This is a genomic window from Arthrobacter pascens (genome assembly GCF_030815585.1).
GTDB lineage: Bacteria > Actinomycetota > Actinomycetes > Actinomycetales > Micrococcaceae > Arthrobacter > Arthrobacter pascens_A.
The window spans coordinates 2,973,577-3,088,919 of the sequence record NZ_JAUSWY010000001.1 but is presented as its reverse complement, the minus strand read 5'-3'; the positions used below and the strand labels follow the sequence as shown (position 1 = coordinate 3,088,919).

The window sequence follows — 115,343 nt, the reverse complement described above, 5'->3', positions numbered from 1 at the left end:
GCCCTGTGGCCTGCCTTCCGCAAAGTGGACTTCCTCCGCGCCCTACGCGACTACGCCGGCCGGCAGCGCCGCTTCGGCGCCTGACGCGGCTGCATTCATCAGGAGTTCACACGGTTGCAACAGGAATCGCCGAGTGAGGGAATTGGAAATTAGCGGCGGTGGATTAACGTTGTATCCATCAGCAGGCAAAACCGCCGGCTGATCGGGGAGGCCAGTACATGGAGCGAATTTTCGCACCGGTTGTATGGGGGGCCGAGTCCGGCCTTCAGGCCGAGCCGCCTCACCAATAACAATTCCGGGCGCGCCCGGGGCTGGAGTCGATGTGGCTATTTCTGAACAACTGCCCGAAGTCGTTTTTGACGAGGGACAGAAAGCTACCTCTCGCGCCACGCGAGCTACCTCAAAGACCGGTCCGGCAGATGAACAAGCTGCGGCCGGTTTTGCTGTCTCCGGAAGGGAAGCCACCATTCACAGCTTCGTGATTGACACCTCTGTCCTGCTCTCGGACCCCCGGGCCCTGCTGCGTTTCGCCGAGCATGACGTCATCGTCCCGATTGTTGTCATCAGCGAGCTGGAGGCGAAACGGCACGACCCCGAACTCGGCTACTTTGCCCGCAAGGCACTCAGGCTCCTCGATGACCTCAGGGTTAAACACGGCGGCCTCAACCGGCCTATACCAATTGGCGACGACGGCGGCACCCTCACGGTGGAGCTGAACCACGTTTCCGCGGAGGTGCTTCCGCTGGGGTTCCGCAGCGGAGACAACGACAGCAGGATCCTGGCGGTGGCCAAGAACCTCGCGAACGAAGGACGGAACGTCACCGTCGTTTCGAAGGATCTGCCGATGCGGGTGAAGGCGTCCGCCATGGGGCTCACCGCCGACGAGTACCGCAACGAACTGGTCAAGGACTCCGGCTGGACGGGAATCGCTGAGGTGGAGGCCAGCGAGGACGAGATCTCCACGCTCTACGGCCACGAGCCGGTGTTCATCCCCGCCGCCGCGGAGATGCCCGTGAACACCGGGCTGGTGCTCCTCTCCAACAGGGGATCTGCTTTGGGCCGGGTTGGAACGGACAAACAGGTCCGGCTCGTCAAGGGCGACCGCGACGTCTTCGGGCTGCACGGACGCTCCGCCGAGCAGCGGCTCGCAATCGACATGCTGATGGACCCTGCCGTGGGCATCGTTTCCATCGGCGGCCGGGCAGGGACAGGCAAATCCGCCCTGGCTCTGTGCGCCGGGCTGGAAGCCGTGCTGGAGCGCCGCGAACACCGGAAGGTGATTGTGTTCCGGCCCCTTTACGCCGTGGGCGGTCAGGAACTTGGATACCTTCCCGGCTCCGAATCGGAAAAAATGAACCCGTGGGCGCAGGCGGTCTTCGATACCCTGGGCGCACTGGTCAGCCAGGAAGTCGTGGAGGAGGTCATGGACCGGGGCATGCTGGAAGTCATGCCGCTGACCCACATCCGCGGACGTTCCCTGCACGACGCCTTTGTGATCGTTGACGAGGCCCAGTCGCTCGAGAAGAACGTGCTCCTCACCGTGATGAGCCGCATCGGCCAGAACTCCAAGATTGTCCTCACGCACGACGTCGCCCAGCGCGACAACCTGCGCGTCGGACGGCACGACGGCGTCGCCGCCGTCGTCGAAACGCTGAAAGGACACCCGCTCTTCGGCCACATCACCCTGACCCGCTCCGAACGCTCACCCATCGCCGCTCTGGTGACGGAACTGCTCGAAGGGGCGGAGATCTAGCCCTACGTTCCGGTTCGCGAGGGCCGTGGTCCGGTTCGTCGGGCCACGGCCCTTCTCCGTCGCTTAGACACGACGCATAGGGGCCCTTCGGTCGCTGGGCGACCTTCTGGACCCGATGCGCCGCGATGCGCTCCTAGGAGAAGGCCCGGGGCCCGCCGTTCTCAGTTGATGCCCAGGAATTTGGCTGCTGCTTCGTGGCCTCTAACTTCCAAGGTCCAGTCCGGGCGCTTGAAGGATTCCGGGGTGAGGCGGACTTTCTGGACGTCCGTTACTTTGTCGCCCCAGGAGTGCCGGGTGACGCCGTTGAACTCGTAGCCCAGGGAGCGGGACACGCCCAGGGAGGCTTCGTTCCAGGTGGCGGCTTCTGATTCGGCAACTTCTGCTTTGAGCCAGTCGAAGGCGTAAAGAGCGACGGCGGCCCGCATCTCCTTGCCGAGTCCCCGGCCGTGGACGGACTGCTTGAGCCAGGAGCCTGTTGAGACGGTTTTCAGGGTGCCGAAATCCGTGGCTCCGACGTCCTGGCAGCCGATGAACTCGCCCTCATGCCAGATGCCCAGGAGCAGGGTCCATTTTTCGGGTGTGAATTCACCCCGGCAGCGCCAATACCACCTCGCCATGTTCGGCCCCAGCTCCTCTGCGGGGAGCTCCGTCCAGGGTGTGCTGAAGGGGTTCCGTGCTGGATCGTGGACTCCGCTCCGGGCTGCTGCCACAGCAGCCGGGATGTCACTATCGGTGATGGGCCGCAGGACCAGCCGGGGTGTGGTCAGGGAGAGGTCGAAGAGGGGCCAGAGGGAAGTCAGCTCGGTCATCAGGGAAGCCTAGCCCACGTCCGGGAGCCGGGCGTGTCGCAGCCGCCGATCAGGCAGATATGTCCCAGCTGATGTGCCGTCGGACGTCGGTAAGGTTCATCGATTCAGCCAGGAACAGGTCATCCAGCATGTACTCGTCCACGGCGATGATCCGAAGCCAGTGCCCGTAGTCCTGCGTTGCCGGCACGAGTGACTGGCTGGACAGGCAGATACCGGTGCCAAGGTCCAGCCGAACCCGGGTGCTTCCCGGCAGGCAGAGCGGAGCGGCAGGATCTGCAGGATGGTAGGTCGCGGTAGGGGTGACCACTGCCTCAAGTGCCGGCCTTCCGTCGTGGTCAACGCGGCGGACGCCGTTGACCTCCACTGCATTGCTGCCCGGGAATTCCAGCGGAACGGGCGCGTTCCCTGCGAGCTCCACAGGGTCGAGGGCCGCAGAGAAACGCCCGTTGCCAAAGCCCGGTTCCCCGTAGGCAGCCTCGGGGCGGCGCCTGACGAGGCCCGCGTCGTCGTAGACGGGCGCTACCAGGTGCGGCGGAAGCAGCCACGACTTCCGGGTGGCGCTGACGTAGAACCCGTCCTTGGAGTCATTGATCCCGGTGGTGCTATGCAGGATGAGTCCATCGGCGGTTTCGAGCCGTAGCGCCCCGGGACGGCGCAGCCAGGCCCGGACCAGGGGCGCTGCGGGATCGGGCGCTTCAGCGAATGGCTCATCCCAGTATTCAAACCGCAGGGACTGCCACTTCCAGGGTGAAGACCTGCTGAGGTTCCGGAACATGGTGGTCAGGTCAGCGGACGCGGCGCCACTGTCCGGATCGGGCCGGTGCCTGGTGTCCCATGTCGCCATATCCACAGTTTACGCGCGGGCTCTGCGGACGGAGGATAAATCCAGTAGCATCCGAGGAATGATCCGACGTCTGGATGAACTTTGGGATGCCACCCCGCTGGCTTTTTGGCTGGTGCTGGCCGCGTGTGCCTATTTTGCTGTGATGGCGGTCCGGCTCACGGTCATCGATGTCCGCCACCATCTCCTGCCCAACCGGATCGTTTTCCCTTCCTACGCAGTGGCCGGTGTCCTGCTGCTGACGGCCGCCATTGTGCAGTTCGCTGCGGGCCCTGCCGTCTTCCAAGCGATACCGGAAGGCGCTGCCGGGTTTCTGGGCGTTCCTGCCCTCCGGATCCTGGCCGCAGGGGCGGTGCTCTGGGCCTTCTACTTCGTCCTGCGGATGGCGTATCCGCCCGGAATGGGATTCGGCGACGTCAAGCTCGCCGGTGTCCTGGGCATGTACCTTGGCTACCTGGGCTGGGCGCACGTGTTTGCCGGGACCTTCGCGGCCTTCCTGCTGGGCGGCCTCTGGAGCCTGGCACTCGTGGCGGCACGCCGCGGCACGTTGAAGTCGTCCATCCCCTTCGGCCCGTTCATGCTTGCGGGTGCGGCAGCAGCAATGCTGCTGCCGGCCTGAGCTTGCCCACCCGGGCAAACTGTCAGAACGAGGCCTTACCGTTACATGCCTGCCCTCCCGCGCAAGCCGCCGTCAGAGGAGACTGGGCTAGGAAATCAAAATCCAAAGCCCAACCGGCGAATTCGGGGGAGACCATGAAAATGACGCGCCTGTTCAGCAGGGTGGCAGGCGTCATCGTGGTGACACTCGTTTTGTGTGGTTGTGGTGGAGCGCCCCCGTCAAATCCAGGGGCTCAGGCCCCGGAACCCACGGGACCGCTTACTGGAAGCGCCTCGCAGGTTCCGGTGCCCCCTGATTGGCCCACGGAACCAAGTCGGCCGGCCGAATCAGGCCAGGCGGCATTGCCTGTCCCGACGGAAACGCCTTCACACAATCCGCGTCCCACCTGCGAAGGCGGGCCCTTCGGCTGCCGCACGTATACCTCTGTCAGCGGACGGGATGGCACAGGCGAGCTGGAATGGCTGCACTCCCAGCCCCTGGTGATGTCGTCGGTTTTCATCAATGGAACCTGGACGATAGGAGTGAAAACTCCATGCAACTATTTGAGTGTCGAGGTGTCCGTGGAAGGAAGCCTGCTGGTCCCTGGCAACACGATCTCGACAGCCATGGCTTGCCTGGGACCGGAGAGCGGCTTTGAATCATGGACGCATGGACTTTTCCAAGAATCGGTTGGCTGGGAGTTGGCCGGAGGATCGCTGGTACTGACGAACAAGCACGGCACCGTTGAACTAACGGATTCGGGGCCGAACCGCGTCCTCTAGATGAGCGGCACCACTCGGCCTGCCACATCCCAGCCGCATGCCTGAAGCGCCAGAGAACATCAGTTAGGCTGGCAGAATGCCAGCTCCTGACTATATCCTCAGACTCCGCAACAAGATCGGCAATGACCCGTTGTGGGTCCCTGGCGTCCGTGGGGTGGTCCTGGATGGCCAGGGCCGCGTACTCCTGGCCCAGCGTGTTGATAATCGCCAATGGGCCCTCATCTCCGGAATGCTGGAGCCCGGTGAACACCCGGCGCGGGGACTCGTGCGTGAGATCTTCGAGGAAACCGCGGTAGTGGCGGAACCGGAGCAGGTGGTGTCGGTGGGCGCTGTTGGCCCGGTTACCTACCCGAACGGCGACGTCTGTGAATTCCTGGACGTTGTGTTCCGCTGCCGCTACGTGTCCGGTACGGCAAGGGTTAACGACGACGAATCGCTGGCCGTGGGGTGGTTCGGACTGGACGAACTGCCCGACCTGATGCCGGGCCACCTCACCAGCATCCGCCGGGCCCTCGCCCCGGTTGAAGCCGCGCACTTCGAGCCCTGACCCGGAAACAACAGACCCGGCCTGATGCAACTTCCCGGACGAACGGGCACTTGCGGCCCCACGGCTTGCCCAAATTATCCGCAGCCTTAACGCCAGCGGCCGCCTGCCTTCGCTGGGAAGGTGGGCGGCCGCCGTCGTATGCGGGCCTCCGTCGCCGACGGTTCCCTGGCTGAGCGGAGCGAAGCAAAGGAGGCGGTGGGGACCTATGCCTTGTGCGGCGGACGCGTCATGGACATAACATCCAGGGCGGTGTCCAGCTGTTCCTCGGTGACTTCGCCGCGCTCCAGGAAGCCCATGGCTACCACAGTTTCGCGGATGGTGAGGCCCTCGGCCACGGCCTTCTTGGCGATCTTGGCTGCGTTTTCGTAGCCGATGTACTTGTTCAGCGGGGTGACGATGGACGGCGACGCCTCGGCCAGGAAGCGGGCGCGCTCCACGTTGGCGGTGATCCCGTCGATCATCTTGTCCGCCATGACGCGGCTGGTGTTGGCCAGCAGGCGCACGGACTCCAGCAGGTTGGCGGCCATGACCGGGATGCCGACGTTCAGTTCAAAGGCGCCGTTGGTGCCGGACCAGGCGATCGCCGTGTCGTTGCCAATGACCTGGGCGCAGACCATGATGGACGCTTCACAGATAACCGGGTTGACCTTGCCCGGCATGATCGAGGATCCCGGCTGCAGGTCCGGAATGGCGATTTCGCCCAGGCCCGTGTTGGGGCCGGAGCCCATCCAGCGGAGGTCGTTGTTGATCTTCATGAAGGAGATCGCGATGTTGCGCAGCTGGCTGGAGGCTTCGATGAGGCCGTCGCGGTTGGCCTGCGCCTCGAAGTGGTCGCGGGCCTCGGTCAGGGGGAGCCCGGTGTCAGTGGCCAGCAGTTCGATGACGCGCTCGGGGAATCCGGCCGGCGTGTTGATGCCGGTCCCAACAGCGGTCCCGCCCAGGGGGACCTCGGCCACGCGCGGGAGCGAGGCATTAATGCGCTCAATGCCGTAGCGGACCTGCGCTGCGTAGCCGCCGAACTCCTGGCCCAGGGTCACCGGGGTGGCGTCCATCAGGTGCGTGCGGCCGGACTTGACCACATCCTTGAACTCCACGGCCTTGCGCTCCAGCGACTCGGCAAGGTAGCCGAGGGCCGGGACGAGGTCGTTGATCAGGGCCGAGGTGGCGGCGACATGGACCGACGTCGGGAAGACGTCGTTGGAGGACTGCGAGGCGTTGACGTGGTCGTTCGGGTGGACAACTTTGTCGCTGCCGGCGGCCTTGAGGGCGCGCGTGGCCAATTCGGCGATGACCTCGTTCGTGTTCATGTTCGACGACGTGCCGGAGCCGGTCTGGAAGACGTCGATGGGGAAATCGCCGTCGTACTTGCCTGCAGCTACCTCATCGGCGGCCTCTGCAATCGCCTTGGCCAGCTCGCCGTCGAGCACTCCAAGTTCTGCGTTGGCCTGGGCGGCTGCCTTCTTAACCCGGGCGAGGGCTTCGATGTGGGCGCGTTCCAAGGTCTTGCCGGAGATGGGGAAGTTTTCAACTGCACGCTGCGTCTGTGCACGGTACAGGGCGTTCACGGGGACGCGGACTTCGCCCATCGTGTCGTGTTCAATGCGGAATTCTTCAGTGGAAGTCATGGGGCTAGCTTAGGACGCACAGCGGCCGCACCGAAAACCGTGAACCGCATGCGACGGGCTGCGTTTCAGCGGGCGCTCAGAGCTCGCCGATCCCGGAAACAACGTTCGCGCGGCCCTCAGCGAGGCTGTAGGACAGGCCGATCACCGCGACACGGCCCTTTTCAATTGCGGCGGAAATCACACGCGAACTGTCCACCATGCGCTGGGACGTCTGCTTCACGTGCTCCACCACCATGTCATTGACCTCGTGCTGGTCATTGCGCATGGAGGTCAGGACGGAAGGCGTGATGCGTTCCACCAGGTCGCGGATGAAGCCCACCGGCATCTCCCCGGTGTCCACGGCGTTCTTGGTGGCGCTGACGGCGCCGCAGCTGTCATGCCCCAGGACGGCGATCAGCGGCACGCCGAGCACGCCGACGCTGTACTCCAGCGAGCCGAGCACGGCGTCGTCAATCACCTGGCCGGCGGTGCGCACCACGAAGGCGTCACCCAGGCCAAGGTCAAAGATGATCTCTGCTGCCAGCCGGGAATCGGAGCAGCCGAAGATCACGGCGAACGGATGCTGGTTCTCCACCAGCGACGACCGCCGGGAGGCGTCCTGGTTGGGGTGGGAGGAACCGCCGCTAACGAAGCGTTCGTTGCCTTCGCGGAGTCGCCGCCAGGCCAGGGCCGGAGTCAGATAGGTTGCCACGGCCCTACCTTACGATGCGGGGGCCGCCGAGGGTGAAACCGTGACGGCGGGGTTACTTTCCAGGGACTTCACGACGGCGTCCGCAAGCACGGCGAACTCGTCCAGCTGCGCGGTCCCGGTCAGGACAACGGTGGTGCCGCGGTAGTCCAGCACCATGCTCTTCTCACCCTTGCCGGCGTCGCGGAGCTCCCATTCCTGGCCGCCAACAGTCCGGGATCCGGTGACAGGGGCGCTCCGGGTCTGCTGGAGGAGCCAGGTGGGATTGGCCTGGCGGGTCTGGACTAGCCCGATGAAGGACTGTTTGGGCGTCAGGTATCCCACCTCCCACGTGGGGACGCCGCTTCCGCTGCCGGACTCCCATCTGGCGTAGTTGGAGGTGAATGTGTTTCCGGTTTCCGGTGCGACGGGTGTGAATCCCGCCACATCAGCGGCGTTCCGGGCAACGGCGCTCACGTCGATGTCCGGGCGGAAACCGTCGCTCTTGGGGGAGGGGTTCATCAGGACGATGGGCAGGAAAGCGGCGATACACACCACCAGCGCAATGATCATGCCCATCACCGATGCGTTGGCGCGCTTCGCAGCTGCCGCCGGGATAACGGGCCGGACGGGCAGTTCACCCTCCGCCGGCGTGGCCTCAGCATCGCGTCCGGAATCGGAGGGATCTGTCCGGGGGCTGGGCTTTTCCTGCATTTCACTCACCCCTCTATAGTCGCCCATGCAGGGGCTCAACTCACATTCGGAGCGGGGCCACGTTCCGGGCTGTCATATTGCGTGATGGCGTCACGCCCGCCACCGGATGGCCGCGCCGACTATGATCAGTACCAGAGGAATCACCGCGTCTGCTGAATCCGGCGGAGCGGGCTCAATGATCGCCACTCGAAGAAGAGGTTCACGTGTCACCAGCGTCCATGACCCAGAAGTACTCCACGCTCTCCCCGTCCCTGGCTGTGGGCATCGATGAGCCGGACCGCAACCTTGCATTGGAACTCGTCCGCGTTACCGAGGCCGCGGCCATCGCGGGCGGCCACTGGGTTGGCTTCGGCGACAAGAACAAGGCTGACGGTGCTGCCGTTGACGCCATGCGCTCCTTCCTTCACACAGTCCACTTCAACGGCGTTGTAGTTATCGGCGAAGGCGAAAAAGACGAAGCCCCCATGCTGTTCAACGGCGAACACGTTGGCGACGGCACCGGCCCCGAGTGCGACGTCGCCGTGGACCCGATCGACGGAACCCGCCTGACGGCCCTTGGCATCAACAACGCCCTCGCAGTCCTGGCAGTGGCGGAGCGCGGCTCCATGTTCGATCCCTCCGCCGTGTTCTATATGGAGAAGCTCGTCACCGGCCCCGAAGCTGCTGACATGGTTGACCTCCGCCTCCCCGTGAAGCAGAACCTGCACCTTATCGCGAAGGCCAAGGGCGTCAAGGTCAACCAGCTCAACGTCATGATCCTTGACCGTGACCGTCACCGTCCGTTGGTGGAAGAGATCCGCGAAGCGGGAGCCCGCACGAAATTCATCATGGACGGCGACGTCGCCGGCGCCATCGCGGCCGCCCGCTCCGGAACCGGCGTTGATGCCCTGATGGGTATCGGCGGCACCCCCGAGGGCATCGTGGCGGCCTGCGCCATCAAGTCCCTCGGCGGCGTGATCCAGGGGCGCCTGTGGCCCACAAGCGATGATGAGAAGCAGAAGGCCATCGACGCCGGCCACGACCTTGACCGCGTGCTGTCCACTAATGACCTAGTCTCCAGCGACAACTGCTATTTCGCAGCCACCGGCATCACCGACGGCGACCTCCTGAAGGGCGTGCGGTACTCCAAGGACAAGGTTCTCACCCAGTCCATCGTGATGCGGTCGAAGTCCGGCACCATCCGCTTTGTGGACGGCGAGCACCAGGCGAGCAAGTGGGAAGGCTACGCTCGCAAGAGCTAGTCCCCTCTTTTTAGCGCGAACTGGCAGCTAATGACCCGAAATCCCAGATCTGGTGTCATTAGCTGCCAGTTCGCGTTTAGGGCGCAATCGGTCCTGTGGATAACCTGTCAGAGCATCCGGTTCCGGTCCAGAATGAACCATGCCCCGGACGGAAATGCCTCCCCAGATACCGCATGGATCATTTCTCGTTGCTGAGGCCGACGTGCTGGGCCTTACCCGGAAACAGCTCAGTCGGGATGGCATCTTTACGCCGTCCCGCGGGATCAGGCTGCCGCTGAACAGCAAGGGAACCGTGGCAGACAACGTCCGCGCGTATAGCCAGCTGGACCCGGGCTGCATCCTGACGCACTCCACCGGCGCCAGAATCTGTGGCATCTGCCTGCCTGGCTGGCTGGATCAGGACTGGCGAATCCATATTTCCCGCCCCGCTGACAGTTGTAAGCCGCGCCGCCGGAACGTGGTGGGGCACCAGCTGTCGTTCAAACCGGGGGAGGTCATGATGTTCGACGGCGTTGCATCACTTCGCCTGCGCGCACTTGGCTCGACCTTGCCGCGATGTTGAGCGTCGAAGAACTCGTTGCGGCCGGTGACTCGATCGTCGTCGAACACGGGGATGAGTTTCCGGTGCCGCGGGAACAGTTGGCTTCGATCGCCGATCTGTGGAGGATAGTAGGCCAGCACCCCGGGATGCGCGGTGTGAAAAAGGCGAGGCTGGCCCTGGACCTGATCCGCGTGGGAGCGGACTCGGCTCCAGAAACAATGATGAGGCTGGCGCTCGTGCAGGCCGGGCTTCCCGAGCCTCTCTTGAACGTTGTCCTACGCAACGGGCTCGGCCATCCTGTGGTGTGGCCTGATGCTGCTTACCCGGAATATCGGGTTGCTCTTGAGTACGACGGCGGGCATCAGGGCGATCCGGACCAGTACCGTCGCGACATCAAACGGCAGGCCTTGACTGAAAGTCTGGGTTGGCGGGAGCTCCGCGTGCAAAAAGGTGACTTGGAAGGGGACCGCCCGTTCGTCGTCGAAAGGCTCAGGGCATTTTTCAGCGGCGTGTCCGCGCCTGCAGATTCGCAGCGAACTGGCAGCTGATGACCCCAAGAAGCCAATTTGAGGGCATTAGCTGCCAGTTCGCGCCGGGAGGGAGGGGAGCTTGTCCCTCAGTTTACGGGCCAGTTGGTACGCCGAGTAGCGGAGTTTCTTCACGGGCAGGTCCCAGGTTCCAGGGTAGGAGACCTCCCGCCCCCCGAAGGATTTCTTGAACGCGGTGAAGCCTGCCCATTTGTGGTCTGGCTGGTCCGCCGGGGCCACACCCCAGAGGTCCACGTGCTTGAGTCCGCGTTCCTTCGCGTCCGCCATCAGGGTAACCAGCAGCGGGATGCCTGCGCTCAGCTTCCGGTGGGAGTCATCCAGGGCTGCGTGGGCGTACGTGCGCGTGTCGGCAGAGTCATAGGCGAGGGCGGCAGCGATGGGTCCGCCGTGCAGCTCGGCGATAAAGAGCGTGGCAGCGCCAGCAGGCATCAGCGATCCGGCCACCTGGGTCAGGTATTCATCGCTTTGGGGCTTGAACCCGTTGCGCCTGGCGGTCATGTGCAGGAAGTTCAGCAGGATCCGGATGTCGTCTGGATCCTGCGAAGTACGGAAGGTGACGCCCTTTTTGTGGATGTTCCGGTACAGGTTCCGGTTGACGGGCTTCATCGCCGCCAGGACCTCTTTGAAGTCACCGTCGAGGTCAACTATCCAGCTGAGCTCGGGCTGCTGGTTGACCGGGGCCGGTTGGAGACCGCGGCGCCGGAGCTCCTCGGTTGCTGCCGGCATCTCCAGGCCGGCGGACACCGGTTCGATCCGGACAAACACGGCACCGCAGGACCGTGCCACGTCCTCCAGGGCGGCCAGGGCGGCGTCGAACGCTCCGGGGGAAGACGCCGCTGGACCGTAGGGTGCGTACAGCACCTTCCCTGCCGGGTTCCTTTCCTCCACGGCCAGGAAACTCCACCCCGGGCCGGACTGCCGGTGGACCCGGCGGCCGAGGGAGGCCTGGAAGTCTGCCCAGGCTTGAGTCTGCAGGAAATACTCCACCGTTCAGCCCTTCATGGAGGTTGTGACGGCGAAGGCGATGGCCACATCCGAGGCACCGGCGACTGGGTGGACGTTGACCGGCGCCTCGGACGCCGGCAGGAACGCGCTGCCGCCCCTGGTGAGCTGCAGGTCACCCTTGGGCGAATCCAGGAAGACAGAGCCGTCAACGACAATCACGACGGCTGCACCCGACTGTGCCAGCGGAACCGGAGCTGCCTCCGGCTCCAGCTCGACCCGCTGCAGCTGGAACTCCCTGAACGGCGGCTGGTAGAGCTCCTGGCCAAGCCCGGAAATTTCCGCGGTCAGCCTGGGAACCCCGACCGGTTGGAACTCTATGGTCCGCAGGAGTTCAGGGACATCGATGAACTTCGGCGTTAGGCCGCCGCGAAGCACATTGTCCGATGACGCCATAACCTCCACTCCCAGGCCGTGCAGGTAGGCATGAACGTTGCCCGCCGGGAGGTAGACGGCCTCGCCCGGTGCCAGCGAGATCCTGTTGAGCAGCAGCGAGATGAGGACCCCCGGATCGCCGGGATACTTCTCGTTGAGGCTGATCACAGTGGACAGCTCGGACTCATAGGGCGCCAGGGAAGCGCCGGACAGGATTGCCGCAACGGTTAATCCTGTGGCTTCTGACACTGCTTCACCGCCCGCGATGAGCCTTTCGAAGGCCTTCCGGAGTCCGGCGCTTTCGTCGGGATCCGCAAGGTCGTCCAGCAGCTCGTTGAGGAGCTGCGGGATGTCCGATTCCACCAGGTCAAAGTAAGCCGCGAGGTGCAGCAGGATTTCCCGGGTCTCTGCCGCGGGCCGGAATCCGCACAACGCTTGGAACGGCGTCAGGGCGAAGATCATTTCCGGCTTGTGGTTGTCGTCGTGGTAGTTCCGGTTGGGCGCGTCCGGCGCCAGGCCGTCGGCATTCTCCCGTGCGAAACCGGCTCTCGCCTGCTCGAGGCTGGGATGGACCTGCAGCGACAAGGGCTGTGCCGCCGCCAGGATTTTGGTCAGGAACGGGAGCCGGGGGCCAAACGCTGCCACGGACGTCCCGCCCAGGAAATGTTCCGGGTCTTCGGCAATCAGCGTATCCAGCGGGACCTTGGACCCGTCAGCGCGGCGGACGACAGACGGGGAGTCCGGGTGGGCACCGATCCAGAGTTCGGCTTCCGGCATGCCGGACTCGGGCCGCCCCAGGAGCCCGGCGATCGCCGTCGTCGAACCCCAAGCGTAAGAGCGGAGGACGTTCTCAATTTCGTACACAGCAGGTGTCCATTTCTTTGGTCTGCAGGTCTAGGTCCAGGGCCCGCTGGGCTGCAGCGGGCCCCCAAGTGTCTACAGGGGGGCGCACTGGCCATTGGTGGCCACGAGATCCCGGATGGCCTGTTCGTTGCCTTCGCTCTTGAACTGGTTAAGCATGGCCTCCGTAATCGGTTCGCCATCCGGTGTGGTGGTCACCGGGGTGAAGTCCGACGACGGCGACGGCGACGGCTGTGCCTGGGTTCTGCCAGTTGCCAGGAGGGATGCCGGCTGCTGCGGCCCGGACGCCTGAAGGCGGCCGCCGGAAACGGCCGGTTCCACGAAGGTGTCCGCCGGGGCGCCTGCCGACTGTGCCGCTGACGCCGAGGCGAGCAGCTGGTCCACACGCTCATGGATCATGCCAAAGTCCGGAAGGGTAGAGAAGGAGGCATCAAAGTCCGGCGGCCCGATGGTGAGCCGCTTGACGTCCTGGCCCTTGGCCTTCATGGCGAGATCGACGAAACTTCCCAGCTGGGAGGGTGAGATGTTGGATTCAACAATCTTGGTTCCGGCGTTGGCGATGTCTTCAAACTTGGACAGGAGCGTGGCGGGGTCAAGCTGCTTGAGCATGGCCTGCTGGACGCACTGCTGGCGTTGGATGCGTGCGTAGTCGTCAACGAATTCGCGGGACCGCCCGTACCAGAGGGCCTGGTAGCCATCGAGCTTCTGCTCGCCCGCGGGGATCCAGCCCAGGGGCATCCCATGGATTCCGCTGGCCTCATCCACGGTGTCACCGCTGATGGGCACCCAGCCGCCGGCTTTGATCCTGATACCGCCCATGGCATCGATGAGCTTGGCGAAACCGTCCATGTCCACCAGTACGTAGGCCTGCACGGTGATGCCCAGTGAGCCGGAGACCGCCTCCAGGGTGGCCTGGGCGCCGGGGTCTGCGACGCCTGGATACAGGTCAGCGTGTTCGTTGGTGACCTCGGTGTTGATGGCATTGATGAGGCATTCGTCGCCGCAGTCGTAGCCATCAGGGTAGATCTGGCGCATGGGGGAGTCCTCGCTGAACTGGGCGTTCTGGAGGTTGCGGGGGATGGAGATGATGGCCGTCTGTCCGCTCTTGGCGTCCACGCTGAGCACCGACAGGCTGTCCGGGCGTCGGCCGGTGCGGTCGTCGCCGGCGTCCCCGCCCATCATGAGGAAGTTGTAGCGGCCGTCGACGGGATCGATGGCCGGGCCGGTGGCGTTGAAAATGCTGCCGATGGCGTTCCGGCTCACGTTCAGCAGATAGGCCGCATAGCCGAGGGACCCGCTGCTCAGGACCAGCGCCAGGACCAGGGCAACGCCGACGGCGGGACGAACCGGCGGTGCCAGCAGTACCGGACGGATGAGCCGCAGGGTGTTGATGAACAGGACTGCCCAGCCGACGGCGAGGGCCGCGAGCAGCACAATAATCAGCAGCGAAGCGAACGAATTGGTGATGATGTTGATGAGCAGCGACCGGTTAAGGACCAGCAGCAGCACTGCCAGGACGAGCAGCGCCCAGACGCAGAGAGTCACCCGCAGGGCGGTGCGCCCAAGCTTGCGGTCACCGGCCACAATCTGGGCACTCCCCGGAACGAGGAGGGTCATGAGCAGCAGGACAAAGGCCCGCTTGGTCCGGACAGGGGATGATGCGCTCACCGGGTACCGAACGGGATCAGTCATGACTGTGCCGGGTTCGGGCTGCTGCGTTTCGCTTCTGGTCATGTCGCGCTTTCCTAACGGCTGCCCCGGAGAACGCCGTTGCCGTCGGCAAAGACTTCACTGACCTTCTGCCGGAGGTTGGCGCCCTTGCGGGTGGCGACGTCATTGAGCTCCTGGGCGAATTCGAGGAGGTCTGCGCGAAGGGATGCAGCCAGCTCGTCAGTTCCGGAGGCCAGTATGCGCACCGCAAGGAGGCCGGCGTTGCGCGCTCCTGCGATCGAAACAGTGGCCACCGGAACCCCTGCGGGCATCTGGACAATGGACAGGAGCGAATCCATGCCGTCCAGGGTCTTAAGCGGGACAGGCACCCCAATGACAGGCAACGGAGTGACGCTCGCAAGCATGCCGGGCAGGTGGGCCGCACCGCCGGCGCCGGCGATGATCACCCGCAGTCCGCGTTCATGCGCTGTCTGGCCGTACCGGATCATCTCGGTGGGCATTCTGTGCGCAGAAACCACATCAGCCTCGAACGGAATACCGAATTCGGCCAGGGCATCCGCCGCCGCCTCCATGACTGGCCAGTCCGAATCGGAGCCCATGACCAGTCCCACGATGGGGCTGGGGGGAGAACTGCTGGCGGCGTCGGTGGTTTCGGCGGTCATGCTTTCTCCTCAGAAATCCGTGGTGATTCTTCAGCCGGAACCCGGCCGTCGCGGATGATGCTGGCCACTCTCGCAGCACGTTGGCGAAGGGCGTCCACATCGGCGGCGGTTGCTCCCACCAGGTTGACGTGGCCGATCTTCCGGCCGGGCCGGACAGATTTTCCGTAGCAGTGGACTTTGGCGGCGGGTTCACTGGCCAAGGCGGCGGGATACGCGGAAAACAGGTCCTGGTTGTCGCCGCCCAGGAAGTTCTTCATCACCACCACCGGGCCCAGCACGTCAGTGGCACCCAGGGGGAGATTCAGGACCGCCCGGAGGTGCTGTTCAAACTGGCAGGTCACCGAACCGTCCTGGGTCCAGTGGCCGGTGTTGTGAGGGCGCATGGCCAGTTCGTTGATGAGGAAACCCGCGCCGGTTCCCGGGGTTTCGAAGAGTTCCACGGCCATGACTCCGGTGACCCCGAGTTCGGAGGCGATCCGCAAGGCCGCGTCCTCTGCTGCCGCGGCGACTTCCAAGGGGATGTCCAGGGCCGGCGCAATCACTTCGTCGCAGACGCCGTCAACCTGGATCGTGTGCGCCACAGGCCAGGCCCGGGCCTCGCCGTCCGGGGTACGCGCCACCAGTGCTGACAGCTCCCGGCTGAAGTCAACCTTGGCTTCCGCGAGGAGTGGGCTCATCGATTCGAACCACTCCGCCGCACCCGCGGCATCCTCTGCGGATTCGATGATCCGCACACCCTTGCCGTCATAGCCGCCACGGGGCATTTTCAGTACGACCGGCCAGCCGGTCTCGTCTCCGAATGTGACCAGGGCAGCGACGTCAGCAACGGCGGCCCAGACGGGGTTGGGAAGTTCCAGCCTGTCGATCGCAGCCCGCATGACCAGTTTGTCCTGGGCATTGACCAGGGCGTCCGGTCCGGGCTGGACGTTGACCCCGGCGTCCTGCAGCGCGCGCAGGTGGCTCGTGGGCACGTGCTCATGATCAAACGTCATCACGTCCAGGCCGTCCGCGAACTCGAGCAGGGTCTGCAGATCCTTGTAGTCGCCTACCGGAGAGGTGGACACTGCCGAGAAGGCAGAAACGTCTTCCCCCTCAACAAGGACACGGAGTTCAAAGCCAAGAGCGGTGGCGGCAGGGGCCATCATGCGCGCGAGCTGGCCGCCGCCAACCACGCCGATTACTGGAAAAGTCACAAGGGCCAGCCTACCGAAAAGCTCACGGGTTCCCGGCTTTCGGCCGCCATCGGGGCGGTTTTTCCGGTAATTTGGCTGTCTGCCGCCCACGCCCGTGGGTTGGTTCGGTGAATCAAGGCTAAAATGGCCTCTGGCCGAGTGGCCCACAGTTTCGACGGCCATGGAGGGTCATGTTTAGCACACTTGCAGATCGTATCCGGGGGCTTGCCTCCCTATTTTGGCGTGAGGTGGCCAAATTCGGAGCCGTGGGCGGTGTGGCGTTTGTCATTGACAACGGGCTGACTTACTACCTCATGCACGGCCCGATGACCGACAGTGAAGCGAAGGCGCGCTTTGTCGGCGCCAGCATTGCCACCATCTTCTCCTGGGTCGCCAACCGGCTATGGACCTTCCGGCACCGGCGTCAGGCGAATGTCCTTCGGGAATTCCTCATGTTCATCCTCATTAACGGGATTGGCATCGGCATCTCCACGGGGTTTACGGCGCTCGCCAAGTATTCGTTTAATGTGACGGACAAGAACATGCTGTTTGCAGCCGGAGTGGCAGGAATCCTGATAGCAACCGTGGTCCGTTTCTTCGCCTACCGGTTCCTTGTCTTCAACGAGGAACTGGACCAGGAACCGGAGTTTTCCCACGACCACGAGCTCATCGAACTCCACCACCACGCCAAGGCTCCCGCGGCAGTCGAAGGGGCTACGACAGCGGCCGAAGGCGGAGAGCGGGCACCGGAGAGTCGCCAGCCTTAGTCCAGGGCCTGGTCCAGCGGTGTAGACCAGCGGCATTTCCCTCGCGTTAGCTGCCGTGGATCCGCTCGGTGGCAAGGAGGTGGTCCGTCAGTTCCACGTCCGGATGTGCCAGGACCACGGAGCCGCCGCTTTGCCAGGCGCCCAGCGAGTTCGCCAATGCCGCCTCCAGACCGTCGGCCGCGGGGACCAGGAGCCGGACGCCCTCCTCATGCGAGGCCGCGAAACTGTCCAGCAGGTTTTCGTGAAGGTGACGCTGGCCGTCATGGCCGTGGACTGCACAGGTGGACGCAGCGGGGTCGGCATGTGCCATAAAAACGTCTCCGTGCGAGCGCACGTCGGAAGCGTAGTCGATCGCACCGGCAGGCAGTTCACCCGGCCACCTCATGGCGAGGGCCGGCAGCGCAACAGCAATGATGGCGTCGTAGTTTCCTTTTGACGATGGAGGCCTGTCTGTGACGAGGTAGTCCGCATCGGCGCCTTCCAGGACAGCTTCCATGCCCAGCTGCCACGTTGCCAGGCCCCAGATCAGTGACTTCCAGTGCGCAGGCAGGTCAAGGCGCACACGCATTCCGGGTGCGGCATCCAGTTCATCCTGCAGCAAATTGCTCGTCTTGGCGACCCAGTTGTCCAGCACCCGGCCGGAGAGTTCCACACGCTCGGCTTCCGGGCCGTACCACGTCAAGCGGGGCGATGTGGAGTGGCCGGAGCGCAGGGTTGTCATCAGTTCGATCGCCGGGATGCTCATGGCTACATCTTGCCACGGCGGCCGAAGGTGGTCACTGGGCCAGGCGGCCCCCCGCGGCTGCTCCCCACATCTCGAAGCAGCCCCGAAGTCCTGTGATTTTTCTCACAGGGGCTCCTCCTTTCGCTTGCGTATTTCCAGGCCAGGCTGTATTTTCCCCGGAATACATGGGATGTAGGGCCCAAATTGCCCAAGCCGGGACCCGGTCTGGCGTTGTGGGAGGCGAGGCGCTGGAAAATTCCCGGGCGTGGCGTGACCGTGGTTGGCGGAGGAAGTTGATTATTATCCCGTCCGCGGCTTGACTCACCAGTAGTTACACGCGTGTAATTAGATATCGAAGGCCATTGCGCGAATACGGCACACAACCGAGTGTCCAAGTATCCAGTCAAGGGCTGCAACATTTGGGGAGGGTCGCATTGGGGCAAGTAGAGCGTATCCATGAAGATGCCGTCGTCGCCGGACAGGCAACGGCAAAATACCGCGCAAGGGGCGTGCCAAGCGATTGGTACGTGGATCCCGCGGATCCTGACGCCGCGGAGCGGTACAACCGCAACACAAAAGAATCCCTCCAGGACCAGGCCACTGCCTTCCTGGCGGCCCATGAAGCCCTCCTTGGCGGCGGACATGACCAGGATGATGACGACCTGGATCCGCCCATGGAACTGCGCGAAGTCACGGCCGGGACAACTTCCCAGCCGGTGTGGATCGGATTGCCTTTCGAGCAGGACTTCGACGACGAAGGTGAGCTCGGCTGGCAGACCGACGCGTTGTGCGCCCAAACGGATCCGGAAGCCTTCTTCCCGGAAAAGGGCGGATCGACGCGTGACGCCAAGAAGGTCTGCGGCGCGTGCAACGTACGGTCGCAATGCCTTGAATATGCACTGGCGAACGACGAACGGTTTGGCATCTGGGGTGGCCTGTCCGAGCGCGAACGCCGGCGGCTAAGGAAGCGAGCAATCTAATTCTTCAGGAAGTGCATGTCACTGCCGTTGTGGTGTCCCACAACGGCAGCGACTATCTCCCCAGAACGCTGGCTGCCTTGGCGGATCAGACCCGGCCCGCGGACACCGTAATCGGCGTGGATACGGGTTCGCGTGACGATTCCGCTGCCCTGCTTGAGCGCGCCATCGGCGCAGCCAACGTCATCCACCGTCCGCACGGCAAGGGTGGCTTGGGAGGTGCTGTCCGCGCCGGCCTCGAAGCGCTGGCGCCATGGACCGGTGAATCCGGACGTGCCGCCAACGACTGGATCTGGCTCATCCACGACGATGCCGCCCCCGACCCGGAGGCGCTGGCCGAGCTTTTGGGTGCGGTGGAGCGTGCACCCTCGGTGACGGTCGCCGGCTGCAAGCAGCTGGACTGGCACGCCAGTCGCCGGCTGATCGATGTCGGCTTGTCCACCAGCGGGTGGGCCGAACGTCTCACCCTGATCGACGTAGACGAAATGGATCAAGGCCAATACAACGGCCGCAGCGACACTTTCGCCGTGAACTCGGCAGGCATGCTGGTCCGACGTGACGTCTGGGAGCACTTGCAGGGCTTTGACCCTGCCTTGCCCGGCACTGGCGACGACGTTGACTTCTGCTGGCGCAACCGTCTGGCCGGACACCGCGTGGTGGTGGTCCCGAGTGCACGGATGTTCCATGTGGCACACAGGCCCCATGCCCTTGGCAACGCCTCCGCTGCCAGGAAGGCCCAGGTCCATCTGCGGCTCAAGCACGCCCCCCTGTGGAAGGTCCCGCTCCATGCCGCAGGGGCGCTGCTGGGAAGTATCTTCAAGCTGGTGCTCAGCATCGCCGTTAAGGACCCGGGGCACGGCTTCTCCCAGCTTGTTGCCACCTTCGCGGCCCTTGGGCGGCCCGGCGCCGTCGCAAGGGCCAGACGGGCGGCTGCCAGGACCCGGCGGATCCGGCGTTCCGTGATCAGGAAGCTGCAGACGCCCCGGCGCGAGGTCTGGAACCACCGCCGGTCGCTGATAGAGGCGCTCGGGGCGGATGACTCGTCCGGCGACAGCCTGGAGAAGGATCCTCTTGCTGATCAACCCACCGGGGATTCGGCCGACGACTTCGCGGCCCTGACCACTACCAAACGCGGCTGGGTGGGCAGCGGGGCACTGGCCGCTGTCCTCATCGCGTCTGCTGCGTCCCTCATGGGGCTGTCCGGGTTGTTCCGGGCGGAGGCTGTCACGGGTGGTGGCCTCATCCCGGTCTCCTCAACACTCGGTGAAATCTGGCACCACGCGTCCAGTTGGTGGATCAGCCTTGGCGCCGGTCTTCCGGGTAGGGGTGACCCGTTCGGGTATGTGCTGTGGATTCTGGGCCTTCTCGGCGGAGGTGACGCCAACACGGCCATGGCGTGGCTGCTCCTGCTCGCCGCGCCCCTGTCAGCGCTCACCTCCTGGTTCGCCGCGGGGGCACTGACCGTCCGGCGCCGTTTCCGCCTGGTCGCCGCGCTGTTCTGGGCTGCGGCCCCCGCGCTGCAGGTTTCCTTGAACCAAGGCCGGGTAGGAGCCCTGCTGGCCCACCTCATGATTCCGCTCCTGGTCCTGGCACTGCTGCGCGCAACGGGTACTGCCGTGGGCCACGGTCGCTTTGTGCTTCCTTCGCCCACAGAGCGGCGCTTTACCGAAAGGCCTCCGGCGCGGCCGGGAATCAACGGCGTGCCGTCCTGGACAGCAGCGGCCGCCGCAGGGCTGGCCCTGGCCGTTGTCTCCGCTTCGGCGCCATCCCTGTTGATCCCCTCAGCCGTCATCATCATCCTGTGCGGACTTATGCTCGGCCGCCGTGGCCGCACGGTGTGGTGGGCGCTGCTGCCGAGTGCAGCACTGTTCATTCCCTTCGGCCTGTCAGTGATCGACAGACCGCGCGCAATACTCGCCGACCCCGGCCTTCCGCTGGGCTTTGATGCCGCCCCTCTATGGCAGCAAATTCTGGGCCGCCCACTGCTGTTCACGCCCGACGGCGGGTTGGCCGGCCTGCCTTATTTCACCGGCGGGGCAGTACCGTGGGCCCTCCTGCTGGCTCTGCTGGTGGGCGTGCCCATGCTGCTCCTCGCAACCGCAGCGCTTTTCGTCCCGGGGAAACCGTCCCGGATGCCGCGTGCCCTTTGGGTGGCCGCGCTGATTATCCTTGTCGTCGGTTGGCTGGCCGGGCACGTTGCCACCGGCGCCAATGCGGACACTCTCGTGACTCCTTTCACCGGGCCTTCGGTGTCAGCGGCCGGATTCGCCTTGCTCGGAGCCGGACTCATTGGTGCGGAACGATTACTCGACATCGCAGACCGGGCGTCCTCTGCGAGTACGCGGCGGAATGTCGTGCTCCGCTCCGCCGTCGCGCTGTCCATGGTCCTCTTGCTGGCCGGCCCCTTGGCTGGCATGGCCACGTGGTCGGCCCAGAACCTGTTCCGGTCCAGTGCGGGCACCCAGGCGGGGGGCACGGGACAGGAACCACTCGGCACGCCGCGGCTTGTGGAGGCCGGCAGCACCCGTACACTCCCTGCCACCGCAGTTGACCGAGGCACTGGGTCCGAGCAGACCCGGACCCTGCTGATCAGTACGAAGGAAAACGGCGCGTTTGATGCCGCCCTGATGCGGGGCGCCGGGACAACTTTGGACAGTCTCTCTGCCATTGCCGCCGCCCGGAACATCCTGGGCGGGCCGGGAACCGAAACGGTCAGGGAAGATGACGATGTTACCTCGACCATCCGCTCCGTGGTTGCCACTTTGGTGGCCGCGCAGGGTGTCGACCCGCGGCCCGAACTGGACCAGCTGGGAGTAGGCTTTGTGGTCCTGCGCTCAGCTGATACCGCCGCCCAGCTGACTGCAAGCAGGATGGACGCCGTGCCTGGGCTCGTAGCCGTGGGGCAGACCGACGTCGGCTGGCTCTGGCGGATCACGCCCCTGAACCAGCCGGTGCTCCAGGCGGCCGACGTGGCCCACCGCGTGCGGATTATTGATGGTAACGGCGCTACGGTGGCGCTGTTGCCTTCCGGATACGACGACGTCGACACCGACGTTCCCAAGGGACCGGAAGGACGGTTGGTGGTGCTTGCTGAACGGTCCGATCCCGGCTGGACGGCTTGGCTTGACGGGCGGAAGCTCACTCCCACAACGTCCGGCTGGGCCCAGGCCTTCACGTTGCCGCCCTCCGCGGGTCAGCTGACCATCCGCTACGAGAACCCGTGGACAGTGTGGTCCGGAATCGCGCAGGTCACGGTGGTCGGACTCACCGTTATGCTCGCCATCCCCATGCCTGCCCGCCGGCCGAACACCGGACTGTCCAGGGACGAGGGCTCCTTGCGTAAGGAACACCAGAATGCATAAGGACACTGCCCGGGCGGACTCGACAGACGAAGCGCCGACTGACGAGGTCTCGATTGATGCGGCTCCCGCAGGAGGTGCTCAGGCACAGCACCGTCCTGTGACTGGCAAGGCCCCCCACACCGGAGTCTTCGCCGGAATCCTGTCCGCTGCGCTGATTCTTGCCGCCGCGGGAGGAGTGGTGACCGCTGCCTCGGTGTCGCCGCAGCCGCAAGGGAGCCGCAGCTTCCCGGCCGCGCTGGCTGCTGTTCCTGCCGGCTCCAGTGTGGGTGTATGTCCCGGGCCCGCCCGGCTGCTCGAAGGCACGGTGGCGGGCACTGATCCGCAATTCAGCCCTGAATCGGAGACGGCCGCCAGCGCCGTTACAGGCGCCGTTTTGAGCACTGCCGGCGGCGTTTTGCCGGGCAGCCGGCTGTCAGCACTGGACGGGACAACCGCCGTCGAGATCGCCAAGGACTCCGGTCAGCCAAGCGCGGCCGCTGGCCCTCAGGAACTGCTGGCAGGTGTGGTCGCCGGGCATGCCGTGGACGGCGTCAGCGTCCTGAGCGCCGATGCAGTGGCCAACCAGAAGGCATCGGCGGCCGCCTTGATGAAATATACGGCCACAGACGGTGACCTGCAGGGTTCAGCGGCGGCCAACTGCCAGCAGCCTGCCAACGACATGTGGCTTGCCGGTGCCAGCACCACGCTGGGGCGCACATCCGTCCTGGTCCTCAGCAATGCCTCCAGCACTCCGGCCACCGTCAGCCTGGAACTCTACGGCAGCAAAGGCCAGATCCAGGCGCCGGGAAGCCGTGGTCTCCTCGTGGCCCCGGGAACCACCCGGTCAGTCGTCCTGGCCGGTCTGGCGCCCGGCGAAGCCCGGCTCAGCGTACACCTGCGCAGCGCAGGAGGCCCCGTCGCTGCAGCTATCCAGCAGAGCGTCCTCAGGGGACTTACGCCCGGCGGGGTTGACTTCATAGCACCGGGGACAGGCCCGGCGACACGCCAGGTCACGACCGGGGTGGACATCCAGGATGCCGGCGGAATCGCTGCCCTCACGGCAGAGAGAGGCTTTGAGGATGCCGGACCTGCGCTTCAGCTGACCGTCCCGGGGGCTTCTGACGCCGTGGTGGAGATCAAGCTGTTCGGACGGGACGGCCAGCAGGCGCTTCCGGGCGGCGGTGTGGTCACCGCGAAGGCCGGCGCCGTGACAGAAGTGTCCCTCGCCGGGGTCCCGGCGGGCCAGTACACGGTATCCACGAGCTCCGATGTGTCGTTTGTCGCTGCCTCACGCGTCACACGCGGCCTCAAGAACGACCAGGCCTCCGATGTAGCCTGGTCGGCATCGGGCGGCAGATTGGGCAGCCAGCATGTGGTGCCGGTGCCCCAGGGCGGCGGGCGCGTGCTGGTTTTCGGGGCCTTGGAGGATCGCGCCACCATCTCGTATTCGGCCATTACGGCTGACGGTAGGATCCACGGGGCGGCCTCAGCTGACATCGCCGGGGGAACTACAACGTCCATCGAAGTCCCGGAGAAGGTGGAAGAGTCAGTGGTTGTGGGGTACGTGGTGTCCGCTTCCGGCTCCGCTGCCTACGGAGCACTGCTGATCCAGCAGGGTGGGCGGGAGGACATCTCCACGCTGGCCTTCACGCCTGCAGCGTCCGGTCAGGAAAAGGTTCCGGTCACGCTGGGGTACTGAGCGCTGAGGCGGGTACTGGGTGCTGACAAGCAGCGGCAGGATCAGTAACGGCGCCTGTAAACGGGATCCAGGGTCTCGGGAGCCACACCCAGCATCTCCGCGGTGTGCTCAACGACAACGTCGTGGACAAGATCCTGCAGCTCCTCACGGCTGCCGCAGCCCTGTTCCACTACTCTGCGGTAGAGGGTAATGACCGGACCTTCGTCGGCTGTTGCGGGCGTGTAGGAGCCCATCGGCGCTGGCGCAGCATCGGCCACGAGCTGTTCCAGCTGGGGTGGAATCTCATCAACGGCAAACCGCACTCCATCAAGGGTCTTGCCCCAGATGTCGTGGAGCCGCTGTGCGGAGTCCAGCACCAAGTCGTCAAAGCGGTCGGAGCGGGTGCGGTAACCGGGATGCGTGGGCAGCATGAGTTCCCCGCGCAGGCCGCGGCCGTGCCGGTTCCTGCGGCGCATCGCAAAGCTCTTGCCCAACGGGCCCGAACCAGTGCCGTCATTGCGGACACCCGGGTCAGCCAACCGGACCGTAAAAGCTGAATCATGGTTCGATGACTGCATACATTGACTGTAAACCCGGCGGGAGATTTACGCGACAAAATACGCACGGGCCCACACGGCGCGTCGTTGCGGCGGGCAATACGCCGAACCTGCCGGGACACGGAGTAGTCTGGGATGTCGTGGGAGCTATCCGTCAATGTTCAAGGTCAGCCTGCCGCCAGTCGGCGGTGGCTACTCTGACGTACGTTTATGCCGATTCCACAGCCGTGCTGGGGCCCCTGGCCACTTACGCAGAGCCGCATTGTTACGATTTGTGCGACCAGCATGCCGAGTCCCTGACTGTGCCGCGGGGATGGGAAGTCCTCCGCCTGGCCATGCCGTCCACCCCCCAGCAGCCCGGGCCGGATGACCTGCTTGCTCTGGCAAATGCTGTCCGGGAAGCGGCGGCCATTCCAGCGCAGGCCCAGCCGTCCCAGACCCAGCGCTCCGTCCATTCAGCATTGGAGGCTCCCGCCGGGATCGAAGGCGCCCGCCGTGGCCATCTCCGCGTCCTGCGTGAACCGTCCTGACACCGATCTGGCGGTAGGCTGGAAGCTGCTAATCAGTCAGCCACCGGCGCAGTCGCGCCCGTCAGGGAGCATCAACCATGCCAAAGATCCGTCCTGAACTCTTGTCCGTCCTGAGGTGCCCAGTGACTGGATCACCCTTGATCCAGGAAGGCGAAGAACTCGTCTCGACGGCGGCGGGGGAGTCCGGCGTTAAGCTGCGCTACGCGATCGAGGACGGCATACCCTTGCTTCTGCCGCCGGAACTGCTGCAGGCCGCCAACGCAGCTGGCTCGGACGAGCACGACTCAGCCCAGCATGACTCACCTTCCCGCCCGGCCGAAACTGCCTGAGCACCCACCCGCACGATTCACCGCCGACGATTCAAGGCCTCGCCTCAATCGGACAGAGCAAAGGATTCCCATGACTTTTGATTACAAGGTTGCCGACATCTCGCTGGCAGAGGCCGGCCGCCATCAGATCCGCCTGGCCGAACACGAGATGCCCGGCCTGATGTCGCTCCGCGAGGAGTTCGGCCCCAGCCAGCCCCTCAAGGGTGCCCGTATCGCCGGTTCGCTCCACATGACGGTGCAGACTGCTGTACTCATCGAAACCCTCACGGCCCTCGGCGCCGAGGTTCGGTGGGCGTCCTGCAACATCTTCTCCACCCAGGATGAAGCGGCAGCTGCCGTTGTAGTGGGCAAGGGGACAGCCCAGGATCCCCAGGGTGTGCCGGTATTCGCGTGGAAGGGCGAGACCCTCGAGGAGTACTGGTGGACTGCCGAGCAGATCCTCACCTGGCCGGGTGCCCAGACCAACCCGGAGCTGGGCCCGAACATGATCCTCGACGACGGCGGCGACGCCACAATGCTGGTCCACAAGGGCGTTGAGTTCGAAGCCGCAGGCGCTGTGCCGCCGGCTTCCGATGACGAGTCCGACGAAGGCCGCGTTTTCCTTGCCGTGCTCAGCGCTTCCCTGCAGGAGGACCCGCAGAAGTGGACGCGCATCGGATCGCGTCTGCTCGGCGTCACCGAGGAAACCACCACCGGTGTACACCGCCTCTACCAGCTGGCGGAGCAGGGCAAGCTGCTGTTCCCGGCCATCAACGTCAACGACTCGGTCACCAAGAGCAAATTCGATAACAAGTACGGCATCCGCCATTCCCTCCCTGACGGTATCAACCGCGCTACCGACGTCCTGATGGGCGGCAAGGTGGCCGTGGTCTGCGGTTACGGCGACGTCGGCAAGGGCGCCGCAGAGGCGTTCCGCGGCCAGGGATCACGCGTAATCGTCACCGAAATCGACCCCATTTGCGCGCTCCAAGCCGCCATGGATGGCTACCAGGTGGCAAAACTGGAGTCAGTGCTCAGCGAAGGCCACATCTTCATCACCACCACCGGCAACAAGGACGTCATCATGGCGGAGCACATGGCTGGCATGCGTGACAAAGCCATCGTGGGCAACATCGGCCACTTCGACAACGAGATCGACATGGCCGGCCTGGCGCGTATCCCGGGCATCAGGAAGGTCGAGATCAAGCCCCAGGTGCATGAGTGGGTCTTTGAGGCCGATAGCGCCGACGGTTCCTCCCAGCGCTCCATCATCGTCCTCTCAGAGGGACGCCTGCTGAACCTGGGTAACGCCACCGGGCACCCCTCCTTCGTGATGAGCAACTCGTTCGCAAACCAGACCATCGCGCAGATCGAGCTGTGGACCAAGCGGGATCAGCCGGACGGTGAGCGGGAGTACGAAAACCAGGTGTACGTGCTGCCAAAGATCCTTGACGAGAAGGTCGCCCGGCTGCACCTCGACGCACTCGGTGTTGAGCTGACCGAGCTCTCCAAGGAACAGGCCGCGTACCTGGACCTCGACGTGGCGGGCCCGTACAAGCCGGAGCACTATCGTTACTGAGGCGTGACGCGCATTAACGGGGGCTGGTGCGGCGGAGCCTGCCGGACGGTTTAAGATCATTGCATGGAGACTGAGTCAACGTCCGGGTTAAGACCGCGCCGCGGGGGAACTGTCAAGAAGATAGCCCTCTTGGCTGTGGTCTGCATCCTGGCTGCCGGCGGCGGCGTTTTCGCCGCGGTCGCGCCGGGGTTTGCCCGCGGTTCCATGGAGTCGGAGGCGGGCTCCGCCGTACGTTCCGCGCCGGGCGTGGCGTCGCCCGTGGTTGCACCGGTGAAACTGGACGTCTCGCCGGATGATGGAGCCAAGCAAGTCAACCCGGCGGCACCTGTTTCGCTCAAGGTCACCAATGGCAGGATCGAGGGTGTCACTCTCACCACCACCGGCGGCGAGGCCGTCCAGGGCACCTTCGCAGGCGACGGCAGCAGCTGGTCCGCGGTTGGACCCCTGAAGTTCAATACGGAGTACAGCTATACGTATGTGGTCACCGACGGCGCAGGTCGGGAAAAGAGCACAACCCATTCGTTCAGCACCGTCTCCAGTTCCCATGAGGCCGACGCCGCCATCTACCCCCTTGATGGCATGAAGGTTGGCGTCGGCCAGCCGCTCCAGGTCATCTTCAGTGAGCCCGTGGTCAACCGGGCTGAAGTGGAAAAGGCCATCAAAGTCACCTCCAGCGCCGGGCAGACCGGAGCCTTCCACTGGTTCAGCGACACCATGGTCCGGTACCGGCCCGAAGGGTTCTGGGCCGCGAACACCACGGTCACCATGGACATGCAGCTCTTCGGCGTTGACCTCGGAAACGGCCAGATCGCCAACTTCAACAAAAAAGTGAACGTCAATATTGGTGACAAGCGGGTGGCCATTGCCGACTCCGCCGCGCACACGTTCACCCTGAGTGTCAACGACCAAGTGGTCAAGACGCTCCCCGTCAGCATGGGCGACGAGCGCTTCCCCTCGGCCCGTGGCTATGCAGTGCTGATGGAGAAGAACCGCTACGACCATTTCAGGGCCGCCAGTATCGGGCTCAAGCCCGGCGATCCCGCATACTATGGCGAGGTGGACGTGGAGTACTCCATCCGCCTCACGCTAAGCGGGGCCTACATCCACCAGGCTCTGGAGTCCGCGTACCCCTTCATCGGGAACAAGAACGTCTCGCACGGCTGCATTGGCTTCGCCCCTGAAGGTGCAGCCTGGGTCTATAACAACATGACAACCGGCGACGTCGTCCAGGTCATCAACACCAAGGGAGACTACGCCGCCCACGATGACGGATACGGTGACTGGAACATCCCCTGGACCGAGTACGACAACTAGGGGCCGGAACCAGGCCCGGACGACGACCAGGCCGGTACCACAAACCAGGCAAGTACAGCTCCTGGGGTGTCAGGACCCAAACGGCAGGCGGCCCAGCCGCTCGCCCACTGCGGAGTTGCGACGGCGGGCCTGCTGGAGCCTCGCCAGTTCGCGGGTGCGCCGTTCTGCGATGACCGCCGCCAGGTAGTCGTCGGGGCTGGTTCCCGGCGGCGGGGGAGGCGCCACATGTCCCGCCAGCTCGGTGGCAATCGAGGCGGCCATGCCGGCACGGGACAGTGGAGACATCCGTCCGGAATGCCGGATGAACTGTGTGGCCTGCCGGGCTGCCGCATCAGGGATCCGCCCGATGTCTGCCGCTGCCGCCCAAGCCCGCAGCTGGGGCGGAACGTAGACGGGGACTGCCCCTTCAACGGGCACCCGGCTGCGCAGCGCATACGTGCCGGCCATGATGTCCCCGAGCCGCCTGGACCGGTCGTTGAAGAGGGCTACTGCGATGGCCAGGCCGCCGAGGGTGAGATAAATTTCCAGGAAGCCAGTCAGCCCCCGGATCAGGGCATGACGGAAGCGGATGGCTCCGCCGTCGTCACGTACAACGCGCAGGCCAGCTGCCAGTTTTCCAAGCGAGAGGCCACGGCTCAGCGTCTCCACGGCTATCGGGACAATCACGAAGCAGAAGACCACACTGACCAGCGTCAGCGCGCGCGCCGCTGCCTCATCAAGTTCCTGGCCGGCAGCGGACAAGCCGAGCAGGATCAGGACCAGCAGCACAACGTTAACCGTGACATCCAGCAGAAGGCCGAGCGCACGGGCCGCGAAGGACGCGGGGCGCAGTTCCAGGACAACGGCTTCGCCGGTGACTATTGAACCCAAAGCACGTTTCCCCTTCTTCGCGCATCATCCTGCGGACGCTCACAGTCTAATGCGGTGCCGCTAGGCTGGTGCCGTGGATATGGATGCCTTCTCCGCCGTCAACGGGGACAAATGGTCGAGGTTGCACGAGCTGGCGTTCAAACGCCGGCTCAGCGGCGCGGAGGCCGACGAACTCCTGCGGCTCTACCAGTCCACGTCCGCACATCTTTCCCTCATCCGGTCCCTGGCCCCGGAAAGCGGCTTGTCCGCGGCGTTGTCGGCAACGCTTGCCCAGGCGAGGACACGTTTCACCGGTGCCCGGTCGAATTTCATGGCGGACCTTGCCCGCTTCTTTGTGGTCGCGCTGCCGGCTGCGCTCTACCGGTTGAGCTGGCTGACGCTGGCCTGCGGCGCCGCCTTCCTCCTGATCGGCGGCGCCTACGCGTTGTGGATCGGCAATTCCCCCGACGCCCTGCGGACCTTGGCCACCGATTCCGCCATCCGGAAGTATGTGGAAAAGGACTTCATCGACTACTACTCGGAGAACCCGGCAGCTTCCTTTGCCGGTGCGGTCTGGACAAACAACGCGTGGATCAGCGCGCAGGCCGTAGCCCTGGGCATCACCGGGATCTGGGTGCCCATGATCCTGTTCAGCAACGCCCAGGGCGTGGGGATCGCAGCCGGGATTTTCGCGGCTGCAGGCAAGACCGATGTCTTCTACAGCTATATCCTTCCGCACGGGCTGATGGAGCTCACCGCGGTCTTCATCGCCTGCGCTGCCGGATTGCGGATCTTCTGGGCCATGGTCTCGCCGGGGCCCCGCACCAGGGGCCGGGCAGTGGCGGAGGAAGGCCGGTCCTTGATCACGGTGGCGCTGGGCCTGATACTGGTGTTGTTCGTGTCGGGTCTTGTTGAAGGGTTTGTTACGCCCAGCACGCTGCCGGTGTGGGTCAAGATTGGCATCGGCTCCGCCGTGCTCGCATCGTATTGGCTCTACGTCCTGATCTGGGGCAGGCGGGCCTATCTGGCGGGGGCCCGCGGGGACCTTGGCTCGGACGATGCCGGCTACACCGAAATCGCTGCGTGAATCCCTGGCCTCCCGGGGTGGCTCCTCGCCCTCCTGGAGGCCCGGACGGTAGGCTCGTCAACAGATGCATGGCGCTGCCCGGACGTGAGCCGGGGGTGCGGACCCCAACGGAAGTGACGCTGCAGTGAAAGACAATTCTCCGAACCCTGCCAATCGCACGGAGCCGCAGCCGGATCCCGTCCTGGACACCTCGGCGGACTCGGATGAGCACGCGTTTGAATGGCTGAAGACGCCCGTTCCCGGCGGCGGCGCCACTCCGGGCACCGGTTCCGACCCCGGACCAGCAACACACCCGCAGCCCGAAAGCCGGGCAGACCGCAAAGCGGCGGAGGCCGCCGTCGAGCCTTCCGGTGTTGAATCTTCAGGGCAGGGGAGCGAACCGCATTTCAATGAACCGCTCCCCACGTCGGCGCTGCAGGTGCGTCCACCGCAGGAGGAGGTGGAGCGGCGCAACGCCCAGCGTGAGAGCGCAGCGAACGCCAAGCCCCTGGCGCCGCGCATCGTTCAGGTCCTCCTCGCCGTGTTCTATCCCTTGATTCTTCTGGTGCTGGCGGTGCGGGCGGTGGCCAGTCCCCTGTTCTTGTGGGTGGAATACAACCGCCCGGGATTCCCCGGTGACGGCTATGGCTTCAGCACCGATGACAGGATGACGTACGGCTCCTACGCCGTTGACTACCTGAGCAACTGGTCAGGCCCGCGGTATCTGGGCGAGCTTGTCAACCGCAGCGGCGAAAAGCTGTTCAAGGACGGCGAAGTCAGCCACATGGCGGATGTGAAGCTCGTGATCCTGTCCACTTTTGGTGCTGGTGCGCTTCTCATCCTGCTGAGCGTCGTGGCCATCACCTACCTGCGCCGCCGCAGCACCGGAGGAGCGCGCAGAGGACTGTTCGCCGGCTCCATCGTGGCCCTGGTGGTCATCCTGGCCTTGGGCGCGCTGGCGGTGCTGGGCTGGCAGCAGTTCTTCACCGAGTTCCATCGAATCTTCTTCGCCAGCGGGTCATGGACGTTTTCCTTGCAGGACACCCTCATCAGGCTGTTCCCGGGCCAGTTCTGGATTGACGCCGGAATCGTGATCGCAGCGCTGGTCCTGCTTGCCGCTTTGGTGACGCTGATCCTGACGTGGCCTACACGCCGGCGTCGCGGCCTGGTCAGCAGCGACCGGACCACTCCGGCCGCCATTTCCTGAAGTTGACCGAGGGCGTCAGATGCCCGGGTTTGAGGGGAGATCATTCTTGCGGCCGGTGATGGTCAGGAAGCCGTCGGAGTCCAGCTCGCCGAGGTCCCCGGTACGGAAGAAGCCGTCCACGAACGCTTCCGCGTTGGCGGCCTCGTCGGTGTGATAGCCCTTGAAGACGCCGATGCCCTTAACCAGGATCTCGCCGTCCTCAGCGACGCGAACGGTAGTGCCGGGAATCGGGATGCCCACGCTGCCTACCTTGGTGCGCGTGGGGGTGTTGGCGGTGCAGGGCGCTGTGGTTTCTGTCAGCCCATAGCCTTCCAGGACAGGGATGCCTGCGCCGCGGAAGAAGTGTGCGTCCTCAGCAGAAGGGCTGGCGCCTGACATCGCGTAGCGAACCTGTCCGCCGAGTGCCTGGCGCAAGTTGGCATACAGCAGCCTGTCGAACACAGCGTGCCGGGCCCGGGAAAGAAGGCCGGGCCCGCTGCCCTGGCCACGGGCTGCGCTGTCCTGCTCCCTGGAGTACCGGACCGCGGCGGCAGAGGCGGCGCTGAAAATCCCGGCCCTGCCAGACAATGCTGCCTTGCGCGCCGCACCGGCGCGGACCTTCTCGAAGATGCGCGGCACCACCATGAGGAACGTCGGTTTGAAGGTGCCCAGATCCTCCAGGAGCTGCACCGCGTTGCCGGCGTGGCCCAGGGTGGCGCCGGCGTTGAGGCAGGCCACCTGGATGGTGCGGGCCAGCACATGCGCCACGGGCAGGACCATCAGCGTCCGGGCGTTCTCCGGTCTCAGGAGCTCGGGGAGGAAGGCCACGATGTTGGTGGCCACCAGGGCAAAGTTGCCGTGCGTGATCTCGCAGCCCTTGGGATGGCCGGCGGATCCGGAGGTGTAGACAATGGACGCAACGTCGTCCAGCACGGCGGCGGTGCGGTGGCGTTCGAGCTCGGCGTCCGTGACGCCGGCGCCTGCACCGGCGAGGCTGGCGAGGTTGGGGGCTTCGCCGTCGTAGTCCATTCTGACCACATTCACCAGGCGGTCCTTGAGGAGGGCTGAGGAGCCCAGGACCTGGGCGAGCATTTCTGTCTTTTCGCGGTCCTCGGCAAAAACACGCCAGGTACCAGCGTCGTGCAGTATCCACTCCACCTGGCTGGCTGAAGAGGTTTCGTGGACGGGCACGGTCACGCCGCCGGCGAACCAGACGGCGAAGTCCACCAGTGTCCACTCATAGCTTGTCGACGACATTACGGCCACGGTGTCCCCTGGCTCCAAGCCGCCCGCGATCAGGCCTTTGGCCAGGGCACTGACATCGTGCAGGAATCTCTGCGCCGGGATATCCGTCCAGCCGTTGGGACCCCTGCGAGAGTAGAGGGCGTGGGCGGGGTTGGCTGCCCGCTGCTGCAGCAGGAGATCGGTGACGTTACTGTCGGGATCAAGTTCCATCAGCAGTCCTGTGCTTGCTTCTCTCACGGCCGGTCTCCTTTCCGCTGCCTCACCGCTGCGCGCGGCTCCATCGTCAGGTCTGTTGCAATCCTGCCCTAGATCCAGGACGGCATCCACATCCTGTATCGCCAGTCCTGGTAAGGGATGACTTCGGCGGTCCAGACCGGGTAGAAGAAGGCGGAAAGCAGGACCGCCCCCGCAACGAAGAGCGCCACGACGTAGAAGCCGGAGCGCCGGCGCCAGGGCGGATCGGTGTCCCGCCCCAGCACGAGGCCCAGGCAATAGACCAGGGCCAGCACCAGGAACGGCTCAAAGGACACGGCATAGAAGTAGAACATGGTGCGCTCCGGATACAGGAACCAGGGCAGATAGCCGGCGCCCACTCCGGCGAGCAATGCCCCCGCCCGCCAGTCCCGGCGGCCGGCCCACCAGAAGAGGAGGACCACCAGGGAGATGGCTGCGCCCCACCAGACCATGGGATTTCCCACCGAGAGGATGGCAGAAGCGCAGTTCGATACGTTGCATCCGGGGGCTCCTTGCCCGGGCGACTCGTAGAAGAACGATGTGGGCCTGCCCATCACGAGCCAGCTCCAGGCGCTTGCCTCGTACGGATGGTCGGAGCTGAGTCCCTGATGGAAGTTGTACGCCTCCTGGTGATAGTGGGCCAGGGACCGGACAGCATCCGGCAGCCACCCCCATTCCGCCGAGGGGTTGCTCTCGGCCCAGTGACGGTAGTAGGCGTCGTTCGATCGGAACCAGCCCGTCCAACTGGCTGTGTACACCAGGGCGGCCACAGGGACGACGCTCATGAAGGCCGGCAGTCCGTCTTTGATGAGCCCGCCGCTGACCCAACCGCGGATTCCGGCAACGCGCCGGGCGTTGAGGTCCCAGAGGACCGAAAGCAGCCCGAACCCCGCAAGGAAAAACAGCCCGGACCATTTCGTCCCCACGGCAAGGCCAAGGCATACACCCGCACCAATCCGCCACCAGCGGATGCCGAGCCACGGGCCAGCGAGCAGCTGTTTAACGGAGGGCCGGCCGTCTTTGGCAGCGGCGGCCCGGCTTGCCAGCCGGATGGCCAGCCGACGGCGTCCGTCGTCGCGGTCCATCAGCAGCGCTCCGAAAGCAGCCAGAATCCAGAACATCAGGAAGATATCGAGCAGCGAGGTCCGCGACATCACCAGGTGATGGCCGTCCACAGCCAGCAGCAGGCCGGCAGCAGCCGCCATCGGAAGGGAATGGAAGAGTTTCTGCGCAATGAGTGTGAGCAGCAGGATGGACACGGTCCCGGTCAGTGCCGCCGCGAAACGCCAGCCGAAGGGATTATCGGCGCCGAAGAGCCACATGCCTCCGGCGATCATCCACTTACCCACGGGCGGATGGACCACGTATTCGGGTGTGTCCAGAAGGACGGCCGGATTCCCTGCATTAAAGGCATCATTGGCCTTATCCGGCCAGCTCCGCTCATAGCCGCTGATCAGGAGCGAGTAGCCATCCTTGACGTAGTAGGTCTCATCAAAGATCAGGCTGCGCGGTGTCTCCAGCCGGACGAAGCGGAGGATTCCACCGATCACCGCCGTAAGTACCGGTACCAGCCAGAACCAAAGCCGCAGCGACGGCGGGTAGTCCCGCCAGCTGCGGATATTTCCGATGAGCCGCTGCTGGAGGGCTTCGGCGGAGAAGGCCTGGGCCGGCCGGCTGATCCAGGGGCGGCCGGCAAGGGCGCCTCCGGCAGCGGCGCTTTCCGGGGAGCCGGGGGCGGATGCCCCCGGGGCGGTTTGGCCGGCCCCGGAAGGCCGGGTGGAGGTCTGCGTCACGTGCCCCATGCTACCTTTTGCAGCTGGTGCTGCCTGCCAGCAGTAGGCTGGTGGCGTGGACCCTAACCCCAATACCCTTCCCGATTCCAGCACGCCAGAATCCTCTGGCCCGTCAGGCTCCGTCGCCGCAGGTCCAGGCCGGGTGGTGCTGGCGGCCACACCGATAGGCAATACCGGGGATGCCTCGGCCCGCCTCATCGAGCTGCTGGCCACGGCGGACATTGTGGCTGCGGAAGACACCCGGCGTTTGCATCGCCTGGTCCAAAGCCTGGGAGTCACCGTCGGTGGCCGCGTGATCAGCTACCACGAACATAATGAGGCGACTAAGACCGCCGAACTCCTTGACCAGGTGCGCGGAGGCAAAACCATGGTTATGGTCACCGACGCCGGCATGCCGTCAGTTTCCGACCCCGGTTTCCGGCTGGTGGAAGGGGCAGTGGCCGCCGGGCTCACCGTGACGGCCGTCCCGGGGCCGTCGGCCGTACTGACTGCCCTTGCCCTGTCCGGCCTGCCCACCGACCGGTTCTGTTTTGAAGGCTTCCTTCCACGGAAAGCAGGGGAGCGCATGTCGCGCCTGGCGGACCTCGCGGCGGAGCGCCGGACCATGGTGTTCTTCGAAGCGCCGCACCGGCTGGAATCAATGCTGCGGGCATTGCGGGAGCGTTTCGGCGCGGACCGCCGGATCGCTGTCTGCCGTGAACTGACCAAGACCTACGAGGAAGTGATCCGGGGGTCCGTGGGTGAACTGCTGCTGTGGGCGGAGGGCAATGAGGTCCGCGGGGAGATTGCCGTGGTGCTTGGTGGGGCGCCCGAGCAGGCATCCGGCACGCCGGAAGACCATGTGGCGGCCGTGAACGAACTGGTGTCGCAGGGGATCCGGCTCAAAGAGGCCGTGGCGGCGGTCGCGGAGGACGTGCGGGTGAGCAAGAGGGAGCTGTACTCAGCTGTGCTGGCTGCGCGCTGAAGCCTCGCCGACGCCGCGTGGAGACTACCGGAGGCCCACCGAAGTCTGCTGTGCACCTGCACAGCAGACCCGGTATTCGGTAGTGCGTCCAGGCGTAGACCCCCGGCGGGCGCGGCAGTAGTCTGACAGTTAATCAGCCAAGTGAGCGGGCCATTCCGGGCCTCCGACGCACGGCTGCAACAACCCTACTGACGAGGGAGTCATCGTGACTGTTACTGCACTGCCAGCTGTTACCGCAGAGCGCGAGAGTGAACTGCTGGCCTCTGTCCCCACGGGCCTGCTGATCAATGGTGAGTGGCGGCCCGCCGCCTCGGGAAAGACTTTTGACGTTGAGGATCCCGCCACGGGCAAGGTCCTGTTGAGCATTGCCGATGCCGGTCCCGAGGACGGCGCCGCTGCACTGGACGCCGCCGCTGCGGCGCAGGAGTCCTGGGCGAAGGTCCCGCCGCGTGAGCGCGGCGAAATCCTGCGCCGGGCCTTTGAGCTCGTTACTGAACGCGCCGAGGATTTCGCGCTGCTGATGACACTGGAAATGGGCAAGCCGCTGGCCGAAGCCCGCGGCGAGGTCACTTACGGTGCAGAGTTTCTGCGCTGGTTCTCCGAGGAAGCCGTCCGCGCGTTCGGCCGGTACTCGGTCTCGCCGGACGGGAAGTCCCGGCTGCTGGTGACGAAGAAGCCAGTGGGTCCGTGCCTGCTGATCACCCCGTGGAACTTCCCGCTGGCAATGGCCACCCGCAAGATCGCCCCGGCCGTGGCCGCAGGCTGCACCATGGTGCTGAAGTCGGCCAACCTGACCCCTCTGACCTCCCAGCTGTTCGCCGCCGTCATGATGGAAGCCGGCCTGCCCGCCGGCGTCCTGAACGTCATCCCGACATCCACCGCGGGTGCCACCACGGGCCCGCTGATCAAGGATGCCAGGCTGCGCAAGCTCTCCTTCACCGGATCCACCGAGGTGGGCCGGCGTCTGCTCTCCGATGCCTCCGAAACCGTGCTGCGGACATCCATGGAACTCGGCGGCAACGCGCCGTTCGTGGTATTCGAGGACGCTGATCTTGACGCCGCCGTCGCCGGGGCGATGCTGGCCAAGCTGCGGAACATGGGCGAGGCCTGCACCGCCGCCAACCGCTTCATTGTCCACGAGTCCGTGGCGGCCGAATTCGCGGAGAAGTTCGCCGCGAAGATGGCCGAGATGACCACGGCCCGCGGCACAGAAGCGCAGTCCAAGGTGGGGCCGCTGATCGACGCCAAGAGCCGCGACAAAGTCCACGAGCTCGTGTCCGACGCCGTGGCCTCCGGAGCGAGGGCCGTCCTGGGCGGCGCACCGGTGGACGGACCGGGCTACTTCTACCAGCCCACCATCCTCACCGGTGTCTCCGAGGGCACCCGGATCCTGTCCGAGGAGATCTTCGGACCCGTCGCCCCGATTACTACGTTCGGCACCGAAGAGGACGCCATCCGCCTGGCCAACAACACCGAGTACGGGCTGGTGGCCTACGTCTTCACGAAGGACCTGAACCGGGGACTGCGGATGGGCGAGCGGCTGGAGACCGGCATGCTGGGACTGAACGCCGGCGTGATCTCCAACGCCGCAGCACCCTTCGGCGGCATCAAGCAGTCCGGACTGGGCCGCGAGGGAGGCCTCGAAGGCATTGAGGAGTACCTCTACACGCAATACATCGGCATCGCCGATCCCTACGCCGGCTGACTAAGGCGGGGCAGCCGGGCTACTCATCGATAAGACCGGCGCCAGTACTGGCGCCGGTCTCAAAGATGGTGTGATCGCTCCAGACAGGGTCAGTTGTCCCCGCTGGGGTCAGGCCGACGCGTTCCGGGAGCGAGGACTAGGCAGTGGCGCGTCGCGCCACGTTGTAGAAGCGGATGTTTTCGTATTCTTCGAGGCCTTCGGCGCTTCCTTCGCGTCCGAGGCCTGACTGCTTGATGCCTCCGAACGGGGCGGCAGCGTTGGATGGTACGCCTTGGTTGATGCCCACGATTCCTGTCTGGAGTCGATCGGCGACATTGAGTGCGCGGTCGAGGTTCTCGGTGAAGACATAGCCTGCGAGGCCAAATTCTGTCGCGTTGGCCCGGTTGATTACCTCGGTCTCTGAGCTGAACCGCTGGATCGCGGCGATTGGGCCGAAAATCTCGGATTGGGCAACGTCGGAGTCTTCCGTGACCCGGTCCAGGACGGTCGGGGCAAAGAAGTTGCCGGGCGAGTCATACCCGTGGCCGCCGGTCAGCAGCGTGGCACCGAGACTCACAGCATTCTCGGTGTACGCCTGCATTTGTGCTACTGCGCGATCGTCGATCAGTGCACCAAGTGCGGTCTGCTTTCCGAGGCCGCTTCCGACGGCGACCTGGGCGAAGCGTTCGGTGAGTGCAGACACGAAGTCATCTGCTATTCCGTCCTGGACGTAGATGCGGTTGGCTCCAATGCAGGACTGTCCGCCATTGCGCAGCTTCGCGGCAAACGTTCCGTCCACGGCGCGCTGAAGATCGGCGTCGTTGAAGACGATGAGCGGTGCGTTGCCGCCGAGCTCCATTGAGCTGCGGAGCACATTCTGGGAGGCAAGCTTCAGGAGCTGACGGCCCACCGGCGTTGACCCGGTGAACGAAACCTTCCGGACCCTTGGGTCAAGCAGGACGGCTTCGCTGAACGCCCCTGACTTTGAGGTGGTGATGACCTGGATCAGTTCTTCAGGCACTCCTGCCTCAATGGCGAGCTGCACAGCGAAGTACGTCGTCAGGGGAGTAAGGGTGGCAGGCTTGATAACTACGGGGCAACCTGCTGCCAGCGCCGGTGCAATCTTTCGGGTTGCCATGGCCAGGGGGAAATTCCAGGGCGTAATCAGCACCGCCAGGCCCACGGGGGAGCGGCGCGTCAGGAGGCTCGCCCCGCCGTCTGGGGTTTCCCGGAAGTTCCCTGCGGGGCGCACGGCCTCCTCGGCGTACCAGCGAACGAAGTCGGTGCCGTACTTGACCTCGCCGCGGGCCTCTGCAAGTGGCTTGCCCATTTCGCGTGAAATCAGGTGTGCGAGATCTTCAGTGTGGGCAACGAGCTTGTTGTACCAGGCGTGCAGCACGTCGGCGCGCTGACGAAGCGTGCTGCTTGACCAGTCAGCTCCTGCCGCGTCGGCCTTCCCAACAGCTTCCAGTGCAGCCTCGACATCAGCGTCAGGGACATGGGCTATGGTCTCGGCCGTGGCAGGGTCCTGGACAGCGATGCCTTGGCCCGGGAGCTTGATGGATTGGATGACCTCATCCGCGTGGCGGAGGCTGTCGGCGTCCGCCGTAATCAGCGGAGTAGCGACGTTGGTTGTGACGCTCATTGGTTCTCTCTTTCGGTTATGGCTTGCTCTAAGGGACGGTGTTCCTGGGGTCAAGGAGTTCGGCAAGGTGAAGGCTCTTGCGCTCCGGTTCCAATTGCTTGACCTGCATCGCACAGCTGAAGCCGTCGGCAAGGACAGGTGTGTCTGCCGCAGTGCTTTCAAGGGCAGGAGCAAGTGCCTGTTGCGCCACCTTCATGGAGATGTCGTAGTGGTTTGCTTCGAAGCCGAAGTTTCCCGCTACACCACAGCAACCGGTTGCCTCGGTGACATTCGCGACGCCGAGGGCCGCCAATGCTTTCCTCTGTACTGTCGCCCCAAAAGTTGAGTACTCGTGGCAGTGGGTCTGCACAGTCACGTCCGCAGGTACGGCCGGTGGCGGCCAACCTGCGTCGACCCATTCCTTCACCGCTTCGGCGAAGCTGCGGATCCTGTGGGATACGCGTTCGGCGGCCTCGGTGCCGAGCAGTTCCGGCGCGTCCTTCTTCAATGCGGCGGCGCAGCTTGGTTCGATGACGACGATCGGTGCATCGGTGCCGTCATCGAGCTTCGCTACGGCCTTGCCCATGAGCTTCTTCGCGGTGTCGAGTTGACCCGTAGAGATCCAGGTCAGGCCGCAGCAGGCGTCGGATTCGCAGCCGACCTGCCTTCCCGTGCTTTCCATGACCCGGGCTGCTGCCCCGGCCACTTCGGGCCTGAAACCCTTCGTGAACGAGTCAACGAACAGCACGGCGTCGGCTGTCCGGGAGGCGGCGCTGTACGGGGCGAGGGCGTCGCGAAGCATCTTCCGGGAGGCGAACTTCGGCATCTTCCTCTTGGTGGTGAGGCCACCGGCAGCTGCCACGACGTTTCCGAGCGGGCTGGCCAGCACCAAGTTCACCATCGGGCTGATTCGCGACGTGAGCTTCAGCCACCTGGGCAGCCACCCGAGCGAGAAGTGCGACATCGGCCGGAGCCGGCCCTCGTAGTAGTGCGAGAAGAACTCGGACTTGTAGCTGGCCATGTCCACGCCGGCGGGACAGTCGTTGGAGCAGGCCTTGCAGGCCAGACATAGGTCCAATGCCTCGCGGACATCTTCAGACTTCCAGCCTTCGTCGATGGTCCGGGCACCCCGGACCATGTCCTGGAGCGCCCTGGACCGTCCACGCGTTGAGTCTTTCTCGTCCCCAGTGGCCCGGAAGCTCGGGCACATCACCCCACCGGTGTCGGAACGGCATCTACCGACGCCGATGCAAGCCTGGACGGCATGCACCCAGGGGTCCGCTCCGGCCGCGGCAGCCTCGACAGGCCGGAGCTCGAAGTGCGTTCTCCACTCACGCTCGGGGACCCCCTCGAGCGCCAGGTTGGCGTCAAACGGATCTGGATCGGTGATCAAACCCGGATTCAGGATCCCTGCCTCATCCCATAGCCTGCGGTATTCCTCGAACGCGGCGAGCATACCGGGGGAATACATATGCGAAAGCAGTGCTGAGCGGGCACGTCCGTCGCCGTGTTCTCCGGACAAGGAACCTCCGTGGCGGACAACAAGTTCGGCGGCGGCCTGCGTGAACTTGCGGAACACGCTGCGGCCTCTTTCCGTGCGCAGGTCGTAGGTGATGCGGATGTGCATGCATCCCGCCCCAAAGTGTCCGTACATGATCCCGGTCAGCTCATACTCGTCCAGGAGCGTCCGGAAGTCGGCCAGATAGGCTGCAAGGTTCTGTGGGGCAACGGCGGAGTCCTCCCATCCGGCCTGGGATTCTCCGCCACTGGCGGGCCTTGATGACAGGCCTGCGCCGTCTTCCCTCACCCGCCACAATGTAGCGCGTTCAGTAGAGTCCGGAACGGCACACCCATCGACCAGGCGGCCGTTGGCGGCGAGCCGTTCCAGCAGCAGGGCGGCTTGGCGGGCCACTTCGTCCGGGTCGTCGCCGTCGAGGTCTACGTACAGGAACGCCTTGCCCCGGGGAAGCCCCAGGACGGAGTCGTCTCCGCGGCGCAGCCGCATGGTATCCACGATGGCCTCGTCGATGCCCTCGACCGCTGCCGGCGAGAAGTCAAGGATGGTCTCGATGTCCTTTGCGGCATCGACTACGTCGGCATAGCCGAGGCAGACCAGCAGTGCACTGGATGGCTTGGGGACGAGTTTCATGCGGGCGCGGACGACGACGGCGCAGGTTCCTTCGGTGCCGACCAGTGCCCTGGCAACGTTCAGGCCGTTCTCCGGCAGCAGATTGGCAAGGTGGTAGCCGGAAACCTGGCGCTGGATGCGGCCAAGTTCACGACGGAAAGCAGCCAGGTTGTCCTGTGCGAGCTTTTTGAGGTCTTCGCCCAACACGAACGCGCGGGATACGGAGTAAGCGTCGGACGGGTTGGTGGCCCGCACGCCTTGGCCTGATGCGGTCAGGAGGGCTCCATCGGAGGTGACGACGTCGATCTCGTGGACGTGGTCGGAAGTCCGTCCATAGCGGACCGAGTGGTTGCCGCACGCGTCGTTGCCGATGGCCCCACCAATGGTGGCACGGTTTTTTGAGGATGGGTCGGGGGCGAACGTGAGGCTGCCGCCCGTTGCGCGTTCGGTTTCGCGGGTGAGCTGGGCAAGCACAACGCCGGCTTCGACGTCGGCCGTTCCTGTCGTCTCATCGATGGTTATGATCCGGTTCATGTGCCGCGAGAAGTCCAGCACGATGCCCGGGCCGATGGCGTTTCCAGCCATCGACGTCCCTCCGCCCCGGCTTATCAGGGCAGTTTCGGTTTCGCGGCACGCCGCCATGGCAGCGACGACGTCCTCGACGCTGCGCGGAAACACAACACCGACAGGCGGTATCCGGTAATTGGACGCATCGTAGGAGTATGCGGCCAGCCGGTGACCGGAGGCTTCCACGGGCATACCCGCGGCCTGAAGCCTTTCCAGAACCGGTGCATGTTCCGGGGCGGTGAGCTTTGAGTGCATGGTGTGCTTTCCACTTGGGTTGTCATGGAACGGTATTGATGAAATCGAGAAGCCATTGAGGGGAGTACCGGCGGGACGTCCGCCCGTGATCGGCAGCGGGTAGCTGTGCCGGCTTAGTGCTCTCGGGAGGGTTCTTCCGGGATTCTGGTGCTCAGGAACGCTTCGGCGTCGTTCAAATGGACCGCCCAAAGCTGCAATGCTTCTTCCGGGATGCCGGCGATCAGCGCATTCAGAAGCACAGTATGTTCATCGTGCAGGGTGGATACCTGGTGGTACCGGGGCCGAAGAAGTGCCATCAGGAGGCGGATCTCTGTGGAAATCGTCTGAAAGAGCCTGCTCAGCCGTGGTGAGTCTGCAGCTGCCACGACTGCCGCATGAAAGCCCATGTCAGCTTGTGCCGCAGTTTCCCAATCCTGATCATCCCTGACCTCTGAAAACCTCGCCAAGGATTCCCGGATCGGCCTTGTATCGGCGCCCTGACAGACCGAGCGGACCGCCTCAAATTCGATGAGCCGGCGCACGCGAAATATGTCGGCGACGTCCTGGACGGAGAAACGACGGACCCTTGCGCTTCGCCCGGTTTCACGTTCCAGGAAGCCGTCAGCGATGAGGCCCTGTACCGCAACGCGGGCAGTAGGCCTGGCCACGCCCAACTTCTCGGCCACGTGGGTGTCCTTAACCTGGGCTCCCGCAGAGTAGTCTCCGGCCAAGAGGCTGCGTTCAAGCCGGGTACGGACAGCGTCGGCAACTGTCACCGCTTCATTTAGCATTTCAAAACTGTATAACAGCTATACAGTTTTGCCAAAACCCGACGAAACCCAGGGTAAATCAGAGGACCCTGTTTCTCCGCCGGCGGCAGCCCACCAGGCTTCGACAAGGAGGACTCCAGAGGCCGCAACGTTGCTGAACGGAACTCAAACACTTTCAAAGCAATGGCGCGGCCTGGCCACCCGCTTCGACAAAGGCGCACTCACCTACCGCGGCCGCGCTGTCCTCGGCGCAATCACTGTTTGGCCGGCCGCTTCAGGAGACAGGCCTAGCCCTCGCTCAGATGCCGCAGGCCCTCGCGTGCCCAGGACCAGGAGCGCGCGGCGGCGTGTGCCGTCCGCCGGGCCAGACCGCCGAGCGCCCGGAAAGGGGCTGTGAGCATCCGCCCCAGGCGGCGCATGACCGACGGCGGCAGCCAGTCGGCGCGCAGCCGCCGGGACAGCGGGGCATTTGCACGCAGCGAGCGTTGCACCGCTGCGATGCGGAGCGGTGCGCGGTCACTCCCCGGCGCGTCACCTGCCGGTGTGTCCTGCCGTGCCCGTGGCCCGTATTTCCGGCGTTCGAAATCGGTGGTGAGCAAAATGACAGCCTGGTGCCCGGCGTCGTCCATTCCGCCGGCTTCACCAAGCAGGGACGAGCCGCGGAGCCTGGCTGAATACACCCGGGCCGTCTCACTGGGATGCGGGGGTAGCCCGTAATCCGTGCCAAGGTCAAGGAATTCGGACCAGGCAGGCGGAACAGCATCGTCGGAGGCCGGGTCCTGGCGTCTGAGCCTCCTGGCACGGAGGCCCATCCGGACCAGCCGCGGAGATGCCGCAACGAGCATCAGGCCAAGGACGCCGGCAGTGCCCAGCAGCCAGGGCAGCAGTTGGGGGCCTGCCTCGCTGCCGCCGCCAGCACCGGGTAAAGGCACCGGTGTGGTGCTTGGCGCCGGAGTCGGCGACGGGTCGCTCGAGGGAATGAGGCCGTCGTTGTTTTCAATGGCACCGGCGCCAGGCGTGGACGTCTCGGTGGCGTAGGCCGGTACCACGCCACGTGACGGCGTGGGCTCAAAAGCAACCCAGCCGAGACCCTGGAAGTAGAGTTCGGGCCAGGCGTGGGCATCCCTGGCGTCCACTTCATACTCGGGCAGGGCCCCCTGCCCGGCTACGGAGACTGTGGCACCAGTCAGCCTGCCCGGGGCGTAGCCGACGGCGATGCGGCTCGGGATGCCTTCGAGCCGCGCCATCACGGCCATGGCCGAAGCGTAGTGGATGCAGTACCCGCTCTTTTGCGTCAGGAAATCCGCAAGGACCGATAGCCCGTTGCCGTCGTAGCCGCCCTGGACCGGGGACTGAAGGGAATAGGTGAACTCGGCAGACCGCAGGTATTTCTGGATCGCCATGGCCTTCGCGTAGGCCGTGCCGCCGGAGCCAGTCACTGAATCCGCGGTTGTCCTGACAATATCCGGCATGTTGCCGGGAACCCTGGTGAAGTCATCAGGTACTCCCTGCACGGCACCGGATTGCTGCACCAGGAGTCCGGCTGTGAGCTTCGGCGCGGACGACACCACGATGTATTGCTGGCTCCGCGAATTGGTGTCGGACCCTTTGATGCTGAGTGTGGCAGGATCCCAGGTCCAGCGACCGCTTAGCCCGCGGACCGACTCGGGCGCGTAAGGCACTGGAAGGTAGGGGCTCGTGAAGGTGCCCGTGTCCACCGCCGTGACCTGGCGGAGCTGTTCATCGGCAAGGACCTCGTAACCTGTCTCGATCTGTTCCCCGACGGGCCGCCGCGAAGCGCCCCTGTCGTCCGGGCCCCAGGAGTCGCCGTCGAAATTGTCTACGGTGACCGACCGCAGATACAGCGGGGTACCTGCGTTGGTGGCGTAGGTGATGCGTCCGCTCCCGGCAGGGGTGCGGAGGCTGTTTCCCAGCGTGATCATGGGGTTCAGGCCGGTGGAGGTGCCCCATGGGTTCACCCGGGAGCCTTGGGGAAACGTTCCTTGGTCAAAACCCGGAATGGCCAGCGGAACGATCAGGGTGGCAACCAGTGCCACACCCCCTGTGAGCGCGGCCCGCCTCATCTGGCCGGGGTTGCGTGCGGTGTCGGCAGGTGTCCGGGCATCGGGCGTAAACCACTGGCTGCAGGCCAGGATCAGCAGATAGCCGGCCACCGTGGCACCGAAGCCCCAGACGCCCACGCTCTGCGGTTTCACCATGGCCGGAACAACCAGGATGGCCAGGAGGCCCAACCCGGTGGTCGCCGGCATGCCGAGCGGGACTGCAAGGGCATCGATCAGTATGACCGTCAGACCCAGCACGGCGCACGTGACCATCACAATCCCGGCGTTGGGAGCCACGGGCGCACTTTCGGCCAACACCGTTTCGCTGGCACGGCGGATGAACCGGTCCAAATCGGCCATGGTGGTCCCGGAAGGGATGAAGCCGGCGATGCTTGTGGGTCGGAAGAACGTGAAGGTCAGGATGCTGGCAAGGGAGGCAAACCCGCCGGCCGTGACCAGCAGAGGCTGAGCCCTGAGCGCCCGCAGGGCAGCCATGGTCAGCGAGACCACAAAAACCGTGGTCAGCACCGGAAGGTACCAGGCCCAGCCCCTCAGGACTCCATTGAGGGAAAGGGCCGCGCCGGATACGGACAGCGCCACCGCCAAGGCCATAGCCCAGGGGTATGCTCCCACCCGTCCGAGTACGGTCGCCTGCCCAGGGCCAGGTGGCGGTGCCGCCTGCGCCTGGCCGGCTGAACTCTTGTGCGGTGCCAGCGTCATCGCGCCACCCCCACACCGCGCCGGACGTCAGCCGCCGCTGCGGCCAGAGCCGGTCCGCCCTGGTCAAAGTGGCTCCATGCCGCGGGGACGGATACAGACGGAGACACAGCGGCAGCCCGCCAGCCGCCCTGCCGCAGTGCCTCGAGAACCTCCTCGAATTCCGAGGGCCTCTCGGCCACGATGATGGCGAAGGCGTTAGCCCCGTACCCTGCCGCCGGAGCCAGGGCAGTTGCTTCCATGAGCGAGATCCGGCCGAGGAGCGCGATGAGGGGGCCGCGCATGCGGTGGGCCGACAGCTTGTCCATCAGGAGGTCGTCGAAGGGCGGGGGGCCCGAGTCCTGGGCGCCGCCGTGGTCGTGGCCGTGACCGCCTGCTTCCTTGCGGCCGGCGTCGCGGCGGCCATGGGGCGGTCCTGAGAGCTGGATGGCGGCGAGGCTTTCGGCGATGGACTGGAGTCCGCCGGTGCCGCTGTACTCTTCGATTTCCGGCTCGGGCGCGGACGGTGATTTCATGAATGCAGGCTCACCCCGGGCATCGAGCAGACGGAGGGCATAGTTGCGCTCTACAAGGTGGGAACTGATGGAGATGGCGGCCACCACGGCCCACTCAAACGTGTCACTGCTGACCGGTTCGCGGCCGTCAGCGGGAGTGTTTCCACTGGAGCCGGTCCCGGGGCCACCGGAGAACGCCCCAAACCGCTGATCCAGGATGATGGTGGCTTCCGGCGTGGTCACGGACTCTTCCTGCCGCACCATCAGCGCGCCATGCCGCGCGGTGGCTGGCCAGTGGACCCTGCGCATGGGGTCGCCATGGCGGTATTCACGGGTCATGACGTCGTCGTCGCTGGGATTCGCACGGATCCTGGTGGCTGTGATCCCGTCGTTGCCGCGTGCACCCGCCAGCCCGGTAACGGGAAGCTCGACGGCGGCCGGCGTGACAGTGAGGATGTCGCCGCCGTCGATCGCCTGCCGGTGCAGGGAGAGTCCAAAGGGATCCGTGAATTCGGCCGTTACCGGACCGATGACGAACTGACCGCGTCTGGTGGAACGCAGGTGGTACTCGTACCTGCTGGTGCCTCCTGTGGCGGACCGCGCCGGGAATCGGAACGCCGGAGACTCCCCAAACCTTTGGGGGAGCCGCTCCTCCATGATGGCGCGGCCTGTGCCGAAGCCGGTTCTTGCCACGGCCAGCCGGACAGTAGTGGCGGCCGACGTTTCCACCGGTGATGGGTTGAACTCACGGTAGACCTGGAACCGCGGCTTGACGAGCCTGATTCCGGCGAGGGAAACCAAAGGAAGGACAATCAGCAGGACGCTGAGGCTCAGGAGGTCCCGTCGGCCCATGATCTGCGCAGACAACAGGGCCACGGCACCTGCAGCCAGGAGCCCCCAGCCACGTTGGCTGAACATGTGTCGGGGCAGTCGGTCCAGCAGCGCCATGGCGATTCCTGCCTAGTGGTTCCGGCGCAACCCGGAGGCGGGAGGAGTCCGGGCTCCCGACCGGGCCGAGGCATCCGCCAGGTCCTGGCTCACCGGCAGCCTGGACAGAATGCCCCGGATGACGCTGTGCGGCGTCTCGCCGGCGCTGGCCGCTTTGCGGTCCAGGATAATCCGGTGGGCCAGCACGGATTCCGCAAGATTGACGACGTCGTCCGGGAGGACAAAGTCGCGTCCGTCCAGCGCCGCGGTGGCCTTAGCGGCACGGAGCAACTGCAGCAGGGAGCGTGGACTTGCGCCCAGCCGGAGCAGGGGGCTCTCGCGGGTGGCCCTGCCCACGGACACGGTGTACTCCTTGACGGCTTGTGATACGTAGACCTGCTGGACGGAGGAAATCATCGCGGCGACGTCCGCAGCTGTGACCACCGCTGAGACCTTGGTCAAGGGCGACGTGGCCTGGTGGGTCTCCAGCATTTCGATTTCGGAGTCCTTGTCCGGATAACCCATGGAAATCCGGGCCATAAATCGGTCACGCTGGGCCTCCGGAAGGGGGTAGGTGCCTTCCATCTCGATCGGATTCTGCGTGGCCACCACCATAAAAGGCTCATCGAGTTTGTAGGAGTCGCCGTCCACTGTGACCTGGTGCTCCTCCATACACTCAAGCAGGGCTGACTGGGTTTTGGCCGAGGCCCGGTTGATTTCATCCCCAATGACGATGTTGGCAAACACCGCGCCCGGGCGGAACTCGAACAGGCGTGATGACTGGTTGTAGATGGAAACGCCGGTCACGTCGGACGGAAGGAGGTCCGGGGTGAACTGGATCCGGCTGACCGTGCAATCGATGGTCCGTGCCAGGGTCTTGGCCAACAGGGTTTTGCCCACGCCAGGCACGTCCTCAAGGAGCAGGTGGCCCTGGGCCAACAGCACAGTCAGGGCAAGCTTGGCGGCTTCCGATTTTCCGTCGATCACCGTGTTGACTGCGTCCAGGATGCGTTGACTTGCCGAATGGAAGGATGCGGCGTCCATGGCCGGTGCCTTGTGTCCGTTCAACTGGCTGACCGGTTCGGTGACTTCGGTGAAGTTGCGGCTGGCAGGGTTTATTTCATTGACGGCGGTGCGTCGGTGCGTATCCATCGGCAACCTTTCAGCCCGGGTATCACCTGGGACGGGTCAGCAAAGCCTGCCTTCGCCCGTCGGTGGGCGTTCGCATACTGTTCGTTACCAGACTACTAACACAACTGCCATGGCTGACAGAGAGTTCCGGTAATTCTGCAGGCATCCGCCGCGGCTAGGCTTGAGTGATGTGCAATTCGCTGAGTCCCGCCGCTTACCGCGATTCCGGAACGGACGGAGCAGCCGGAACCGGGCGTTCCGGGAGGCAGGGTTTTCCGCCGGCGCCCGAGCCGTTGCCAGCGCCGGTGATGGACAACCACACGCACCTCGACTTCCCCAACGGCGACGCGCCGGTGGGGATCGCCGCCGCGCTGGATGCAGCTGAGGCCGTGGGCGTGCAGGGCGCGGTCCAGGTGGGCTGTGACTTGGCCTCCTCACGTTTCACCGTTGAGGCCGTTGAGCTGGACAGCCGGCTGTTGGGAGCGGTGGCGCTGCACCCGAACGACGCACCGGAGTACGCCCTTCGCGGGGAGCTGGAAGACGCATTGGCGGAGATCGAGCGGTTGGCCAGCCATCCCCGCATCCGGGCCATCGGCGAGACAGGGCTGGATTTCTTCCGCACCGAAGGGGAGGGGCTGGTGGCTCAGCGCTACTCATTCCGGCGGCACATTGACATCGCCAAACGGCTCGGGCTGACTCTCCAGATTCATGACCGGGATGCCCACAGCGACGTTGTGCAAGTGCTGCGCGAAGAGGGGGCTCCGGAGCGGGTGGTCTTCCACTGCTTTTCGGGGGATGAGGGCCTCGCCAGGATCTGCAATGAGGCGGGTTGGAACATGTCCTTCGCCGGCACCGTGACCTTTAGGAACTCGGCGGACCTCCGGGCTGCGCTGGCGGTGGCGGACCCGGACCTCGTGCTGGTAGAAACCGACGCGCCTTTCCTTACGCCCCATCCGCACCGGGGGCGTCCGAATGCAAGCTACATGGTGCCGTACACGGTCCGGGCCATGGCCGAATTGACAGGAACGGACCTTGCGGAACTCTGTGGCCGGCTCAGCGCAAATACCCTGCGGGCGTACGGTGAATGGGCTTGATCCGGCAATCGAACCGGCCCGCCCAAGACATACCTGGTATGTAAATTTCTTGGCTGCTTTATAACGCTACGGTTACAGTGGGAAACTATTAGCCGGGGTCGGGGAAGGCCTTCGGATAATTTCACTCATCCGTAACAGGACCCTGCAGGGCTCCAAGCCTGCGTGCCTGGCGTGAGGAGTGTGGCGGCGCAACGGTGCCCGGAGCTGCCCCAGGGTGCTGCGCCGGGTGCTTCCCTGCGTTTTTCCCCGTGCCCGGACGCTCCTAGAGTTACGGGCAATCGTGGTCAAGTTTTTCACATCGGACGGCAAGTTCAGCTTCCTCAAGGTTGGCACCCAGCTGTTGGTGCTATGTGCACTGGTGCTCGGACTTGTTGCTTTCGTCGGCAATAACAAAACCATCACGCTCAACGTCGATGGGAAAGTGACCTCGGTCCAGTCCTTCGGCGGCACAGTGGGCCAGGTCGTGAAGAGCGCCAAGCTGGAGCTGAAGCCCGCTGACCGCGTTTCGCCGTCGGTGGATGCCACAGTGGAAAACGGCACCGTCATCAACGTCAACATGGCCAAGGCGGTGAAGGTCAGCCTTGACGGCTCGGAAAAGACGGTCAGCACCACCGCTCCCGACGTCGCCGGCCTCGTGACCGAGCTCGGCGTTGCAAGCGCCTCCTCCGTCTCCGTCCCGAAGGACTCCCAGCTTTCCGTGGACGGATCATTTGTTTCCATCTCGACGCCCAAGAGTGTCAGCATCGTTGCCGACGGCAAGGTGTCCACGGCAACGACGACGGCGGCCACCGTCGGCCAGGTGCTTGAGGACGCAGGCGTGACGCTTGGCGTCAACGACCGCTCCTCGCAGCCGGGAAATGCCCACGTGGTCAATAACATGGTGGTCAAGGTGTCCCGTGTGGACACCGGCAAGACCGAGGCCACCACGGAAGACGTCCAGTTCGAGACTCTGACCACCGAGAGCGCGGATCTCCTAAAGGGCGAAAAGAAGGTAACCCAGGCCGGCGCAGCCGGAAAAGTGGACAGGACCTTCAAGCTGGTGCTGGTGGACGGACGCGAAGCTTCACGGACCCTGGTCTCCGAAACAGTTTCCGTACAGCCCGTGACGGAGAAAGTCACCGTAGGCACCAAGGCAAAGCCCGTTGCAGCGACTGCAGCCGCCGCAAACTCCGGAGCCGCTGCACCTGCCATGATGAACGAGGCAATGTGGGACAAGATCGCCCAGTGTGAATCCAGCGGAAACTGGGCCGCTAACACGGGCAACGGGTACTACGGCGGCCTGCAGTTTGATATCCGGACCTGGATCGGCTCAGGCGGCGGCGCTTACGCCCCGAATGCCAGCCTTGCGACCAAGGCACAGCAGATAGACATCGCAAACCGTGTATACGCGCAGCGTGGCCTGCAGCCATGGGGCTGCGGCTGGGCTGCCTCCAGCTAGACGTCACGCCTGAGGCGCCAGCCTGGTGCGGAAGCTGACCACAGCCGCGCGGGTAGAGCCCATGGCATGCAACGGCCGGGCCCGGAATTTCCGGGTCCGGCCGCAGTCGTTAACACGTATGGCCGGCAAGGAACCCGCATGGCACCGCAAGGCTGGCGGGATAGGATACCTAGGTGACTGAACCGACCGCCGCCGCGCCCGCACCCCTCTTCGGTGCCTCCGACATACGCCGGCTGGCGGAAGAAATCGGCATCCGGCCCACCAAGACGCTCGGCCAGAACTTCGTCATTGACGGCAACACCATCCGCCGGATTGTGTCGGTCGCGAACATTGGTCCGCATGAGACAGTGCTGGAAGTCGGGCCCGGCCTCGGTTCACTCACCTTGGGGCTGCTGGACGCTGCGAAGTCTGTGGTCGCCGTCGAAATTGATCCGGTTCTGGCGGCGAAGCTGCCTGAGACGGTGAATGAATGGCGCCCGGAGTCGGCGGGGGACTTCCATCTCGTCCAGGCCGATGCCATGAGAGTGACCTCCCTTCCTGTAGAACCCACGGCCATTGTGGCGAACCTCCCCTACAACGTGGCCGTCCCGGTGGTCCTGCACCTGCTTCAGCACTTTCCCAGCCTTCAGCACGGCCTGGTGATGGTCCAAGACGAGGTGGCCGACAGGTTGGCCGCGGGTCCGGGATCCAAGACCTACGGAGTGCCATCGGTCAAAGCGGCGTGGTACAGCAGCATGCGCAAGGCTGGAGTGATCGGCATGAACGTGTTCTGGCCGGCACCGAAGATCCACTCGGGCCTCGTAGCCTTCACCCGCCGGCAGCCGCCCGTGACAACTGCCACCCGTGAACAGGTCTTCGCAGTCATTGATGCGGCGTTCGCCCAGCGCCGCAAAACCCTGCGGGCGGCCCTAGCCGGATGGGCCGGCAGCGCTGCCGAGGCCGAACGCTGCCTGCTCGCGGCCGGAGTTGATCCCACGGCCCGGGGTGAAGTCATTGACGTAGCGGCCTTCGCCAGAATCGCCGAGGCCCGCGAGGCCAAGGCGTGAATGCGCGGGCCGGACACTTTGCCGCGCGGACCGTACAGGTGAAGGCGCCTGGGAAGGTCAACGTCTCCTTGGATGTGGGCCCCCTGCGGCCTGACGGGTACCACTCGGTGGCCAGTGTCTACCTGGCTGTTTCCCTCTACGAGGAAGTAGCAGCTACCACCACGGAAACCCCCGGCATTACGGTCAGCATCAGTCCGGCCAGCACACTGGACCTTGATGATGTGGATATCCCGCTGGATGAAAGAAACCTTGCCTACAAGGCGGCAGCGATCATGGCTGAGGTCTCCGAGCACCCAACCGGCGTCCATCTGGAGATCACCAAGCGGGTTCCCGTGGCCGGAGGCATGGGCGGAGGGTCGGCGGACGCAGCGGCCACGCTACTGGCCTGCGATGCTCTGTGGAACAGTGGCCTCTCCCGGGAGGAGCTGGCGCACCTGGCGGCCGAGCTCGGCGCCGACGTCCCTTTTTCGCTCCTTGGCGGAACCGCGGTGGGGCTCGGTCTCGGCGACGAACTCTCACCCGCCCTGGCCAAAGCCCAGACCGACTGGGTCCTTGTGGCCGCAGACTACGGGCTGCCGACACCCGAGGTCTACCGCACCCTGGACCGGCTGCGCGAGGCGGAAGGCATCGACGCGCTTGAGCCCACAGGAGTCGACCCCAAGATCCTGAAGGCACTGCGGGGCGGGGATGCCGACGCCCTCAGCCGGGTCCTGGTGAACGATCTGCAGCGGGCATCCATTGAGCTGGCACCGGCGCTCCGCGATACGCTGGGAATCGGCGAATCCCACGGAGCCATTGCGGGCATCGTCTCGGGCTCGGGTCCCACGGTGGCCCTGCTGACGCACAATCCGTCGGCCGCCGAAAGCCTGGCCGCTGACCTGCTTCACTACGGGCTGACGGCCATCGCCGTCCACGGCCCAGTGCATGGTGCGCGCATCATCTCCGATACCCTCCTTTAAGCGTCCAGTACTAATTCAGCAGCAGAAAGCAGTCCTCTTGGCACACCTTCTTGGCGGCGAAAACCTCACGGTTTCGTACGCAACGCGTACCGTCCTGGACGGCATCACCCTCGGACTCGAGGAGGGTGACCGGATCGGCATGGTAGGCCGGAACGGTGACGGAAAATCGACCCTCATGCGGCTGCTGGCGCTGCGTTCCATCCCGGACGCCGGCCGGGTGACCAAACGCAGCGAGGTCAACATCGGATACCTGGACCAGAGCGACGTGCTCGACGGCGACCTCACCGTCGGCGCTGCGATCGTTGGCGACCAGGCAGACTACGAATGGGCCCGCAACCCGCAGATCCGCGAAGTCATGGGCGGCCTGGTCTCCGACGTCGACTGGCACGCGAACGTCCATGCCCTCTCCGGCGGCCAGAAGCGGCGGGTGGCCCTGGCCAAGCTCCTCATCGAGGACCACGACGTCATCATGCTGGACGAGCCCACCAACCACCTCGACGTCGAAGGCGTGGCGTGGCTGTCCCGGCACCTCAAGACCCGCTGGCGTGCCAACCAGGGCGCCTTCCTGGTAGTCACCCACGACCGCTGGTTCCTCGACGAAGTCTGCACCAAGACCTGGGAAATCCACGACGGCATCATGGACCCGTTCGACGGCGGCTACGCCGCCTATGTGCTGGCCCGCGCCGAGCGCGACCGTTCAGCATCCGTGGTGGAAAGCAAGCGGCAGCAGCTCGTCAAGAAGGAATTGGCGTGGCTGCGCCGCGGCGCCCCGGCCCGGACCGCCAAACCGAAGTTCCGCATCGAAGCCGCCAACGCCCTGATCGCCGACGTCCCGGAGCCACGCGACTCGACGGCACTGAGCAAGATGGCCACTGCACGCCTGGGCAAGGACGTCCTGGATCTGGAAAACGTCACGCTTGATTTCCTGGGCGGTGACGAAGGCCAGAAACTCTTCGACAACATCACGCTGCGGCTCGCGCCCGGCGAGCGGCTTGGCCTCGTCGGCGTCAACGGCGCAGGCAAAACCACGCTCCTTAAACTACTCAATGGCGAGATCCAGCCGAGCTCCGGCAAGGTCAAGCGCGGAAAGACGGTTGTCACCGCCGTCCTTACCCAGGAGGTCAAGGAGCTCGACGACGTTGCTGACCTGCGCGTCATCGAGGTCATCGAACGTGAAAAGCGCTCCTTCAACGTCGGCGGCAAGGAATTCACGGCCGGCCAGCTCGTGGAGCAGCTTGGCTTCACCAACCAGAAGCAGTGGACCCCGGTCAAGGATCTGTCCGGCGGTGAGCGCCGCCGTCTCCAGCTGCTGCGGCTGCTCGTGGGGGAACCCAATGTGCTGATGCTCGATGAGCCCACCAACGACCTCGACACCGACACCCTGGCAGCGGTGGAGGACGTGCTCGATGGCTGGCCCGGCACCCTGGTGGTGGTGAGCCACGACCGCTACCTCCTGGAGCGCGTGACGGACCACCAGATGGCATTACTGGGCGACGGGAAGATCCGCGCCCTGCCGCGCGGCGTTGACCAGTACCTCGAACTGCGGGAAGGGGCTCTCGCCGGCTCCACCATCACCGGCGGCGGCAACCCTGTGACTGCTGCGAGCGGCAGTTCCGCTCCTGCGGCCCCGGGGGCATCAGAAGCTGAAAAGCGCGACGCCCGCAAGGCCAAGAACCGCATCGACCGCCAACTCGGCAAGCTCCAGCAGCAGGAAAAGAAGATCCACGACCAGATGGTCAAGAGCACCGCTGAGAACGATTTCGACGCCCTGGCCGAGCAAAACAAAAAGCTCAAGGACCTCGCCGGAGAACGCGAAGCCCTGGAACTCGAATGGCTCGAAGCCTTAGAGGTCCTCGGCGAGTAAGCGTCACAACCGACTTCGGGCTCGGCTGGGTGCCGGAGCCGCCCCTTCGACGTCGCTTAGCGCGTGGGTCCCTTCCCAACACTCGCAAGCTCGCGTCGGGGCCCTCGGGACGACGCTTACGCCGCGTAGAGGGCACTCCGGTCGCGGGGCGACCTCCATGCCCTGACGCGTCGCGATGCGCTCCTTTTCGAAGGACCGCCTCCGGCAAGGAACGTCACCTTGCCGCCGTGGAACAGCAGGCATCCCCGAACGGAACCTTCCGCAATAGTGGTGCAGGGGGCCTTCGCGTAGTCGCGCATCGCGGCGCATCGTGGCGTGGAGGTCGCCCAGCGACCGTAACGTCACCTATGCGTCGTGTCTAAGCGACGGCGAAGGGCCACTGCGCCGCGTAGGTGACCACGGACGACGGCGAAGGGCGCCTGCGCCGCGAAGGTGGCCACCCGCGGAGGTGGACCGTGAACGAAGACTCAGCCCTCGGACTTCAGCTCCGGGTCCCTTCTTAGGCCGGTCAGGCCGTTCCAGGCGAGGTTTACGAGGTGTGCCGCCACTGTGTGCTTGTCCGGCCGGCGGCTGTCCTGCCACCATTGGCCGGTCATGGCCACCATGCCCACCAGCATCTGGGCGTACATGGCGCCGTCCTCTGCGCTGAAGCCACGGCGGTGGAACTCGTCGGAAAGGATGTGTTCCACGCGGGCGGTGACCTGCGACAGCAGCGAGGAAAAGGCGCCTTCGGGCTGTGACGGAGGCGCATCCCGAATCAGGATCCGGAAGCCGTCCGTGCGGTCCTCGATGTAGGTGAGCAGGGCCAGGGCAGCGCGTTCCACGAGGACACGAGGCTTGGCCTCTTCCGTCAGGGCGCTGTTGATCGAGTCGAGCAAGATGCGGAACTCAACGTCCACCACCTGCGTGTACAAGCCCTCCTTGGATCCGAAGTGTTCGTAGATCACGGGTTTGGAGACGCCCGCGTAGCCGGCGATTTCTTCGATGGTGGTTCCGTCGAGCCCACGGACGGCGAAGAGGCCACGTCCCACTTCGATCAGCTGGCTACGCCGCTGCACGCCGGTCATCCGTGTCCGCGGAAGGTTGTTGCTCACATTTCCATCATGCACTACTGCGTGGGGGCGGGTGGCTGCACGCTGAATCCTGCCCATGTCGCTTCCCGCCCCGAACCCATGGCAAAATAAATACTTGTGCCCCGGGCCTAACGCGCCAGCGGCATGGTCCGCCCTGGTGTAATGGCAGCACCCCGGCCTTTGGAGCCGTGGAGTATAGGTTCGAATCCTATGGGCGGAACTGCTGTGCGATAAGCGTCCAGTAGGATGAATTGGGTGCCGCCCCGGGCTGCAGGTCCGGACGGTATCGCGCCCAGCGCAATGCGCAACCGAGCAAGGAGAGCCCGTACGTGATCCCCGAGACTGCCGGCCCAGCCGCCGTAATTGTTCTGGCAGCAGGAGCCGGTACCCGGATGAAATCCCGTACCCCCAAGATCCTCCACGAGATCGGCGGGCGCTCCATGGTGGGGCATGCACTGCTGGCCGCCCGCAGCATCAACCCACAGCAGCTGGCACTTGTGGTCCGCCATGAGCGTGACCTCGTGGCCGGGCATCTTGGCGAGCTGGACCCTGGGGCTGTCATCGTGGACCAGGACGATATCCCGGGCACCGGACGCGCCGTCGAGGTCGCCCTCCAGACCCTGGATGCGCGCGAGACCCTCACCGGCACCGTTGTGGTGACCTACGGAGATGTTCCGCTGCTCAGCGGCAACCTGCTGGCGGAACTCGTAGCCACCCACGAACGGGACTCCAACGCGGTCACGGTGCTGACGGCTGTGCTCGATGACGCCACGGGGTACGGACGGATCCTCCGCGGCGAGGACGGAACAGTAACGGGCATCCGTGAACACAAGGACGCGTCGGAGACGGAACGCCTCATCCGCGAGGTCAACTCCGGAATCTACGCTTTTGACGCCGCTGTCCTCCGCGACGCGCTGGTCCATGTCACCACCGAGAACTCCCAGGGCGAAAAGTACCTCACCGATGTGCTGGGGCTCGCAAGGCAGGCAGGCGGGCGGGTTGCCGCCGTCGTCACCGAAGACCGTTGGCAGGTTGAGGGAGCCAACGACCGCGTGCAGCTTTCTGCCCTGGGTGCAGAGCTGAACCGCCGGATTGTGGAGGCGTGGATGCGCGCTGGCGTAACCGTGGTGGACCCTGCCACCACGTGGATCGATTCGACGGTCACCCTTGACGAAGATGTCCGCATCCTGCCCAACACGCAACTGCATGGAAGTACTACGGTGGCCAGAGACGCCGTCGTCGGCCCGGATTCCACCCTGACGGATGTCCGCATCGGGGAGGGCGCCACCGTGACCCGCACGCACGGCACGGGGGCCGTTATCGGTGCGGAAGCCGCCGTCGGCCCCTTCACGTACCTCCGTCCGGGCACGGTACTGGGTGAGACAGGCAAGATCGGCGCGTTCTACGAAACGAAGAACGTCACCATCGGCCGCGGCTCCAAACTGTCCCACCTCGGCTATGCCGGCGACGCCGAAATCGGCGAGGACACCAACATCGGCTGCGGCAACATCACCGCCAATTACGACGGCGAGAAGAAACACCGCACGGTGATCGGCTCGGGCGTCCGCACAGGGTCCAACACAGTGTTTGTTGCGCCGGTCGCCGTCGGAGACGGTGCCTACACCGGCGCCGGCGCGGTGGTCCGGAAGGACGTACCGGCCGGAGCCCTGGCACTGTCCATTGCCGCCCAGCGCAACGCCGAGGGCTGGGTTATCGCCAACCGCCCGGGCTCCCGCTCCGCTGAACTGGCCCAGGCAGCCTCCGCAGATTCCTCAAGTACCCAGGCACCTATAGACCACGCACCTACAGAAGAGGGCAAGCAACAATGAGCGAAATTACGGCGCGCGGCGAGAAGAAGCTGGTTCTCGCCGCTGGGCGGGCACACCCCGAGCTTGCGCGGGAGATCGCCAAGGAGCTGGGCACTGAACTGCTGCCGGTAGATGCCTACGATTTTGCCAACGGGGAAATCTACGTGCGTGCCGGAGAGAGCGTCCGCGGCACCGACGCCTTCGTCATCCAGGCGCACCCGGCACCGCTGAACAACCACCTCATGGAGCAGCTGATCATGATTGATTCGCTGAAGCGGGCATCCGCCAAGCGCATCACCGTGGTTTCGCCCTTCTACCCCTACTCGCGCCAGGACAAAAAAGGCCGCGGCCGCGAGCCGATTTCCGCCCGCCTGGTGGCCGATCTGTACAAGACCGCCGGGGCCGACCGCATCATGAGCGTTGATCTGCACACCTCGCAGATCCAGGGATTCTTCGACGGCCCGGTGGACCACCTTATGGCCATCCCGCTGCTGGCGGACTACATCCGCACGCGGGTGGCAGCGGACAACATCACTGTTGTCTCGCCGGACACCGGCCGCGTCCGTGTCGCTGAACAGTGGGCTGAGCGCCTCGGCGGCGCCCCGCTGGCATTCGTCCACAAGAGCCGCGACCTCACTGTCCCGAACCAGGCCGTGTCCAAGACCGTCGTCGGCCAGATCGAAGGCCGCACCTGCGTCCTGATCGATGACATGATCGACACCGGCGGAACAATTTCCGGGGCCGTCCAGGTGCTCAAGAACGCAGGCGCCAAGGATGTCATCATCGCCGCGACCCACGCCGTCTTCTCGGATCCGGCGGCGCGCCGGCTCTCCGAGTCAGGCGCCCGGGAAGTCGTGGTCACCGACACGCTGCCCCTTACGGCCGACAAGCGTTTCCCGCAACTGACGGTGCTGTCCATCGCACCGTTGATCGCGCGGGCCATCCGCGAAGTGTTCGACGACGGCTCCGTCACCAGCCTGTTCGACGGCAACGCCTGATTCCTGCTGTGGCCAGAACTTAGCCGGTTGCCGCCGGGCCCGTTTTCAGTATTGGGGTGGGACGCTGGTAAAGTTCTTGACGATACCTTGGCGAGGGAGAGCATTCCGGGAAACCGGACTGCATGTCTCCGTTATCGACTGGGTCTGAATCTCCCTTCTTGAAGGGCCGCCTACGGGCCGCCCGGCGTTGAAGGTCGCAACAGACCTCCGCCCTTGCTGAACACCGTTTTAGTTACGAGGAGTTACACATATGTCTGAGCAGAAGCTCGCAGCAGAAGTCCGCACTGAATTCGGCAAGGGTTTCGCCCGCCGCGCCCGCATGGCCGGCCAGATCCCTGCTGTTATCTACGGCCACGGCGCCGAGCCGATCCACATCACCCTGCCGGCGAAGTCAACCACGCTGGCTGTCCGCGTGGCCAACGCGCTGCTGTCCCTGGACATCAACGGCGAAGACCACCTGGCCTTGGTCAAGGACATCCAGCGCGAACCCATCAAGCAGATCATCGAGCACATCGACCTGCAGACGGTCCGCAAGGGCGAGAAGGTCACCGTGGACATCTTCGTCCACGTTGTTGGCGAGCTTGCCCCGGGCAACGTCTTCAACCAGGAACTCACGGTCATCTCCCTCGAGGCCGAGGCAACCCACCTGCCTACCTCCATCGAGGTTGACATCGAAGGCCGCAGCGCAGGCGAGCACATCCACGCCTCCGATCTGGTCCTTCCGCAGGGCTCGGTCCTGCTGACCGACGCTGACGCCCTGATAGTCAACATCTCCGAGGCCACCGAGGTCACCGACGAAGAAGCTTCCGAGACTGCCGCTGGGGCGTCCGCCGAGGCCGCTGCCGAGTAATCACGGCTCAATGGCACAGGTGGCCGGATCCCTGACGGGGTCCGGCCACTGCCATTTCCGCACCACCTTAGGATTAACCCATGACTGACACCTGGCTGATCGTTGGCCTCGGGAACCCCGGGGCCGAGTACAAGGGCAACCGGCACAACGTCGGCCAGATGGTCCTGGACGAACTCGCCAGCCGGATGGGCGCCAGCTTTAAGACCCATAAGGCCCGTGCCCAGGTGCTCGAAGGGCGCCTGGGGATCGGCGGCCCCCGGGTTGTCCTGGCCAAACCTATGAGCTACATGAACGTCTCCGGCGGGCCGGTGGCGGCCCTTGCGAATTTCTACGGAATCGGACCAGACCACGTAGTCGCGGTGCACGACGAGATTGACATCCCCTTTAACACCGTGAAACTGAAAACCGGCGGGGGCGAGGGCGGCCACAACGGACTTCGGGACATCTCCAAGGCACTCTCCACCAAGGACTACCTGCGGGTGCGCGTCGGGGTGGGCCGGCCTCCCGGCAGGATGGACACCGCCGATTACGTCCTGCGTGATTTTGCCGCAGCTGAGCGGAAAGAGCTGCCGTTCGTGCTGGACGAGGCTGCGGACGCAGTGGACATGCTGGTCCGGAACGGCCTGACGGCAGCCCAGCAAAAGTTCCACCCGGCGAAGTCTGAACTGTAGCAAAAATAACTTAAACGCCTTCTTCCCTGTTTACCTGTCTGTGCCAGGGGGTAGTCTTCTTCGTAGGCGGGGGAGCGATGGGGCTTAAATCCCGCTTTAGCGGGATGTAGGGGATAAGTTCATGTCAATCGAGCCACTCAGCTGGAGACGTGGGTCAACGCTCAACGACGTTGGGCCGCACACGGACACCGCTGGCACTTCGGAGCTTCAAGGATGGTCGGCGCCTGCCAGAAGCGCCAACCTGGAAGCTGTCCGGACTGCGCTGACCAGCAAGGACTCCCTGGGCGTGGTCATTACCGGCGGCCGGGGTGTTGGCAAGTCGTCCCTGGCCCGGACCGCTGTATCTGAGCTCGGCCCCGACGTCTGGACTTTGCAGTTGCGAAGCGGGACAACCGCTGCGAAGACTCCCTATGGATGCCTGGCCTTCCTGCTGGCGCGGCTTCCGCAGGCGTACATGGGCTCGCCAACCGCCATCCTTCGCGGCATCACATCTCTCATTAAGAGCGATGCCGCCGGGCGCCACTGCGTCATCACGCTCGACGCCGCAGGAAGCATCGACGACATGAGCGCCGGAGTGCTTTTGAACGTCCTCATGACCGGGACAGCCCGCATCGTCGCAGTGGCACCGAAGAGCAGCGATCTTCCAGCTGATTTCCACTGGCTCCTCACGGACCGCCGGCTGACCGAAGTCAGGCTGGACAACCTAAATGAGCTCCAGACCCGCCAGGTGCTGTTGTCCCTGCTGGGGCATCGCGTTTCCGCCTCCCTGGTGAGTACCTGCCACAGTATGGTGGGCGGAAATCCGCTGTTGCTAAAAGCGCTCGTCACCGAACAGCAGCAATCCGGCAACCTGGTGCTCGCGGATTCGGTATGGACCCTTCGCGACAAGGTGGTGCTCGACGGCGCAGCCAGCCTTGAGGACATCGTCAGGTCCCGGTGGGCCAGGACTACCCCCCAGACCCGGGAAGTCATCGAGATGCTGTCCTGCGCCAGAAGCGTGGAGCTTTCCCGGCTCACTGCCCTTTACGGTGCAGGAATCGTGGCGGACATGGAGGATGCCGGCCTGCTCGATATCGACGATTCGGACAGCCGCTGGGTGTCGCTCACGGAAAAATATCTTGGCGATGTTGTCCGGTCCTGGCTCAGTATCGCCCGCCGCCGGGAGCTGCGGGACGTGCTCCTGGACGGCACGGTGCCGGATCCGTCATCCATGACGGTGGATGAACTGATGGCCTTTGCCGCCTGGACCCACGAGTGCGAGGCCGAACTGGATCCGGCCATGGCACTGGCGGCCGCGGAGGCTGCCGTCCAGCTCTTTGACCCGCATTTTGCCCTGACCTACGCCGAGACGCTCAAGAGAAACGACCCGCAGTGGGTTCCCGGCCAGCGGCAGAAAGCCGCCGCCTACCTTCTGCTTGACCTGCCGGTGCAGGCCATGGCAGCCCTGGACGACATCTCCCAGCCGCAATTGGACAACCTAGGCGTTGAGGAATATGCCCGCGTCGTTGCTGCGAAGTCACGGGTTATGGTGTGGCTGCCGGAACTTACGGACAGGGTTCCGAAACTCCTGGAGGAGGCAAGGAGCAGGCTTGGAGTCGCCGCCGGGGCGGCAGAGGACTGGCCGGCCCCGCTGGCCATGGCCGCCAACCGGATCAGCCTCAGTGAGTTCGAGTACAAGGGCTTCGTGGGCGATTATGCTTCCATGATCCCTGCCCTTGAAGAGGCCTCGGATCCCGCCCGGAACCCGGATATCGGGTTCCGGATGAACTCGGCGGTCATCCTGATGACCGCTTTGTCCTTGACCGGGCGCGAAATGGACGCACTGGGCCTCATGAGGCAGCTGGGGGGCCAGATCTCCGACGCCGCCCAGATCGTTGGTCTCCGTGAGCACTTCACTGAACAGGCGTACTCCGTGCTGCTGACCGCCGGGCAGTGGCGCCGGTGCATTGACCTTTTGGACCCGCCCGCCACCCGTGAAGCGCACCGGCTCCCATACCGGAGCGCTGCCGCCGAGCTGGCAGCCGGAACCGCCTACGTGTATTCGGGCCGGGGTGCGGCTGCCCTGGATCCGCTATTGTCCGCAGCAGCACAGCTGGAGCTGCGGCCTGTGCAGAGCGCGCTGCATGCTGCCTATGCCGCCACTGCCCTGGCCTATGCCCAGCTCGGCAATGCCGGGCAGGCACGCAAGTACCTGGAAAAGCTTCGACGGCCAGCCGGACCCTGCAGCTTTGCCACCCGCAGCATCATTGAGTTCTGCGCTGACATGGCCGGCCGTTGGCTGGGGGAGGGCGACGCCGTTGCCCGCCTCAGGGAGTCAGCCCGGCAAAACATCGCGGCCCGAAGATACACCCTGGCCGGGATCAGTCTGCTGGGGGCGACCGTCAACGGGACTGAGCCTGACTTCCGGCTCATGGAGGAAGTGGCGGGTCACCGGCAGGGTCCGCTCGCGGAAATCTCACGCCTGATCGCAGTGGGGAGCAGGACAAAGGACGCCAAAACCCTCCTTGCCGGCGGGGAACTCGCGGCGACGCTGGAACTTGATGCGGTGGAAGCCAGATGCATGGCTTTGGCAGTGGACTACGCGCGCCAGTCAGGGGATTCGCTGTCGGCCAGGACAGCCCAGGCAAGGCTTGATATCCTGGCTGCCACCGTGGCGAGCCTGCCGATCGTGCCCAGCAGCGGCAGCCCACTCCTGACCAGCAGGGAGCGGCAGATTGCCCGGCTCGCAGGCAGGGGGGCATCCAACCGGGACATCGCGCTGGAGATGGGTGTCTCTGTCCGGACCGTGGAAGGCCATCTGTACCAGGTCTTCACCAAACTAGGGGTAACTTCCAGGGGTGATTTGACTGGACTCGTCTAATGGCCACACTCCGAAACCGGGATCGGCATATCGTATGCTGACGGGCCGGCGGGAACCGCTGGACCGGATCTGCAACGTTATCCGCAGCCGCACCAGCCTGGCGGTGTTCCTGATGGCAGGGCCCGGCATCGGCAAATCGGCCCTGACCGAAGCCATCACCGAGCGCCTTTCCGCGGAAATGATCATTGTGCACATCCACGGAAGCTCGTCGCTGGCCGGGGTTCCCTTCGGTGTACTGGCCCCCTACACCTCGGAGCTGACGGCTGAGGACTCTGTTTCCCCGGTGGCGGTCCTGAGGTCGGTGTGGACCTACTTCGAGAAACTCAAGGCCGGCAAGGACACGCCGCTCTTGCTGGTGGTGGACGACGCCCACCACCTGGATGACGCATCGGCCGGCATCGTGGCAGACATGATTTCAGCCGGATGGGCCAGTGTGGTGGCGGCGGGCAGGCCGCGCCCAGGACTCCCGCAGCCGCTGGACCAGCTCTGGTACGACGGCCTGGCGGACCGTGTGGATCTCAGGCCCCTGAACCGGGAACAGATCGAAGAAGTCCTCGCCCACGTACTTGACGGAACCGTCCCTGCCGGAACGGTTGACACCATCTGGAGCGCTTCCGGCGGAAACCCCCGGATCCTGGACGCAGTGCTCCATGACGCCGCCGAACGGGGGCTGCTGGCCAAGCGGAACGGGATCTGGATGCTGCTTGGGCCACTGCCGGCGGACGGCGCAAGGCTCACTGCTGTTGTCACGAAGGATCTCCTCGGGCGCCGCCACGACGAGCAGGAAGCCCTTAAACTCACCGCGTTGGCCGAGCCCGTGTCCCGCAAGGTGATAGAGGACATCTGCGGAGCCCAAGTGGTCCGTTCCTTGCTGGACCAGCAAATGATTGTGGAGAACTCCGGCCACCCTGCCGGGCTGCGGATGTGGAATGCCTTGGTCGGCCAGGCATTCAGGACAAACATCTCCGTCTCACGGAGCCTGCAGCTGTTGGAGAAGGTCCGCGGCCAGCGTGATGCGCCAGCCGGTGCCGAAGGCCGGCTCAGGGCCGTGGAATGGGCACTGGAATGCGGACAGCGCGTGTCCGACGCCGAATTGCTCGAAGCGGCGAGAACCGCCGTGGCCCGGTTTCGCAACGAAAGCGCCCGGCTTATTGCGGCAAGGGTGCACGATCCGGTCCTGGTGCCGCATGCCCAGGCCGTCCAGGCACGTGCGTTGTTCAACCAGGGCAATTACGCGGAGGCCGCCAGCGTCCTGGACGGATGCTGGCTCCAGCTGGCGGGGAGCTCCGAAGCCGCACACGTACTGATGCTCAGGGCATTATCCCATCAGGCTCTGGGCAAACCGATGGAAGCCCTCGCGGCAGAATCCCGGGAGCTCCTTGACCAGGCCGGCCTTAGCGTCCCGGCGCCGCCCCCAGCTGACAACACCTCGGACAGAACAACTGAGAGCCCTTCCGACCCCGCCCCCAGATCCTGGCAGGACCAGATGCTTTACTTGCTTGAACTCGCGGCAGCGGGCAACCACGAGGCCCTGGGCAGGGAAGTCCAGGACATCAGGAACCGCAACCCCGGAGCACCCGGCGACGACGCGCTCCGTACGCTGGGGCTGACACTTCTGGCTCAAACGCTGTCGGCCGCAGGGCGATCCGTCGAGGGGCTGGATGCTGCACTGCAGGCGGACTCCGAGCTTCCCTCCCTCCAGGACGGTCTGTTCTTCTTCACCGAATTCGTCCTGGGCAGGCTGGTGACCGGTCATGTGTCCACGGGGGATTGGGAGTCCGCCGAACGGGATCTGACCAAATACGTCGCCGAGCAGGCGCGGGGAGCCGCCACGTTCGGCGGCAGTGTCCAGGTCCTGCGCGGCTATTCACTTCTGCGGCAGGGCCGGATTGAGCGCGCCTACCAGATGCTGCTGCCAGCGGTGGAGGCACTTAGGCTCAATGACCCGCAGCAGCTGTTCCGGTTCGGTTCCGCGCTGGGCTTCTACGTTGCGGCGAGACTCGGCGACTCCGCCCAAGCGAAACGCCTGGAGCAGGACTATAAGGACTCAAATCACGGGCAGGCCCACGAACTCCTGGCGAAGGCCTATGCCGCTGCCGCTTCCGAGTACCTCGCGCGCGATGGTAAGGGCCTTGCCTCGCTCCACACGTTGGCCACCACTCCTGGGGTCTCCGCCAAGGCGGGAACCCTGCTCGAGTTCCTGGCGATCTGCTGGGATCTGGGTGACCACTCGGTGATTCCCCTGGTGCACTCCCTCGCGAAGGACGTCGAAGGACGTTGGGCGGCCGCGATGCTGACGTTGGCCCGGGTCTGGGAGTCCGCGGATGCCGATTCCCTGATGGCTACGGCCGCCAGCCTCGAGTCCTCCGGATTTGTGAACCTTGCCCGGGAGGCCTATGCGAGGGCAAGCACCCTTCTCGAGCAGTCGGGTGAACGCCGCCGTGCCAGGCAGGCGGTTGCCTTGCGGGAGAAGTGCGACCACGAGCTGGGGGAGCGGTTCAGGGAGGGACATTTCATCGCCGCCGCGCCCGCCGTGCATCTGACCCGCCGTGAACAGGACATCGTGGAGCTGGCTCTGCAGGGTCTTTCGGACCGGGAGATCGCCCAGAAGCTCATGGTGTCTGTGCGGACCGTGGAGGGCCACCTGTACCGCACCTACGTCAAGCTGGGCGTGCGGAGCCGCGACGAATTGGCCTCTGCACTTCCCAAGTAAGTAGGCCGGCAGTCCTGCTTCCGATGCCGTCCGCCGTTCTCCGGTGGGCCCGCCGTGATGGTCCATGCGCAGGCGGCACTCCTACGTGGTGGATCAAGTAGGTGGTGGATCAAAAAATCCGCGTATCGGCTGGGCGTGTCCCGAGTACGGCTCCGGAAAAGACGAGTACCGCCTACTCGTGTACTCCGGTGCTCCACACGATTTACTAAGAGAGGCAAGAAAAAGCAGCCAGACGAGGCCGCAGATCCTGCCAAATAGACATTCCAGGCCTCTTTTTGCACCAACATCCCGGCCCGCAGGGGCCGGACGCAGACGGGGCCGGCGACGTTAGAGTCTTCTGAGACCGAGGCTCTCCCCCCAGCCGTCGCCGGCCCTCATTTCCGACGGCTGAAGCCCGGAGCGACTGTGGCGGCTAACCCCTTGGGGAGGCCGCCACAGCCGTGCTGTGGGACAATTGAGTGTCAATCAATTGGCATCTCAAGGAGTTAGCTTGGCCTTAGTATCAACGCCTGCCACGCTGGAACGCGCGTTGCCGGCCATGGATAACGCCGAGGTTCTGCGGATCCGGAATGATTTCCCCGTGCTGGACCAGCTGGTGAACGGACGGCCGCTGGTCTACCTGGATTCGGGGGCCACGTCGCAGAACCCGCTGAGCGTGATAGAGGCGGAGCAGGAGTTCTATGAGCAGCGGAACGCGGCGGTGCACCGCGGTGCGCATCACCTCGCCGTGGAGGCCACGGAGGTCTTCGAAGACGCACGCCAGACGGTAGCGGAGTTCATCGGGGCGGACTACGCGGAAACAGTGTGGACCTCCAACGCCACCGAGGGCCTCAACCTCATCAGCTATGCACTGTCCAATGCCGCGTTGTGGGCCGCGCAGGGCCGAGGGGACGCACGGCTGAAGGAGCTGGCAGTGGGTCCCGGTGACCAGATCGTGGTCACCGAAATGGAGCACCATGCCAACCTGATCCCCTGGCAGGAGCTCGCTTTCCGTACCGGTGCCACGTTGCGCTATATCCCCATCGATGACGCCGGCGCCCTGCGGATGGACCTAGCCGCTGACATCCTTGGAGACCGCACCAAGCTGCTCGCCTTTACCCATGCGTCGAACGTGCTGGGAACCATCAACCCGGTGCGGGAACTGGTAGCCTTGGGCCGGAAGGCGGGGGCCCTGGTGGTCCTCGACGCCTGCCAGTCAGCCCCGCACCTGCCCTTGGACGTTAAGGGACTGGACGTTGACTTCGCGGTCTTCTCCGGCCACAAGATGCTCGCGCCCACCGGGATCGGCGTCCTGTACGGGAAAGCGGACATCCTGGATGCCCTGCCGCCGTTCCTCACCGGCGGTTCCATGATCACCACCGTTACCATGGAGCGGGCCGAGTACCTACCGGCGCCGCAGCGTTTCGAGGCGGGCACGCAGCGGATTTCCCAGGCGATAGCCCTGGCCGCGGCCGCAAACTACCTCAGCGAAACCGGCCTGGACCGCGTCCATCGCTGGGAATCGGAACTCGGCCAGCGCATGGTCTCTGGGTTGGAAGCCATTCCTGGAATCCGTGTCCTGGGGCCGGCCGCCGGGCAGGAGAGGATAGGCCTCGCGGCGTTCGACGTTGACGGCGTGCACGCCCACGACGTCGGACAGTTCCTGGATTCCCGGGGAATCGCCGTCCGAGTAGGGCACCATTGCGCCCAGCCGCTGCACCGCCGCCTGGGCCTCACCGCTACAACCCGGGCCAGCGCCTATCTTTACAACACCACCGACGACGTCGATGCTTTCCTGGACGCCGTTTCCGGGGTCCGCACGTACTTCCGCGTATAGCGCCCGGCCCACCGAAGGTATGTGAACATGAGCCTTGACCAGCTGTACCAGCAGATCATCCTTGACCATTCCAAAACCCGGCACGGCAGCGGACTTGCCGAAACCGCAGCCCCCCAGGGCGCGTCCACCGGCCAGTCACACCAGCTCAACCCCGTCTGCGGCGATGAAGTCACCCTCCGCGTAGCCGTTCACAGCGGCAAGGTGGCGCAGATCTCCTGGGACGGTGAAGGCTGCTCCATTTCCATGGCGTCGGCGTCCGTCCTGAGCGAGATGGCCGAAGGAATGTCCGTGGCGGAACTGCACGAGATAATCGACAACTTCCGCGAAGTCCTGCGGTCCCGGGGCAAGATCCACGCAGATCCTGAAATCCTGGGGGATGCGGCGGCGTTCGAAGGAGTGTCCCGCTACGCCGCCCGCGTCAAATGCGCCATGATCTCCTGGGTAGCAGCCGAGGACGCCCTGAACCAGGCCTCCTGATCCGTCCGGCATCCATCCGGCATCCTTCCGGCACAGCCGAAGAACCGGGACGCGTCACCGCCTGGGCCGGCTCCGACCACAGATGCTGTCAGGACTTGCGCTCGAAAAGGTCAGGCACGCCGTCGCCGTCGGCGTCGCTCCGTTCTGCCTCTTGCACTGCATGGTAGTGCCTGTTCCGCAGACGGAGCACAACGGTGGCCAGCAGGGCAGCGATGAGAGAACCGGAGAGAATTGCCACCTTCGCGTGGTCATCATGCGTTGATCCGGATCCGAAGCTCAGTTCCGCGATGAGCAGTGAGACGGTGAAGCCCACCCCCGCCAGCAGCGCAAGGCCCGCCACATCGATCCAGGCGAGGCCATCATCGAGCTTTGCCCTGGTTGTTTTGGTCAGCACATAGGTGGTGCCGAACACGCCGATCGTTTTTCCGGCCACCAACGCCGCCACAATGCCGAGTGCCACAGGATCGGCCAGCGCCGACTGGAAGCCCTGGAGTCCGCCGATGGCCACGCCCGCCGAGAAGAAGGCAAACACCGGCACGGCGAATCCTGCTGAGAGCGGGCGGAGCCGGTGCTCCAGGGATTCGGCCATCCCAGCCCCCGTTTCACCGCGCTTCCTGGAGGCCAGCACAGGCACGGCGAAGCCGAGCAGGACGCCGGCTACGGTGGCGTGGATTCCTGAGGCATGGACAAGCGCCCAGGTTGCCGCTGCCAGCGGGAGCAGCAGGTACCAGCTGCGGACCCTCTTCTGGACCAGCAGGGTGAACAGGCCCAGCGGTATCAGCGCTGCCAGAAGCAGGAAAGGCTGCAGGCCGGAAGAGTAGAAGAAGGCGATGATGCCAATGGCAAGCAGGTCGTCCACTACCGCCAGGGTCAGCAGAAACGTGCGGAGGGCTGCGGGAAGGTGGGTGTTGATGACCGCCAGTACCGCCAGGGCAAAGGCAATGTCGGTGGCTGTGGGGATGGCCCAGCCCCGCAGGCTGTCAGCTCCCTGGCCCAGGTTGATCAGGGTATAGATGATGGCGGGGACGGCCACGCCGCCCACCGCCGCGGCCACCGGAACCACTGCCTTGGAAAAAGTGCGTAGCTCGCCAGCGACGAACTCGCGTTTGAGCTCCAGACCGGCGATGAAGAAGAAGATGGCCAAGAGGCCGTCTGAGGCCCAATGACCCAGGGACAGGCTGAGGTGCCAGGGTTCATACCCCACTTTGAGGTCGCGCAGCTCAAAGTAGGCTGCGGCCGCCGGCGAGTTCGCCCAGATCAAAGCGGCTGCGGTGGCCACCAGGAGCAGTGCTCCGCCAACCGTCTCCAGCCGCAGGATCTCGGAGATCCGTAAGTACTCGGGGTAGCTCGAACGGCTGAGGACCTTGACAGCAAGGAAGGGACGGTGAGGGCGGTCCGCCATGAAGGCTCCTGGAGTCTAAAGGGGTCGGCAAAACTATTGCCGACCAGACTTCCCGGCGCACCTGTTTTCCAGTCTAGCCGAGCATGGCAGTAATCCCGATCACCGCGGTGGCGGCGCCCAGAACCATGGAGACAACCACCAGCACAACGTGGACGGTGAGGAACTTGGTGGCTTTGCCGGCCGCGTCCCGGGCCCTGGAGTCCTTCATGACGCGGCGCAGGAACTGCGGCCAGACCACCAGGGACCAGACGCCGGCGATGACCAGGATCAAGGCCGCGAACAGGGGGAGCTGCATGGCCTCAGTGGCTTTCGAGCCAGGCCTGCGCCTGTTGCGATTGGATGTTCAGTGCTTTGGACACCATGGGCTCCGCCGCTTCAGCAATCTTGCCGCCGAGGAAGGGCACGGACGAAGTCACGTTTCCTTCCAGCTCAACGCGGGTGCTGCCGTCCTCCGCTACAAGGCGCTGGACGGCGGTTACATCGAGGGGGGCGCCGGCGATTTTCAGGGTGATGTTGCTCTGGCGGGACCCATCAGCGGCCGGGGCGTCCCAGTTTTCCACCTGGGTTACTGTCAGCTTTTCGCCCACGAACTTGCGCGCAATTTCCGGCAGGCGGGTGGTGGGCAGGGTGCGGACGGACGTGGTGCTGAAGGCCCCGGCAGGGTCTCCGGCCACGGCGAAGGATTCCAGGGTTCCGCCAACGAATTCACTCGTGTGGCGCTGGAAATCCTCGTTGATGAAGACAGCTGCGACGCTGCCGACGGCGTGCGGAAGGGTGGTGGTTGCACTCAGTGCCATGGGTCCTCCAGGAAGTTGGGGTCAGAACGTTTTTTGCTCCCACACATCCTACGGTGATGCCTGCTCCTTCTTCGAACCGGGTTCCAGCCCGGGGATTGTCCGGGCGGCCGGAGGGATGGCCGCGGGCGCACCTTCCACTGCCGCGCGGTAGGCTGGGAGCACCCGGAATTCTCACGAATTTCGGGTATTCGTGTTGCCTGCATCCCCGTGATCCCATCAGGAGCTTCAGTCATGAGCCTCAACGGCCCCTCTCTCACCGGTTTGCGCCGTGTCCTCGCCGGAGACCAGACCTTCGCCCGTGTCCAGGCCGAAGCCGCCAGGGGTTTCGCTGTCCGAGGCCAGGACTACCAGATCAGTGCGCCTGCAGGATTACGGGCTGTGCTCCTCGCCGAGATGGCGGACGGCCTGGCGGGGTTTGCCGATCAGGATGGTAAGCGCGACGGCGGGACGCCGGCTGTGGTTCTGGCCGTCACCGCCACGGGTCGCGAGGCAGAAGATCTGACTGCGGCCCTCCGGGCTTACTTACCCGCCGATTCGGTGGCCGAATTCCCCAGCTGGGAAACCCTTCCACACGAGCGGCTCTCGCCACGCTCGGACACTGTGGGCCGGCGCTTGTCCGTACTGCGCCGGCTCGCTCACCCGGAAAGCTCGACGGCGGGCCGGCTGCGCGTTGTGGTGGCTCCGGTGCGCGCTGTGGTCCAGCCGCTGGTCGCCGGACTGGGTGAACTGGTTCCGGTCACGCTGAAGGTTGGGCAGGAGGTGCCGTTCTCCGAGGTGGTGCGGAGCCTGGCCGACGCAGCCTATGCCCGGGTGGACATGGTCACTCACCGTGGCGAGTTCGCCGTGCGGGGCGGCATCATTGACGTCTTCCCGCCTACGGAGGACCACCCCATCAGGGTGGACTTCTTCGGCGATGAGGTGGACCAGATGCGCTGGTTCGCCGTGGCAGACCAGCGTTCACTGTCAGGGGCGGGCGTCCACCACCCCGGCGAACTGCACGCCCCGCCCTGCCGCGAAATCCTGATCACGCCGTCGGTCATGTCCCGCGCCGCAACCCTGAAGGCCCAGCTGCCCGCGGCTGCGGACATGTTGGAAAAGATTGCCGGCGGCATCGCAGTGGAAGGGATGGAGTCCCTGGCACCAGTGCTGGTGGACGCGATGGTGCCCTTCGTTGAGCAGCTGCCGGCGGGCTCGATTTCGGTGGTTATCGAGCCGGAGAAGGTCCGCACCCGTGCCCATGACCTCGCCGCGACTAATGAGGAATTCCTGGAAGCGGCGTGGTCCACGGCATCGGACGGCGGAACCGCACCGCTCGACTTGAGCTCCCAGGCATCGGCTGCCCTGCATTCGGCGAGCTTCCGTTCCCTGACCGAGACCCGCAGCTCGTCCCTGGCACATGAGGTGTCATGGTGGTCCATCACGTCGCTGGCTACCGACGAGGAACTGCTGCCGGAGGTCGACGTCCTGAATCTGCACGCCCGGGAACCCCGCGGCTACCAGGGCGATGTGGCTGAAATGATGGACTTCATCGGTTCGCACGTGCGGGACCAGTGGCGGATCGTGGTGGCCACTGAAGGCCCCGGCCCGGCGCAGCGGCTGGCGGAACTGTTCCACGACGCCGACATCCCGTGCGCCCGGGTGGACACGTTGGACAAGGAGCCGCAGGCCGGCATCATCGAGGTGACCACGGCCGCCGTCGGACGCGGTTTTGTCCTGGAGAACCTCAAACTCGGGCTGCTGACGGAGGCGGACCTGCTGGGACGGACCTCCGCGGGGTCAACCAAGGACATGCGGCGCATGCCGTCGAAGCGGCGGAATGCCGTGGATCCGCTGCAGCTCATCGCGGGTGACCACGTGGTGCACGAACAGCACGGAATCGGCCGGTTTGTTGAGCTCATCCAGCGCAAGGTGGCCGGCGGTGGCGACGGTGTGCGCGAATATCTGGTCCTGGAGTATGCACCGTCAAAGCGGGGCGCCCCGGGGGACCGGTTGTTTGTGCCCACCGACCAGCTGGACCAGGTGACCCGTTACGTCGGCGGTGACACCCCCGTGCTCAGCAAGATGGGCGGCTCGGACTGGGCGAGCACCAAATCGAGGGCGCGCAAGGCTGTCAAGGAGATCGCCGGCGAGCTGATCCGGCTGTACTCGGCGCGGATGGCCTCCCGCGGCCACGCGTTCGGTCAGGACACTCCGTGGCAGCGGGAGCTTGAGGAGGCATTCCCCTACGTGGAAACGCCGGACCAGCTGACCACCATCAACGAGGTCAAGGCGGACATGGAGCGCGAGATTCCCATGGACCGGCTTGTCTCCGGCGATGTCGGCTACGGCAAGACGGAGATCGCCGTGCGCGCGGCGTTCAAGGCCGTCCAGGACGGGAAGCAGGTTGCGGTCCTGGTGCCCACCACCCTGCTGGCGCAGCAGCACTACGAGACCTTCACCGAGCGTTTCTCCGGCTTCCCGCTGCGGGTTAAGGCACTGTCCCGTTTCCAAGGGACCAAAGAAACAAAGGAGACCGTGGAGGGGGTCAAGAGCGGCTCCGTGGACGTCGTGATTGGCACCCACCGGCTGCTGTCCAAGGACTTCGCTTTCAAGGATCTCGGCCTGGTGATCGTGGACGAGGAGCAGCGGTTTGGCGTGGAGCACAAGGAAGCGCTCAAGAAGATGCGCACCAACGTGGACGTGCTGGCCATGAGCGCCACGCCTATTCCCAGGACCCTTGAGATGTCACTGACCGGCATCCGGGAGACCTCCACCCTGGCCACGCCGCCGGAGGAGCGGCATCCCGTGCTGACCTATGTGGGGCCGTACACGGACAAGCAGTCCTCCGCAGCCATCCGCCGCGAACTGATGCGTGAAGGCCAGGTGTTTTTTGTCCACAACCGGGTGTCCACCATCGAGCGGACCGCGGCGAAGATCCGTGAACTCGTTCCGGAGGCGCGGGTGGAGGTGGCGCACGGGCAGATGTCCGAAAGCCGGCTGGAGCAGATCATCGTGGACTTCTGGGAGAAGCGATTTGACGTGCTGGTGTGCACCACGATCATCGAAACCGGCCTGGACATTTCCAACGCGAACACGCTCATCGTTGATGGTGCCCACAAATATGGACTGTCCCAGCTGCACCAGCTCCGCGGACGCGTGGGCCGTGGCCGCGAGCGTGCCTATGCCTACTTCCTTTACCCCGCCGAGAAGCCGCTGGGCGAGGTGGCGCTGGAACGGCTCAAGGCCGTTGCTGCGCACAACGAGCTCGGGGCAGGCATGCAGCTGGCAATGAAGGACCTCGAAATCCGCGGTGCGGGCAACCTTTTGGGCGGGGAGCAGTCGGGCCACATCCAGGGCGTGGGCTTCGACCTGTACATCCGCCTGGTGGGCGAGGCCGTGGCGGACTACCGCGGCGACGCGGAGGAAAAGGCCGCCGAGATGAAGATCGAGCTGCCGGTGAACGCGCACCTGCCGCACGACTACGTGCCGGGGGAGCGCCTGCGCCTGGAGGCCTATCGCAAGCTGGCGTCGGCACTGACGCACGAGGCCATCGACGAGGTCCTGGCCGAGCTGGTGGACCGCTACGGCGAGCCGCCCCTGCCGGCGCAGAACCTCATCTCCGTGGCGCGCTTCCGGGTGGGGGCCCGCGAAGCAGGCCTGTCCGACGTGGCGCTGCAGGGCAACTTCATCAAATTCTCGCCGGCGCAGCTGCCGGAATCCAAACTGATGCGCCTGACCCGGATGTACCCCGGCGCCCAGTCCAAGCCTGCGCTGGACGCGGTGCTGATTCCGAAGCCGAAGACCGCAAAAATCGGTGGCCGCGACCTGCAGGACGCCGAGATCCTCGACTGGGCCAACGGGGTCATCCGCAATATTTTCTCCGACGCCCCATTGACAGTCGGTTAGCCGCGTGATGGGAGGACACCACGCCGCGTCTGGGGCCGCGGCGTGGGTGGCTATTGCCTCAACCGGGCCCTACACCTTCGGCTGGTATCCGCTGGATGCCACCGGCATCCTGATCGGCGGCATGGCAACGGCCGGAACCGCGCTGGTGTGCGACTGGGACCACCGCCACAGCACCGTGGCCCAGTCGCTGCCGCCACTGTCCAACGTGATCGCGGTTGGCATTGAAAACGCCAGCGGCGGTCACCGGCAGGGAACGCACTCGGTGCTCGGGGCGGTGTTCTTCGTCGTGCTGGCCACTATGGCGGGCCAGATCCAGCTGCAGACCGACTGGGGCCTGCTGTCGGTGGGCGCCGGCCTGCTGTGCATGTTCATGATCAACATTGCCGCCAAGGCGCTGAAGCTGTTCCCGAAATCAGGTTTCGTCAGCAACTGGATCTTCGCCCTGACGATGGCCGGGCTGGTCACCTGGTTCGCGCCGGACCAGTGGACCTGGCTCCCGGTCTCGATGCTGACCGGAGTGGTGGTTCATATCGTGGGGGACATGATCACCACCGGGGGAGTGCCGCTGCTGTGGCCGATCGTGATCAAGCCACCCAGGTTCTTGCGGAAACTGCCCGTGCTCAATGACGTGTGGAAGGCCAACGGCGCATTTTCCCTGCCGCTGCTGGGCAGGGCCGGCTCCCGGCGCGAGTGGCTGGTGCTGATCCCCGTGAGTGCCTACGCCATGGTGGGCATGTCCGTGGCCGCTTGGGCGCTGGCGCAGGCGCATTTTCCTGCCGCACTCGCGCTCGGAAGCACAGTGGTCAGCAGCCTGTTCGGCGCTGGCTGAGCCAAGAGCCGGGCAAGAACGCGAAGACGCTTAAAAGGCTGAGGCCCCGGAAAATCCGGGGCCTCAGCCTTTGGGCTTCAGCTGGTCCTAGTGCTCGCCAGCGGAATCTGAACGGCCCAGCACGGTCTGCGGGATCCAGAACGCCAGGCCGAAGAGAACCAGGCAGACGGCCATGGGCCAGGGATTGTCCAGCGTGAGGAAGGAGAGCGAGTAGATGGAGCCCAGGAACAGTGCCATCATGACCACAAACAGGGCAATGCTGGTCACGGGGCTGTTCTCGTTCTGGGGCGTCTGGACCGTGTTTCCGGACGTTGCGCTTTCGCTGGACACTGCAGTCTTGCTGGACATTCGTTCCTCCTTGGCCCCGCGGGGCTGAAACTGTGGCGGCTTCCGGTGCCCGTCAGTACGCGGATGAACCCTGTTCACCCTTGACGATGGCAATCCCGGAGCTGGCACCAATACGTGTTGCACCTGCAGCAATCATAGCCTGAGCGTCGGCCAGGGACCGTACGCCGCCGGAGGCCTTGACACCAAGATCAGGGCCAACGGTCCGCCGCATGAGCGCGACGTCCTCAGCCGTGGCACCGCCGCCGTTGAACCCGGTGGAGGTTTTCACGAAGTCCGCACCGGCCTCCACCGCTGACTCGCAGGCCAGGACCTTCTGGGCGTCATCAAGGAGCGCGGTTTCGATGATGACCTTCAAGATGGCCCCGCTCGCGTGGACTGCTTCTGCCACCGCGGCGATGTCCTCCACGAGGGCACCCTTGTCTCCGGCGCGTGCGGCGGCAATGTTGATGACCATGTCGATTTCGTCTGCACCGTCCAGCACGGCGCCGCGGGCTTCGAAGGTCTTCACATCGGTGGGTGAGGCACCCAGCGGGAAACCGATCACCGAGCAGGTCAGCACCCCGGTTCCCTTGAGCGCCGTCTTGACCGTCTTCACCCAGATCGGGTTAACGCAGACGGATTTGAAGCGGTACTCGGCGGCTTCGGCGCACACCTTGAGGATGTCGGCCTCGCTGGCTTCCGGCTTAAGCAGGGTGTGGTCGATGAAGGAAGCGATGCTGCCGGAGCCTGCGGTGCCGGTTCCGGCAGCGTGAACGGAAGGGGTGGCTTCGTTGCTCATGTTGTTTTCCTTCCAGGGGGCCTTTCCAGTGGCTTTGTGGGCCGCAGGCGCCATGATGTCCATGGCTCTTCAGGTGACCATCTTGCCACAGGGGTTGGCCGGCATCTGCCCGGGGAACTTGGCTGCTATGCGGCCTCCTGCACTTGCTGCCCGGCTGACGCCGCCGTCATCAGCTGGGTGGCGCAGGCCCCTGCTGCGGAGGCCGCTGCAACCAGTAGTCCAAGCCGCACGCCGTCGAACACTGCTGCGTCGCCGATTGCCCATACGCCCGGGACGGAGGTCCGGAAGTCCTGGCTGATCACGATGCCACCGTTGGGTGCCGTCCGGAGCCCTGCGCTGGCAGCGAGTCCGTCGCGGGGAACCCTCTCCTCCGCGAGGACCACCAGATCACCGTTCATGCTGCTTCCGTCCTCAAAGACGATTCCAGACGCGGCCAGTCCGGAAATGGAAGCCACCACCGATGCCGGGCGGACGGTGGTGCGGATAGGCCGTACGCCCCGTGCGCGGAGCACCGCCTCTGCCTGTCCTGCTGCCGCACCGGTGCCTACCAGGATCCCCAAGGGCCGCCGGCCCAGTTCCCGGGTGATTTCCTTGACTGCCTCGCCGATGCGGCTGGCGTCGTCGATGGTGGAGTAGCTCAGGCACCGGTTGGCACCCTCAACCGGGGACGCTACAGGCGCGGATCCGGTGGCGATGACCAGCTGGTCGTAGCTGAATTCCATCCCGTCCGCCGTGGTGACCCGGCGGTTGTCCGGATCGATGAAGCTGGCCGGCTGGCCGAACCGGACCGATACCTTCGGCAAAGCCGCAAGCTCCAGGAGCTCCTCCGGTGCGTCGTCCCTGTTGCTGAGTAGGGTGATGGTTCCACTGAACCGGGCGCGTTCCAGCTGGCTGACAAGGGCCTGCGCCGCCGGCCCTGCGCCGGCGATGAGGATGCGGGGAGCTGCGGAGATGGAAGTGGACGGTGCCGGAGCGGACATGTGCTGGCCCTTTCGCTGGCGGCCGCCTGCGTGCGCGGCCGGGAGTTCGTGATGAACCCCAGCGTAGGCCTCCGCCTTTTCCGCGGTGTTTCCCCGTTGTTGCCTGAATAACGGCCCATTTTCGCCAACGTTTACCGGCCGGTAACAGGTCGGGTGACCTGCGTCTCATCCGGACGGAAAGCGACACACGAGGCAGGCCCGGCGCGCTGACAACCGCGCTGAAGCACAGTCAGACGCGGATCCTGTAGCCCCTCTTGACCACGGTTTCCACCAGCCGGCCGTCCGGCAGCGACGAGCGGAGGCGGCTGACAGTCATGTCCAGTGCATGGACTGAGCCGCGCAGTTCCAGCAGGTCGGACAGCGATTCGCGGGACAGGACCGCGCCGCCTGCGCCGAGCAGCGCGCGGAGCAGCAGCAGGGGAGCAGGCGCAAGCTCCACGGGCTTCCCATCGATCCTCAGGCTGCGTCCGCGCAGCTCGATGTTGCCGGACCTGGTGTCCAGCCGCCGGACATGGTTGAGGGCGAGGTGTTCGACCACCAGCCGGATGAGCGCGCCCATGCGGAACCGCTCAGGAATCAGCGGCGTGACGCCGGCGTCGATCAGCGGCTGTGCCGTCACGGGGCCCACCACCGCGGTGGTGACGTTTGTCTTGAGGCTGTCGATGAGCTGCTTGTAGACGCCCATCTCGTGCGCGGTGCTCCACATGGCGTCCACAGCGGGTGCGCTGGTGAACGTCAGTACGTCCAGGTTGCCGCTGCAGGCCGCCTCGATGAGGCGCGGAAGCCGGTCCTCGCCGTCGGGCTTGACCCAGCGGTACGGGGTGACGGTCAGAACGGTGGCGCCGGACATACGGAGTCGCTCCAGCTGCCGGACGTCCGTATAGCCGTGCAGCTGCACGGCGACGGTTTTCCCGCGTACGCCTTCGGCGAGCAGCATGTCCACCAGTGTCGCGGTGGTTTCGTCGCTGCTGATTCCGACGTCGGCAAGGCCAGCCGCACGGACGGCGCCGCGGGCTTTGGGCCCGCGGACAAACATCCGGCACGCGCCAAGGGTCTCCAGCAGTTCCTCGCCGATGCCAAACGAGTCGGCAGCCTCACACCAGCGGCGCATGCCGTAGGCGGTCGTAGCGATGCACAGGTCCGGGCGGGCGGCGATGATGGCCCTGGTGTCCTCGATCAGGCGGATGTCCTCCTGCACCGGGGCGATCTTCAGCGCGGGGGCGTGAAGTACCTCTGCGCCGCGGCGTTCCAGGGCCTCAATGAGGTCCCGGGAGCGCCGGTGCGAGGTAACTCCGATGCGGAAGCCCTCCAGCGGGGAATCCGCACCCTCCTGCGCGGGTGCCTCTTCAAGCTGCGGCGGTTCGGCCGGTGCAAGTGCATTCATGGGGTCCAATCCTTTCATGACCCCAGCAGCGAGGCCGCCAGCCTGTCCAGGTCGGCGGCGGCCTCAGCATGCCCGCGGTTGGCTTCAGCCACCCGAACCACCTCGCCGATGACCAGGACCGCAGGGTTGGTGCAGCCGGAGGCCGCGCCCACAATCGTGCCCAGGTCCGCGATGGTGGTCCGCTGTCCGGGGCGGTAGCCGCGTTCCACCACGGCCATGGGCATGTCGTGCCGCATGCCCGCCTTGCGCAGCCCGGCCGCCAGCTGGTGCAGGGTGCCGATGCCCATCAGCACCACAATGGTGCCGCCCAGGCCTGCGAGGTGCTCGTGTTCCTTCGCCGTGAGCGGCGCATGGCCGGAGACGACCGTAAACATGTGGCTGACTTCACGGTGGGTTACAGGAATTCCGGCGGCTGCCGGAACGGAGATCGCACTGGTGACGCCGGAGATCACACGGACCTTGACGCCCGCGGCAACGCAGGCAGCAACTTCCTCGCCCCCGCGGCCAAAGACATAGGGGTCACCGCCCTTAAGGCGCACAACGTTCTTGCCAGCCAGGGCGCTTTCGACCATCAGCTTTTCGATGTCTCCCTGGCTGACCTTGTGGTGTCCGGGCTTCTTGCCCACGTCCACGAGTTCGGCCGAGGCCAAGGACGGCAGCTCCTGGTACGGAGCCAAACGGTCATAGAACACAATGTCGGCGTCGCGCAGTGCGTTGACTGCGGCAACTGTCAGCAATTCCGTAGTGCCCGGGCCGCCGCCCACCAAGGTGACGTGGCCTGCCGGGCCGGCGGCAGGCTCGGCAGCCACGGGGATGCCGGTTTCCCTGCAGCGGTCAAAGAGCGCGTCCCAGCCGGGCTGGCCGTCGTTGACGGCCGCCACCAGGAAAGGACGTTCGGGCAGCGGGCCGTCATGCGCGGCACCCTGCGGGGTGCTGAGCCGGTAGACGACGGCGCCGGCCGCCTCGTAGCGGCGGACCGCCTGGCGAGCCGCGTTGTCCGAGCCGGTGACCAGGACTTCGCGGCCGGTGAGATCAATGCTGAGCTGCATGCCTATACCTCGTTCTCATCGCGGGGCCTCATCGGGATGGAAGATCCGATCAGGACCTTCCCTTTTTCCTCTGCCGTGGCCGGACGGAACTGGCCGCGCTCGTCGGGAACAAAGGTGATGGAATCGTCCTTCTGGTCCGGGGCGTTGACGAAGGAACGGAACCGGCGCAGGCGCTCGGGATCCTTCAAGGTGTCTGCCCACTCGTCCACGTACGTGTCAACGTGCTTGGCCATGGCGGCCTCGAGCTCCTCGGCGATGCCCAGCGTGTCATGGATCACAACGTCCTCGACATGCTTGATGCCGCCGTCGAGCTCCTCCTGCCAGCGCGCTGTGCGCTGCAGGCGGTCAGCGGTGCGGATGTAGTACATGAAATAGCGGTCGATGTACTTCAGCAGGGTTTCGTCGTCGAGGTCCTTGGCCAGCAGCTGGGCGTGCGCCGGGGTGGCACCGCCGTTGCCGCCGACGTACAGGTTCCAGCCGTCCGCGGTGGCGATCACGCCGACGTCCTTGCCGCGGGCCTCGGCGCATTCACGGGCACAGCCGGAGACGCCCATCTTCAGCTTGTGCGGGCTGCGCAGGCCGCGGTAACGCAGTTCGAGCTGGATGGCCATGGCCACCGAATCCTGCACGCCGAAGCGGCACCATGTGGAACCGACGCAGGACTTTACCGTCCGCAGGCTCTTGCCATAGGCCTGGCCGGATTCGAAGCCGGCGTCCACCAGTTCCTTCCAGATTTCGGGAAGCTGCTCCAGCCGGGCACCGAACATGTCGATGCGCTGGCCGCCGGTGATCTTGGTGTACAGGTTGTACTTCTCGGCCACGGCGGCAATGACCCCAAGCTTCTTCGGGGTGATCTCGCCGCCGGCAATGCGGGGAACCACCGAGTAGGTGCCGTCCTTCTGCATGTTGGCGAGGGCGCGGTCGTTGGTGTCCTGCAGGGTGCCGCGGCCTGCGTCCAGGACGTAGGCATTGTGCTGGCTGGCGAGGATGGAGGCGATGGTCGGCTTGCAGATATCGCAGCCGGCGCCGGTGCCGTACTTGGCCATGATCTCTTCGAAGGAGGTGAGCTCCAGCACGCGGATGGCGTCGAACAGTTCCTGGCGGGACAGCTCGATGTGTTCGCAGAGGGCCTTGGAGACTTCGACGCCGGACTTGGTCAGCTCGCCTTCCAGGAGCTTCTTCAGCATCGGGACACAGGAACCACAGCTGGTCCCGGCGCGGGTGCAGCCCTTCAGCTCGCCAAGCTCCTGGACGGGAGCGTTACCTTCGCAGGCGCCGCAGCCGTTGACGGTGTCGCGGATTGTTCCTGCCGTCACGTTGTTGCAGGAACAGAGGATGGCGTCATCCGGGAGTTCGGTGTCGGGTGCTTCGCCGCCGCCGGCAGCCGTCAGGTAGGCGCCGGGCTCAGCCGAGAGTTCGCGGCCCAGGAGCGGGCGCAGGCTGGTGTACGGCGTAGCGTCGCCGACGAAAATGCCACCCAGGAGGGTCTTGGCATCATCGGTGGTGACGATCTTCTGGTAGACACCGCGGGCGGGGTCGGCGTAGACGATTTCGAGTGCGTGCTCAGTCTTGGCGAATCCGTCACCGAAGCTGGCAACGTCGACGCCGGACAGCTTGAGCTTCGTGGCTGTGTCGAAGCCCGGGAAGGTGGCCTCACCGCCATGAAGGCGGTCAGCGACGATCTCCGCCATGGTGTTGGCGGGCGCCACCAGGCCAAGGCACATGCCGCCGAAGTTCGCGACTTCACCGATGGCGAAGATGCCGGGGATCTCGGTTTCGCAACCGTCGGTCACAACAACACCGCCGCGCGGGCCCAGCGAGAAGATCTGCTCCTCGCCCTCTGCTGCACGGAAGAGCTCATCCCGCGGCCGAACGCCGATCGCGACGATCACAAGATCAGCGTCGATGATGCGGCCGTCAGCCATGAGGACGCCGGTGACCTGGCCGTCGTCGTCGGACAACACCTCGGAGGGGAACACGCCGCTGTGGACTTCGAAGCCCTTGGCCTTGATAAGCCGGCCCATCGCCTGGCCTGCGCCCTCATCGAGCTGCGTGGCCATCAGCCACGCTGCGCCATCGATGACGACCGGGCTGGCTCCCAGCTGCTCCGTGCCGGCAGCCGACTCCAGGCCCAGGAGGCCGCCGCCGATAGTGACTGCTTTGACCTTGCGGCCAAGCTTTTCCTTGAGTTCGGCAATGGCCTTATTGATGGCCCATACGTCCTCGAGCGTGCGATAGACGTGTGTGTGCTCGGCGCCGGGGATCGGCAGGCGGGCCGCATTCGATCCCGTCGCAACCACGAGGGCGTCGTAGGAATAGGTGTTGCCGGCTGCAGTCTCCACGGACTTGGCTTCGGGGTTGACCTTAACCACACGCTCGCCCGTGCGCAGTTCCAGTGCCTCGTGGCCCCACATGGACGCGTCGCCCAAGGTGAGGTCGTAGTCCGTCTCGGTCAAGGCCTTGCTCAGGGCCACGCGGTCATAGGGGAGGTGGGCTTCCTCAGTGAGGACAGTGACATGCCAGCCATCGAGGCCACGGGCATGCATCGCGTCCGCAAAACGGTGGGCCGCCGGACCGCCGCCGGCGACGACAATGCGGCGCGGATTCTCTGTGCTGTAAGTCTGTTCGGTCACTGTGGGCCTTTCGCATGGGCGGCAGACGGTTCTCTGCAGCTTGTCCATCCAGACTAGGCAGCCGCAGTTTCGCTTCAGTTTCCCAATTGTTTCGTGAACTTAACTTCTGCATCACGAACGCGTTTCGGGGCGGGTGAGGTCTCTTTTACGCGCCGGACACATTCACCGCACGCCGTTGAAACACCTGCAGCCTAGCTTGGTAATACGGCCGCATCAGGTGGCCATGAGGTACAGGCATTGAAGCGCAGGGAGAGGAGCCGACATGACGGCAACACTGGAACTTGGGGAACTGACCACCGGAACCGCAACAGGCTGGCACCGTGTCTGCGTGCTGGATGAGCTTGAGCTTGCCTGGGGCGAGGCCGCCCTCATCGCAGGCCACCAGGTGGCCCTCTTCCGCACCGGACCCAGTGAGGTTTTCGCTGTGGCGCACGAGGATCCAGCCACCGGCGCCCACGTGATGGCCCGAGGCATCATTGGATCGCGGGGCGCCCGTCCCACCATCGCCTCACCGCTGCACAAAGAGGTCTACGACTTGGAAACCGGCGAATGCTTCGGGACGCCGGAGCTGCGCCTGGACACCTTCAGTACCCGCGTTTCCGACGGCTACGTCGAAGTTGAACTCTAGGCTCCAGGCCCAGATGTCCTAAAGGCCCAGGGCTTCACGGACGTCGTCGAGCGCCTCGTCCAGGGCGGCGCGGGCCGCCTGCCTTGCAGTGGGCAGTTCCGCCGCCGACTCAACCGGGCGAATCACTTCCAGGTAGCACTTCAGCTTGGGCTCGGTGCCGCTGGGCCGGATGATCACCCGGGTCAGGTCCCGCGTCAGGTATAGAAGCCCGTCAGTCGACGGCAATTTTTCGCTGCCCTCGGACAGATCCACGAAGGTCTCCACGGCGGACGAGCCGAATGAATCCGGCGGGCTGACCCGGAGCCGGTTCATCATGGCGGACAGCAGCCCCAGGTTGGCCACCCGGATGCTCAATTGGTCGCTGGCGTGCAGGCCGTGCTGCAGATAGAGCTCATCCAGGGTGTCGAAGATGGTTTTCCCCTCCGCCTTGGCCGTGGCAGCCAGTTCCGCAATCAGGACAGCCGCCGAAATCCCGTCCTTGTCCCGGACCAGCTCAGGCGCAACACAGTAGCCCAAGGCCTCCTCGTAGCCGTAGCGCAGCCCGGGCACCCGTGAAATCCACTTGAAGCCGGTCAACGTTTCCTCATGCGAGTAACCGGCGGCGGCGGCGACGCGGGAGAGCAGCCGCGAGGAAACAATCGAATTGGCGAACACCCCATGGGTTTTTTCCCTGCCGTCGCCCTCTTTCTCACCGCCGGCCGCAAGCCTCGCCACAATATGCGCCCCCAGGAGTGCACCCACCTCGTCGCCCCGGAGCATCCGCCATGCACCCGTGTCGGGGTCCTTGGCGGCCACCGCGGCACGGTCAGCGTCCGGATCGTTGGCCAGCACAATGTCTGCCACCACCCGGGAGGCCGTTTCCACGGCAAGGTCAAGGGCGCCTGGTTCCTCCGGGTTCGGAAAGCTCACGGTCGGAAAATCAGGGTCCGGCTCAGCCTGTTCCGCCACCAGGGTGACATCGGCAAAGCCAGCGGCGTTCAGGACTGCCACCGCCGTTTCCCCGCCGACGCCGTGCAGGGGCGTGAGGACAATCCGCAGGTCACGCGCCGGGAAGTCAGCGCGAATGGCGAGTGCCGACGTCGCGCGTTTGTAGTCCTCCGCAGCCGACCGGTCAAGGACGCTCCAGCCGCCAGCCGCAAGGCTGATCGAGTCCACAGGACCCACGGCATCGATCTTGGCGGCAATCCTGGCGTCGTACGGTGCCACGATCTGCGCGCCCCTGCCGCTTTCCTCCACGGCATGGCGGCCAAGGTAGACCTTATAACCGTTGTCCTGCGGAGGGTTGTGGCTGGCGGTGACCATCACGCCGCCGTCGCAATCGAGCGCCCGCACCGTAAACGCCAGCAGGGGGGTGGGCAGGGCGGCAGGCATCAGGAACGTTTCGATCCCGGCGGCAGTGAAGACCGCAGCGGTTTCCTCCGCGAAGATGTCCGAGTTATGCCGGGCGTCATAGCCGACGACGGCGCGTGGCCGTGTTCCCGGCGCAGTCTCGCCGACCGCTTCAAGCAGGAATGCCGCCACTCCTGCCGCAGCGCGGCGCACCACCACCCGGTTCATCCGGTTGGGGCCGGGCCCCAGGGGGGCGCGGAGCCCGGCGGTGCCGAACTGCAGGGTGCCGTTGAAGCTGTCTGCCAGTTCCTGCCGGGCGGCCGGGGCGCCGTCCTCCGAGAGCCGGACCAGTTCGGTGAGGGCAGCGGATGTCGCGGAGTCCGGGTCTTGGGCTGCCCATTCGCGGGCCTGGCTGAACAGGCGGGAATCGGCATGGGAGGTGGTCATGGGGTCAACGCTATCGTTATTGCCCGGGAACACTCCCCGAACACTCGCCCGCAGCCCCGGAAAATCGGGGAAATCCTTGACAGCCATTTTTCTGGACAAGTAATGTCGCGAATATGAAAATGGGACAGGGTGTGGAATGGGCACTGCACAGCTGCGTGAACATGTCCTGGACCCCGGTAGGGGAGGCGGTGAGCAGTGCCCGCCTTGCCGCGTTCTACAAGCTTCCGGCCGCCTACCTGAACAAGCAGCTCCAGGCCTTGGTGCGTGCCGGGATCCTGGCGTCCGTCTCAGGGCCGAGGGGCGGCTTCCAGCTCGCCCGGCGTCCCGACCAGATTTCCGTCCTGGACGTGGTCCTGGCCATTGAGGGAAAAGACGATTCCTTCCGCTGCGAAGGCATCCTCAAGGACGCCCCCGGCGGCGCCATGGATGTCGATTATGCGCGGACGTGCCTTATTTCACAGACCATGCGCCACGCCGAAGTCACCTGGCGGACGGAGCTTTCCCGGCAGACCATTGCCGGGATCGCCACGTCCATCGAGCGGCGCTTCCCGGACGCCAAGGAGGCCACTGTCAGAGAACTCGTGGGTGCCAGGGGCCAGAACCAGCCCCGCCTGGCCTGAAACGCCTACAGTTTGGCGATGATCTCCGCCAGCAGCTTGGAGATGCGGGGGCCTGCGGCCTGGCCCGCCTCGATGACCTCGTGGTGGCTGAGCGGCACGGGGCTGATACCCGCGGCCAGGTTGGTCACCAGCGAAATACCGAACACCTCCATGCCTGCGTGGCGGCCTGCGATGGCTTCCAGGGCGGTGGACATGCCCACCAGGTCGGCGCCGATCCGTTTGGCGTACTGCACCTCGGCCGGGGTCTCGTAGTGCGGGCCGGTGAACTGCGCATAGACGCCCTCGTCCAGGGTGGAATCCACTTCACGGGCCAGGGCACGGAGGCGGGAGGAGTAAAGATCTGTCAGATCAACGAACGTGGCACCCTCCAGCGGGGATGCCGCGGTGAGGTTTATGTGATCTTTGATGAGTACAGGGGTGCCCGGAGACCAGCCTTCGTTGAGGCCGCCGCACCCGTTGGTGAGGACCAGGGTCTTGCAGCCGGCAGCAGCCGCGGTGCGCACGCCATGGACCACGGCGCGCACGCCCTTCCCTTCGTAGTAGTGGGTCCGGGCGCCAAGTACCAGCGCGCGCTTGCCCTCCTTCGTGAGGATTGAGCGGATGGTGCCCACGTGGCCTTCCACCGCCGGGGCGTGGAAGCCGGGGACCTCATCCGCGGAGAGTGTGGCTGTGGTGTCGCCAATCAGCTCGGCTGCTTCGCCCCAGCCTGAGCCCAGGACCAGGGCGACGTCGTGGCTGTCCACCCCGGTTTCCTGGGCGATGTAGTCGGCTGCGGCGCGTGCGGCGGCGAAGGGATCCGTGTTCAGGAAGTCTGTATTACTCACTGGTACAAGTTATCGTGCCGGTGCCGTTGTGCACAGCGTCGCTTACGTCTACCAGCAGGGCGGCAGGCGACCCGGACCTCTTTATTGGTGGTGCGGCACCGCATAAGCGAGAATGGTTGATTGTGACTACGCATCCTGATTTCAACTCACCCCGGATCGCAATCCTCGGAGGTGGCCCGGGCGGATACGAAGCAGCCATGGTCGCTGCCTCGCTGGGTGCGCAGGTCACCATCATCGAGCGCGCCGGGATGGGTGGTTCGGCGGTGCTCACCGACGTCGTTCCTTCCAAGACCCTGATCGCGACGGCGGACCTGATGACCCGCGTCGGTGAGGCGGGGGAGCTGGGAGTGAAGTTCGACGTCGACGGCGGCGACTTTGTGCCGGTGATGCGCGCGGACCTTAAGCACATCAATGACCGCCTGCTGGGCCTGGCCCGCCAACAGTCCCGGGACATCACTGCCGGCCTGGAACACCAGAACGTCCGGATCCTGATCGGTTCGGGCAAGCTGGTGGACAGCCACACCATAGAGGTGCTGACAGCGGACGGCACCGAAACCGTCGTAGCGGACACTGTCCTGCTGACCGTGGGAGCGCACCCGCGTGAGCTGCCCACCGCCCGGCCCGACGGGGAGCGCATCCTGAACTGGGCCCAGATCTACAACCTCGACGAGCTTCCTGAGGAACTTATTGTGGTGGGGTCCGGTGTGACCGGTGCCGAATTCGCCTCCGCCTACAACGGCCTGGGCTCAAAGGTCACCCTGATTTCCAGCCGCGACAGGGTGCTGCCCGGTTCCGACACCGACGCCGCGGAGGTGCTGGAGGAGGTCTTCGAGCGCCGCGGCCTGACCGTCCTGTCCCGCTCCCGCGCAGAGACTGTGGAACGGACCGAGGACGGCGTGGTGGTCACTCTCGGTGACGGGTCCATGGTCACCGGCAGCCACTGCCTGGTCTGCGTCGGTTCCATCCCCAACACCGCCGGCATCGGCCTGGAGGAAGCCGGGGTTGCGCTCACTGAAAGCGGTCACATCAAGGTCGACGGCGTCTCCCGCACCACGGCGCCAAACATCTACGCCGCCGGCGACTGCACCGGTGTCCTTCCCCTGGCCTCGGTCGCGGCGATGCAGGGCCGGATCGCGATCGCGCACTACCTCGGCGACAGCGTAACGCCCATTAAGCTGCACCAGGTGGCGTCCAACATCTTCACCTCGCCGGAGATCGCCTCCGTGGGCGTCTCCGAAGACGAGATCCATTCCGGAAAATACCAGGGCGACATCGTCAAGCTTTTCCTGAAGAGCAATGCCCGCGCCAAGATGCGCAACGCCAAGGATGGCTTCGTCAAGATTTTTGCCCGCAAGGGTTCGGGCACCGTCATTGGCGGCGTTGTAGTGGGGCCGAACGCGTCCGAGCTGATCTTCCCCATTTCCATCGCGGTGAAGCAGAAACTCCACGTCGACGACGTCGCCAGCACCTTCACTGTTTACCCGTCACTCAGCGGCTCCATCTCAGAAGCGGCGCGGCGCCTGCACGTCCACATGTAAATCGAACGGCTTGGAGCCAGTGGCCGGAAAGCTGGTGGCCCACCGCGGATCGCGGTAGCGTGGCGGGCATGACTACAGCTCTTGAACGGCCGCGCAGCGGAAAAATCATCGGTGGCGTGTGTGCAGCGCTGTCAGCCCGTTTCGGGATCCCGAAGTTCCTGGTCAGGCTGGGATTTGTTATCTTCGGCCTGGTGGGAATCGGCGAACTGGTCTACATCGCGCTGTGGATCATGATCCCCAAGGCCCCCGCCTGATTCCTGCGGCCCCGCACACGCCTCACTCAGGCGGCTGGAGCCGCCTGGAAGTGTTTTTCGATGAGGCCCTTGATGTCCTCGTGGCAGCCGCCGCAGCCGGTTCCGGCGCGGGTTGCCTTGGAAACTTCACCCACAGTGGAGCAGCCTTCCTCCACGGCGCCCTGGATCTTGGCCCCGCTGACCCCCGCGCAGCGGCACACTGTGCCCTGCGGATCGGCGGGTCCGGAGGATGCCAGCTGGTCCGGTCCGTCCAGGCGGAGCAGCAGCGAGCGGTCCGCCGGCAGTTCCGCGCTGCGTTCGAAAAGCCCCACGAGCTCCGCGGCAGTACGCGGCATGCCTACCGCCACGATGCCTTCCAGCACCCCTCCACGGGTGGTCATTTTCACGTAGCGGCCATGTTCGGGGTCCGACCACTGGGCGATCTGCAGGCGCGGCCTTCCATTCACCGCTCCCGCTGACAGGGCTTCCTCGTCCCATGGCTCGGCGGCGTTGTCCCCGGCCACGGCCATGTTCAGGCCGCGCGCCTTGAGCACAACCACTCCCGGCATTTCCTGGGGGAGTGCCGGCAGCGCGTCGGCGTCCTCCTGCGTTCCAGTGGCCAGCAGCGTCAGGTACTCGGCCAGCCACTCTGCCTGCCGCCAGCCTGGGCCTACCAGGCCGGACGGGCCCGTGGCGCTGCGGCACTCGGAGCACGCGTGATCCGGGCAGCGGACCTCTGCGCAGTCGCCGATGGCGAAGATGTGCGGTTCGTGGTGGGCGCGGAGGCGGTGGTCCACCAGGATGCCGGCGGCGGTGGAGAGGCCGCAGCCTTCAGCGAGTTCGGTCCGGGGCCGGACGCCGCAGGAGATGACCAGGAGGTCGCCGTCGATCGCGGAACCGTCAGCGAGCAGCAGGGCCGAGAAACCGCCGTCGGGAGCGTTGTGTTCCACACCGGTGGACCGGGCATTGGCCGCCATCTTCACGCCGCACTGGCGCAGGCTTGCGGCGAGCACCGCGCCGCCGCCGCGGTCGATGTTGCGGCCCAGGGGATGCGGGCCATTGTGGACCACGGTGACGGTGGCTCCTTCTTCTTCCGCGGCCAGCGCCGTCTCCAGGCCCAGGACGCCACCGCCCAGCACCACTACGCGTTTGCCGCCTTTGACGGCTTGCCGGAGCACTTCAGCGTCCCTGAGGTCCCGGAGCGCGGTCACGCCGGCGGGAAGCACGGGCGATGTGGGATCGGGGTTGATGCCCGTGAGGTTGGGGATCACCGGGCGCGAACCTGTCGCGAACACCAGGCGCTCATAGTGGGCGGAGGAGCCGTCCGTGAGGACCACCTGCTGCCGCGCACGGTCAACGCGGCGGACCCGCACGCCGAGCCGGACGTCCACACCTTCGGCCACCAATGCCGCGGCATCCGAGAGGGCCAGGGCGTCAGCGCTTGTCCGCCCGACGCCCAGGTCGGCGACCAGGACGCGGTTGTAGGCTGCCTCTGATTCTTCGCCCACCACTGTCAGCTGGACCTGCCCGCTGCGGACGGCAGGCATCAGCTCATCGATCAGGCGGGCTGCAACCGGGCCAAAACCCACAATGACAATCTGCTCACTCATGAGGCCTCCGTCGTCTGAAGAACACTGTTTTGGGGCTGGTCCAGCTGGTTCGCGGCCAGCCGGACCCACACCTTGTTGAACTTAAATTCGGGCATCCCGGAGATGGGATCGGTGGCGGCTTCCGTCAGGCGGTTGGCGCTCTCGAGTTCAGGGAAGTGGAACGGCAGGAAGACTGTTTCCGGGCGGATGGCCGTGCTGAGCTCGGCCCGGCACACCACCTCGCCGCGTTCGTTGGCCACAGAAACCAGGGATCCAGCGGTGATACCCATATCCGCCGCTGCGGCCGGGTGGATCTGCATCTTGGCCTCCGGCTGGCTGGCAAGCAGCTCCGACACCCGGCGCGTCTGTGCGCCGGACTGGTAGTGCTCCAGGAGACGCCCGGTGATGAGGGTCATGGTTTTGGCAGCGGCGTCCGGATTGGCGGCCGGCGTACGACGACGGCGGGGCGTCACCGCGGTCATGACCGCTTTGCCGTCGCTGTGGGCAAAGGCGTCCAGGAAGAGACGCGGGGTGCCGGTGCTGCCGGCCGGGTACGGCCAGTACGCGGCTTCTCCGCGGTCCAGCATGGCGTAGTCGATGCCGGAGTAGTCGGCCAGCCCGCCGGCGGAGGCCAGGCGCAGTTCCTCAAAGACCGTTTCCGGGTCCTCGCTGTAGGTGGACGGGGCTTCCAGGGCTTCTGCCAGCCGTGCCATGATCCAGAGCTCGCTCCGGGCCCCGGCCGGCGGCTGCAGGGCACGGCGGCGGCGCAGGACGCGGCCCTCGAGGTTGGTCAGCGTACCTTCCTCTTCCGCCCACTGGAGCACCGGCAGGATGAGGTCGGCTTCGGCTGCGGTCTCTGACATAAAGAAGTCGCAGACCACCAGGAAGTCCAGGCTGCGGAGCCCTGCGATGACGGAGTTGGCGTCCGGAGAGGCCACCGCGATGTTGGAGGCGTGGACAAAAAGGCACCGGACGCCGTCGGGCTTTCCGAGCGATTTCAGGAGCTGCACGGCGGGCAGGCCCGGCCCGGGGATCAGTTCCTCCGGAACGCCCCAGACGCCGGCTACGTGGGCGCGGGCGGCGGGGTCGGTGATCTTGCGGTAGCCGGGAAGCTGGTCGGCCTTCTGGCCGTGTTCGCGGCCGCCCTGGCCGTTGCCCTGGCCGGTGAGGGTGCCGTAGCCGCTGCGGCGGGAGCCGGGGAGGCCGAGCAGGAGGCTGAGGTTGATCGCGGCGGTGGCGGTGTCCGTGCCGTCCACATGCTGTTCCACTCCGCGGCCGGTAAGGATGTAGCTGCCGCCCTTGCGCGCCCCGTCTGCAAGCCTGCGGGCGGTTTCGCGGATGAGCTCCGCCGGAACACCGGTGAGTGACTGGACGCGTTCGGGCCAGAAAGAGTTCACGCTCCGGACCACGGCCTGGTAGCCGGAGGTCCGCTGGTCGATGAAGTCCTGGTCCGCCAGGCCTTCGTGGATCACCACGTGGGAGAGGCCCAGCAGGAGGGTGAGGTCCGTGCCCGGCAGGGGCTGGAGGTGGAGGCCGCCGCCGTCGGACGTGAAGGCTGCCGTCGCGGAACGGCGGGGATCAACGATGATCAACCCGCCGGCGTCACGGGCGCCCTTGAGGTGCTGCACAAACGGAGGCATGGTTTCGGCGACGTTGGAACCCAGCATCAGAATGGTGCTGGCGCTGTCCAGGTCCTCAAGCGGGAAGGGGAGCCCGCGGTCCACGCCGAAAGCGCGCATTCCGGCGGCCGCTGCGGAGGACATGCAGAACCGGCCGTTGTAGTCGATGCGTGAGGTGCCCAGGGCCAGGCGGGCAAACTTGCCCAGCTGGTAGGCCTTTTCATTGGTGAGGCCGCCGCCGCCGAAAACGCCGACGGCATCGGCCCCGTACTTCGCGCGGGTGTCCTTGACGGCTGTGGTGACCAAGGCCAGGGCCTGGTCCCAGCCGATGGGGCGGTGGATGCCGTCGGCCCCCTTAAGGAGCGGTTCGGTCACACGGCCGGGGTGGTTCAGCAGGGTGGCTGAGGTCCAGCCCTTCCGGCAGAGGCCGCCACGATTGGTGGGGAAATCCCTTCCGCTGACCTCCAGGAGAGGCAGGTCAGGGGCAGGTGCAGCGGGCACGGGAACTGACCCCGGCTCGGTAGCCGGGGTCAGTTCCGCTGGAGACTTGAGCGTCATGGCGCACTGCAGGGCGCAGTAAGGGCAGTGCGTGTCGGCGCTTTTGGTCATGTTAGACGTGTCCCATCGCATTTCGGTTGGCGTTGCGGATGTAGAAGGCCCAGCAGACAACCAGCATCACCGCGTAGGCCGCGACGAAGCCGTAGAAGGCCGGTGTGTAGGAACCGCTGGCGGTGTTGGAGGCGTTCAGCACCTGCGGGATAACAAACCCGCCGTAGGCGCCGATGGCGGAGATCAGGCCGAGGGCGGAGGATGCCAGGCGCTGGGTCTCCACCGTGCTGGCGCCTGCCTTCGCGGCCCGGCTGGAGGTGGCGAAGATGATGGGGATCATCCGGTACGTTGCACCGTTTCCGAAGCCACTGGCCGTGAAGAGCATCAGGAAGAGGACCAGGAAGAGCCAGAAGTTCTTCAGCGGAAGGGTCCAGATCATGGTGAGCGTGATGACGGCCATGGATGCGAATGCCGCCACGGTCATCCGGGCGCCGCCCATGCGGTCAGCCATGCGTCCGCCGTAGGGACGGGCGAGCGAGCCGACCAGCGGGCCGAGGAAGGCCAGCGAGAGTGCCACGGTTCCGACTCCGATGGAGGAGAAGGCGGGGAAGTAGTCCTTGATGAGCTTGGGGAACACGCCGGCGAAGCCGATGAAGGAGCCGAAGGTGCCGATGTACAGCAGCGCCATGATCCACAGGTGCGGTTCCTTGAGGGCGGCAACCGAGCCGGCCACGTCTCCCTTGGCACTGGTGAGGTTATCCATGTACTTGTAGGCGCCGAAGGCAGCGATCAGGATGAACGGAACCCACATCCAGCCGGCCATCGGCAGGTTGACGCTGCCCATTGCCAAGAGGGTGATCGCGATGGGGACGGCCAGCTGGGCGACGGCCGCGCCCATGTTGCCGCCGGCGGCGTTCAGGCCCAGGGCCCAGCCCTTTTCACGTGCCGGGTAGAAGAAGGTGATGTTGGCCATGGAGCTGGCGAAGTTGCCGCCGCCGAAGCCGGCCAAGGCTGCCACCAGCAGCATGACCCCGAACGGGGTTTCCGGGTTGGAGACGCAGAGCCCCAGCCCGATGGAGGGGATCAGGAGGAGAAGTGCCGACACGATGGTCCAGTTCCGGCCGCCGAAGCGGGGAACCATAAAGGTGTAGGGAATGCGGAGCGTGGCACCTACCAGGCTGGGCATCGAGATCAGCCAGAAGATTTCCGACGTGGTGAACGTGAAGCCGGCAGCGGGGAGCTGGACCACCACGATGGACCAGAGTTGCCAGACGACAAATCCGAGGAATTCGGCGAAGATGGACCAGTTCAGGTTGCGGCGGGCGATGGTGCGGCCGCCGGATTCCCACTGCTCCTTGTTCTCGGCATTCCAGTTCGCGATCCAGCGGCCGGGGCGGAATTCAAGGGCGGGCGCGTCGGTTGTACTGGTGGAGCCGGGCTGCGCGCTGGCGGATGTGGACACGCCTTTAGGCAACGGGTCGGTGTCTACATCTACGGAATTGCCGGTGCCGGCATCTGCGCTGCGGTCAACAGTCACGGTGTTACCTCCTCTGGGGGATGTTGTACTTCCACGGTAGAGAAGGCGCGTTTCGTGGACGGTCGCGGTTTGTTAACGCGCTGTGACATTTGCCTATCGGCCGCTTTGGAGGGGCGTGAGGAACGGGATGTGAGACAAATCCCAAGGGTCCGTATCGTGGACTATTCGTCCATTGACTGGACGAGGGGAACTAATATTGGACTCTAACTACTGCACGCCGGGCCTTACCCACGTCCGGCCGGTTCTCACGAAAGTGTTCATACATGTCTTCAACTGAAACCTCAATGGAGCCAGGATCTGCCAAGGCGGTGAACACGCGCGGACGTGTCATCGTTGCCAGCCTCATCGGCACCACCGTTGAGTTCTACGACTTCTACGTCTACGCCACAGCCGCGGTCCTCGTCTTTCCCCAGCTGTTCTTCCCCGGCCAGAACGAGACCACCCAGCTGCTGAGCTCCTTCGCCGTGTTCGGTGTGGCCTTTGTCGCCCGTCCCCTCGGTTCAATCGTCTTCGGGCACTTCGGCGACAAATTCGGCCGCAAGGGAACCCTGGTGGCATCGCTGCTGACCATGGGTATTGCCACCTTCCTGATTGGTTGCCTGCCCACAGCGCTGGTTCCCGGATGGGAATTCTGGGCGCCCGCCCTCCTCGTGGTGATGCGTTTCGCCCAGGGCCTGGCACTCGGCGGAGAATGGAGCGGCGCGGCACTGTTGGCTACGGAGAACGCGCCGGCCAACAAGCGCGCGATCTACGGCACGTTCCCGCAGTTGGGCGCACCGATCGGCTTCATCATCGCCAACGTGATCTTCCTGGTGGCCAGCTACGCCCTGTCCCCGGCCGATTTCCAGGCCTGGGGATGGCGGGTGCCGTTCCTGCTGAGCGCCGTCATGGTCATCATCGGCCTCTACGTCCGCCTCAAGCTGATCGAAACGCCGGCCTTCACCAAGGTGCTCGAATCCAACGAGGTGGCCAAGCTGCCGCTTGCCCGGGTCTTCAAGACGAGCTGGCGTCCGCTCATCCTGGGCACGTTCATCATGCTCGCCACCTACGTGCTTTTCTACCTGATGACCACGTTCACCCTGACCTACGGCACCCGGCCCGCCTCGCTGGACGCCGCCAAGGCAGCAGCGGAGAAGGCCGGCAAGCCCATGACCGAGGCTGCGGCCGCGGCGTTCGTTCCCGGGCTGGGCTTCACCCGCAACGACTTCCTCTGGATGCTGATCGCCGGCGTCGTGTTCTTTGGCATCTTCACCCTGGTGTCCGGCCCGCTGGCCGAGAAGTACGGCCGCCGCAAGATGTTGCTGGCCGTGACCGGAGGCATCTTCGTCTTCGGCCTGCTGTTCGTCCCCCTGTTCAGCGGCGGCTTCGTAGGCACCATGGCGCTCCTGGTCATCGGCTTCTCACTGATGGGGCTGACGTTCGGTCCCATGGGCGCGCTGCTGCCTGAGCTGTTCCCCACCAACGTGCGGTATACCGGATCCGCCGTGAGCTACAACGTCTCCAGCATCCTGGGCGCAGCGGTGGCGCCGTTCATCGCCGTCGCTCTCTGGGAACAGGCTGATGGCAGCCCGGTACTGGTGGGTGTCTACCTCACTGCCATGGCGGTGCTGACCCTCATTGCACTGTTTGTGAGCAAGGAGACCCGGGACCTGGACTACGAAAACAACGTGGCCTGACGTCCCAGCCCGTTTACTGACGGCAATGCCCGGCGCGTCCCTTGGATTCGCCGGGCATTGCTGCGTCAGGGGAGGCTCAACCGTGCAAACTCAACCGTGCAAACGACAGGAGGCACGGCGGGGCCGCGGCAGAACGGTACCTTCAGGTGGCCCGGCCGCTCGCCAGGACCGCCGTGGACCTCAGGTGTAACAGACCGTCCCGGCTCAGCTGGGCAGTGCGGCGGGCAAAGACCTTCTGCATGCTGGCCCGGGCATCGGGAGGCTGGCTCCGGTACGTCTCCCCGATGGAGGCGATCCCAGCTACTACGCCGAGCCATAGGTCCTCGGGTCTGATGCTGAACGTCCAGCTGACCGTGAATGCCTTTTCGCCCTCCAACCCCGCAGTTTCGAGCAGACGGGCCAGCCCGGCCTCAGATCGTTCGAAGTCCTGATCCGGATGGATCCGTGTGCCCCGTGGTGGTCCGGCACAGGCGGTCACGTCACTCCAGAGGTCATACAGCGGGCTCGGCCCGGCTGGCCAGATAGTGATGGCAACAGTTCCGCCCGGCGCGCAGACCCGGGCCAGCTCTGCAACGCTGGCTGCTGGCCGGGCAACGTGGTTGATAACGAAATTCGCCGTGACGGCGTCAAAGATCCCGTCGAGGTAAGGCAATGCCGGAAGGGCTCCGACCCCGAACCGGACGCCAGGAATTCGGCGGGTGGAAAGGTCGACCATGGAGAGCTCCCGGTCGACGCCTTCGACATTGAATCCGCAAGCCGCCGCTGCCCTGGCCAGCGCGCCAGTCCCGCTGCCGACGTCGAGGAGTCGCCGAGGAAACGTCGACGGCGTCGCGGGGTCCTCGAGTACCTGGAGCATCGAATCGATCGTCCCCGCGCACAGCCGGCCGAACGATGCTTCATAGGCTTCGGCCAGGTTCTTCCACGCTCGCATCCGTTTAACGTACCCGAAATCACCGGGGTGGGGAGGGGTCCAGGCGTGGCGGGACCCTACCCCGGAGGCCGTAGCAGGAACGGCTCTGGCCTGGCTTGTCAGCCAGCGTAGCGGGCCACAAAATTCTTCAGGATGTTAGTGGGTTCCGTGACGGTGAAGCGCCGGGCGCCCGCCATCAGCTCCTCGGCGGACTCGGGCGGAAAATACCCGGCATGGCGGTAAATGTCGATCCGGGTCACCAGGCCTTCCACATCCAGTTCGGGGTGGAACTGCGTTGCGTAAAGGTTCTCTTTGATCCTGAACATCTGCACCGGGCAGGCCTCTGACGATGCCAGCAGCACTGCGTGGGACGGCAGCGAGCTGACTGCCTCCTTGTGGCCCGTGAAGGCGATGAAGCGGCGCGGCATCCCGCGCAGCACCGGATCGGCGAGACCAGCATCCGTGAGTTCAATCTCCACCCCGCCCAGTGGCTCGCCGAAGGTCCTGTCGATGACGGCGCCCTGATGGGTGCCCAGGGTCCCAACCCCGTAGCAGGCACCAAGAAACGGGAAGTCCTCTGCCACGATCCTGTCCAGCAGCCCGGACAGCTCACGCTCGACCAGGTGCTGTGTGGGGCTTTTATGGTCGCTCGGGTCGCTGGAGGTGAAGGGACTGCCGCCCACAATCACGCCCGAGTAGCCGGACAGGTCAAGGTCCGGCAGGGGACCGGCCTCAAGCCTGATACGCCGCAGCTCCGACGATGCCAGCCCGCCATATCTGAGGTAGGCGGCGTACTCGTCCTCGGCAGCGGTGTCTTCGGCCCGGGAGGCCAGGAGCAGGAAAGGCTTCACAGGCTAAGTGTGCCCCGCCGCTACGGCGCATGCCAGAGGGTTGCGTGCGCTCAGAGGGCCGTGGCCTCCGCCAGGGACCGCCGGGACTGCGGCTGGGCGGCGGGGTCCGCATGCCGGTGTACCAGCTTCCAGTAGCCTTCTTCACGGCGGAAGATACTGGTCACGCGGAGCGCGAATTCCTCCACGACGGCGGCCTCTGCCACGCGTGCCCGGAAGTGTTCAGTCTCCACGAGGTAGGCAGTGTCGCGGGCCGTGTAGGACGTGACGGTGTCGAAGCCGAGCATTTCTCCTTCGTGGTAATGCCTCGAGGCCTGGTCAAGCCGGGCCTCCACCTGCGCCCAGCCGCGGGCGATGCCGCCAAAGGGGTTGGCCAGGGTGACGTCATCCAGCCGGGAATATAGCTCCTTGATTGGTCCGGGATTCCCCCGGGTGATTTCTGGAACGGCCAGGTGGTAACGGTCCACTTCTTCTTCAAAACTTGGTGCGATCATGGGTGCCTCCGGCAGTAAATTAGTCTTCGATCGTGGCGATGACGGCGCCGGCCGAAACCGTCTCACCGGCCTGTGCGCTGAGTCCAGTGATGGTCCCGGAGCGGTGCGCGGTGAGGGGCTGCTCCATCTTCATCGCCTCGAGTACCACCACCAGGTCGCCTTCGGCCACAACATCGCCGTCGGCCACTGCCACCTTGACGATGGTGCCCTGCATGGGTGAAGTCAGCGCGTCGCCGGTAGCGGCCGCCGCCGACCCCCCCGCGCGGGTGCGCTTCTTGGACTTGGCGGACTTCGCTCCGGTACCCGCGGAACCGGATCCCAGCGTCCCGAGCGATGCCGGCAGTACCACTTCGAGGCGTTTGCCACCTACTTCAACCACCACGCGCTGGCGGGCGCCGGCGTCGTCATCATCGATCCCGGCTCCATCCGGGGTCCAGGCGGGAAGGTTGTTGACAAATTCTGTTTCGATCCACCGGGTGTGGACGCTGAACGGTCCACTGGCAGGTGCGAAGGCCGGGTCCGAAACAACGGCGAGATCGAAGGGGATGACCGTGGGAATCCCTTCCACCACCATTTCCTCCAGCGCACGGCGGGCGCGCTGCAGCGCCTGCGGGCGGCTGGCGCCGGTCACGATGAGCTTGGAAAGCATGGAGTCGAAGTTGCCGCTGATGACATCGCCCTGCTCGATCCCGGAATCGATGCGGATTCCCGGGCCGGTGGGGTTCTTCAGGACACGCACGGTGCCAGGTGCCGGCATGAAGTTGCGGCCCGGATCCTCACCGGTGATGCGGAATTCGAAGGAGTGGCCGCGGACCTCGGGGTCGTCATAGCCGAGCTCCTCGCCGCGGGCCAGCCTGAACTGCTCGCGGACCAGGTCGATTCCCGTGACCTCTTCGGAAACGCAGTGCTCCACCTGGAGCCGGGTGTTGACCTCCAGGAAGGAGATGGTGCCGTCCTGGCCCACCAGGAATTCGCACGTACCTGCGCCGAGGTAACCGGCTTCCTTCAGGATGGCTTTCGACGATTCATAGAGGCGGCGGTTCTGGTCCTCGGTGAGGAACGGTGCGGGGGCTTCCTCGACGAGTTTCTGGTTGCGCCGCTGCAGCGAGCAGTCACGGGTGGATACCACCACCACATTGCCGTGCGCATCTGCGAGGCACTGGGTTTCGACGTGCCGGGGCGCGTCAAGGAAGCGTTCGATGAAGCATTCGCCCCGGCCGAAGGCGGCGACGGCCTCACGGACAGCAGAGTCGAACAGTTCGGGGATTTCGTCGCGGGTGCGGGCAACCTTGATTCCCCGGCCACCGCCGCCGAACGCAGCCTTGATGGCCACGGGCAGACCGAACTTGTCCACGAAGTCGAGGATTTCCTCGGCGGACTGCACCGGGTCGGCGGTGCCGGGAACCTGCGGTGCGCCCACTTTCTCGGCGATGTGGCGGGCCTGGACCTTGTCGCCCAAAGCGGAAATCGCCTCGGGGGAGGGGCCGATCCACGTGATGCCGGCCTCGATGACCTTCGCAGCGAACTGGGCGTTTTCTGCGAGGAAGCCGTAACCGGGGTGGATGGCGTCAGCGCCGGACTGGCGGGCGGCATCGATGATCTTGTCCATGACCAGGTAGGACTCGGCAGCAGTGTTTCCGCCAAGGGAGTAGGCCTCGTCCGCAAGCCGGACGTGCAGTGCGTCGCGGTCCGGCTCGGCGTAGACAGCCACGGAGGCGATGCCTTCATCACGTGCAGCGCGGATGATCCGGACTGCGATTTCGCCTCGGTTGGCGATCAGCACCTTTGTGAGGTTCGACTGCACGGGACTTGCGGACTGCTCCAAATTTGCTGACAAGGCGTCTCCTTCTTTCCTTCAGGGAGCCTAGCGCGATTTTGAGGGTTCCCCCGATATTACTTGCGGATTCCGCGTGTAAACGGCCGAAGCTTTGTAGGGAAGCTACAAGTTCCACCGAAATCGGGTCTGTTTACTACGCCGGCCACAGCTCCGTGATGCGCACATTCGCCTGGGCCAGGAGGCTGCGCAGCGTCGAAATGGAGAGCCCGACGACGGCATGCGGGTCGCCGTCCACCTTCCGGATGAACGCGCCGCCCAGGCCGTCGATGGTGAAGGACCCGGCGCAGTGCAGCGGCTCACCCGTGGCGATGTACGCGTCGATTTCCTCAGGATCCATAGCCATGAAGTGGACTTCGGCGGAGGCGACTGCACCGATGGTGGCGCCTGACCCAGGTGCTGTGGTGGCGTCGTCGGGGGTGGTGTCCCGGCAGTCCACCAGCCAGTGCCCGGTGTGCAGCACCCCGCTGTTGCCGCTCATCCTGAGCATCCGTTCGCGAGCGACGGCGGCTGTGTATGGCTTCCCGTGCGCCTCGCCACTGAACTCAAAGACGGAGTCGCAGCCGACCACCAGCGCGCCCTCCGCTTCCGGCAGTGCCGCCACGGCCTCGGCCTTGGCCCGTGCCAGCAGCAGGGCAGTGTCGTGGGGGTCCGTAATGCCATACCGGGCCTGTACGGCGTCCTCGTCCACATCGGACACCAGAACCGAGTGGCTGATGCCGGCCTCGGCCAGGAGCTTGGTGCGGGCTGGGGATTGGGAGGCAAGAATCAAGCGGGTCACGGGCTCCAGCCTAACGGGCCTGCTCAGGCCTGGTGGACCAGCTCCGTCGATGCCGGCGCGGAGGTGGCGTCCTGGCGCAGCCTGGCACCTTCGACGTCGACGTCCGGCAGGATCCGTTCCAGCCACGTGGGCAGCCACCAGGCCTTGCTGCCCAACAGGTACATCGCTGCCGGCACGATGGTCATCCGCACCACAAACGCGTCCACCAGCACACCGAAAGCCATGGCAAATCCCAAAGGACGAACCATAGTCAGGTGGCTGAAGATGAAGCCCGCGAATACGCTGACCATGATGATGGCGGCAGCTGCGACCACGGCCGCCGCATGGCTGAAGCCACTGCGCACAGCGTGCCTGGCTGACTCGCCGTGCATGTAGGATTCGCGCATGCCGGAGGTGATGAACACCTGGTAGTCCATGGCCAGTCCGAAGAGCACGCCGATCAGGATGATGGGCAGGAAGCTCAGGACAGCGCCGGGGTTGGCGACGTCGAACACGGCTCCCAGCCAGCCCCACTGATACACCGCCACCACCGCTCCAAACGCAGCGGCCAGGGAGAGCAGGAAGCCGCCTGTGGCCAGCAGCGGTACCACGACGGAGCGGAACACCAGCAGCAGCAGGATCATGGAAAGTCCCACCACGATGGCCAGGTACAGGGGCAGGGCCTCAGCTAGTTTGGTGGACACGTCCACATTGCCTGCCGTTTGGCCGGTGAGCCCGATGCTGACACCGGTGGCCTCCTGGATCCCGGCCTTGTTGGCACGCAGCTCGGAGACCACCTGGACGGTGCTGGCACTGGCCGGTCCTTCCTGGGGAACCACCTGGAAGACGGCGGTGCGGCGGTCCTCGCTCAGGGCTACGGGCACTGCTGCAGTTACGTTGTCCATGCCACGCAGGACGTCGGCCACATCCAGCTGCCTGGTTTGTGCTTCCGTTTCGCTCAGGCCGGCCGGAAACTCACCCACCACCACGATGGGCCCTGTCATCCCCTCGCCGAAGCTCCTGCCGGTGACGTCATAGGCGTGGTAGGCCTGCGAATCCACCGGCTCCGAACCGCCGTCGGGCAGGGCGAGCCGCAACTGGCTGGCCGGCAGGGCCACGATGCCCAGCAGCAGCACGCCCGCAACAAGGGCGGCAACGGGGTGCCGGGTGACCAGGCCGCCCCAGCCGTGACTGCTGCGGTGTTCTTCCTTGGCCCTGTCCTCAGCTTCGTGGCCGGGGTGGGCATCGCGTTTGGCTGCCCTGGCCCAGGCCCGCTGGGAAATGAGCCTGCGGCCCATCAGCGAGAGGACGGCCGGCGTCAGTGTCAGCGCCACCACAACGGCGACGGCGACTGTCGCTGCGGCGGAAAGGCCCATCACGGCCAGGAACGGCAGGCCCGGGACCACCAGTGCGGCAAGGGCGATGATGACAGTGAGGCCGGCGAACAGCACGGCGTTGCCGGAGGTGCCGGTGGCCAGGGCAACGGATTCCTCGGCGTCCATGCCGGCCAGGAGCTGGCTGCGGTGCCGGTTGACGATGAACAGGGAGTAGTCGATGCCTACGGCAAGCCCCAGCATCAATGCCAGCATGGGCGAAATGGAGCTCATGTCCACAGCCCCGCTGAGGGCGAAGGTGCCGCCTACTCCAACGGCCACGCCTATCAGGGCCATCAGGAGCGGAAGGCCGGCAGCGATCAGGGTGCCGAGCATAACGATCAGGACCAGGGCGGCGATCGCAATGCCCAGGATTTCGGAGATGCCGAACAGCTCCGAAACATCCTCAGTGATTTCCTTGCTGGCAAGCGCAGTCACGCCTGCTGCGGAGACTTCCTGCGCGATTTCCTGGACCTGCTGGCGGACGCTGGGTTTCCAGGCCGTTGATGGAGGTCCTGAACTGGACCTGAGCCAAGGCCGCGGTGCCGTCTTCGGATACAAAACGCAGGCCGGACGATGCTGCAAGCTGGCGTTTGGCGAGGTCCAGCTTGGCCGCGCCGGCCGCAAGCTCCTGCGCGCTGGCGTCGAGCCTTTGCTGTCCAGCCGCCAGGGCGGCTTTCTGCTGTCCGAGCCGGGCTTCGATGACGGCGGCTGGGGTGCCTGCGGCGGTGAGCTGCTGCTCGGCTTCGGCCAGTTGCGCCGCGCTGGCCGCGAGCCCGGCCCTGTTCTTGTCGAGCTCCGCCTTGCCCGCCGCGGCCTGCTGTTCGCCCGCGGCGAGGTCCGAAGCCGCCTTGTCCAGCTGCGTCTGCGCGGCGAACGGATCCACAGTGCCCCGGACGTCGGGAAGCGACTCCAGTTTGGCCAGGGCAGCCGATACGGCGTCCTTCCCGGCCTGGGTAAACTTCCCGTCCCTGGTCTCGAACACAATGCCGGCCGCTCCGCCGGAGGATTCGGGGAGTCCTGTCTTGAGCTTGTCCGCCATCTGCTGGGTTTCGGTACCCGGGATCTGGAAATTGTTGGACATGGTGCCGTGGAGGGCGGTTGCAGCGCCGCCCACGGCCAACATCACGGCAAGCCACAACGCGATGACAAGCCAGCGGCGGCGGTAGGAGAACTTGCCAAGGCGGTAAAGCAGTAGAGCCATTTCAGAGCCTGTCTGTGCCGGGGGAGCTTGGGGTGGGGGAGCCTGGGGTGGGGGACGCGGAGGTGGCGCGTGCACCGCCGTCGAAGCCGGCGCCAAGATGGCCGATGGCATCGATCAGCAGCTGGCGGAGCACGGAGAGGGAGGCCGGCGACATGTCGCCACTGCACCGCGCAAACCACACGTCCATGGCCGCTTTCCCGCAGGCAATCGCCGAACCTGCCAGGGCGCGCAGATACAGTTCATCGATCACTGCGCCAGGAGTTCCTGCGTTGCGTTCCTTGGCTGCGGCGATGATCTGTTCGGTGCAGTGGTCCCACGCTTCCAGTTCGGAGCGGGACAGCTGCGGGTTCTGTTCAATGAGCGTGAACAGCTCGGCCAGGGGAGCAACAGTCATGGGGTCGGCAAGTTCCATCAGCGCGGCGCGGGCGGATTCGAGGATGGGTTCACTTGCAGGCCGCAGCCGGAACTGCTGGAGGGCGTTGTCCAGGAAGCCGTGGGTCATCGACGCCAGCGCAGCTTCTGTGCTGCCGAAGTAGTTGAAGAACGTGCGCCGGGAGATCCCTGCGGCGTCGGCTATGTCCTCCACTGTGAAATTGCCGGGACCATTGCTCCGAAGGAGTGTCAGTGCCGCATCGGTAATGGCCTGGCGGGTGGCGGCCTTGTTCTTTTCACGGCGCGACGGCGGCGGGGCCGTTCCGCCGGGGGCAGCGCTGGGAGCCGGCTGAGGTTGAGGCATCCGGTTACACTACGTGCATCTTTGCACTCTGCGCAACTATTCTTTCTCCTTCCGCACAGACCTTTCAAACCTGGCGGTCAGAGTTCGGAAGTGGTCGATCAGTTCGGGAGGCCCATGCACGTCAAACTCACAGCCCAGGGTGGCCAAGCGGGTGGCTAGCCATTCCAGGGTGTCGGTCAGGCCGTGCAGGCGGCAGGTGGCAGGCCCCAGGGCAACAATCTGCCCCTGCGCCGTTCCGAGGATGTCTGCCACCTGTTCAGCTGGCATGTGCAGTGTCACGTCTGCTGCGAAGACCGGTGCCAGGGCGAACATTCTTTCCTTCAGGAAGGCCGCGGCGTCTTCGGCCGGGAGCTGCCGTGGCGTAGCCCTGGCCCCTGTGCCGCGCGCTTCCGTGATCCTGTCGGCCCGGAAAAACCGCCAGTCCGCCCGGTCGTGATCCCAGGCCACGAGATACCAGCGGCGCCCCGCTGCAACAAGCCGGTCGGGATCCACGTGGCGGCCGGCTTCGGCAGAGGCTGCTGACTGATAGCGGAACCGTACCCGTTCGTGATTTGCGATGGCGGCGGCCAGAACGGTGAGAATCCCGGGATCAACCTTTGGGCCCGGTGCCGAAAGCTGCACTGTCGAATTGCCTAAGGACCGTACCCGGTAGCGCAGGCGGGACGGCAACACCTGTTCCAATTTAGCCAGGGCGCGGACTGATGCCTCTTCGATTCCCGCAACGGCCTGCCCGGCTGCTGCCCGCAGGCCCACCGCGATAGCCACTGCCTCGTCGTCGTCCAGGATCAAAGGAGGCATGGGGGCGCCGGATGTCAGCCGATATCCACCGGCGGCCCCCATGGTCGCTTCCACCGGATAGCCCAGCTGGCGCAGCCTGTCGATGTCCCGGCGGACCGTACGTGCACTGACACCCATCCGAGCCGACAGTTCGCTGCCCGGCCACTCGCGCGGCGTCTGCAACAGGGAGAGCAACCGCAGGAGCCGGGAAGGAGTGTCGCTCATCTTCTCATTCACCTCGGGATAATTTCACCGTGGATATAGGCCACAAGTTGTCCTACTTCGATTCTACCGTGGAGACATACACACCAACCCGGAACAAGGAGACCACCGTGACGAAGGAAAACACCACTCTCAGGACGGCTCCCGAGGGTACGGAATCGTGACCCCGTGGATCATCTCGTCGGACACCACGGGGCTGCTGGACTTTGTGGCCACGGCGTTCGGGGCGCAGGATCCCTTCAGCCTCGACATCGGGGGCGGACGCATCGGCCACGCCGAGACGCGGATCGGGGACAGCGTCATCATGGGATTTGACGCCGCGCCGGACTGGCCGCAAACGCCGGCACTCCTCAGGATCTACGTGGACGATGCGGACCACACCGTGCGCCGCGCGTGCGCCGCCGGCGCAACCATGGTCACCGAATTGGGCAACAGCGCATGGGGTGACCGTGGCGCCCGCGTCCGTGATCCTCTGGGGAACATCTGGTGGATCATGTCCCAGGTAGAGGACGTCCCTGCGGACGAGGCAGAGGCGCGTTGGAACGCTCCTGTGTACGCGGCCGGGATGGAGTATGCCATCCGCTCCTTCGACCAGGCGATGAGGGGCAAGGGAAACCATCCCGACGATTGCCCGGCCATCATCCGAAACCTGCCTTCGCCAGCCCGTGCCGAGGGGGTTGAGCCGATCCCGGCGGGACATAAGGCAGTGGAGCCTTGGATCATTTCGAGGGACACTGCGGCCCTGTTGGACTTCATGAGCACGGCATTTGGGGCAGAGGAGAGTTTCCGGGTACCGATGGGCGACGGATCGATCGGCCATGCAGAAGCCCGGATCGGTGACTCCACCATCCTTGCCTTCGACTCACGCCCTGAGTGGCCTGACACCCCGGCGTTCCTCCGCCTCTACGTCGACGACGGGGACGCAACGTTTGCGAAGGCGCTCGCGGCAGGCGCCACAGCGGTTACGGAAATGACTGAGATGTACTGGGGGGACAGGGTGGGCCGCGTGCCTGACCCGCTGGGCAATCTGTGGTGGATCCAGTGCCGCGTCCTGGAACTCACTGAGGACCAGGCTATGGAACGTGCCACGGATCCTGTATTCGTGAAGGCGATGGAGTACGTCTCCGGGACAAAATTGGTTTGAATTCCACATTCACAGGTAGATGAAAGGTTCCCAACAGCTCTTCCAGAACCTGCCGCTGGATGCTTGGTATGCCTCGGGAGAGGCGAATCACCATGAGCAGCCGTCGCTGCACGGCAGATCCAGGAGATAAAGAAGATGTCAGGTACTAAGAGAATCACCCTTGGCCTTTCGGCAACGGCGCTTGCCCTTGGCGCCGGGATCGGAGTGGCTGGCATGGCCTCCGCAACCACGACGCCGACCCCCACACCCAGCGCCAGCTCCGGTACTTCCGCTGACGGAGGCGCCAGCACGGCTCCCACCGAGGGTAAGGGCAGGCACGGCGGCCGGGGCGGTGAGCGCGGCGTCGCGCAGGCCTCCGCCTTGGCCGCCAAGCTCGGCGTGGACGAGGCCAAGGTGACGGACGCGCTGAAGGCGTTCCGTGAAGCCAACAGGCCCACTACTCCGCCAGCTGAGGGCGGGAAGCCGGACGCCGCTACCAGGGATGCGGCCCTCGCCAAGTCCCTCGCGCAGGCGCTGGGCATCGACGAATCCAAGGTCACCACGGCCCTTGCGGAACTCCGCAGTGAGGCCCAGGCCGAAAAAGCTGCAGCGCTCAAGACCAGGCTGGACAAGGCCGTCACCGACGGCACACTCACCCAGGCCGAAGCGGACGCTGTGACCAAAGCAGTCGAGGCCGGCGTGATCGGAGGAGGCGGCCGCTAGCTCAGGCGCACGGCCGTCGTCGGGACGCCCCCACAAAAAGAAGTCCCCGGGAGAACCCGGGGACTTCTTCAGTGCTGCTGTCGCAGTCACGGTGAGGGCATTCGCCGTAGGCTAGGATTTTGCGTCTTCCAGTTCGCGGCTGGCTGCGTGAGCCGATGCCGCGGAGGGATCAGTGGCGGCGGAGTCGGCGTCGTCGTCCACAAAGGGAGCCCCGTTGCGGGGCGCGTTGTAGAGTGCCTCGTCCAGGAGGCCCTGGCGCTTCGCCACGATTGTCGGAACCAGCGCCTGGCCTGCGACGTTCACGGCGGTGCGGCCCATATCCAGGATGGGGTCGATCGCCAGCAGAAGTCCGACGCCGGCCAGGGGCAGTCCCAGCGTGGAGAGGGTCAGCGTGAGCATGACCACGGCACCGGTGGTACCTGCCGTTGCGGCCGAACCGAGAACAGATACCAGTGCGATCAACAGGTACTGGCTGAAGTCCAGCTGGATGCCGAAGAACTGGGCCACGAAGATGGCCGAGACGGCGGGGTAGATCGCGGCGCACCCGTCCATTTTCGTGGTGGCGCCCAGTGGCACGGCGAAGGAAGCGTACGCGCGGGGCACGCCCAGGCTGCGCTCGGCCACCCGCTGGGTCAGCGGGAGGGTGCCGATGGAGGAGCGTGAGACAAACGCCAGCTGCACGGCGGGCCACACGCCGGAGAAGTACTGCTTCACGGAGAGGCCGTGGCTGCGGACGAGGACCGGGTAGACGACGAAGAGTACAAGAGCCAGGCCGACGTAAATGGCGAAGGTGAACTTCCCGAGTGAGCCGATGGTGTCCCACCCGTAGACGGCTACGGCGTTGCCGATAAGGCCAACAGTGCCCAGCGGAGCGATCCGGATGATCCACCAAAGGACCTTCTGGATGACGGCGAGGGCCGAGGCATTGAGAGCCAGGAACGGCTCTGCTGCCTTCCCTACCTTAAGCGCGGCAACGCCCACGGCGATGGCGATCACCAGGATCTGGAGCACATTAAAGCTGACGGATGTGGTGGCTACGCCTTCGGTGATTGTGGTGTTGGCGCCGAGGCCCAGGAAGTTCTTGGGGAACAGCCCTACCAGGAAGGACCACCAGTCACCGGACTTGCCCGAGTACGTGGCTTCCTCAGTGATCCCCGTATTGGCGCCAGGCTGCAGGAGGACACCCAGCCCGATGCCGATGAGCACGGCGATCAGTGAGGTGATGGCGAACCAGAGCAGGGTGGTCCATGCCAGCTTGGCGGCGTTGGAAACCTGCCGCAGGTTGGAGATGGAGCTGACCACCGCGGTAAAGATCAGCGGCACCACGGCGGTCTGCAGCAGCGACACGTAGCTGGAGCCAATGGTCTGCAGCGTGGCGCCAAGGCCATTGGGGCTGGCTTTGGTACTGCCGGTGTACTTGGCCAGCAGGCCGAGGCCCAGGCCAACGATGAGGGCGGCGATGATCTGGAAGCCGAACGAGCCAGCCCACTTGGGCAGCTGGAAGCCGGTCTTTCCTGCGGAATCGGGGGTGCGGGTTTGAGTGCTCACCCGAATACGCTAGGCGTCACTCACGTACCACCACGAACGCACGTTGAGAAATGTTGCGCCGCGATCTGGTCCTGGATAACGGAAAATCCCCGTAAATCCGGCGTCGGAGCAACTAATTGTGAAGTAATTCCCGGGCCGGGTGTGGCAAAAGTCTCGCCGCCGACGACCGGGAGGGGAGGCACCCGGCAGCGTGCGTCAAAGCGACGAAGGAGCAGCACGCCGAGGGTGTCTGCCCTCCCGGTCGGACATCCGGATTTACGAAAGCAGGGCACGCCGGAGGGTGTCGAGCCCGACGGAGCCGATGTTCAGAGCCTCGGTGTGGAAGGTTTTCAGGTCAAAGCCCGGCCGGGTTTCGAGTTCGGCGCGGATTTGTTCCCAGAGGCGCTGGCCCACCTTGTAGGAGGGCGCCTGGCCAGGCCAACCGAGATAGCGGGTGAACTCGAAATTAAGCTGGCCCTCACTGATGGGCAGGTTCTCCTTCAGGAATTCGTAGCCGTTCTCTGCTGTCCAGGCTCCGGAGCCCCAGCGTTCCGGGACCGCGAGTTCAAGGTGGAAGCCGATGTCGAAGACCACGCGGGCGGCGCGCATGCGCTGCATGTCCAGCATGCCCATGTGGTCGCCCGGGTCTGACAGGTAACCGAGTTCCTGCATGAGCTTCTCTGCGTACAGTGCCCAGCCTTCCCCGTGGCCGGAGGTCCAGCAGACGTTGCGCCGCCAGTTGTTGAGCAATTCCCGCCGGTAGGTTGCCGTGGCTACCTGGAGGTGGTGGCCCGGGACGCCTTCATGGAAAACCGTGGTGGTTTCGGCCCAGGTGGTGAAGGTGTCCTCGCCGGCAGGAACGGACCACCACATCCGGCCGGGACGGCTGAAGTCGTCGGAGGGGCCGGTGTAGTAGATGCCGCCCTCGTCTGTGGGGGCAATCAGGCATTCCAGCTTTTTCATAACGTCAGGGATCTCAAAGTGCACCCCGGCCAGATCTGCAACAGCCCTGTCCGAGAGCTCCTGCATCCAGGCTTTGAGGGCCTCGGTGCCCTTGAGCTGGCGGGCAGGATCGTTGTTGAGGATTTCCTTTGCTTCCGCAATGCTGGCACCGGCCTTGATGGTGGCAGCCACCTGTTCCTGCTCGGCAATCAGGCGGTCCAGTTCCTGGACGCCCCAGGCGTAAGTCTCTTCCAGGTCCACGGTAGCCCCCAGGAAGGAGCGTGAGGCGAGGGAATAGCGTTCCCTGCCCACAGCGTCCTTCTGCGGGGCAGAGGGCAGCAGCTCAGTGCGAAGGAACTCTGCGAGCTCCGTGTAGGCACTCCGGGCGGCGGCAGCACCGGCGTCGAGCTTTTCCTGTACGGCCCCGTCAAGGGAACCGGTGGCGGCTTTCGCGCCTGAGGCCAGCTTGGCGAAGAATCCGTCCCCGGCGGCGTATTTGGTGGCCTGCTCAATGACGATGGATACCTGGCGTGCCGCCGAAACCCGGCCGGAATCCCGGGCCTGCCGCAGCGAGTCGATGTAGCCGCTGATTGCGCCCGGAACGTTGAGGGCACGCCCCGCAATATGCTCCCAGTGCCGGCTGGTCTCCGTGGGCATGAGGTCGAAGATGGCGCGGATGTCCTGCGCCGGTGAGGCGATGTTGTTCAGTTCGGCTTCGTCCCAGCCGGACTCGTGGATTTCCAGCTGGAGGCCCAACCGCTCCCGCATGGCGTCGAGCGTTACTGCGTCGACGTCGTCCTGGAGTTCCAAACCGTCCAGGGCCGCCAGTGCCGTTCGGGCTGCTTGGGCGAATTCCGCGATTCCGGCAGGGGAGTAGTCCGGGTATTCGCTCTCATGTCCCGGCAGGCCAAGCGTGGTGGCAAACGAGGGATTCAGCCGGATGAGGGTGTCTGTGTACTCATCCGCCACGGCATCGATGGCAGATTTTGGTCGGGCGAGGGGTGCAGGTTCGGTAGTCACTCCACGAGACTAACGGCGCCGATGTGGTTATGGAATCCTTGCAGGGCCCTTAGCCCCGGCTCCGCTTCCACGCGCCGGGTCCCGGTGTGGGTGCCAGCCTGAGCTGCTGCCGGCGCACCCAATGGCGGACGGTGGGCTTGCGGGTGTCCGCGGTTTCCGCACCAGCGAGGGAAAGCACGACGGCGGTCAGGGCCGCGAGCTCCTCGGCCGACGGCTGCCCTTTCACCACCGAAAACAATGGTGCGGCTGGCGGGTTTGGCGGGTTCAGGTCGCTGTCCAGTTCGCTCACAGCGGGATGTTCCCGTGTTTTTTGGTGGGCAGGCTGGCCCGCTTGTCCCGCAGCGCCCTCAGGCCTTTGATGATCTGTGGCCGGGTTTCGGACGGTGCAATGACAGCATCCACATATCCCAGCTGGGCGGCCTGATAAGGGTTCAGGAGTTCCTCCTCGTACTGCCGGATGACCTCGGCCCGCCGTTCCTCCACGTTCCCGCCGGCCTCGGCAACGGAGGCCAGGTCGCGGCGGTAGAGGATATTGACGGCGCCCTGCGCACCCATCACGCCAATCTGCGCCGTGGGCCAGGCAAGGTTCAGGTCCGCGCCGAGTTTCTTGGAGCCCATCACGATGTACGCACCACCGTAGGCTTTCCGTGTGATGACCGTCAGCTTGGGAACCGTGGCCTCCGCGTAGGCGTACAGGAGCTTGGCGCCACGGCGGATGATGCCCTGGAACTCCTGGTCCTTGCCCGGCAGGAAACCGGGAACGTCAACCAGCGTGATGATGGGAATGTTGAACGCATCGCAGTGCCGGACAAAGCGGGCGGCCTTTTCCGAGGCGGCGATGTCCAGCGTCCCGGCGAACTGCAGCGGCTGGTTGGCCACGATCCCTACCGTGTGCCCTTCAACCCGGCCGTAGCCGATCATCACGTTCGGGGCGTACAGCGCCTGCATCTCCAGGAAATGCGCATCGTCCACCATCTGCTCAATGACAGTGCGCATGTCGTACGGCTGGTTCGCGGAGTCAGGGATTAGCGTGTCCAGGGCCAGATCGTCGTCGTCGACTTCCAGCTCCTGCTGGTGTTCCAGTACCGGCGCCTCGGAGAGGTTGTTGGACGGCAGGAAGTCCAGCAGCTCGCGGACAAACTCGATGGCATCCGCCTCGTCTGAGGCCAGGTAGGTTGACGTACCCGTGGTGGCGTTGTGCTGGCGGGCGCCGCCCAGGGTTTCCATGTCCACGTCTTCGCCCGTGACCGTCTTGATGACGTCAGGGCCGGTGATGAACATGTGAGAGGTCTTGTCCACCATCACCACATAGTCCGTGAGTGCCGGGGAGTATGCCGCGCCGCCGGCGGACGGGCCCATGATCAGCGAGATTTGCGGCACCACGCCGGAGGCATGGACGTTGTTCCGGAAAATGTCCGCGAACATGGCCAGTGAGGCGACGCCTTCCTGGATGCGGGCGCCGCCGCCGTCGAGGATCCCCACCACAGGACAGCCGTTTCGCAGGGCGAATTCCTGGACCTTGACGATCTTCTCACCGTTAACCTGGCTTAGGGATCCGCCATAGACGGAGAAGTCCTGGCTGTAAACGGCCACCGGCCGGCCATCCACGGTCCCGTAGCCGGAGACCAGTCCGTCGCCGAGGGGCTTCTTCTTTTCCATGCCGAAGGCGGTGGAGCGGTGTACTGCCAGAGCGTCGAATTCGACAAATGAGTCTTCGTCGAGCAGGAGGTCGATGCGCTCGCGGGCCGTGTTCTTGCCGCGGGCATGCTGCTTTTCGATGGCCTCGGGGCCGGAGGGCTGTTCTGCACGGGCCTGGCGGTCGCGGAAGTCAGCTATCTTTCCCGCTGTCGTTGTCAGATCGTGGCTCATCAATTGTCTCCGGCTCTGTAGCAGATTGGTGCTGTAACAATGTGGTGCTTAAGAATGTGGTGCTGTGTTGGTGGTTGGCCCGTCCGGCGCAGACTTAAGTAGCTTCCGCACAAAGGACGAACCCTGCTGGCTAGTCTAGTGACGCTCCAGACCGGAACGGCTGTAGAAAACCTACAATTTTCGATGCAGCCGTCGCATACACCGCTATGTTACTCGTCAGTAACATTACTCCGCTACAGTGGTGCCATGACTACGAGCAACGATGCTTCGGGTACCGCAGCAGCGCCGTACCAGGCCGCCGGTTCCCTTCAGGGCCGCACCATTCTGATATCCGGCGGCAGCCGCGGCATCGGACTGGCCATTGCCACCCGGGCGGCACGTGACGGTGCCAATATCGTCCTGATGGCCAAGACGGGCCAGCCGCACGCGAAACTGGCGGGCACTGTTTACAGTGCCGCCGAAGAGTTGGAAGCGGTCGGCGGGCAGGCGTTGCCCCTCGTGGGCGATGTCCGCAACGACGACGACGTTGCCGGTGCTGTTGCCGCAGCAATCGGGCGCTTTGGCGGCATCGACGTCGTGATCAACAACGCATCCGCCATAGACCTCTCCACGACTGACGACGTGGACATGAAGCGTTACGACCTGATGCAGGACATCAACGTCCGCGGCACGTTCCTGCTGTCCAAGCTGGCACTGCCTGCGCTGCGTAAATCGGCCGGCGGCCACATCCTGACGTTGTCGCCTCCGCTGAACCTTGACCCCAAATGGGCAGGAAAGCACCTTGCCTACACCATGGCCAAATACGGCATGAGCCTGACAACCCTGGGCCTGGCAGAAGAACTCAAGGGCGATGGCATCAACGTCAACTCCCTCTGGCCCTGCACCCTGATTGACACCGCCGCCATCCGTAACATGCCCGGTGGCGAAGCCATGGTCCAGGCCGCCCGTGGACCCCAGATCATGGCCGACGCCGCGCACGCGGTGCTGACCGGCAGCAACCTTGCCGGAAAAGACGCTCCCGGTGGTTCATCCACCGGAAACTTCTACACCGACGAGCAGGTACTGGCCGCTGCGGGGGTCACTGACTTCCGGCCCTACAGCCTTGGGGCCGCCGAAGACCAGCTGGTTCCTGACATTTTTCTCTGAGTGGCCGGTCGCGGGGAACCTTGAGCCGTGGGGTCAGCCGCCGGACGCGCGCAAGTCGATAGGATTCAACTATGGATGACGCACACGCCCAGGGGGCCCCGTTGAACCGCGGAGCACTGGCCGACCAGGATTTCCTGTCTGCCACCGGGATCCCCAAGCTGGTTGTGGTGGACTCGACCGGTTCCACCAATGCCGACCTCCTGCGGTCGGTGGCAGTGGAGCCACAGCTGTGGCCTGACCTGTCCGTGCTGACGGCCGAATACCAGACGGCTGCCCGCGGACGGCTGGACCGGCGCTGGGAGGCGCCTCCCCTCAGTGCGGTGTCCGTCTCCATCGTCCTGCGGCCCGCCAACGCCGAGGGCAGGCCTCTTGCCACCCAGAGCTACTCCTGGTTGTCGCTGTTGGCGGCGCTCGCCCTGCGCGAGACACTCCTGGAGACGGCGGGGATCCCCGCAGAACTCAAATGGCCCAACGACGTTCTGGTCCGCGGCCGCAAGATAGCCGGAATCCTCGCCCAGCTGGGACCCATGGGTGACGGCTCAGTTCCGCCGGTGATACTCGGCACCGGCCTGAACGTTAACCTAAATTCGAATGAACTGCCCGTCCCCACGGCCACCTCCGTGACCCTGGAACAGCCGCTCACGACGGACCGCACCCTGCTGCTCAAGAGCTACCTCTCCCACTTCGCGGTTCTGTACCGCAGCTTCTGCAATGCCGATGGCGACCCGGGGGCCGGAATCGCCGGCGGACCGTCCCTTCATAAACGGGTCGAGGCGGTGATGGTAACGCTCGGCAAGCAGGTGCGGGCTCAGTTGCCCGGTGACCACGAGATCATCGGGCATGCGTCCCGACTGGATGACTACGGCTCGCTCATGGTGGTGGACCGTGAAGCCCGCGAACATGTGGTGACTGCCGGCGACGTGGTTCATCTGCGCCCCTGGACCCCGCCGGGGCAGGGTCACGAAGGCGGCTATGCGTAAAGACCTCGCGCCGGGCGAACAGGTCATCGTGGCCACCCGCCCGCAGCCGAGGAAGCTGGCCGGACCTGCCGCAGCCTTCATCGCCGCGCCGGCTGCGGCGGCGTTTGCCAGCGCCTGGATCATTCGCGGGGAGGCCACCCGGCTGATCCCTGCTCTCTCGCCGCAGTGGTCGCCCTGGCTTGTGACGGGATGCGTCCTCGGCGTCGCATGGATATGGTTGGCGTATTGCCTGCCACGGCTGATGCGGTGGCAGGCCACCCGCTACATACTCACCAGCCGCAGGATAGTTGCCAGATATGGCATGTTGAGGCGGCGGGACCAGCAGGTGAACCTGGCAGCCGTGCGCAACCTCATGGTCAACCAATCGGTGCTGCAGCGCATATTGCGTTCAGGGAATATATCCTTGGATACCGGGTACCAAGGTGTCGTCACTTTCCAGGATATGCCGGAAGCCTTGCGGTTCCGGGACTTTGTCCTGGATGCGATCGACGAGCTCCCCGAGGGCGGGGAGAGTGAAACGGATGAGATATCGGACTACACCGACGAGACGTTGCCGTGGGATCTGAGAGAAGGTGGACGAGATGAACGATGAGGACCAGCAGGAGCAGCCGGCCCCCCTTGCTCCGGTCGCGCCTGAGCTTCCCAACCCGGCATTGGCGCACCCGCCAACCGGAACCCTGTCAGTGGAACGGCTGGCAGCCAAGGCGCTCGAAACCAGGCTGCTGGGCGGTGAGCGGAAGTTGCGGCGTCGCGAAGTCGCGGCCGGCGCCGGGCTCTCCCTCCTGTCAGCGCGCAAGCTCTGGCGTGCCCTTGGTTTCCCCAATTTCGGTGATGAGGACGTCGCCTTCACTGAGCGCGACCAGGCGGCGCTCTCCACTGTGGTGGATCTGGTCAGGTCCGGGATGCTGACGGAGGAGGCCGCAATTTCGGTGACCCGGTCCATCGGCCAGATGACTGACCGCATGGTGGTCTGGCAGATCGAGGCACTGGTTGAGGACATGGTCCATGAGCAGGGCGTCACGGACGCGGTGGCCCGCAAAAGACTTGTGAACGAACTGCCCACCCTGGTGGATGCGCTTGAGGAGATGCTGGTGTACTCATGGCGGCGCCAGCTCAACGCGGGTGTCCAGCGGCTGGCCGTCCGTGCCGAAGCAGGCCTTCAAGCCAGTGAGGAGGGCCGCGAAGGCGATGAGGATGACGCCCCGCTGCCACTCGCGCGCGCCGTGGGCTTCGCTGACCTGGTTTCCTACACCAGCCTGTCCCGAAGGATGAACGAAAAGACGCTTGCCCGGCTGGTCCAGCGCTTCGAGAACAAGTGCGCTGAGATCATTTCCGTAGGTGGCGGCCGCCTGGTCAAGACCGTTGGCGATGAAGTCCTCTACATAGCGGAGACTCCGGCCGCGGGTGCCGAAATCTCGCTGGCCCTGGCGCAGGCCTTCACTGAGGATGAAATCCTGCCGGAGGCCCGGGTTGCCATGGTCTGGGGCAGGATACTGTCCAGGCTCGGGGACATCTACGGCCCCACGGTGAATCTCGCTGCCCGGCTGACAACCCTCGCAGATCCCGGGACGGTGCTGGTGGATTCCATGACGGCATCCGCACTCGACCAGGATGAGCGTTTTGTCCTGCTGCCGCAGCCCGCCGAAAACGTCCGCGGCTTCGGCGAAATCCACCCCGTCCTGCTCAGCCGCGGGCAAGGAAAAGGCCTTGTCCTGGACTGAGCTTTCGCGCCTTCACTGAATTTATCCATTTGTTGGTAATAGCGATATAGTCAGTGGTGCCAGGCGGAAGCGGGCCGGTCACCGGCCGTGCCGGAGCATCACTGAGGGAACAGCCATGAATCTTCGCAGGCAAGCGCGCGCAAAAAACCGGAATGCAGCCAGGACCAAAGTCCGGGGCCTGCCGCGTTCGCGGTGGCTTGCTGGTACCGCATTTGGTGCCGCTGTTGTGGTCCTGGTGACGGGTGCTGTGCTCTACCCCGGATTCAAGACCACCGAAGTGGACCTGAACGACGGCGGGGTGTGGGTAGTTTCCAAATCCAAGAACGCGGTAGGGCGGCTGAATTACCCCTCCCGCGTCCTGGACGGTGCGGTGACACCGGCGAGCACCACCTTCGACGTTCTCCAGGATGCCGGAAACGTCTTCGTCGATGACAACGCCGGGTCGACGCTGAACCAGGTCTCGGCAGCCAACATGCGCCTGGGCGGGGACAAGAAGCTGCCTGGCTCGGCGGAGGTGAGCTTTGGCTCCAAGGTCATCGCGGTAACGGACGAGGCCAAGGGCAGGGTCTGGGCGCTCTCTCCCTCCACGGTCAACGGATTTGATGAGGAAAACACCGAGCCGGTGATGGCCGGTTCGGCCGGAACCGTCTCCGCTGTCGGGGCTGATGACCGGATCTACAGCGTGGATCCGAAGTCCGGCCAGGTGACGGTAACCACGGTCAACGCCGCAGGCGAGCGCATAGATGCGAGGTCAAGCACCTGGGATGGCTTGAGGGGCGCGGCCGAGCTGCAGCTGGCGGTTGTGGGGGACCAGCCGGTGGTCCTGGACGCGGCCCAGGGCAAGCTGTTCCTGCCCGGCGGGCGTGAACTTGCGTTGCCGGACGCGCGGGACGCGAAGCTCCAACTGTCCGGCCCGGCCTCGGATGCCGTAGC

Annotated in this window: 93 protein-coding genes, 1 tRNA gene and 2 pseudogenes (2 of these 96 only partly in view); 48 read left to right on the top strand and 48 right to left on the bottom strand. The window is 65.1% G+C overall.

Annotated elements, in window-relative coordinates:
* Positions 1–84, top strand: partial view of an isoprenyl transferase gene (locus QFZ30_RS14235; protein ID WP_307080273.1) — the 3' portion only. Its footprint begins 678 nt before the window's first position; only the last 84 of its 762 coding nucleotides appear in the window; its start codon lies beyond the left edge, outside the window; it ends in the stop codon at positions 82–84.
* 238 nt (positions 85–322) lie between these two features.
* A complete protein-coding gene (locus tag QFZ30_RS14230; RefSeq protein ID WP_307077250.1) occupies positions 323–1,753 on the top strand; it encodes a PhoH family protein in 1,431 nt (476 codons plus the stop codon).
* A 161-nt stretch (positions 1,754–1,914) separates the two neighbouring features.
* Here the strand turns inward: QFZ30_RS14230 and QFZ30_RS14225 are convergent, their stop codons facing one another.
* Together QFZ30_RS14225 and QFZ30_RS14220 are read right to left on the bottom strand one after the other, a co-directional pair.
* The gene (locus QFZ30_RS14225) at positions 1,915–2,562 is read right to left on the bottom strand and encodes a GNAT family N-acetyltransferase (RefSeq protein ID WP_307077249.1); all 648 of its coding nucleotides are present in this window, start codon (positions 2,560–2,562) and stop codon (positions 1,915–1,917) included.
* A 49-nt stretch (positions 2,563–2,611) separates the two neighbouring features.
* On the bottom strand, positions 2,612–3,406 hold the full coding sequence (locus tag QFZ30_RS14220; protein ID WP_307077247.1) for a hypothetical protein: 795 nt from the start codon (positions 3,404–3,406) through the stop codon (positions 2,612–2,614).
* A gap of 58 nt (positions 3,407–3,464) precedes the next feature.
* Here QFZ30_RS14220 and QFZ30_RS14215 point away from each other — a divergent pair, with 58 nt between their 5' ends.
* The 3 genes from QFZ30_RS14215 (at position 3,465) to QFZ30_RS14210 (ending at position 5,330) form a co-directional block, all read left to right on the top strand.
* Complete coding sequence (locus QFZ30_RS14215; RefSeq protein ID WP_307077245.1) at positions 3,465–4,022, top strand: prepilin peptidase; 558 nt, start codon at positions 3,465–3,467, stop codon at positions 4,020–4,022.
* A gap of 134 nt (positions 4,023–4,156) precedes the next feature.
* On the top strand, positions 4,157–4,783 hold the full coding sequence (locus tag QFZ30_RS22055) for an META domain-containing protein (protein WP_373462845.1): 627 nt from the start codon (positions 4,157–4,159) through the stop codon (positions 4,781–4,783).
* A 76-nt stretch (positions 4,784–4,859) separates the two neighbouring features.
* The gene (locus tag QFZ30_RS14210) at positions 4,860–5,330 is read left to right on the top strand and encodes an NUDIX hydrolase (RefSeq protein WP_307077243.1); all 471 of its coding nucleotides are present in this window, start codon (positions 4,860–4,862) and stop codon (positions 5,328–5,330) included.
* Between the two features lie 203 nt (positions 5,331–5,533).
* On the opposite strand, the gene QFZ30_RS14205 is transcribed toward QFZ30_RS14210, so the two are convergent.
* From QFZ30_RS14205 to QFZ30_RS14195, 3 genes are all read right to left on the bottom strand, one after another.
* Entirely contained in the window at positions 5,534–6,955 is a 1,422-nt protein-coding gene (locus tag QFZ30_RS14205) for a class II fumarate hydratase (protein WP_307077241.1), read from the bottom strand.
* 76 nt (positions 6,956–7,031) lie between these two features.
* On the bottom strand, positions 7,032–7,646 hold the full coding sequence (locus QFZ30_RS14200; protein WP_307077238.1) for a carbonic anhydrase: 615 nt from the start codon (positions 7,644–7,646) through the stop codon (positions 7,032–7,034).
* Positions 7,647–7,655: 9 nt separating this feature from the next.
* Positions 7,656–8,336, bottom strand: coding sequence for a DUF4245 domain-containing protein (locus QFZ30_RS14195; protein ID WP_307080271.1), 681 nt, complete (start codon positions 8,334–8,336; stop codon positions 7,656–7,658).
* 218 nt (positions 8,337–8,554) lie between these two features.
* Between QFZ30_RS14195 and glpX the strand changes: the two genes are divergently transcribed.
* The 3 genes from glpX to QFZ30_RS14180 all read left to right on the top strand — a co-directional run bounded on the left by glpX (position 8,555) and on the right by QFZ30_RS14180 (position 10,666).
* Entirely contained in the window at positions 8,555–9,577 is a 1,023-nt protein-coding gene (gene glpX / locus QFZ30_RS14190) for a class II fructose-bisphosphatase (protein ID WP_307077236.1), read from the top strand.
* 139 nt (positions 9,578–9,716) lie between these two features.
* A complete protein-coding gene (locus QFZ30_RS14185; protein WP_307077234.1) occupies positions 9,717–10,139 on the top strand; it encodes a hypothetical protein in 423 nt (140 codons plus the stop codon).
* Complete coding sequence (locus QFZ30_RS14180) at positions 10,133–10,666, top strand: endonuclease domain-containing protein (protein WP_307077233.1); 534 nt, start codon at positions 10,133–10,135, stop codon at positions 10,664–10,666. Before QFZ30_RS14185 ends, QFZ30_RS14180 begins: the two co-directional genes overlap by 7 nt.
* Positions 10,667–10,693: 27 nt before the next feature.
* Here QFZ30_RS14180 and QFZ30_RS14175 read toward each other — a convergent pair whose 3' ends face one another.
* From QFZ30_RS14175 to QFZ30_RS14155, 5 genes are all read right to left on the bottom strand, one after another.
* Positions 10,694–11,653 (bottom strand): lipid II:glycine glycyltransferase FemX, encoded by a 960-nt coding sequence (locus QFZ30_RS14175; protein WP_307077231.1) that lies wholly within the window; start codon positions 11,651–11,653, stop codon positions 10,694–10,696.
* 3 nt (positions 11,654–11,656) lie between these two features.
* On the bottom strand, positions 11,657–12,907 hold the full coding sequence (manA, locus tag QFZ30_RS14170) for a mannose-6-phosphate isomerase, class I (protein WP_307077230.1): 1,251 nt from the start codon (positions 12,905–12,907) through the stop codon (positions 11,657–11,659).
* Between the two features lie 72 nt (positions 12,908–12,979).
* Positions 12,980–14,638 (bottom strand): LCP family protein, encoded by a 1,659-nt coding sequence (locus QFZ30_RS14165; RefSeq protein ID WP_307077228.1) that lies wholly within the window; start codon positions 14,636–14,638, stop codon positions 12,980–12,982.
* Between the two features lie 11 nt (positions 14,639–14,649).
* Complete coding sequence (purE, locus tag QFZ30_RS14160) at positions 14,650–15,237, bottom strand: 5-(carboxyamino)imidazole ribonucleotide mutase (protein ID WP_307077226.1); 588 nt, start codon at positions 15,235–15,237, stop codon at positions 14,650–14,652.
* Positions 15,234–16,430, bottom strand: a complete 1,197-nt coding sequence (locus QFZ30_RS14155) for a 5-(carboxyamino)imidazole ribonucleotide synthase (RefSeq protein ID WP_307077224.1) — start codon at positions 16,428–16,430, stop codon at positions 15,234–15,236. Before QFZ30_RS14155 ends, purE begins: the two co-directional genes overlap by 4 nt.
* A gap of 170 nt (positions 16,431–16,600) precedes the next feature.
* On the opposite strand from QFZ30_RS14155, the gene QFZ30_RS14150 reads away from it, so the two are divergent.
* Positions 16,601–17,176: a GtrA family protein gene (locus tag QFZ30_RS14150; protein WP_307077222.1), complete on the top strand. Its 576-nt coding sequence runs from the start codon at positions 16,601–16,603 to the stop codon at positions 17,174–17,176.
* Positions 17,177–17,222: 46 nt separating this feature from the next.
* On the opposite strand, the gene QFZ30_RS14145 is transcribed toward QFZ30_RS14150, so the two are convergent.
* On the bottom strand, positions 17,223–17,921 hold the full coding sequence (locus QFZ30_RS14145) for a TIGR03089 family protein (protein ID WP_307077220.1): 699 nt from the start codon (positions 17,919–17,921) through the stop codon (positions 17,223–17,225).
* Between the two features lie 413 nt (positions 17,922–18,334).
* Between QFZ30_RS14145 and QFZ30_RS14140 the strand changes: the two genes are divergently transcribed.
* From QFZ30_RS14140 to QFZ30_RS14130, 3 genes are read left to right on the top strand one after another with little or no spacing between them, the layout of a single operon-like run.
* Positions 18,335–18,880 carry a WhiB family transcriptional regulator gene (locus QFZ30_RS14140; protein WP_307077217.1) on the top strand — a complete coding sequence of 182 codons (546 nt, stop codon included), beginning with the start codon at positions 18,335–18,337 and terminating at the stop codon, positions 18,878–18,880.
* Positions 18,881–18,891: 11 nt separating this feature from the next.
* Entirely contained in the window at positions 18,892–22,239 is a 3,348-nt protein-coding gene (locus QFZ30_RS14135) for a glycosyltransferase family 2 protein (protein ID WP_307077215.1), read from the top strand.
* On the top strand, positions 22,232–23,917 hold the full coding sequence (locus QFZ30_RS14130) for a DUF5719 family protein (protein ID WP_307077213.1): 1,686 nt from the start codon (positions 22,232–22,234) through the stop codon (positions 23,915–23,917). The genes QFZ30_RS14135 and QFZ30_RS14130 overlap by 8 nt, the downstream gene beginning before the upstream one ends.
* Positions 23,918–23,958: 41 nt before the next feature.
* On the opposite strand, the gene QFZ30_RS14125 is transcribed toward QFZ30_RS14130, so the two are convergent.
* Complete coding sequence (locus QFZ30_RS14125) at positions 23,959–24,474, bottom strand: metallopeptidase family protein (RefSeq protein ID WP_307077211.1); 516 nt, start codon at positions 24,472–24,474, stop codon at positions 23,959–23,961.
* A gap of 119 nt (positions 24,475–24,593) precedes the next feature.
* On the opposite strand from QFZ30_RS14125, the gene QFZ30_RS14120 reads away from it, so the two are divergent.
* From QFZ30_RS14120 to QFZ30_RS14105, 4 genes are all read left to right on the top strand, one after another.
* Positions 24,594–24,983, top strand: a complete 390-nt coding sequence (locus QFZ30_RS14120; RefSeq protein WP_307077209.1) for a DUF3499 domain-containing protein — start codon at positions 24,594–24,596, stop codon at positions 24,981–24,983.
* 77 nt (positions 24,984–25,060) lie between these two features.
* Positions 25,061–25,312 carry a Trm112 family protein gene (locus tag QFZ30_RS14115; protein WP_307077207.1) on the top strand — a complete coding sequence of 84 codons (252 nt, stop codon included), beginning with the start codon at positions 25,061–25,063 and terminating at the stop codon, positions 25,310–25,312.
* A 70-nt stretch (positions 25,313–25,382) separates the two neighbouring features.
* Positions 25,383–26,870: an adenosylhomocysteinase gene (ahcY, locus tag QFZ30_RS14110; RefSeq protein WP_307077205.1), complete on the top strand. Its 1,488-nt coding sequence runs from the start codon at positions 25,383–25,385 to the stop codon at positions 26,868–26,870.
* Between the two features lie 63 nt (positions 26,871–26,933).
* Positions 26,934–28,184 (top strand): L,D-transpeptidase, encoded by a 1,251-nt coding sequence (locus QFZ30_RS14105; protein WP_307077204.1) that lies wholly within the window; start codon positions 26,934–26,936, stop codon positions 28,182–28,184.
* A 69-nt stretch (positions 28,185–28,253) separates the two neighbouring features.
* On the opposite strand, the gene QFZ30_RS14100 is transcribed toward QFZ30_RS14105, so the two are convergent.
* Positions 28,254–29,054, bottom strand: a complete 801-nt coding sequence (locus QFZ30_RS14100) for an RDD family protein (protein ID WP_307077202.1) — start codon at positions 29,052–29,054, stop codon at positions 28,254–28,256.
* 73 nt (positions 29,055–29,127) lie between these two features.
* Here QFZ30_RS14100 and QFZ30_RS14095 point away from each other — a divergent pair, with 73 nt between their 5' ends.
* Together QFZ30_RS14095 and QFZ30_RS14090 are read left to right on the top strand one after the other, a co-directional pair.
* On the top strand, positions 29,128–30,120 hold the full coding sequence (locus QFZ30_RS14095) for a stage II sporulation protein M (protein WP_307077200.1): 993 nt from the start codon (positions 29,128–29,130) through the stop codon (positions 30,118–30,120).
* 124 nt (positions 30,121–30,244) lie between these two features.
* Positions 30,245–31,306, top strand: coding sequence for a TIGR01906 family membrane protein (locus QFZ30_RS14090; RefSeq protein WP_307077198.1), 1,062 nt, complete (start codon positions 30,245–30,247; stop codon positions 31,304–31,306).
* Between the two features lie 36 nt (positions 31,307–31,342).
* On the opposite strand, the pseudogene QFZ30_RS14085 reads toward QFZ30_RS14090, so the two are convergent.
* A pseudogene (locus QFZ30_RS14085) lies at positions 31,343–32,767 on the bottom strand (AMP-dependent synthetase/ligase); the annotation flags it as partial.
* A 68-nt stretch (positions 32,768–32,835) separates the two neighbouring features.
* Positions 32,836–34,566 carry a dolichyl-phosphate-mannose--protein mannosyltransferase gene (locus QFZ30_RS14080; protein ID WP_307077197.1) on the bottom strand — a complete coding sequence of 577 codons (1,731 nt, stop codon included), beginning with the start codon at positions 34,564–34,566 and terminating at the stop codon, positions 32,836–32,838.
* 46 nt (positions 34,567–34,612) lie between these two features.
* On the opposite strand from QFZ30_RS14080, the gene rsmI reads away from it, so the two are divergent.
* Positions 34,613–35,521 carry a 16S rRNA (cytidine(1402)-2'-O)-methyltransferase gene (gene rsmI, locus QFZ30_RS14075; protein ID WP_373462844.1) on the top strand — a complete coding sequence of 303 codons (909 nt, stop codon included), beginning with the start codon at positions 34,613–34,615 and terminating at the stop codon, positions 35,519–35,521.
* A gap of 205 nt (positions 35,522–35,726) precedes the next feature.
* On the top strand, positions 35,727–37,226 hold the full coding sequence (locus QFZ30_RS14070) for an NAD-dependent succinate-semialdehyde dehydrogenase (RefSeq protein ID WP_307077195.1): 1,500 nt from the start codon (positions 35,727–35,729) through the stop codon (positions 37,224–37,226).
* Between the two features lie 136 nt (positions 37,227–37,362).
* Here the strand turns inward: QFZ30_RS14070 and QFZ30_RS14065 are convergent, their stop codons facing one another.
* From QFZ30_RS14065 to QFZ30_RS14035, 6 genes are all read right to left on the bottom strand, one after another.
* Positions 37,363–38,850 (bottom strand): NAD-dependent succinate-semialdehyde dehydrogenase, encoded by a 1,488-nt coding sequence (locus QFZ30_RS14065; RefSeq protein WP_307077194.1) that lies wholly within the window; start codon positions 38,848–38,850, stop codon positions 37,363–37,365.
* A gap of 28 nt (positions 38,851–38,878) precedes the next feature.
* The gene (locus QFZ30_RS14060; RefSeq protein WP_307077192.1) at positions 38,879–41,779 is read right to left on the bottom strand and encodes an FAD-binding and (Fe-S)-binding domain-containing protein; all 2,901 of its coding nucleotides are present in this window, start codon (positions 41,777–41,779) and stop codon (positions 38,879–38,881) included.
* Positions 41,780–41,892: 113 nt separating this feature from the next.
* Complete coding sequence (locus tag QFZ30_RS14055; RefSeq protein ID WP_307077190.1) at positions 41,893–42,549, bottom strand: GntR family transcriptional regulator; 657 nt, start codon at positions 42,547–42,549, stop codon at positions 41,893–41,895.
* 266 nt (positions 42,550–42,815) lie between these two features.
* The gene (locus QFZ30_RS14045; protein WP_307077188.1) at positions 42,816–45,311 is read right to left on the bottom strand and encodes a transglutaminase family protein; all 2,496 of its coding nucleotides are present in this window, start codon (positions 45,309–45,311) and stop codon (positions 42,816–42,818) included.
* Positions 45,308–46,750 (bottom strand): DUF58 domain-containing protein, encoded by a 1,443-nt coding sequence (locus QFZ30_RS14040; RefSeq protein ID WP_307077186.1) that lies wholly within the window; start codon positions 46,748–46,750, stop codon positions 45,308–45,310. The genes QFZ30_RS14045 and QFZ30_RS14040 overlap by 4 nt, the downstream gene beginning before the upstream one ends.
* 12 nt (positions 46,751–46,762) lie before the next feature.
* Positions 46,763–47,881 (bottom strand): AAA family ATPase, encoded by a 1,119-nt coding sequence (locus QFZ30_RS14035; protein WP_307077185.1) that lies wholly within the window; start codon positions 47,879–47,881, stop codon positions 46,763–46,765.
* Between the two features lie 167 nt (positions 47,882–48,048).
* On the opposite strand from QFZ30_RS14035, the gene QFZ30_RS14030 reads away from it, so the two are divergent.
* From QFZ30_RS14030 to QFZ30_RS14010, 5 genes are all read left to right on the top strand, one after another.
* Positions 48,049–48,954 carry a TatD family hydrolase gene (locus QFZ30_RS14030; protein ID WP_307077183.1) on the top strand — a complete coding sequence of 302 codons (906 nt, stop codon included), beginning with the start codon at positions 48,049–48,051 and terminating at the stop codon, positions 48,952–48,954.
* A 280-nt stretch (positions 48,955–49,234) separates the two neighbouring features.
* Positions 49,235–50,392, top strand: coding sequence for a resuscitation-promoting factor (locus QFZ30_RS14025; protein WP_307077181.1), 1,158 nt, complete (start codon positions 49,235–49,237; stop codon positions 50,390–50,392).
* A gap of 173 nt (positions 50,393–50,565) precedes the next feature.
* Positions 50,566–51,438 (top strand): 16S rRNA (adenine(1518)-N(6)/adenine(1519)-N(6))-dimethyltransferase RsmA, encoded by an 873-nt coding sequence (gene rsmA / locus QFZ30_RS14020; protein WP_307077179.1) that lies wholly within the window; start codon positions 50,566–50,568, stop codon positions 51,436–51,438.
* Positions 51,435–52,397 (top strand): 4-(cytidine 5'-diphospho)-2-C-methyl-D-erythritol kinase, encoded by a 963-nt coding sequence (locus QFZ30_RS14015; protein ID WP_307077177.1) that lies wholly within the window; start codon positions 51,435–51,437, stop codon positions 52,395–52,397. The genes rsmA and QFZ30_RS14015 overlap by 4 nt, the downstream gene beginning before the upstream one ends.
* 37 nt (positions 52,398–52,434) lie before the next feature.
* Positions 52,435–54,261, top strand: coding sequence for an ABC-F family ATP-binding cassette domain-containing protein (locus tag QFZ30_RS14010; RefSeq protein ID WP_307077175.1), 1,827 nt, complete (start codon positions 52,435–52,437; stop codon positions 54,259–54,261).
* Between the two features lie 467 nt (positions 54,262–54,728).
* Here QFZ30_RS14010 and QFZ30_RS14005 read toward each other — a convergent pair whose 3' ends face one another.
* Entirely contained in the window at positions 54,729–55,355 is a 627-nt protein-coding gene (locus tag QFZ30_RS14005) for a TetR/AcrR family transcriptional regulator (protein ID WP_307077173.1), read from the bottom strand.
* 127 nt (positions 55,356–55,482) lie between these two features.
* On the opposite strand from QFZ30_RS14005, the gene QFZ30_RS14000 reads away from it, so the two are divergent.
* The 9 genes from QFZ30_RS14000 (at position 55,483) to sufU (ending at position 67,527) form a co-directional block, all read left to right on the top strand.
* Positions 55,483–55,554: transfer RNA gene (locus QFZ30_RS14000), tRNA-Gln, on the top strand.
* A gap of 109 nt (positions 55,555–55,663) precedes the next feature.
* A complete protein-coding gene (gene glmU, locus QFZ30_RS13995) occupies positions 55,664–57,163 on the top strand; it encodes a bifunctional UDP-N-acetylglucosamine diphosphorylase/glucosamine-1-phosphate N-acetyltransferase GlmU (RefSeq protein ID WP_307077171.1) in 1,500 nt (499 codons plus the stop codon).
* A complete protein-coding gene (locus QFZ30_RS13990; protein WP_307077169.1) occupies positions 57,160–58,140 on the top strand; it encodes a ribose-phosphate diphosphokinase in 981 nt (326 codons plus the stop codon). Before glmU ends, QFZ30_RS13990 begins: the two co-directional genes overlap by 4 nt.
* 250 nt (positions 58,141–58,390) lie before the next feature.
* On the top strand, positions 58,391–58,990 hold the full coding sequence (locus QFZ30_RS13985; RefSeq protein WP_307077167.1) for a 50S ribosomal protein L25/general stress protein Ctc: 600 nt from the start codon (positions 58,391–58,393) through the stop codon (positions 58,988–58,990).
* Positions 58,991–59,070: 80 nt separating this feature from the next.
* Positions 59,071–59,661, top strand: coding sequence for an aminoacyl-tRNA hydrolase (gene pth / locus QFZ30_RS13980; RefSeq protein ID WP_307077165.1), 591 nt, complete (start codon positions 59,071–59,073; stop codon positions 59,659–59,661).
* 121 nt (positions 59,662–59,782) lie between these two features.
* A complete protein-coding gene (locus tag QFZ30_RS13975) occupies positions 59,783–62,521 on the top strand; it encodes a LuxR family transcriptional regulator (RefSeq protein WP_307077163.1) in 2,739 nt (912 codons plus the stop codon).
* A gap of 34 nt (positions 62,522–62,555) precedes the next feature.
* Entirely contained in the window at positions 62,556–65,234 is a 2,679-nt protein-coding gene (locus QFZ30_RS13970) for a LuxR family transcriptional regulator (protein WP_307077160.1), read from the top strand.
* Between the two features lie 490 nt (positions 65,235–65,724).
* Positions 65,725–67,050, top strand: a complete 1,326-nt coding sequence (locus tag QFZ30_RS13965) for a SufS family cysteine desulfurase (RefSeq protein WP_307077159.1) — start codon at positions 65,725–65,727, stop codon at positions 67,048–67,050.
* 27 nt (positions 67,051–67,077) lie between these two features.
* Positions 67,078–67,527, top strand: a complete 450-nt coding sequence (gene sufU, locus QFZ30_RS13960; RefSeq protein WP_307077157.1) for a Fe-S cluster assembly sulfur transfer protein SufU — start codon at positions 67,078–67,080, stop codon at positions 67,525–67,527.
* A gap of 88 nt (positions 67,528–67,615) precedes the next feature.
* Here the strand turns inward: sufU and nhaA are convergent, their stop codons facing one another.
* The 3 genes from nhaA to QFZ30_RS13945 all read right to left on the bottom strand — a co-directional run bounded on the left by nhaA (position 67,616) and on the right by QFZ30_RS13945 (position 69,726).
* Positions 67,616–68,929 carry a Na+/H+ antiporter NhaA gene (gene nhaA, locus QFZ30_RS13955; RefSeq protein WP_307077155.1) on the bottom strand — a complete coding sequence of 438 codons (1,314 nt, stop codon included), beginning with the start codon at positions 68,927–68,929 and terminating at the stop codon, positions 67,616–67,618.
* Positions 68,930–69,002: 73 nt separating this feature from the next.
* Positions 69,003–69,224: an SCO4848 family membrane protein gene (locus QFZ30_RS13950; RefSeq protein ID WP_307077153.1), complete on the bottom strand. Its 222-nt coding sequence runs from the start codon at positions 69,222–69,224 to the stop codon at positions 69,003–69,005.
* 4 nt (positions 69,225–69,228) lie between these two features.
* On the bottom strand, positions 69,229–69,726 hold the full coding sequence (locus QFZ30_RS13945; protein ID WP_307077152.1) for a DUF2505 domain-containing protein: 498 nt from the start codon (positions 69,724–69,726) through the stop codon (positions 69,229–69,231).
* A gap of 231 nt (positions 69,727–69,957) precedes the next feature.
* Here QFZ30_RS13945 and mfd point away from each other — a divergent pair, with 231 nt between their 5' ends.
* Complete coding sequence (gene mfd, locus QFZ30_RS13940; protein WP_307077150.1) at positions 69,958–73,611, top strand: transcription-repair coupling factor; 3,654 nt, start codon at positions 69,958–69,960, stop codon at positions 73,609–73,611.
* Positions 73,612–73,618: 7 nt separating this feature from the next.
* Positions 73,619–74,440, top strand: a complete 822-nt coding sequence (locus tag QFZ30_RS13935) for a metal-dependent hydrolase (RefSeq protein ID WP_307080266.1) — start codon at positions 73,619–73,621, stop codon at positions 74,438–74,440.
* 87 nt (positions 74,441–74,527) lie between these two features.
* Here the strand turns inward: QFZ30_RS13935 and QFZ30_RS13930 are convergent, their stop codons facing one another.
* The 6 genes from QFZ30_RS13930 to nirB all read right to left on the bottom strand — a co-directional run bounded on the left by QFZ30_RS13930 (position 74,528) and on the right by nirB (position 81,612).
* Positions 74,528–74,788: a hypothetical protein gene (locus tag QFZ30_RS13930; protein ID WP_307077147.1), complete on the bottom strand. Its 261-nt coding sequence runs from the start codon at positions 74,786–74,788 to the stop codon at positions 74,528–74,530.
* Positions 74,789–74,840: 52 nt separating this feature from the next.
* The gene (gene deoC / locus QFZ30_RS13925) at positions 74,841–75,566 is read right to left on the bottom strand and encodes a deoxyribose-phosphate aldolase (RefSeq protein WP_307077144.1); all 726 of its coding nucleotides are present in this window, start codon (positions 75,564–75,566) and stop codon (positions 74,841–74,843) included.
* A gap of 125 nt (positions 75,567–75,691) precedes the next feature.
* The gene (locus QFZ30_RS13920) at positions 75,692–76,546 is read right to left on the bottom strand and encodes an FAD-dependent oxidoreductase (RefSeq protein ID WP_307077142.1); all 855 of its coding nucleotides are present in this window, start codon (positions 76,544–76,546) and stop codon (positions 75,692–75,694) included.
* Positions 76,547–76,775: 229 nt separating this feature from the next.
* Positions 76,776–77,930, bottom strand: coding sequence for a uroporphyrinogen-III synthase (locus QFZ30_RS13915; RefSeq protein ID WP_307077140.1), 1,155 nt, complete (start codon positions 77,928–77,930; stop codon positions 76,776–76,778).
* A 14-nt stretch (positions 77,931–77,944) separates the two neighbouring features.
* Complete coding sequence (gene cobA / locus QFZ30_RS13910) at positions 77,945–78,979, bottom strand: uroporphyrinogen-III C-methyltransferase (RefSeq protein ID WP_307077138.1); 1,035 nt, start codon at positions 78,977–78,979, stop codon at positions 77,945–77,947.
* A 2-nt stretch (positions 78,980–78,981) separates the two neighbouring features.
* Positions 78,982–81,612: a nitrite reductase large subunit NirB gene (gene nirB / locus QFZ30_RS13905; protein WP_307077136.1), complete on the bottom strand. Its 2,631-nt coding sequence runs from the start codon at positions 81,610–81,612 to the stop codon at positions 78,982–78,984.
* 262 nt (positions 81,613–81,874) lie between these two features.
* Here nirB and nirD point away from each other — a divergent pair, with 262 nt between their 5' ends.
* Positions 81,875–82,240 (top strand): nitrite reductase small subunit NirD, encoded by a 366-nt coding sequence (gene nirD / locus QFZ30_RS13900; RefSeq protein WP_307077134.1) that lies wholly within the window; start codon positions 81,875–81,877, stop codon positions 82,238–82,240.
* A gap of 18 nt (positions 82,241–82,258) precedes the next feature.
* Here the strand turns inward: nirD and QFZ30_RS13895 are convergent, their stop codons facing one another.
* Complete coding sequence (locus tag QFZ30_RS13895) at positions 82,259–84,016, bottom strand: phospho-sugar mutase (RefSeq protein WP_307077133.1); 1,758 nt, start codon at positions 84,014–84,016, stop codon at positions 82,259–82,261.
* 113 nt (positions 84,017–84,129) lie between these two features.
* On the opposite strand from QFZ30_RS13895, the gene QFZ30_RS13890 reads away from it, so the two are divergent.
* The gene (locus QFZ30_RS13890) at positions 84,130–84,636 is read left to right on the top strand and encodes an RrF2 family transcriptional regulator (protein ID WP_307077131.1); all 507 of its coding nucleotides are present in this window, start codon (positions 84,130–84,132) and stop codon (positions 84,634–84,636) included.
* A 5-nt stretch (positions 84,637–84,641) separates the two neighbouring features.
* Here the strand turns inward: QFZ30_RS13890 and QFZ30_RS13885 are convergent, their stop codons facing one another.
* Positions 84,642–85,460, bottom strand: a complete 819-nt coding sequence (locus QFZ30_RS13885; RefSeq protein WP_307077129.1) for a purine-nucleoside phosphorylase — start codon at positions 85,458–85,460, stop codon at positions 84,642–84,644.
* A 122-nt stretch (positions 85,461–85,582) separates the two neighbouring features.
* Between QFZ30_RS13885 and QFZ30_RS13880 the strand changes: the two genes are divergently transcribed.
* Positions 85,583–86,998: an NAD(P)H-quinone dehydrogenase gene (locus QFZ30_RS13880; protein ID WP_307077126.1), complete on the top strand. Its 1,416-nt coding sequence runs from the start codon at positions 85,583–85,585 to the stop codon at positions 86,996–86,998.
* Between the two features lie 68 nt (positions 86,999–87,066).
* Positions 87,067–87,252, top strand: coding sequence for a PspC domain-containing protein (locus QFZ30_RS13875; protein WP_252566255.1), 186 nt, complete (start codon positions 87,067–87,069; stop codon positions 87,250–87,252).
* Between the two features lie 26 nt (positions 87,253–87,278).
* Here the strand turns inward: QFZ30_RS13875 and QFZ30_RS13870 are convergent, their stop codons facing one another.
* The 3 genes from QFZ30_RS13870 to QFZ30_RS13860 are packed head-to-tail and all read right to left on the bottom strand — an operon-like array spanning position 87,279 to position 92,525.
* Positions 87,279–88,841 carry an FAD-dependent oxidoreductase gene (locus tag QFZ30_RS13870; RefSeq protein WP_307077123.1) on the bottom strand — a complete coding sequence of 521 codons (1,563 nt, stop codon included), beginning with the start codon at positions 88,839–88,841 and terminating at the stop codon, positions 87,279–87,281.
* Positions 88,838–91,048 (bottom strand): molybdopterin oxidoreductase family protein, encoded by a 2,211-nt coding sequence (locus QFZ30_RS13865; RefSeq protein ID WP_307077121.1) that lies wholly within the window; start codon positions 91,046–91,048, stop codon positions 88,838–88,840. The genes QFZ30_RS13870 and QFZ30_RS13865 overlap by 4 nt, the downstream gene beginning before the upstream one ends.
* Before the next feature lies 1 nt (position 91,049).
* Complete coding sequence (locus tag QFZ30_RS13860; RefSeq protein ID WP_307077119.1) at positions 91,050–92,525, bottom strand: MFS transporter; 1,476 nt, start codon at positions 92,523–92,525, stop codon at positions 91,050–91,052.
* A gap of 263 nt (positions 92,526–92,788) precedes the next feature.
* Between QFZ30_RS13860 and QFZ30_RS13855 the strand changes: the two genes are divergently transcribed.
* The gene (locus QFZ30_RS13855; RefSeq protein WP_307077117.1) at positions 92,789–94,201 is read left to right on the top strand and encodes an MFS transporter; all 1,413 of its coding nucleotides are present in this window, start codon (positions 92,789–92,791) and stop codon (positions 94,199–94,201) included.
* A 142-nt stretch (positions 94,202–94,343) separates the two neighbouring features.
* On the opposite strand, the gene QFZ30_RS13850 is transcribed toward QFZ30_RS13855, so the two are convergent.
* The 8 genes and pseudogenes from QFZ30_RS13850 to QFZ30_RS13815 all read right to left on the bottom strand — a co-directional run bounded on the left by QFZ30_RS13850 (position 94,344) and on the right by QFZ30_RS13815 (position 103,374).
* Positions 94,344–95,132, bottom strand: coding sequence for a class I SAM-dependent methyltransferase (locus QFZ30_RS13850; protein ID WP_307077116.1), 789 nt, complete (start codon positions 95,130–95,132; stop codon positions 94,344–94,346).
* A gap of 98 nt (positions 95,133–95,230) precedes the next feature.
* Entirely contained in the window at positions 95,231–95,962 is a 732-nt protein-coding gene (locus QFZ30_RS13845) for a glutamine amidotransferase (protein ID WP_307077114.1), read from the bottom strand.
* Positions 95,963–96,012: 50 nt separating this feature from the next.
* Positions 96,013–96,453, bottom strand: coding sequence for a YybH family protein (locus tag QFZ30_RS13840; protein ID WP_307077112.1), 441 nt, complete (start codon positions 96,451–96,453; stop codon positions 96,013–96,015).
* Between the two features lie 19 nt (positions 96,454–96,472).
* The gene (locus tag QFZ30_RS13835) at positions 96,473–98,290 is read right to left on the bottom strand and encodes an acetyl/propionyl/methylcrotonyl-CoA carboxylase subunit alpha (RefSeq protein WP_307077110.1); all 1,818 of its coding nucleotides are present in this window, start codon (positions 98,288–98,290) and stop codon (positions 96,473–96,475) included.
* Between the two features lie 133 nt (positions 98,291–98,423).
* Positions 98,424–99,068, bottom strand: a complete 645-nt coding sequence (locus QFZ30_RS13830) for a Maf family protein (protein ID WP_307077108.1) — start codon at positions 99,066–99,068, stop codon at positions 98,424–98,426.
* 23 nt (positions 99,069–99,091) lie between these two features.
* Positions 99,092–101,624 (bottom strand): annotated as a pseudogene (locus QFZ30_RS13825) (MMPL family transporter).
* A 1-nt stretch (position 101,625) separates the two neighbouring features.
* Entirely contained in the window at positions 101,626–102,360 is a 735-nt protein-coding gene (locus QFZ30_RS13820) for a TetR/AcrR family transcriptional regulator (RefSeq protein WP_307077106.1), read from the bottom strand.
* Between the two features lie 36 nt (positions 102,361–102,396).
* Positions 102,397–103,374 carry a helix-turn-helix transcriptional regulator gene (locus QFZ30_RS13815; RefSeq protein WP_307077104.1) on the bottom strand — a complete coding sequence of 326 codons (978 nt, stop codon included), beginning with the start codon at positions 103,372–103,374 and terminating at the stop codon, positions 102,397–102,399.
* A gap of 145 nt (positions 103,375–103,519) precedes the next feature.
* On the opposite strand from QFZ30_RS13815, the gene QFZ30_RS13810 reads away from it, so the two are divergent.
* Positions 103,520–104,503 (top strand): VOC family protein, encoded by a 984-nt coding sequence (locus QFZ30_RS13810; protein ID WP_307077102.1) that lies wholly within the window; start codon positions 103,520–103,522, stop codon positions 104,501–104,503.
* 135 nt (positions 104,504–104,638) lie between these two features.
* Complete coding sequence (locus QFZ30_RS13805; RefSeq protein ID WP_307077100.1) at positions 104,639–105,205, top strand: hypothetical protein; 567 nt, start codon at positions 104,639–104,641, stop codon at positions 105,203–105,205.
* 111 nt (positions 105,206–105,316) lie between these two features.
* On the opposite strand, the gene QFZ30_RS13800 is transcribed toward QFZ30_RS13805, so the two are convergent.
* The 4 genes from QFZ30_RS13800 to QFZ30_RS13785 form a co-directional block, all read right to left on the bottom strand.
* On the bottom strand, positions 105,317–106,753 hold the full coding sequence (locus QFZ30_RS13800) for a dicarboxylate/amino acid:cation symporter (protein ID WP_307077099.1): 1,437 nt from the start codon (positions 106,751–106,753) through the stop codon (positions 105,317–105,319).
* A 255-nt stretch (positions 106,754–107,008) separates the two neighbouring features.
* Positions 107,009–108,694, bottom strand: a complete 1,686-nt coding sequence (locus QFZ30_RS13795) for a DUF885 domain-containing protein (RefSeq protein ID WP_307077097.1) — start codon at positions 108,692–108,694, stop codon at positions 107,009–107,011.
* Positions 108,695–108,743: 49 nt separating this feature from the next.
* On the bottom strand, positions 108,744–108,983 hold the full coding sequence (locus QFZ30_RS13790; protein ID WP_307077095.1) for an acyl-CoA carboxylase subunit epsilon: 240 nt from the start codon (positions 108,981–108,983) through the stop codon (positions 108,744–108,746).
* Positions 108,980–110,563, bottom strand: coding sequence for an acyl-CoA carboxylase subunit beta (locus QFZ30_RS13785; protein WP_307077093.1), 1,584 nt, complete (start codon positions 110,561–110,563; stop codon positions 108,980–108,982). Before QFZ30_RS13785 ends, QFZ30_RS13790 begins: the two co-directional genes overlap by 4 nt.
* 246 nt (positions 110,564–110,809) lie before the next feature.
* On the opposite strand from QFZ30_RS13785, the gene QFZ30_RS13780 reads away from it, so the two are divergent.
* The 5 genes from QFZ30_RS13780 to QFZ30_RS13760 form a co-directional block, all read left to right on the top strand.
* Complete coding sequence (locus QFZ30_RS13780; protein WP_307077091.1) at positions 110,810–111,709, top strand: SDR family oxidoreductase; 900 nt, start codon at positions 110,810–110,812, stop codon at positions 111,707–111,709.
* A 71-nt stretch (positions 111,710–111,780) separates the two neighbouring features.
* Complete coding sequence (locus QFZ30_RS13775; protein WP_307077089.1) at positions 111,781–112,689, top strand: biotin--[acetyl-CoA-carboxylase] ligase; 909 nt, start codon at positions 111,781–111,783, stop codon at positions 112,687–112,689.
* A complete protein-coding gene (locus QFZ30_RS13770) occupies positions 112,682–113,281 on the top strand; it encodes a PH domain-containing protein (protein ID WP_307077088.1) in 600 nt (199 codons plus the stop codon). Before QFZ30_RS13775 ends, QFZ30_RS13770 begins: the two co-directional genes overlap by 8 nt.
* The gene (locus QFZ30_RS13765; protein ID WP_307077086.1) at positions 113,271–114,410 is read left to right on the top strand and encodes an adenylate/guanylate cyclase domain-containing protein; all 1,140 of its coding nucleotides are present in this window, start codon (positions 113,271–113,273) and stop codon (positions 114,408–114,410) included. Before QFZ30_RS13770 ends, QFZ30_RS13765 begins: the two co-directional genes overlap by 11 nt.
* Positions 114,411–114,525: 115 nt before the next feature.
* On the top strand, positions 114,526–115,343 hold the 5' end (the start) of the coding sequence (locus QFZ30_RS13760; RefSeq protein ID WP_307077084.1) for an Ig-like domain-containing protein. Its footprint extends 5,353 nt past the window's final position; only the first 818 of its 6,171 coding nucleotides appear in the window; its start codon is at positions 114,526–114,528; its stop codon lies off the right edge, out of view.

Coding starts and splice junctions, on each gene's coding strand:
- QFZ30_RS14125 (WP_307077211.1), bottom strand. CDS start 24,474: ATGCAGTCATCGAACCATGATTCAGCTTTTACGGTCCGGTTGGCTGAC.
- sufU (WP_307077157.1), top strand. CDS start 67,078: ATGAGCCTTGACCAGCTGTACCAGCAGATCATCCTTGACCATTCCAAA.
- QFZ30_RS13890 (WP_307077131.1), top strand. CDS start 84,130: ATGAAAATGGGACAGGGTGTGGAATGGGCACTGCACAGCTGCGTGAAC.
- QFZ30_RS14185 (WP_307077234.1), top strand. CDS start 9,717: ATGCCCCGGACGGAAATGCCTCCCCAGATACCGCATGGATCATTTCTC.
- QFZ30_RS14205 (WP_307077241.1), bottom strand. CDS start 6,955: ATGACTTCCACTGAAGAATTCCGCATTGAACACGACACGATGGGCGAA.
- QFZ30_RS13950 (WP_307077153.1), bottom strand. CDS start 69,224: ATGCAGCTCCCCCTGTTCGCGGCCTTGATCCTGGTCATCGCCGGCGTC.
- QFZ30_RS14165 (WP_307077228.1), bottom strand. CDS start 14,638: ATGACCAGAAGCGAAACGCAGCAGCCCGAACCCGGCACAGTCATGACT.
- QFZ30_RS14065 (WP_307077194.1), bottom strand. CDS start 38,850: ATGAGCGTCACAACCAACGTCGCTACTCCGCTGATTACGGCGGACGCC.
- QFZ30_RS13855 (WP_307077117.1), top strand. CDS start 92,789: ATGTCTTCAACTGAAACCTCAATGGAGCCAGGATCTGCCAAGGCGGTG.
- QFZ30_RS13775 (WP_307077089.1), top strand. CDS start 111,781: ATGGATGACGCACACGCCCAGGGGGCCCCGTTGAACCGCGGAGCACTG.
- QFZ30_RS13990 (WP_307077169.1), top strand. CDS start 57,160: ATGAGCGAAATTACGGCGCGCGGCGAGAAGAAGCTGGTTCTCGCCGCT.
- QFZ30_RS13920 (WP_307077142.1), bottom strand. CDS start 76,546: ATGTCCGCTCCGGCACCGTCCACTTCCATCTCCGCAGCTCCCCGCATC.
- QFZ30_RS14115 (WP_307077207.1), top strand. CDS start 25,061: ATGCCAAAGATCCGTCCTGAACTCTTGTCCGTCCTGAGGTGCCCAGTG.
- QFZ30_RS13785 (WP_307077093.1), bottom strand. CDS start 110,563: ATGAGCCACGATCTGACAACGACAGCGGGAAAGATAGCTGACTTCCGC.
- QFZ30_RS14195 (WP_307080271.1), bottom strand. CDS start 8,336: ATGCAGGAAAAGCCCAGCCCCCGGACAGATCCCTCCGATTCCGGACGC.
- QFZ30_RS13780 (WP_307077091.1), top strand. CDS start 110,810: ATGACTACGAGCAACGATGCTTCGGGTACCGCAGCAGCGCCGTACCAG.
- ahcY (WP_307077205.1), top strand. CDS start 25,383: ATGACTTTTGATTACAAGGTTGCCGACATCTCGCTGGCAGAGGCCGGC.
- QFZ30_RS13975 (WP_307077163.1), top strand. CDS start 59,783: ATGTCAATCGAGCCACTCAGCTGGAGACGTGGGTCAACGCTCAACGAC.
- QFZ30_RS13820 (WP_307077106.1), bottom strand. CDS start 102,360: ATGCCTCAACCTCAGCCGGCTCCCAGCGCTGCCCCCGGCGGAACGGCC.
- QFZ30_RS13935 (WP_307080266.1), top strand. CDS start 73,619: ATGGGAGGACACCACGCCGCGTCTGGGGCCGCGGCGTGGGTGGCTATT.
- purE (WP_307077226.1), bottom strand. CDS start 15,237: ATGACCGCCGAAACCACCGACGCCGCCAGCAGTTCTCCCCCCAGCCCC.
- QFZ30_RS14130 (WP_307077213.1), top strand. CDS start 22,232: ATGCATAAGGACACTGCCCGGGCGGACTCGACAGACGAAGCGCCGACT.
- QFZ30_RS14035 (WP_307077185.1), bottom strand. CDS start 47,881: ATGGATACGCACCGACGCACCGCCGTCAATGAAATAAACCCTGCCAGC.
- QFZ30_RS13930 (WP_307077147.1), bottom strand. CDS start 74,788: ATGTCCAGCAAGACTGCAGTGTCCAGCGAAAGCGCAACGTCCGGAAAC.
- QFZ30_RS14060 (WP_307077192.1), bottom strand. CDS start 41,779: ATGCACTCAAAGCTCACCGCCCCGGAACATGCACCGGTTCTGGAAAGG.
- deoC (WP_307077144.1), bottom strand. CDS start 75,566: ATGAGCAACGAAGCCACCCCTTCCGTTCACGCTGCCGGAACCGGCACC.
- QFZ30_RS22055 (WP_373462845.1), top strand. CDS start 4,157: ATGAAAATGACGCGCCTGTTCAGCAGGGTGGCAGGCGTCATCGTGGTG.
- mfd (WP_307077150.1), top strand. CDS start 69,958: ATGAGCCTCAACGGCCCCTCTCTCACCGGTTTGCGCCGTGTCCTCGCC.
- nirD (WP_307077134.1), top strand. CDS start 81,875: ATGACGGCAACACTGGAACTTGGGGAACTGACCACCGGAACCGCAACA.
- QFZ30_RS13895 (WP_307077133.1), bottom strand. CDS start 84,016: ATGACCACCTCCCATGCCGATTCCCGCCTGTTCAGCCAGGCCCGCGAA.
- QFZ30_RS13875 (WP_252566255.1), top strand. CDS start 87,067: ATGACTACAGCTCTTGAACGGCCGCGCAGCGGAAAAATCATCGGTGGC.
- QFZ30_RS14225 (WP_307077249.1), bottom strand. CDS start 2,562: ATGACCGAGCTGACTTCCCTCTGGCCCCTCTTCGACCTCTCCCTGACC.
- QFZ30_RS13770 (WP_307077088.1), top strand. CDS start 112,682: ATGCGTAAAGACCTCGCGCCGGGCGAACAGGTCATCGTGGCCACCCGC.
- QFZ30_RS13870 (WP_307077123.1), bottom strand. CDS start 88,841: ATGAGTGAGCAGATTGTCATTGTGGGTTTTGGCCCGGTTGCAGCCCGC.
- QFZ30_RS14040 (WP_307077186.1), bottom strand. CDS start 46,750: ATGGCGCTGCTGGACCGACTGCCCCGACACATGTTCAGCCAACGTGGC.
- QFZ30_RS13865 (WP_307077121.1), bottom strand. CDS start 91,048: ATGACCAAAAGCGCCGACACGCACTGCCCTTACTGCGCCCTGCAGTGC.
- QFZ30_RS14080 (WP_307077197.1), bottom strand. CDS start 34,566: ATGGGGCACGTGACGCAGACCTCCACCCGGCCTTCCGGGGCCGGCCAA.
- QFZ30_RS13850 (WP_307077116.1), bottom strand. CDS start 95,132: ATGCGAGCGTGGAAGAACCTGGCCGAAGCCTATGAAGCATCGTTCGGC.
- QFZ30_RS14210 (WP_307077243.1), top strand. CDS start 4,860: ATGCCAGCTCCTGACTATATCCTCAGACTCCGCAACAAGATCGGCAAT.
- QFZ30_RS14030 (WP_307077183.1), top strand. CDS start 48,049: ATGTGCAATTCGCTGAGTCCCGCCGCTTACCGCGATTCCGGAACGGAC.
- QFZ30_RS13765 (WP_307077086.1), top strand. CDS start 113,271: ATGAACGATGAGGACCAGCAGGAGCAGCCGGCCCCCCTTGCTCCGGTC.
- QFZ30_RS13970 (WP_307077160.1), top strand. CDS start 62,556: ATGCTGACGGGCCGGCGGGAACCGCTGGACCGGATCTGCAACGTTATC.
- pth (WP_307077165.1), top strand. CDS start 59,071: ATGACTGACACCTGGCTGATCGTTGGCCTCGGGAACCCCGGGGCCGAG.
- QFZ30_RS13840 (WP_307077112.1), bottom strand. CDS start 96,453: ATGATCGCACCAAGTTTTGAAGAAGAAGTGGACCGTTACCACCTGGCC.
- QFZ30_RS14045 (WP_307077188.1), bottom strand. CDS start 45,311: ATGACGCTGGCACCGCACAAGAGTTCAGCCGGCCAGGCGCAGGCGGCA.
- QFZ30_RS14145 (WP_307077220.1), bottom strand. CDS start 17,921: ATGAGCATCCCGGCGATCGAACTGATGACAACCCTGCGCTCCGGCCAC.
- QFZ30_RS13945 (WP_307077152.1), bottom strand. CDS start 69,726: ATGGCACTGAGTGCAACCACCACCCTTCCGCACGCCGTCGGCAGCGTC.
- QFZ30_RS14150 (WP_307077222.1), top strand. CDS start 16,601: ATGTTTAGCACACTTGCAGATCGTATCCGGGGGCTTGCCTCCCTATTT.
- QFZ30_RS14220 (WP_307077247.1), bottom strand. CDS start 3,406: ATGGCGACATGGGACACCAGGCACCGGCCCGATCCGGACAGTGGCGCC.
- QFZ30_RS14105 (WP_307077204.1), top strand. CDS start 26,934: ATGGAGACTGAGTCAACGTCCGGGTTAAGACCGCGCCGCGGGGGAACT.
- glpX (WP_307077236.1), top strand. CDS start 8,555: ATGACCCAGAAGTACTCCACGCTCTCCCCGTCCCTGGCTGTGGGCATC.
- QFZ30_RS14180 (WP_307077233.1), top strand. CDS start 10,133: ATGTTGAGCGTCGAAGAACTCGTTGCGGCCGGTGACTCGATCGTCGTC.
- cobA (WP_307077138.1), bottom strand. CDS start 78,979: ATGCAGCTCAGCATTGATCTCACCGGCCGCGAAGTCCTGGTCACCGGC.
- nhaA (WP_307077155.1), bottom strand. CDS start 68,929: ATGGCGGACCGCCCTCACCGTCCCTTCCTTGCTGTCAAGGTCCTCAGC.
- QFZ30_RS13915 (WP_307077140.1), bottom strand. CDS start 77,930: ATGAATGCACTTGCACCGGCCGAACCGCCGCAGCTTGAAGAGGCACCC.
- QFZ30_RS14055 (WP_307077190.1), bottom strand. CDS start 42,549: ATGCTAAATGAAGCGGTGACAGTTGCCGACGCTGTCCGTACCCGGCTT.
- QFZ30_RS13805 (WP_307077100.1), top strand. CDS start 104,639: ATGTCAGGTACTAAGAGAATCACCCTTGGCCTTTCGGCAACGGCGCTT.
- QFZ30_RS14215 (WP_307077245.1), top strand. CDS start 3,465: ATGATCCGACGTCTGGATGAACTTTGGGATGCCACCCCGCTGGCTTTT.
- QFZ30_RS13985 (WP_307077167.1), top strand. CDS start 58,391: ATGTCTGAGCAGAAGCTCGCAGCAGAAGTCCGCACTGAATTCGGCAAG.